Consider the following 109742-nt stretch of genomic DNA (forward strand, 5'->3'; position numbering starts at 1 on the left):
GCAGCTCGGCCAGCGCCTTCTCGTCGGGCACGCTGCGCCACAGGAACTCGGGCACGCCCTTCTCGCGGACGCGCTTCAGCCGGGCGGGGATGCCGGCCTTGCGGAAGTACTTCTGGGCCAGGATGTCGGAGGCCACCTGGCTCCAGTCCGCCGGCACCTCGATGTCGGTCTGGCGGAAGACGACGGAGCCGTCCGGGTTGCGGATCTCGCTGGTGGCCGACCGGAACTCGATCCCGTCATAGGCGTCGCGCCCTTCGGCCGTGAAGCGCCGTTCGATCCGCATGTCCCCCGTCTCCTTCTGCCGGTCGCGCCGCAACGCGACCCCCGCCTGAACCCGATCGGGGACCGCGATCCCCGTGCCGAAACCATCGATGACTCAGTACCGGCGAGTCGTCACGCCGTAGTCAAGGAACCGTCATATCCAGTCAAAAGCAGGTGCAAAACAAGCATTGTAATTCAAAAATTTGCTGGCCCTGTGGAAAACCATGTGGACAAACCAGTGAATAGCCAGTGAAGAACCGGTGACTATTTCCGGTGAGCCGCGAAAAACCTCGGCTCATCGGCCGGGCGCGCTGTCACAATCCAAAGGGATGCCACGATTCCGAGTCTGTGGCGGACCCTAGGGGTGGGCGACAAATCACGCTCAGGCCCCACATATTGTGTCAGTTCCGTGGCGCGTGCAAGCCTCCTGTTATGCAACCGAGGATCGTTCCGCATGCGGATTCCTTATGGGAATCACCGACTTGGCCGGATTCCTTCAGTTTCCGGAGAAACCGAGCAGCAAGTCGGGCAGCCCCTCGTCATTGTCGGAGCCGTCGCCTTCACTGAGAATCACGGCGCCATGGGCACGGTAGAAGGCCAGGGCGCGGGCGTTGTGGGCGAAGCAGTAGAGCCGCAGCTCCGGGCTCTCGCGCCGGGCCCAGGCCAGCAGCGCCCGGCCGATGCCGCGGCGGTGGTGGTCGGGATGGATGTAGAGCTGGTCAAGCCAGCCATTGTGGAGCGCGGCGTAGCCCACCGGCGCGCCGTCGCGGCAGGCGATCATCACCTGGGACCGGGTGGCGGTGTGCAGCAGGAAGCGCCGGATCGCGGTGCGGCTGTGCAGGTTGGGAATGCCGGCCGATTCGCGGGCCCGGCGGTGGATCGCCGCCAGCACGCCGGCATCCGCCGCCGTCGCCGGCCGCAATGTCAGCTTCGCCCCTCCGTCCTCACCCAGGCTGGCGCCGTGCAAAACGACCTCGCCGACTCCGTCCGAAAGCTGCCGCGACGATGCGGATGCGGGCGAGGGGCGTCAAGCAAGGGGCGCGTGAGGGTGGTCGGATTGCGGGATTCGTGATAGGAACAAAGAAGGAACTTTCTCGGGAGGAGACCATGGCCAAGACCGTCGTCGCACTGTTCCTGGACGGCTGGGCGGATTGGGAGGCGGGGCCGGCGCTGGCCGGGCTGCGCGAATGGCTGGGCGGGGCCGAGGTCACGGCCGCCACCCTGGACGGCCGCCCGGTCCGGTCGATCGGCGGCCTGACGCTGCAACCCGACCGGACCCTCGGCGATCTCGATCCGCTCGCCGCCGACATGCTGATCCTGGTCGGCAGCGACGTGTGGTGGCAGCAAGGCCCGCTCTCGCCGGTGACGGCGGCGGTGCAGGCCCGGGCCCGGGCGGGCCGACCGACCGCGGGGATCTGCGCCGGGACGCTGGCCCTGGCCCAGGCCGGCCTGCTCGACGACCGGCCCCACACCAGCAACAGCCTGCAATTCCTGACCAAGTACGCGCCGGCCTATCGCGGCCAGGCGCATTACCAGGACCGGCCCAGCGTCGGCGATGGGCAAGTGATCACTGCACCGGGAACGGCGCCGATCGCCTTCGCCGCGACGATCTTCCGGACCCTGGCGCCGGAGCAGGAGGAGACGATCGCGCAGTTCGAGCAGATGTTCGCGCTGGAGCACAAATCGGCCTGAGCCGGTGCCGCCGGGCTATCCGTCCGCCCCCTGGTCGAGCAGCGCCCGGCCGCGCGGCGACAGGCGGTAGCCCACCTCCAGGCTCTCGGTCAGGCCCAGTGCCTTCAGCTTGCGCACATCGGTCTTGAACGTCAGGGTCTCGCGGCCGCAGCGGGCGGCGAGATCGGCGGCGCGAATGCCCGGTCCGTCCGCGATCAGCCGCAGCAGTGCCCAGGTCCAGGCGCCATGCCGGCCGGACTGGTCCAGCCGCTCCAGCCGCTGGCGCAGCGCCGCCAGATCCTCAGGCGTCAGGTCGTCCTGCTCGCGCAGCGCCGCGCGCGGATCCGCGCCCTGCAGCCGGAAGGCGATGCGGTAGAACTCGCCCTCCGCTCCGGCCAGCCCGGCCAGCAGGTCGTCGCGGGAGGAAAAGCCGGCCTGCAGCGCTTCGGCCATGGTGATGCGGTCGGCGGCGACGATCTCAACCGATTCGATCGCCAGCACCCCGGCCGGCGTCGTCAGCGTGCCGCCGGCCCGCACGGTCGGCCGGCGCCAGCGCCGGAAGGCGAGGGTGACGGTGCCGGCGGCGATGCGGTCCAGGACGGGGCGCTTGAACAGCATCAGCGATCGCCCGCCGGTCGCGGCCGTGACCCGAGGTCCTGGAAGAAGCGCAGCAGATAGCCGTCGGGGTCCCGGACCACGAACTGGCGGTTGCCGGTTTCGCCGTCGTCGCGGCGGTACCAGCGCTCCTCCAGCGGCAGCACCAGCGGGGCCTCGGCCGCCAGCACGGCGGCGTGCAGGGCGTCGACATCCGCCACCTCGATCTGCAGGTTGACGCCGCGGCCATAGGGTGGCTCCAGCGGCCCGGCCAGCCAGGTTCGCCCGGCATCCACGGGCTGCTCCAGCATCAGCGCGGCGCCGTCGCGGTCGAGCCAGGCGAAGCGCTCCTCCGGCCGGTCGTAGCGCACGGCGAAGCCGAGCACGCCGGTGTAGAAGCCGAGGCTGCGGCCGATCTCCGAGACATACAGCTCGGGCACGAGCTTGGGCGAAGGCATGGCGGCGGCCACGGCAGATTCGAGGGAGGAGAGCTTAGGCGTGGAACAGCTCGCTGACCGATTCGCCGGCATGGATCCGGCGCATCGCCTCCGCCATCGCGGGCGCGATCGACAGCACGGTCAGCTTCGGATGGTGCCCGGCCCCGTCCACCGGGACGGTGTTGGTGCAGACGATCTCCAGGATGTCGTCCTGGCCGCCCAGCCGGTCCAGCGCGCCGCCGGAGAACAGGCCATGGGTGCAGGCCACGCGGATCGACCGGGCGCCCTGGCGGCGCAGATGGCCCAGCAGCTCCAGGATCGTGCTGCCCTTGGCGATCTCGTCGTCGATGACGATGACATCCTTGCCGCGCACCTCGCCGATGATGGCGCTGATCTCGACCCGGTCGTTCTCGAAGCGCTGCTTGGCGCCCATGGCCACGCTCGCGCCCAGCAGCCGCGCGAAGGCGGTCGCTTCCTTGGCATAGCCGAGATCCGGCGAGACCACGACGGCGTTGGCCATGTCGTAGCGGCGGAAATGGCCCGCCAGCTCGCGCAGGGCATGCAGATGGTCCACCGGCACGCTGAAGAAGCCGTGCACCTGCGGTGAATGCAGCGTGGTGGTCAGCACCCGGCCGGCCCCCGCCGCGACCAGCAGGTCGGCCACCAGCCGGCCGCCGATCGAGATCCGCGGCGCGTCCTTCTTGTCCGACCGGGCATAGGCGTAGTGCGGCATCACCACGGTGATGCGCGACGCCGAGGCGCCGCGGGCCGCGTCGATCAGCAGCAGCTCCACCAGATGCTCCTGCACCGGCGGGCTGAGGGTCTGGACCAGGAAGACGTCGCGTTCGCGGCAATTGGCCTGGAGCTGGACCCCGAGGCAGTCATTGGCGAAGCGCTGGACCCGGGAGGGGCTGAGCGGTACGCCCAGCGCGGCGCAGATCTCGGCCGCCAAAGCGGGATGCGAGGTGCCTGAGAAAACAGCGATCTCGGCCATGCATCCCCCGGTGTCGAATCGATCCGATCGGCGCCGACCGTAGAGGGGACGACGGGCCTTGTCCATTCCGCGCGACGGCCAGGACGAACCCACATCTATCGCAGCCTGAGCATGATGGCGGCGAGCTGTGTGAGGGCCGGGCCGGTCCAGCGGCGATCGAGCGTCGGGAATAAACCGGGGCCGGCCGCGATCTCCACCATCGGACGATCCCGTCCGGACAGGAGACCTCCGATGACCCGTCGCGATGACGCCGACCAGCCCGGCGGCATGAATCGACACGGCACCCTGCGCTGTCCGGCGCTCGGCACCGGCGGCCGCTTCGGTCGGACCTTCACGGCGCCCGGCGCCATCGGGTATTGCTGTGGCCGCCCCTGCGCATGACCGGCGGGATCACCGTAACGCCGTGACCCGACCCAAACTGGTGAGGCCGCTCGACGCCATGGCGGGGCTGGATGATGCTGAGACGGCGGCCGGGTCGCATGGCGCGGCCCGCCCTGCCGGGGAAAGGCCCATGCGCAGGACGGATGCGGCGACGGCGAAGCGGTTCCGGGACACCGTCCTGCCGTGCCTGGACGATGCCTATACGCTCGCCCGCTACCTGACCCGCAACCCGGTCGACGCCGATGACCTGGTGCAGGAGGCCTATGCCCGGGCCCTGCGCTATTTCGACGGCTTCAGCGGCGGCGACCCGCGGCCCTGGCTGCTGGCCATCCTGCGCAACTGCTTCTACGCCTGGCTCAGGGCCAGGCGGGCGCAGCAGGGCGAGCCGCTGCCGGACCCCGACGAGACCATCGCCGAGGCCACGACCGATCCCTGGGGCCAGGCCCCGGAAGATCCCGAGGAGACCCTGATCCGCATCGACGAGGCGGCGGTGGTGCGCAGCCTGGTCGAGGCGCTGCCCGAGCCATTCCGAGAGGTGCTGGTGCTGCGCGAGATGAGCGACCTGTCCTATCAGCAGATCGCGGCCGTGACCGAGGTGCCGATCGGCACCGTGATGTCCCGGCTGGCGCGTGCCCGGCTGCTGGTCAAGCGTGCGTGGCTGGCCCGCCAGGCGGAGGAGAAGTAATGAGCTGCCCGGACAAATCGGTGCTGCTGCACGGCATGCTCGACGGCGAACTCGATGTCGTCGGCGCCCTGGCCTTCGAAGCGCATATGAAGGAATGCCCGGCCTGTGCCGCGGAATACCAGCGCCAGCAGGCGATCCGGGCGGCGCTGCGCCGGCCCGAGATGCGCGACCGCGCGCCGGATGCGCTGCGCCGGCGGATCGAGGCGCTGGCCGATGTGCCGGCGGAACCGTGGTGGCATCGCCTGCTCCAGGGGTGGCGCTGGGGCGGTGCCGGGGCGGCGATCCTGGCGACGGCGATGGCGCTTCTCCTGTTCATGCCGGGCGGTGGCGAGGACCTGACCCAACAGCTGGTCGACAGCCATGTCCGCTCGCTGCTCGCCGAGCATCTGACCGACGTGGTGTCGTCGGACCGGCACACGGTCAAGCCCTGGTTCGCCGGCAAGCTCGACGCGGCGCCGCCGGTGATCGACCTCGCGCCGCAGGGCTTCCCGCTGGCGGGCGGGCGGCTGGATTATCTCGACCGGCGGGTGGTCGCGGCGCTGGTCTACCGGCGGCGCGAGCACATCATCAATCTGTTCGTCTGGCCGGAGCCGGGGGTGCGGGATGCCACGGTGACCGAGGAGACGGAGGAGGGATACCGGCTGCTGCACTGGACCCGGGCGGGGCTGCAGTTCTGGGCGGTGTCCGATGTCGACATGTCCGACCTGCAGACCTTCCAGGCCGCCTATCAGGACGGCGTGGCGGAGCAGGGGGCAGCGGCGCACTGAAGCCCGCCGCCGCCTGGGTTTATAGGGTCAGCTTCATCCCCTCATGGCTGGCGACGAAGCCGAGTCGGGCATAGAAGCGATGGGCGTCGGCGCGCTGCTTGTCGGTGGTCAGCTGCACCAGGGCGCAGCCGCGGTCGCGGGCGCGGGCGATCGCCCACTCCATCATCGCCTGGCCGGCGCCCTGGCCGCGGAGCGACGAGTCGATGCGCACGGATTCGATCTGCGCCCGCCATGCGCCGCGGCGCGACAGGCCGGGAAGGAAGCTCAGCTGGAAGCAGCCGACCACCGCGCCGTCCGCCTCGGCCACGATCATCTCCTGGTTCGGGTCGGCTGCGATCGCGTCGAAGGCGACGCGGTAGGGCGCCTCGACGGCGGTCTCGCGATTCTTGCCCAGCGGATCGTCCGCCAGCAGCCGCAGGATCGCCGGCAGGTCGGCAGCCGTCGCCGCGCGCATCGTCAGGTCCATCATTCACATCCTCGTGCGGGCGGCCGGCCGCACATCCCCTTGTCACGGTGACCCATCGTTGATGCAATGCCTGCCATGAGCATGTTTTCGTGGCAACGAGCGTTGATGCATGGGCGATGCAGCCGGCCGGCCGCGCAAGGGCAAGCGCTTTCCCACGAACGGGGATCTGTCCCGCCACGTCGTCGACCATGCGGCGGTGAGCATGGCGATCGCAGGGCCCGATGGTCGCTGCCTGCACGCCAATCCGGCCTTCTGCGCCATGTTCGGCTTCACGCTGGAGGACTGTGTCGGCCGCACCGTCGGCGACATCGTCCACCCTGACGATCGGGCCGCGGTGCTCCACGCCTTCGACGCGCTGCGGCGGGGCGACATCGAGACCGCCCGGGCCGAACGGCGCTACCTGCGCCAGGATGGCGGCGTCTTCTGGGGCATGGCGCATGTCTCGGCCCTCCGCGACGAAGCCGGTGCGCCCAGCCTCTACATCTACCAGATCGTCGATATCGGGCCGCAGAAGCGGGCCGAGGCCGATCTGCTGGCCAATGAGCGGCGCTGGAACTTCGCCCTCGGCAGCGCCGGGCAGGGGGTGTGGGACTGGGACGTGGCCAGCGGCCGGATCTGGCGGTCGCGCCAATGCCGGGCGATGCTCGGCTTCCGCGAGGCGGAGATCGACGAGGTCGGGGACCGGTGGTGGCGCCGCCGGCTGCATCCCGCCGATGTCGCCCGCGTGCTGGCGGCTTTCGATGACCTCGCCGGCGGCCGGGACCAAGTCTACGACATGGACTACCGGCTGCGGCACCGGGACGGGCGCTGGGTCTGGATCCTGGCCCGCGGCAAGGTGGTCGAGCGGCGGCCGGATGGACGGCCGCGGCGGATGGTCGGGACCAACACCGACATCACCCGGCAGAAGGAGATCGAGGAGCAGCTGGCGATGGTCAGCGAACGCCTCGAACTCGCCGTCAAGGCCGGCCGGATCGGGGTGTGGGACCTCGATCTCGTGACCGACATGTACAATCTCAATGCCGAGATGCACGAGATCTATGGGCTCGGCCAGGAGGGGATGCGCGCCGGGGTGGCGCCGGGCGCCTATGGCGGGACCATGGCGGAAGCCTTCGCGCTGATCCATCCCGACGACGTGGCGAAGGTGTCGGAGGACTGGCAGCGCGCCCTGGGGCAGACCTCGGCCTATGAGGGCGAGTTCCGCATCCGCCGGCCGACCGGCGAGCTGCGCCACATCTACTCCGTCGCCCAGGTGCAGCGCGATCCGGCCGGCAAGGCGCGCCGGGGCATCGGCATCAATCTCGACATCACCGAGCAGAGGGAGGCCGCGGCGCGCGTCGCCGCCCTGAACGAGCGGCTGGAGCTGGCCCTGGAGGTCGGCAGCGTCGGCATCTTCGACTTCGACTTCGCCACCGAGCGCTACAGCTGGGACGGCCGGATGTACGAGTTGTACGACCTGTCCCCCGGAACCTATGACGGGACCCTGGCGATGTGGCTCGGCTTTCTGCACCCGGAGGACATCCCGAAGGTGATGAGGGAGTATGAGATCGCGGTGCAGGAGACCTCGGTCTTCAGCATCGACTTCCGGATCCGGGCGCAGCGCTCGGGCGGCATCCGCCACATCCGCTCGCTCGCCCGGGTGATCCGCCGGCCGGACGGCAGCCCGCTCCGCGCCGTCGGCATGAACTGGGACATCACCGACCACAGGGACCTGGCCGAGGCGCTGTTCGAGGAGAAGGAGCGCCTGCGCATCACCCTGCACTCGATCGGCGACGCGGTGATCTCCACCGACGCCGAGGCCCGGATCACCTTCATGAACCCGGTGGCCGAGCAGCTGACCGGCTGGCCGGCGGCCGAGGCCATGGGGCGGCCGCTGCCGGACATCTTCCGGATCGTCGACGAAGCCAGCGGCGAGGTGATCGCCGATCCGGTCAGCATCTGCCTGGAGCGGATGCAGCCATTATACGTCAGCGACGGCGCCATCCTGGTGGGGCGGGGCGGCGAGCGCCGCAACATCCGGGATTCCGCGGCACCGGTCCGCACCGCCTCGGGCGAGATCATCGGCGCGGTGCTGGTGTTCCAGGACGTCACCCGCGACCGCACCCTGCAGCAGGCGCTGGCGCATTCCGCCAGCCATGACAGCCTGACCGGCCTGCCCAACCGGATGGCCTTCGAGCACGGGCTGCGCGAGGCGGTCGAACAGGTCCGGCGCGGCGGGGGGCGCGAGCACGTGCTGTGCTGCATCGACCTCGACCGCTTCAAGATCGTCAATGATGGCGCCGGCCATGCCGCGGGCGACGCCCTGCTGCGCGACGTCGCCAACCTGCTGCGGCGGCGGTGCCGGGCCGAGGACCTGGTGGCCCGCCTCGGCGGCGACGAATTCGCCCTGCTGCTGCGCGACTGCTCGGTCGGCGACGGCGTGACGGCGGCCCGCCAGGTGATCCGCGCGGTGGCCGGCCTGCGCTTCGTCTGGGATGACAAGAGCTATCACATCGGCGCCAGCATCGGCCTGACCGTGGTCGCCGCCGATGGCGGCCGCCCGGACGAGCTGATGAGCCAGGCGGACATCGCCTGCTACACCGCCAAGACGGCGGGCCGTGGCCGGGTGTCGATCTATGGCGGCGACGGCAGCGCCGCCCGCCGCCACCACCGCGAGATCCAGGTCGCGGCCGGCATCCGCAACGCGATCGAGACCAACCGCTTCCGCCTGTATGCGCAGGAGATCCGCAGCCTCGGCCCCAACCCGGTGCCGATGAGCCACATCGAGATCCTGCTGCGCATGCAGGACGACGACGGGAACATCGTCGAGCCGGTGGATTTCATCCCGGCCTCGGAACGCTACGACCTGATGGGCAGCATCGACCGCTGGGTGATCCGCACCACGCTGTGCGACCATGGCCCCGCCCTGCGGGCCGCGCCCGGCCTGTCGATCGCCATCAACCTGTCGGCCAATTCGCTGAACGACCCGTTCCTGTGGCCGTTCCTGAAGGAGGAGCTGTTCGTCTCCGGCCTCAACCCCGGGCGCCTGCATCTGGAGATCACCGAGACCGCGATGATCAACAACCTGGGCGCGGCCGGGCAGTTCGTGACCCGGGCCCGCGCCGCCGGCTGCCGCGTCGTGCTCGATGATTTCGGCACCGGGCTCAGCTCCTTCAGCTATCTCCGCCAGTTCCCGGTCGACGGGGTGAAGATCGACGGCGGCTTCATCCGCCAGGTGGCGGGCAGCGCGGTCGACCGCGCCATCGTCGAATCGATCAACGCGATCGGCCATCGGCTCGGGGCGATCACCACCGCCGAGCATGTCGAGGATACCGAGACCCTGGAGATCGTGCGGGCGATGGGGATCGACCAAGCCCAGGGCTACGCGGTCGCCCGGCCGCAGCCGCTGGACACGGTGATCTGATTACGGCTCACCCGCCCCGCGGCGGGGCGGTGACCAGCCGGATGCCGAGGGCGATCGGCACCACGCCGAGCAGGTCGAGCGGCGGCACATGCTCGCCGAGCACGGCCCAGCCGAGCAGCAGGCCGATCGGCGGCACCAGGAAGTGCAGGGCGCTGGCGGTCGAGGCGCCGAGCCGGTCGAGCATGTCGAACCACAGGAGGTAGCTGGCGAGCGAGACGGCGAGGGCGAGCCAGAGGAAGCTGGCCAGCAGCTCCGGCGTCCAGCGGATCGCCGACACCGGCTCCAGCGCCAGGCCCAGAGGCAGCAAAGCGATGCCGGCCGCCAGGGTCTGCACCGCGGTGCCGTACCAGAGGTCGCCGGACGGTCCGTTCGATGGCGGCGCGATCCGCTTGTACAGGATGGTGCTGGCCGACAGCGCCACCAGCGCGCCGAAGGTGAAGGCGATGCCGACCGGCCCCTCGATGCCGCTGCCGAGCCGGCTCTGCAGCACGATGCCGACGCCGACGACGCCGAGCGCCAGCCCGGCCAGCTTCGTCCGGGTCAGCCGCTCGCCCAGCAACGGCGCCGCCAGCACCGCGGTCAGCACCGGGTTCATGCTGATGATCAGCGCCGCGAAGCCGGAGGTGACGCTCCGCAGCCCGAAATAGGACAGGGCGAGGTAGACCGCCATGGTGACGATGCCGAGCAGGGCGAAGCGCGCCACCGCGCCGGGGCCGAGCGTCCAGCGCCGGCCCGACAGCCGGGCCAGGCCGGCCAGCACCAGCCCGGCCAGCAGGAACCGCGTCGACAGCAGCAGGAAGGGCGGGGCGTAGGTCACCGCCACCTTGGCGGCGGTGAAGGCCGAGGCCCACAGCACCACGAACAGGGCGGGAAAGCCCCAGCGCACCAGGGTGCTGCGGCCGGAAGCCGGGATCGAGGCGGCGTGCATGGTCGATCTCTCCTCTGGATCGGCTGCACCTTAGAGGCCGGCGTGACTATTTAGAAATTCAATGATTAAATGATATTCAGTGGAAAAGCAGATAGGTGCCCCATGCTGGATCTCGATCTGTTGCGCAGCTTCGTTTCGGTGGTCGATGCCGGCGGCTTCACCCGGGCGGGCGAGCGGGTGCACCGCACCCAGTCGACGGTCAGCCAGCAGATCCGCAAGCTGGAGCAGGGGATCGGCCGGCCGCTGCTGGACCGCCAGGGCCGCGCGGTGGTGCCGACCGAGGAGGGCGAGCGTCTGCTCGGCTATGCCCGCCGCCTCCTGGCCCTCAGCGACGAGGCCGAGGATGCGCTGCGGCGGCCCGACGGCCTCACCGTGGTGCGGGTGGGCCTGAGCGAGGATTTCGCCGCCGAGCGGCTGACCGGGTTGCTATCCGGCCTGGCGCGGCTGAAGCCGACCCTGCGGCTCGACGTGCACTGCGACCATGGTATCGAGCTGCGCCGCGCCTTCGCGGCCGGCGAGCTCGACGTCGCCGTGCTCAAGCGCGACCCAGGCATGGGGCCCGCCTTCGCCGCCTGGCCGGAGCCGCTGGCCTGGGTTGCCAGCCGCCGCCATGGCGTGCCGGAGGGCGACCCGGTGCCGCTGGTGGCCTATGAGCAGGGCTGCCTGTACCGGGCGCGGGCGATCCATGCGCTGGAGGCCGCCGGCCGCCGCTGGCGCATCGCCTTCACCGGCTCGAACCTGCCGGCGGTGCAGGCGGCGATCGAATCCGGCTTCGGCATCGGGATCCTGGCCGGACGCGCCATGCCCGACGGCCTGCGCTTCCTGCGTCCCGAGGAGGGGTTCCCGCCGGTGCCGCCGAGCGAACTCGCGGTGATGCTGCAGCCCGGCGCGGCAGGGCTGGCGCGGCTGGTGGCGGAACGGCTGGCCGAGGCCTGCGCCGAGGCGCGGCCCGAGGCGGCGTAAGCCAGAGGCGCCATCGACTTCGTCATCGCGAGGAGTAGGTTGGGTTCGCGTTTGGCGAACCCAACATCGCGCAACCCGGGCCAGTGTTGGGTTCGCAAGAGCGAACCCAACCTACGAAGCTTACTCAAAATAACTTATAATTTATGTTGTTAAGTCCATAATTTACATATGCGACTGAAAATCAGATTGACGAACTCCAATCCGAATTGAGAGATTATGTGTGGGCGCCGGTGTGCCGGGCCTGGACTCGGCCGCCCTTCCGGAGAACTGGACATGCTTTCCCGCCGCACGCTGCTCTCGACCACCCTGGCCCTCGCGGCCACGGCCCCCCTGATCGCCGGCCGGCCGGCGCGGGCGCAGGAGGCGCCGAAGGCGCTCCGCATCGGCTACCAGAAGAACGGCATCCTGCTGGTCGCCAAGACCCGCAAGTCGCTGGAGGGGCATTTCGGCCCGCTCGGCGTCACTGTGGAATGGGTCGAATTCGCCTTCGGCCCGCCGCTGCTGGAGGCGCTGAACGCCGGCAGCATCGATTTCGGCGCCACCGGGGACACGCCACCGATCTTCGCCCAGGCGGCGCAGGCGGATCTGGTCTACGCCGCGGCCCAGCCGGCCGCCGGTTCGGGGCAGGGGCTGGTGGTGCCGAAGACCTCGACGGCCAGGACCGTCGCGGACCTCAAGGGCGCCCGCATCGCCGTCGGCAAGGGCTCCAGCGCCCACAACTTCCTGGTCGCGGCCCTGCAGAAGGCGGGCCTCGGCTGGCAGGACATCACCCCGGTCTATCTCGCCCCGGCCGATGCCCGCGCCGCCTTCGCCGGGGGCAGCCTGGACGCCTGGGCGATCTGGGATCCCTATTTCGCCATCGCCGAGCAGGAGGAATCGGCCCGGGTCATCACCACCTCCGCCGATGTCGAGCCCCAGAACTCCTACTTCCTCGCCAGCAAGGGCTTCGCCAGCGACCATCCCGGCACCCTGCGCAGCCTGGTCGAGGAGCTGAACCGGGTCGGCACCTGGGCCGATGCGCATCACCCGGAGGTGGCGAAGCTGTTCGCCGACGAGACCGGCATCAGCCTGGCGGCGGAGCAGCGCTCGGTCGACCGCGCCACGTTCCACATCGGCCCGCTGACCGACGAGATCGTGACCCAGCAGCAGAAGATCGCCGATCGCTTCGCCGCGCTGGGGCTGATCCCGGGGCCGATCACGGTGCGCGACATCGTCTGGACCCCGAGCGCCTGAGAGACCGTTTGGAAATGCTACTGGTGTGGCCGTCTGACGGCGGTTTCTGCGCTTCCGGTGCTCACGGACCCAAACGTCCGCTGCGCGCCGGTTCTCGAAACCACCGCCAGCCGACTCACACCAGCGCATTTCCAAACAGTCTCTGAGCGCCGCCTTTCCCAATCATCAGGACGCCGCCCATGTCCGACACGCAAAAGCCGCTCGACCTGTTCTGGTTCATCCCGACCAGCGGCGACGGCCCCTATCTCGGCACCCAGGACCGGCACCGGCCGGCTGATTTCCGCTATCTCAGAGAGATCGCGACCGCGGTCGACCGGCTCGGCTTCAAGGGCGTGCTGCTGCCCACCGGCCGCGGCTGCGAGGATGCCTGGATCACCGCCACCGCGCTGGCCACCGCCACCGAGCGGCTGCGCTTCCTGGTGGCGCTGCGCCCCGGCGTGGCGACGCCTGCCTTCTTCGCCCGGCAGACGGCGGCGCTGGACCGCATCAGCAACGGCCGGCTGCTGCTCAACGTCGTGGTCGGTGGCGACCCGGCCGAGCTGGCCGGCGACGGCGTCTTCCTCGACCACGACACCCGCTATGCCCAGGCGGCGGAGTTCCTGACCATCTGGCGCGGCCTGCTGTCCGGCGACACCGTCGATTTCGAGGGCGATTTCCTGAAGGTGAAGGGCGGCAAGCTGTCCTTCCCGCCGGTGCAGCGGCCGCATCCGCCGCTGTGGTTCGGCGGCTCCTCCGACGCGGCGCTCGACCTCGCCGCCGACCAGGTCGACACCTACCTGACCTGGGGCGAGCCGCTGGAGCAGGTGGCGGAGAAGATCGCCGTGGCGCGGGCGCGGGCGGCGGCCCGCGGCCGCACCCTGCGCTTCGGCATGCGCATCCACCTGATCGTGCGCGAAACCGAGGACGAGGCCTGGCGGGTGGCCGAGCGGCTGATCCGCGACGTCTCGGACGAGGCGATCGCCGAGGCCCAGAAGAAGCTGGCGGACGGGTCGGATTCGGTCGGCCAGAAGCGGATGACGGCGCTGCATGGCGGCCGCCGCGACAAGCTGCTGGTCGGGCCGAATCTGTGGGCCGGCATCGGGCTGGTGCGCCGCGGCGCCGGCACCGCCCTGGTCGGCGATCCGGAGACGGTGGCGGCGCGGCTGCGCGAGTACCAGGCGCTGGGCATCGAGACCATCATCGCCTCGGGCTACCCGCATCTCGAGGAGGCCTACAACGTGGCCGAGCTGCTGTTCCCGGCGCTCGGGATCGGCGCCGACGGCGAGAAGGCCGGTGCGCATGAGCTGCATCCCGGCGAATTCGGCGCCGTCACCGGAAAGCCGAAGCTGACCGCGGTGTCGTAGGGGCGGGAGCGGCCGTAGGTTGGGTTCGCGATTCGCGAACCCAACATCGTGACGATCGAGCCAATGTTGGGTTCGCCGGGGCGAACCCAACCTACAATGCGAGCCTTACCCTTCCCGCTTCGCCCAGGCGGTCGGCTTCGGGTTGCGCTCGAAGCCGATCTGGTGCCAGTAGGGATAGGCCGGGGTGCGGTGGCTTGCGTCGTCCAGCACTGCCACCTGCTCCGGTGTCAGGTTCCAGCCGACCGCGCCGAGATTCTGCTTCAGCTGCTCCTCGTTGCGGGCGCCGATCACGATGTTGGCCACGGTCGGCCGCTGCAGCAGCCAGTTCAGCGCCACCTGCGCGATCGTCTTGCCGGTCTCCTGCGCCACCCGGTCGAGCGCGTCGACGACGTCGTACAGGTACTCGTTGTCGACCGGCGGCCCGCCGACATCGCCGCCGGAGGCGACGCGGCCCGCCCCGGCCGGCTGGCCGCGCCGGAACTTGCCGGTCAGGCGGCCCCAGCCCAGCGGGCTCCACACCATCAGCCCGACCTTCTGGTCGACGCCGAGCGGCATCAGCTCCCACTCGTAGTCGCGGCCGATCAGCGAATAGTAGCCCTGATAGGCAACGTAGCGCGCCAACCCGTACTTCTCCGAGGTCGCCAGCGCCTTCATCAGGTGCCATCCGGAGAAGTTGGAGGCGCCGATATAGCCGATCTTGCCGGCGCGGGTCAGGTCGTCGAGCGCCCGCAGCGTCTCGTCGACCGGCGCGATCGCGTCGAAGCCGTGCATGAAGTAGAGGTCGATATGGTCGGTGCCGAGCCGCTTCAGGCTGGCCTCGCAAGCCCGGATCAGATGGTGGCGCGACGATCCCACATCGTTCGGCCCGTCACCCATCCCGAAGGTGGCCTTGGTCGAGATCAGCACCTTGTCGCGCCGGCCCTTCAACGCCTGGCCCAGGATCTCCTCCGATACGCCCTGGCTGTAAACGTTGGCGGTGTCGAAGAAATTGACCCCGGCCTCCAGGCACAGATCGACCATGCGGCTGGCCTGGGCGACATCGGTGTTGCCCCAGCGCTCGAAGAACTCGTTGGCGCCGCCGAAGGTGGCGGTGCCGAAGCTGAGGGCCGGAACCTTGAGGCCGGATCCGCCGAGCTGACGGTATTCCATGGGAGGGTCTCCGTGGTGGCGAGAGGATGGGCGCGCCGAAGCTGCGGCTCGTTGCCACGGATATGATGGGCGCGCGCGCATCTCCAATCCAGCCACTGGAGGGATCAGGCCCGTGATCTTGGCATCGGACGGGTCGCCGGCCGTGTGCTAGGCGCCGAAAGGCGGGACCGGCCGCCCCTGGCCGATCCCGATTCTGGGTCAGGCCGCTTGCGCCGTCACGGCGGAGACCTTGGCCAGCGCCCCGGACACGGCTTTCTCCGTGGCTTCCGGGCCGTAGGCGACGCCTTCGACCGCGATCGTCTCGATATCCGTCACGCCCATGAAGCCGAGCAGGTGGCGCAGATAAGGCTCCTGGAAGTCGTAGGCCTTGGCCGGGCCGTCGGAGTAGACGCCGCCGCGGGCCTCGACCAGATACACCTTCTTGCCGGTGACCAGGCCCTTCACGCCGTCGGCGCCGTAGCTGAAGGTGGCGCCGGACCGCAGCAGGTGATCGAACCAGCTCTTCAGCGTCGAGGCCAGGCCGAAATTGATCATCGCCGAGGCGATGACGATAGTGTCGGCGGCGAGGACCTCCTGCACCACCGTGTCGGACAGGGCGAAGGCCGCCTGCTGCGCCGGGCTGCGGGCCTCGGGGGCCACGCCAAGGACGGCCACGGCCACGAAGTCCTCGCCGATATGCGGCAGCGGGTCGGCGGCGAGGTCGCGGCGGACCACCGTGGCGGCCGGATCCGCCGCCGTCAGCCGGTCGACCAGCGCCTCGGCGATCTTGGTGGAGTGCGAGGCCGCGCCGCGCGGGCTCGAGGTGACGAACAGGATGCGGCTCATGGGCAAATCGGTCCTCTTGCTTCGGAAGGGGCCCGGGCCCTGGGCGGCCGATCGGCACGCCGGGATTGACCTCGGCCCGGGTCAGTCACATTTTGTGACCGACGCTAAATTGATGACTGCCCGGAATCCCCGCAAGGAGGCACATTTTTGGAACCCAGTCACAGCGATGTGCATAACGACTGCCGCGCGATCAGCGATGTGCTGGCGCGGATCGGCGACAAATGGACGGTGATGGTGGTCGGCCTGCTGTCGGATGGGCCGATGCGCTTCAACGAGCTGCGCCGCACCATCGGCGGCATCTCGCAGCGGATGCTGACGCTCACGCTGCGGGGGCTGGAGCGGGACGGGCTGGTGACGCGCACCGTGTTCCCGACCATCCCGCCGCGCGTGGACTATGAGCTGACCGATCTCGGCCAGACCCTGATCGTGCCGCTGAAGTCGCTGTTCGCCTGGGCGACCAGCAACCGCCCGATGATCGCGGCGGCGCAGCAGGCCTTCGACATGGCCACGCCCAACACGCCGGTGCCCCATCCGCCGCGGCAGGTGCCGAACCTGCAGGCGGCCCGGCTGCCGAAAATGGCCCAGGCCTTCGACGATGCGCCGGGCGGACGGAACGGCCGCTGACCGGCAGGGCTGCCGCGGTCCGGGGCCGGGCCGCTGGACGGCCGATTACCCTTTGTAAGATACTATCGGTAGGATTGTCGGGCCATCTGCCTTCGCGGGCGGATCCGGCCTGATGCAGGAGACGACCGGATGAAGCTGCCCAGGGCACAGCGGCGCGACCAGCTGCTGGAGACCGCGCAGACGATGGTGCGCGAGCAGGGAACCGATGCCCTGACGCTCGGCGCCCTGGCGGAGCGCGCCGGCGTCAGCAAGCCGATCGCCTATGAGCATTTCAAGACCCGGTCCGGCCTGCTGATCGCGCTGTACGACCTGCTCAACGACCGCCAGGTCGCGGCGTTGCTCGAAGCGCTGCAGCGCACGCCGCGCCGGCTGGAGGATGTCGCCCGGGTGGTCGCCCGGGCCTATATGGACTGCTACACCTCGATCGGGCCGGAATGGCACGCGGTCGCGGCGGCGCTGCAGGGCGACGAGGAGATGGGCGGCCATCAGCAGGAGCTGGTCGACTGCTATGTCGCGTTCTATCTCGATGCGCTCGCGCCCTATTCGGCGGTGCCGAAGGAGGAGCTGCATCTGCGCTGCGTCGGCATCATCGGGGCGGCGGAGGCGATCTCGCGGGACATGATCCGCGGGCGGGTCGACGAGGCGACGGCGGCGGCCAGCCTGGCCTCGCTGATCGTCAACTGGGTCTCGGCCAAGGCCTGACCGGCAGAGGCGCGGCGGGCTTGGCGTCCGCACAAAAGAAAACCCCGCCGGCTTACGCTCGGCGGGGTTTTCGCGACCCTTGTCCGGGGGAGGAGTCGGACAGGGTGCCTCCAGTCGCTCCGATCACGCGGCGCGACGGATGACCGAATCTTCGTTCGCGGCGGCAACGACGGCCGTCGGGCGCAGCATGCTGGCAACGTCGGCATGGCCGATGTTGGTGTCGCGGGCGGCGCGGCTGAGGCGCTCCATGATGGTGCCGCGGTTCATGCCGATGTCGGCCAGCAGGCGGTCATCGAGCTGCATCAGGGCAGCATAGGCACGACGACGGTCCCAGGCGGCGACCAGCTTGTTGATGAGGGTGTTCACGTCAGACTTCCTTCTTTGGGCGTGCCGCGACCAGCGAGGTGTTCGCGGCGCGGTGTGCGGTGTGTCTCACTGCACGAGCCGATATATGCGCTTACCTTAGCCATGCTTCCACCCCTGCCTATCGCACCGCAGCAATGCAGGCGATGCAATGCCTGACAATTAATCGCCCACTGCGCCCAGCTTCCGCCTCGGTTGGCGAAATTCGTCGCAATTCCGCCGCAATGCGCAATTGGTGCGCTGCAAAACAATTGGGCAGGCGGTGCAAACCGAATGGGCTTACGAGAAAGTAAGCGAGAGTACTATATCGCCGCGGCGAGCTCGGGGAGGGCCAGTCCTTCGGCCAGATGCCGGGCCAGCAGGGCGCCGGCCGGGGCCAGGCCGGGCGCCCGGTGCAGCCGGATATCCGCCTCCGGCAGCGGCGGCAGCCCGTCGCGGTCGCCCAGAGGGCGCAGCTCCGGCGGGAACAGCCCGGCCTTGACCACGGTGACGGCCAGGCCCTGCGCCGCGATGGCGGTAACCGCCGCCAGGCTGTGGCTGACGAAGGCCAGGCGCCAGGGCAGGCCGGCATCGTCCAGCGCCGCCATGGCCCAGGCCCGGAACAGGCAGCCCTGCGGGTACAGGGCGAGGGGCAGGGGAGTGTGGCTGTCACCCGCCAGGGCGCGGCTGGCGGCCCACACCGCCCGCTCCCGCCGCAGGAAGGTGCCGCCGCCGTCGCCCGCCGCATGCATCGCCAGCACCAGGTCGAAGCGTTCGCCCAGTCGCGGCAGCATCGGCCCGGTCAGCCCGGTCACCATCTCGACCTGGATGCGGGGATGGGCGGCGGCGAAGCCCGCCAGCAGCGGCGGCACCAGCCGGGTGCCGTAATCCTCCATCACGCCCAGCCGCACCACGCCCTCGACCTGCAGGTCGCGCAGCCGGCCCACCGCCTCGGCCGAGACGGCAAGGATGCGGCGGGCATAGCCGAGCAGGATCTCGCCGGCCGGGGTCAGTTGCAGGCTGCGGCGGGTGCGGTCCAGCACCGGCGCGCCGATCGCCGCCTCCAGCCGCTGGATCTGCATGCTGACGGCCGACTGGGTCCGGTTCAGCGCCGCGGCGCCGCGGGTGAAGGAGCCATGGTCGGCGACGGCGACGAAGGCGCGCAGCAGGTCCGGGTCCAGCATGATCCCTCCATCACGGCCTATCCATCACAGATTCTGATGTAGTGGATCATAGTTATGCGTTTCCGTGAAGTTGGCTGCGGCTCCTATCCTTCTTACGCATGGCGGAAGGGGCAGGGGCGATGTCGCGGAACGGGATCGGGGTGATGGCGGCGCTGGCCTCCAGCACGCTGGGGGGCACGTCGGTGGTGGCGACGCGCTTCGTGATCGGCGCCACCGACCCGGCGACGCTCGGCGTGTTCCGCTTCGGCATCGGCTGCGCCCTGCTGGTGCCGGTGGTGCTGACGCTGCGGGCGCCCTGGCCGGCGCGGCGCGACCTGCCGGCGGTGGCGCTGCTGGGCCTGCTGTTCTTCGCCGCCTTCCCCTTCCTGTTCAACGCGTCGCTGGCCCACACCACCGCGGCACGCGGGGCGCTGGCGCTGTCGACCCAGCCGCTGCTGACCCTGGCCGCCGGCGCGGCGCTGGGGATCGAGGCGCTGACCCGGCGCAAGGCGGCCGGCGTCCTGCTCGCCATGGCCGGGGTGGCGCTGGCATTGATGGCCGGTCTGGCCGACGCGCCGCCGCAGGCCTGGCGCGGCGATCTGCTGATGGTCGGGGCGGCGGGCTGCGGCGCCCTCTATAATGTGTGGTCGCGCGCCTATGTCAGGCGGTCCGCAGCCCTGTCCTTCACCGCGCTCAGCATGGCGGCGGGCGGCTGCGGCCTGGCGGCGCTGGCGCTGGCGACACGGCCGGTGGCCCTGCCGGCCCTCGACGCAGCCGGCTGGGCCGTGGTGCTCTATCTCGGCGTGGTCGGCGCCGCGCTGACCTTCTTCCTGTGGTCCTTCGCCCTCGGCCGCACCACGCCGACCCGGGTGGCGATCTCGGTCACGGTGAACCCCGTGGTGGCCACGCTGTTCGGCACGCTGCTGCTGGGCGAGCCGGTCGGCTGGCCGCTGCTGCTGGGCCTGGCCACGGTCGCGGCCGGCATCGCCGTGGCGGCGACCGACCCGCGGCGCCCGGCCGCGCCGATGCCGGAGGCGAGCGTTTCTTCACCTGCGCGGCTGCCTTGAAAATGCCCCGGCCGCGCGGCGGCGCGCGCACTGGACGCGGGCGGTCGGCGATGCCATAGTCCGCGCCGTTCGGCGACCTGGGGTCGCCTCTCGGTATGTCCACGGATCCATGGCCTTCGATCTGACCGAATTCGGGCTCCGCGCCTATCTCCGTTTCGTCACCTGGCGGCATGGCGCGCATGTCGGCAATGACGCGCTCGGCAACCGCTACTTCCGCAGCCGCAAGATCCGTGCGGGCGGCCGCGAGAAGCGCTGGGTGGTGTTCAACGGCGGCGTGTCGGAAGCGACCCGCGTGCCGCCGGAATGGCATGGCTGGCTGCACCACACCACCCAGCAGCCGCCGGGCGAGGCCAGCCCGTTCCGCCGCCCCTGGCAGCAGCCGCCCGAGAGCAACCCGACCGGGACCGAGCACGCCTACCTGCCGCCCGGCCATCCGCTGCGCGGCAGCCATCGCGCCAAGGCGACCGGCGACTACGAGCCGTGGACGCCGACGTGACCGGACCCGCCTGAGGAAGAGTGATGCACAGGAACGTCATCGAGACGGTGATGGGCGCGGTCGTGTTGGCCGTCGCCCTGTTCTTCCTGGGATTCGCCTATTCCAGCGCGAATTTCAACACCGTCTCGGGTTATCGGCTCAAGGCCCAGTTCGACCAGGCTGACGGCGTCTCGGCCGGCACCGACGTGCGCATCGGCGGCGTCAAGGTCGGCACCGTGACCAGCATCGCCCTCGACCCCCAGACCTATCTGGCCAATGTCGACCTCTCGATCGATCCGTCGATCAAGCTGTCGAACGACACCGCCGCGGCGATCAGCAGCGACGGGCTGCTCGGCGGCCGTACCCTGACGCTCAGCCCTGGCGGCCGCCCCGACGATCCCAGCGGCTGGCTGAAGGATGGCGACACCATCGACCACACCCAGTCCAACCCCAGCCTCGAGCAGCTGCTCGGCCAGGTGATCTTCAGCATCGGCCAGATCGGTGACAAGGCCAGCAGCGGCGGGCAGGGTGGGGCGTCCCAGGGCCAGGCCCCGCAGAAGCCGGCCGGCGGCATGTTGGGGAATTGAGCGGCATCATGCGTCGTTTCGCTGTCCTGCCGGCCCTGGCGGTCCTCGCCGTCGCGGCGCTTCCCGCCGCGGCCCAGGCCGCCGCCACCATCGACCAGCCGATCGCCGAACTGCGCGGGCTCGACAAGATCACGGCGCGGACCCAGCCGCTCGAGGCCAAGGTCGGCGACAAGGTCCAGTTCGGCAGCCTGGCCATCACGGTGCGGGCCTGCCGCAAGGCGCCGCCCGAGGATCCGCCGGAAAGCGCCGCCTTCCTCGAGATCACCGACACGCCGCCGGGCCACCCCGCGGCCACCGTGTTCTCCGGCTGGATGTTCGCGTCCTCGCCCGGCGTCTCGGCGCTCGACCACCCGGTCTACGATGTCTGGGTGGTCAGCTGCACCGACGCCTCGCCGGCCGCTGCCGCCGCCAACCAGGAGGTCGACGACAACGTGCCGGATGCCTCGACCCTGCCGTTGCCGGAAATGAAGATCATCCCGCCGGCGCTGCCGCCCAGCCGTCAGTAGGGTGGGCCACCAGTAGGGCCTACAGCGCCGCGACCGCGAACAGCCCGAGGACGCAGAGGAAGCCGAGCGTCCACAGGCTGGAGCGCAGGCTGGGCAGGTCGGCCGCATAGGCGCCGGTGTAGGCGATCCGGGCCAGCACGAACAGCCCGGCCAGCAGGTCGACCCGGCCCTGCGGTGCCGCCGCCAGCTGGGCCACCAGCACTGCCGCGGCGAAGGCCGGGAACGTCTCGAAATGGTTGCGGTGCGCCCAGTCCAGGCGCTGCGCCCAGCCGGTCATCCGCTCCATGCCCAGGCGCGGCGCGTGGTTGTCGATCCGCGCGGCGGATTTGGCCGGCATGACGGTGAGATAGGGCAGCATCACGGCGGCCAGGATCATCCAGGTGGCGAAGGTCATCGCGGCGACTCCAGCGGGCCAGCCTCGGGAAACGCCTTGGCGAAGACCGGGATGGTCTCGCTGACCGCGAAGCCGTGGCGCCGGTACAGCGCCAGCGCCGCGTCGTTCGCCGCCGCCACGTCCAGCACGGCGCTGCCGGCCCCGGCGGCGTGCAGCCGCCGCAGGCTTTCGGCCACCAGGATGTCGCCCAGCCGGCCGCCGCGGAACTCCGGGTCCCGCCCGATCAGGCTGACATCGCCCTCGCCGCCGAGGGATTCGGGCGGATAGACGCGCAGGAAGCCGGCGACGCGGCCGCCCTGCAGGATCAGGCCGTGCTTGTCGGCCAGGGCCATGGCGCGCGCGGCGAAGCTGTCGAAGTCGGGGATGCTGGACCCGGGGACGGGCGCCATGGCGCGGCGGACGGCGTCGTGCTGGCTGCGCATGGTGGCCTCGGTCGGCCGGCCCCAGGACAAGCCGTCGGGCAGCGGCGGCACTGGCGGCGGCGGGCCGTCTAGGGCGCGACGCATCAGGTACATCCGGTAGGCCTCACGGTAGCCCCGCGCGACCAGCCGGGCCTCCCAGTCGAGGAACAGGTCCGTGGCCTCGATCTCGAGGTGGCGGCGCCGGCTGCCCGGCATCGCCGCCTCGGCCTCCTGCAGCAGCCGATCGGCCAGGGCCTGCCGGTCGCAGCCGGGATCGATGCCGAGCAGCGCGAAATTCGCCGCGTCGGCGACGTTGCTGCAGGTGTCGACCAGCACGGCCACGGCGACGCGGCGGCCCGCGACATCGGCCAGGTCGAGGATGGCGCCGGGACCCGAGACCAGTTTGGTCAGGCCCCAGCGCGGGTCGAACGGCATCGCAGGCACCGGATGGGCCGCGATGAAGTCGAACAGCGCCTCGTCGATCGGGCCGGCCGGGACCGGGCGGCGGCGCAGGGGCAGGGTGGCCATCATCCCTCCGGTCGATGGTGCAGCAGGTCGTCCATCTCGGCAGCCGGGTCGGCGCCGGCCCAGTCCGGCCGCAACGCCAGCGCGGTGGCAAGCTGCCGGCGGTATTCGGCGCGGTCGATCTCGATGGTGCCGAAGCGGGCGAGATGGTCGGTGACGAACTGGGTGTCGAGCAGGATGAAGCCGGCGGCGCGCAGCCGGGCGACGAGATGGATCAGCGCCACCTTGCTGGCGTCGGTGGCACGGCTGAACATGCTCTCGCCGAAGAAGGCACCGCCGAGCGAGACGCCGTACAGCCCGCCCACCAGCGTGTCGCCGTCCCAGCACTCGACGCTGTGGGCGAAGCCGCCGCGGTGCAGCGTGGTGTACAGCGCGACGATCTCGTCGTTGATCCAGGTGTTCGGCCGGTCGGGCGCGGGCGCGGCGCAGGCGGCGATCACGGCGGCGAAGGCCCCGTCCGCCGTCACCCGGAAGCGGCCGGCCTTGACGGTGCGGGCGAGGCGGCGGGGCACGTGCAGGCCGTCGAGCGGCAGCACGCCGCGACGCGGCGGGTCGAACCAGTGCAGCTCGGTGCTGTCGGCGGATTCCGCCATCGGGAACAGCCCGGCGGCGTAAGCGCGCAGCAGCAGCTGGGGCGTGATGCGGGTCATGGCCGGGACCGGGTGGTGATACCGGAAGCAAGGGGAGTCGCGGCGCTCATGTTCCGTCGATAGCCGAGGGGGAGGGGGCGCGTCTAGCCGCCGCGGTCTTTCCTGCGCGGCCGCGTCGCGCTATCATGCCGGCATGATGAAGCCCGCGACCTCGTTCCGGAATTGGTGGCGCAGCGCCTGACGGCGGCTGCGCGTGCTTCGTCCTGCACCCCGGGCTGCTCCGATGGAGTCGGCCCTTTTTCATCTCCGTGAGACGGCAATCCATCCGAGCGGCCCCCTTGCCTTGCTCGAAAGGACTCGTCCTATGACCGACATCACCCTTGCCCGCCCGGCCCCGGCGCCCGGGATCACCGAGGCCGACACCGTGCTGACCGGCGACCGGCCAACCGGGCCGCTGCATCTCGGCCACTATGCGGGGTCGCTGGCCAACCGGCTGCGGCTGCAGCGCCTGTGCCGGCAATTCGTGCTGATCGCCGACCTCCAGGCCCTGACCGACAACGCCGCCGATCCCGGCCGGGTCAGCCGCAACGTGATGGAGGTGGCGCTGGACCACCTCGCCATCGGCATCGACCCGGCGCGGAGCCACATCGCGCTGCAATCCGCGATGCCGGAGCTGGCCGAGCTGGCGATGCTGTACCTCAACCTGGTCACCGTGGCCCGGCTGGAGCGCAACCCGACGGTGCGCGACGAGATCCGCCAGCGCGGCTTCGTCCGCGACCTGCCGGCCGGCTTCCTGTGCTACCCGGTCAGCCAGGCCGCCGACATCACCGCGGTGGCGGCGACGCTGGTGCCGGTGGGGGCCGACCAGGCGCCGATGCTGGAGCAGACGGTCGAGATCGTCCGCGCCGTCAACCGTCTGGCCGGCGATGCGGTGCTGCCGGAGCCGCGGATTCTGCTGTCGGCCACACCGCGGCTGCCGGGCCTCGACGGCCAGGGCAAGATGAGCAAATCGGCCGGCAACGCCATCGACCTGCGCGCCGATGCCGACACGGTCCGCGCCGCGATCCGCCGGATGTACACCGACCCCGGCCATGTCAGGGCGGAGGATCCGGGCCGGGTCGAGGGCAATGTCGTCTTCGCCTATCTCGACGCCTTCGACCCCGATGCGGCCGGGGTGGTGGCGCTCAAGCAGCGCTACCGCGCCGGCGGCCTGGGGGACATGGCGGTGAAGCGGCGGCTGGAGGAGGTGCTGGACGCGCTACTGGCGCCGATCCGCGCCCGCCGGGCGGAATTCGCGCGGGCCCCGGACGAGGTCCGCGCGATCCTGCGGCGCGGCACCGAGGCGGCGCGGGCCGAGGCCGCCCGGACGCTGGATGCGGTGCGCGCGGCCTTCGGGCTGGTGCGGCCGTGAGAACGCAGCTCAGTAGCTGGCGGTCAGGTTCAGCCGCTTCACCAGCGCCGTCAGCTTGGCCAGCTCGCTGACTTCGCCGGGTTCCAACTCCGCCAGCTCGGTGAGAGGGAGCGGCGGCTGCGGCGCCAGCGACAGGCGGAACGGCCCGCGCGGCTGCGGCATGGACTGGATGAAGCGGCCGATCGCCGCCACCGACTCCTTCGGCACCCCCGCCGCGACCAGGATGGCCAGCTGGGCCATGCCCTGTAGCTTGGCCGCGGCGACCGCGCCTTCCGGGTCGGTCTCGCCGTCCGGCAGGGCGAACAGCAGCGGCAGCAGGGCATAGCCTTCGAACATGCCTTGGTTGTCGAACTCCAAGGTCAGCGACTGCAGCGCCACCCCGGCCGCGACCGCCGGGTCCGGAACCTGGTCCGCGGTCAGCTTGTCGAGGTTGAGTCCACGCACCGCGGCAGTGACGGTCAGATGCCCAATCTGCTGGCCGCGGAAGCTGGCGTCGCGGATGGTCAGCACATTGGCGGCCGCGTCGTAATCGAAGTCGAAAGTGATCTCGATCGGCTTCTGCACCAGCTTCATCTGATAATTGTTCGCCGCGGGCAAGGCCGGCGCGGTGAAGCGGATGCCTTCAGCGCGGACCGACAGCGTCAGCGGAAACCGGTCGGTGTAGAAACGCTTGAAGTCGATCCGGTCGATGGTCAGCGACCCGACCATCCAGCCCTGGTACCGGCTTATCGTCACGAGCAGGTCGTTGTAGTGGCAGCCGCTGTCGCCGACCGGCGTCACCTTGCCGACCGTCGGGGCCTCCTCGGTGGCCTTGCCGATCATCGGGATCAGATCGCGGCAGCGCTGCACCGGGTCCGCTGGAACCGGGGCGGCGTGGGCCGGCAGGACGAAGCCGGCCGCGACGACGAAGGCGGCGGCGCTCCAGATGCGGGTCATGGTCTTCTCCGTCTCGGTCGGCTCGGGCGGGCTCAATAGGTCACGGTCAGGTTCAGGCGCCGGAACAGCTCCTCCGGCGTCGCATCCCCGGCATCTTCGCCGAACAGCAGCGCGGGCATCGACACCGTTCCGGCCGGCGCGGCGGTGAGGGTGATCGGCCGGGGCGCCGGGAAGTCGCGCACGAAGGCCAGCAGCGGCGTCACCATCGAGTCCGGGAACCCGCCGACGGACATGGAGGCGACCTGGTTCTGCACCGCCTGCTGCAGCGCGGCCTTCCGCTCCTCGTTGGTGCCCGGGTCCTTCTCGGCCAGGCCTCGTGCCGCCGCGGTGAGGACGCGGTCGACGATGCCGTCGTCGCGGAAGCGCAGCGACAGCGCCGTCAGGTCGCCCGCGCCGATCAGGACAAGGACGGGGAACTTCGGCGCGAAGTCGAAGGAGAAGGCGTCGGCTTGGACGTTCCGGCGCCGGTTGCTGAACGAGATTTCGCCCAGGCCGGGGGCGGACAGTGACAGCGACGAGACATCGAGGTCCCCGGTCGCGGCATCCCAGCGGTAGTCGAGCGCCGCGTCGAGCTTGACCAGGCCGGGGCCGAGCGCCGCCGTCACAGCGGAGTCCTTCAGCTGGACGTCCTTGGCCCGCAGCGACGCCGCCTCCAGCCGGCGATCCTGGTAGATTCGGGCGAAGTCCAACCCGTCGGCCGACAAGGTGCCGACGGTCCAGCTGCGGCCGAGCCCGAGATCGACACGCAGCTCGGAGAAGCGACAGCCATCGGCTCCCAGCGGTTCGACGGTGGCGGCCGCCGGCGTGGCGATCCCGGCCACCGCCGCCGCGATCTCCAGCAGGCCGCGGCAGCGGTCGGCGGGGGCGGTGGGGACCGGCGCGGCATGGGCCATCGGGACGAGGCCTGCCACGATGACGGCGACGGCTGCTGCGCGGCGGATGCGGGTCATGGCGATATTCGTCTCACTTGGCCCGGTCAGTCGGCGACAACGAGATTCAGGCGCTCCACCGCCCGTCGAAGCCGCTGCGGATCCGATCGAAGTCGATACGGTCGACCAGGATCAGTCGATCGATGCCGCCGGCCACAAGGCCGCCGTTGCCGGCGCCAGGATCGCCAGGGTCTTCATGCCGGTCTCCTGAGACGGCGATGGCCGGGGAGTCGCCGCCCCGGCCATCGCTTCACATCAGGTCCGATCGCAGCCGTCAGTAGGCGACGGCGACATTCAGGCTCTTGACCAGCTCGGTGAACTTCGGCTCGCCCGGCTTGGCCGCGGCGAACTGCGCCAGCGCCACCGGGGCGGCCGGGTCGGCCGAGATGGTGATCGGGCCCTTCGGCGCCGGGAAATCCTGGGCGAAGGCCATCAGGCTCTTCACCGCCGGCTCCGGCACGCCGAAGGCGGACAGCATCGCCATGCCCATGGTCGCCTGGCTCTTGCCCTGCTCGATCGCGGTCTTCGGGTCCTCGCCCTGGGCCGTCGCGAAGGCGATGACCTTGTCGATGATGCCCTTGTTCTCGAAGTGCAGCTTGATGCTGCGCAGCGCCGCGGTGGCCAGCATCGCGCTGGGGTCGGACGCCGTGGTGGCATCCGTGCTGATGCCGTCGAAGGCGCCGGTCAGCGCCACTTCGCCCAGCGCGTCGCCGCTGACCGTGAAGTCGGTCAGGGTGAACATCTTGGTGGCGGGGTCGAGCACGTAGTCGACCGAGACGTCGAAGGACTTGGCGTCATCGCCGAGGAACGCCTTGGCTTCCGGGCTGTCGATGGTGATGCCCTTGGCCTCGGCCACCAGCGCGTTCGACGGCTTGCCTTCGTAGACGCTGGCGAAGTCCATCTTGTCGAGTGTGACCTCCTCGATCGAAACCGTCGTCGGGTCGCCGGGCTTGGTGATCTTCAGGTCGGTGAACTTGCAGCCGGTGTCCCCGACCGCTTCGATGTTGCCGATCTGGGCGTCCTTCAGGGGCGAGTCCGGCAAAGCGGTCACCAGGCCCTTGCAACGCTCGAGCGGATCGGACGGGACATCGACCGCAAAGGCCGGGGCCGCAAACAGCGCGACCAGCGCCGCCGCCGTCGAAGCACGAAACACGTTCATCTGTCTCTCCTCGCATATCGGGGCGGCAGCCGGACCCCTAGGCCGGAATAGGCCCGGGAAGGCGATCGCATCATCCCCTATGGATCGCCGTCCCCAGGCTCTTCCCCGGGGCACCTGGCAAGGTCATATCCCCAGAATTGGGCTGAATTCAGGCTGGACGCGCGCTATTTCGCCATCAGCTTCTCAAGCCAGCGAATATCGTATTCGCCGTTGATGAAGTCGGGCTCCGCGATCAGCCGGGCGTGCAGCGGCAGGGTCGTCTTCACCCCGTCGATGACATATTCCTCCAGCGCCCGGCGCAGCCGCATCAGGCATTCGTTGCGGGTGCTGCCGCGCACGATCAGCTTGGCGATCAGGCTGTCGTAGTGCGGCGGGATGCGGTAGCCGTCATAGATCGCGCTGTCGACCCGCACGCCCAGGCCCCCCGGCGCGTGGTAGCCGTCGATCCGGCCGGGGGAGGGGATGAAGGTCTCCGGATCCTCGGCGTTGATCCGGCATTCGATGGCGTGGCCCTGGAACACGATGTCGTCCTGGGTGTAGCCAAGCGGCGCGCCGGTGGCGACGCGGATCTGCTCGCGCACCAGGTCGATGCCCGAGATCTCCTCGGTGATCGGGTGCTCGACCTGCAGTCGGGTGTTCATCTCGATGAAGTAGAACTCCCCGTCCTGATACAGGAACTCCATCGTGCCGACGCCGCGGTAGCCGAGCTTGCGCGCGGTGTCCGCCGCCAGGCCGCCGATAAAGGCCCGCTCCTCGGCGTTCAGGGCGGGCGACGGGGCCTCCTCGATCACCTTCTGGTGGCGGCGCTGGATCGAACAGTCGCGCTCGCCGAAATGCACCACGTTGCCGTGCATGTCGGCCAGCAGCTGGATCTCGATGTGGCGGGGGTGGTCGAGATACTTCTCGACATAGACGCTGTCATTGCCGAAGGCGGCACGGGCCTCGTTGCGGGCCATGCTGTAGGCCTCGGGCAGCTCGGCATCGGTCATCGCGACCTTCATGCCCTTGCCGCCGCCGCCGGCCGTGGCCTTGACCAGCACCGGATAGCCCATGCCGCGGGCCAGCGCCTGGGCCTCGTCGACCGTGTCGACGGCGCCGTCGGAGCCGGGGACCACGGGCAGGCCGGTGGCCTTGACCGCATCCTTGGCGGCGATCTTGTCGCCCATCACCCGGATGTGCTGGGCGGTCGGGCCGATGAAGGCGAAGCCGTGCTCCTCCACCATCTCGGCGAAGCGGGCGTTCTCGGCCAGGAAGCCGATGCCGGGATGGATCGCGTCGCAGCCGGTGATGGTGGCGGCCGAGAGCAGGGCCGGGATGTTGAGGTAGCTGTCGCGCGCCGCCGGCGGGCCGATGCAGACCGCCTCGTCGGCCAGGCGGACGGCCATGGCGTCGCTGTCGGCCGTCGAGTGCACGACCACGGTGCGGATGCCCATCTCGCGGCAGGCGCGATGGATGCGCAGCGCGATTTCGCCGCGATTGGCGATGAGGACCTTCTCGAACATCAGTCGATCACGACGAGGGGTTCGGCGAATTCGACCGGCTGCGAATCCTCGACCAGGATGGCGGTGATGGTGCCGGACCGCGGGCTGCGGATCGGGTTCATCACCTTCATCGCCTCGACGATCAGCAGTGTCGCGCCCTCGGCCACTTTGTCGCCGACCTTGACGAAGGCGGCGCTGCCCGGCTCCGGCGACAGGTAGACGGTGCCGACCATGGGTGAGGTCACCGCGTTCTTCGGCGGGCCGGCCGGGGCCGCCGGGGCTGCGGCCGGGGCCGCTGCGGCGACGGCCGCGGGGGCTGCGGCATAGGTCGCGGCGACCGGTGCCGGCTGGCGATTCAGCCGGATCCGGCGATCGCCCTCCGAGAACTCGATCTCGGTCAGGCCCGTCTCGTCGAGGAGTTTGGCCAGGCCGCGCACGAAGTCGGGATCGAGGCTGAACGTGCTCATCTATTGCTCACCGGTCGGTTTCGAGAAGCCGCGCCATGGCCTGCAGGGCCAGAAGATAGCCGTGCACGCCCAATCCGCATACCACCCCGGTCGCCGCCTGCGACACATAGGAATGGTGGCGGAACGGTTCGCGGCGAAAGATGTTGGAGAGATGGACCTCGATCACCGGCAGCTCGGCGGCCTGAAGCGCGTCGAGGATGGCGACCGAGGTGTGGCTGTAGGCGCCGGCGTTGACGACGATGCCGTCATGGGCGGTGCGGGCCTCCTGGATCCAGGTGACCAGCTCGCCCTCGTGGTTCGACTGGCGGAAGTCGACCTCGAGCTCGAGCTGCTCCGCCTCGTCGGCGCAGGCCTGCTCGATGTCGGCAAGCGTGTCCCGGCCGTAGATCTCAGGCTGGCGCACGCCCAGCATGTTGAGGTTGGGGCCGTTGAGGATAAGGACCGTCGGCCGGTCCGATTGGATCGCCGTCACGCGTCGCTGCTCCCGGAATCACTAAGGGCGGGGGTATCATAGGCGATGCGGCTTCCACAAGCGCCGTCGCAAGAACCTGTAACCCTTCACAGGGTGACGGGCCGGTCCGGCAGCTCGTCGGGATTGGACTCGCCCTCGGCCAGCGGCCATGTACGCAGCAGCTCGGCGTCGATCGCGGCCAGCGCGTCCACCACGCCCTGCTCGTACTGTCCGGCCTGGAACCGGGCCCGCAGCTCGGCGCAGATCCGCAGCCACACGGCGTCGTCGACCCGGGCGGTGACGCCGCGGTCGGCAACGATCTCGATGCGATGGTCGGACAGCAGGATATGGAGCAGCACGCCGGTGGCCTGCGCCGTGTCCCACACCCGCAGCCGGCCGAACACCTCCAGCGCCCGTGCGCGGCTGTCGCGGATGTGCGGCGGGGCCGCGGCCTCGACCGCCACCACGATCTCGCCGCGGTGCCGGCGCTCGGCGATGTGGATGGTCTGGTGCAGCCGGGCCATCACCGCCGCGCCGAAATGGCGCCGCAGCAGCCGGTGGCCATGCCAGTGGGCGAAGGGCCTGAACCGCCGCAGCATGTTACCAGCTCCCGGATGCACCGCCGCCTCCGCTCGATCCGCCGCCGCCGCTGAAGCCGCCGCCGCTGGATCCACCGCCACCGCCTCCACCGCCGCCGAACCCGCCGCTGGATCCGCCGCCGAACCCGCCCGAGCCGCGGCCGGAGCTGAAGGTGCCGCCGCCGAGGCCGCCCAGCCCGCTGCCGAAGCCGCCGAGGATCAGCGCGCCGAGGCCGCAGAACGCCCCGAGGAATAGGATGCCGGACACCGCCCAGCCGATGCCGCCGGCGACCAGCGCGCTGCCGACCGGCGGCAGCGGCGCGGGCAGGCCGGCGGCCCGCAGGCCGAAGCGGACCACCACGCCGGCGATGATCGCCATGATGAAAACCTGGGGGAAGTCCAGCGGCGCGCCGCTGGACGATCCGCTGTCCGGCGGGGGCGGCGGCAGGGCCTCGCCGTTGATCAGGCGGATCAGGCTGTCGACCCCGGCGCCGAGGCCGCCGGCGAAGTCGCCCTGGCGGAAGGCCGGGGTGATCTGCTCACGGATGATGCGGCCGGCGGCGATGTCCGGGATGGCGCCCTCCAGGCCGCGCCCGGCCTCGATCCGCACGGTGTGGTCGTTCTTGGCCACCAGCACCAGCACGCCGTCGTCCACGCCCTTGCGGCCCAGCTTCCACTGGTCGAAGACGCGGATGGCGTACTGTTCGATGCTGTCGGCGCCGGTGGTCGGCACGATCAGGATGGCGATCTGCGATCCCTTGCGCCGCGCAACCTCGGCCAGCTTGTCGGTCAGCGCCTGGGCCTGGCCCGGCGTCAGGGTCCCGGTCAGGTCGGTGACCTGGGTGGCCAGCTGTGGCACCGCGACCGGCTGCTGCGCCCAGGCCGGCAGGACGAAGGCCAGCAGCAGGGCCAGGGCGGCAAGGTGGCGGGGCAGGCGCAGGCTCAGGGTCATGCCGCGTCCGCCAGGGCAGGGGGCATGGGGGTGGCTTGCGACGCCTTCTCCGGCTTCGGCAGGCCGTCCCGTGCGATCAGCGGCACCAGGGACGCGATGGCGGCGGTGATGCCGCGGGCGAAGTCGCCGGCGCGGAACGCCGGCACCATGTCGTCCTGGATGATCCGCACGGCGGTGGCGTCGGGGATCGCGGTTCCGAGGCCGGTGCCGACCTCGATCCGCATCCTGCGGTCGGTCTTGGCCACCAGCAGCAGAACCCCGTCATTGATGTTCTTGCGACCCAGCCCCCAGCTGCTGAAGACGCGGAGGGCATAGGCCTCGATGCTGTCGGTGCCCGTGGTCGGCACGATCAGCACGGCGATCTGGGCGCCGGTGCGGCGTTCGACCCAGGCCAGCTTGGTCTCGATCATCCGGCTCTGCTCCGCCGTCAGCGTTCCGGTCTGGTCGGTCACCCGGGTGGCCAGGGCCGGCACGGCGACCGGGTCCGCCCGGGCCGGCTGCAGGGCGAGGGCCAGCAACAGGCCGGCCGCGGCGGCCATCCGGCGCAGCATGGTCAAGGCTTCGGCGTCGCCGGGTTCCCGAACTCGACCTTGGGCGCGGTCGAGATCGCGGCCTCGTTCTCGACGCTGAAATTCGGCTTGGGCCCGAAGCCGAGGAGGCCGGCCACCAGGTTGCCGGGGAAGCGCCGGACGCCGACATTGTACTCCTGCACCGCCTGGATCGAGCGGTTGCGGGCGACCGTGATCCGGTTCTCGGTGCCTTCCAGCTGGGTCATCAGGTCCTGGAACAGGGCGTCGGACTTCAGCTGCGGATAGTTCTCCGTCACCACCAGCAGCCGCGACAGGGCCGAGGACAGCTCGCCCTGGGCCGCCTGGAACTTCTGCAGCGCCGCCGGGTCGTTCAGCGTCTCCGGCGTCACCTGCATGGTGCCGACCTTGGCCCGCGCCTCGGTCACCTGGACCAGCACGTCCTTCTCCTGGTTGGCGTAGCCCTGGACGGTCTTGACCAGGTTGGGCACCAGGTCGGCGCGCCGCTGATACTGGTTCAGCACCTCGGACCAGGCCGCCTTGACACCCTCGTCGCCGGTCAGGAAGCGGTTGTAGGCGCTGCCGCCCCACAGGGCGATCAGCACGACCAGGACGATGATGACGATCAATCCGGTGAAGCGACGCATCCGATCCCCCTTCGATGTGCGGAGCGACTCCGCCCGAATTGCAGCATCAACCCATGGCTGCGGCAATCGTGCCGACAAAAATCATATCATCTCCAGCAACTTCTGGGACTGGTTTCACATCCGGGCGATCTCTAAGCGGCGACGGCTTCCGGCCGGCCGATGGTGCCGCGGATCTGATCGGCCAGCCGCAGGGCGGCCGGGCTCCGCGGCCGGGCGCCCCAGGCCAGGGCCACCTCCAGCATCGGCAGGGACGGCAGGCCGTCGCGCTCGCCCAGCACGCGCATGCCGGCGGGCAGGCTGCATTCGACCACCACCGCCACCGCCAGCCCGGCGCGGACCACGGCGGCCAGCCCGACCAGGCTGGGGCTGCTGTAGGCCATGCGATGTGGCCGCTGCGCCGCGGCCAGCGCCTGCAGGGTGACGTCGCGGGCGACGCAGCCGGGCTCGTACAGCGCCACCGGCAGCGGGTCGGCGAGATGCGGATCGTGGTCCGGCGACCCGAACCACACCAGCGGTTCGCGCCGCAGCAGTTCGCCGTCGCGGCCCAGCCCGCGGGTGACCACCGCCAGGTCGATGCGCCCGGCCGCCAGATGGTGGTCCAGCAGCGTGCTCTGCTCGCAGATCAGCTCGACCTCGACATGCGGGTGGGTGGCGGCGAAGCGCGACAGGATCGGCGGCAGCAGCGAGTCGGCGTAGTCGTCGGGAATGCCGAGCTGGACCCGGCCGCGCAGGTCGGGCTCGATCAGCGCCGCCCAGGCCTCCTCCTCCAGCCGCAGCATACGCCGGGCGTGGCCCAGCAGGCTTTCGCCGGCGGCGGTCGGCCGCAAGTGCCGGCTGCCGCGGTCGAACAGCCGCTTGCCGGTGGCCTCCTCCAGCCGCCGGATCTGCATGCTGACCGCCGACTGGGTGCGGCCGACCCGCGACGCGGCCGCGCTGAAGCTGCCATCCTCGGCGATCGCCACCAGGGTGCGCAGCACGTCGAGATCGAGACGTCGTTCCATCGCCCAATCATAAATCCAGGTGATGGGTCCCTTCAAATCTATTCGTTTGAGTGAAGGCGGCCGCAGCCCCAGCTTCCAGCGATCGGAACGGGAGGCGGCGATGGCGGGCAGTGTCGAGGTGACGGCGGCGGAGCGGCGGACGGGGATCCTGCAGCTCGGTTTGGGCACGGCGGTGGTCGGCACCGTCGGCGTGTTCATGCAGGAATCGGGGCAGGGGCCGATCAACGCGGTGTTCTTCCGCTGCGTGTTCGGCGCGCTGGTGCTGGCGGCGTTCTGCGCCGCCCGCGGCTGGCTGGGGGGCCTGCGCCTGCCGCTGCGGACCTGGGGGCTGATCCTGTTCGGCGGCGTCTGCATCGTGCTGAACTGGGTCGCGTTCTTCGCCGCGATCCAGCATACCTCGATCGCCTTCGCCACCATCGTCTACCATGTCCAGCCCTTCTGGGTGGTGCTGGCCGGCCCGATCCTGTTCGGCGAGCGCATCAGCCGGCAGAAACTGGGCTGGATCGCCATCGCCTTCGCCGGGCTGGTGCTGGCCATCGGCATCGGCACTGGCGGCGCCGAGCCGGGCCGCCTGCTGGGCGCCGGCCTCGCGATCGTCGCCGCGCTGCTCTACACCGGCACAGTGCTGTCGACCAAGGCGCTGCGCGGGGTGCGGCCGCATCTGACCGCGATGGTCCACGCCGCCACCGGCATCGTGCTGCTGGCGCCCTTCGTCAGCATCGCGGCGCTGCCCGCGATGCCCGGCCCCTGGGGCTGGCTGGCCGGGCTCGGAATCGTCCACACCGGCCTGGTCTACGTCCTGATGTACGCCGCCTATCCGAAGCTGCCGACGCCCGTCATCGCGGTGCTGGCCTTCATCTATCCGGCCTCGGCCATCGTCAGCGACTGGGCGGTCTACGGCCACCGGCTGGGGCTCGAGCAGGCGGCCGGCATGGGTCTGATCGCCCTGGCCAGCCTGGCGGTGACGCTGGGCTGGCGGCTGTGGCCGGCGCGGCGGGTGCCGGCGGCGGTCGGCCAGGGCTGACCGCAGGCCGCCTCCCGCCTGCGCAGGGCGTTGACTTAACCGCGGCGTTTGTTCATGATCCGTTCATGAGTAAGCCCACGCGCCCCGCCCCCAACCCAGCCCTCGTCACCGATCCGGTGCTCGCCCGGCTCGAGAAGCGGATGCAGTCGCTGGATGATCTCGCCAAGCGACGCATGGTGGAGGTGGAGGCGCTGGCGAAGGACCCCGACGCCGTTCCGGACATGGTGGACCGCTTCTGCCGCCTCTCCGAGGAGGTGACCGGGGCCATCGAGCAGAGCCACACGCTGCGGCAGACGTACCGGCGCCGGTTCGAGAAGCTGGAAGCGGAGCGGGCCCGGCGCGTGGCGGCCGCCCGCGTCGCGTTCCTGGCTCCCGGCGCGCCGCCCGCGGGCACCAAGCACTAGCCGCCCGACCCGCGCGGCAGGGCAGCGGATCGCCAGCCAGGGAGGCCGCCATGTCCGACACGCCATCCTCGATCAACGCCGACGGCGTCTACGAGCCGTTCTCCGTCGAGCAGGTGCCGTGGGAGGAATTCTCCCGCGGCAAGCTGGGCAGCCGCTTCCGGGTGCTCAGCAAATTCGGCGGTGGCGACCATGTCGGCGTGGCCTATGAGGAGCTGCCGCCCGGCAAGCAGTCTAATCTGCTGCACTATCATCTGCTGGAGGAGGAGCATGTCTTCATCCTCGAAGGCGCGCTGACGCTGCGCCTGGGCGACAAGGCCTATCCGATGAAGGCGGGCGACTATGTCTGCTTCCCCGCGGGGCAGCAGGCCGGGCACTGCCTGGTCAACCACACCGACGCGCCCTGCCGCTACATCCTGATCGGCGAGAACAACCCGCATGACGTCGCGGTCTTCCCCGAGACCGGCCGGGTCAGCGTGCGCCTGACCGGCGAGGGCTATCGCGCATCCGCCGTGATGGACTATTGGGAAGGCACGGACTGAACCCGGCGGCCGGCGCCGGGACGGGCGAGGGAGGCCAGGCCGTGCTTTTCATGGTGATCGAGCGCTTCGGCGACGGCGATCCGGTGCCCGCCTACCGGCATCTGCACGATGCCGGGCGCGGCATTCCCGACGGGCTGACATATGTCGACAGCTGGGTCGAGGCCAATGGCGCGCGCTGCTTCCAGCTGATGGAATGCGACGACCTGGCCCTGCTGCAGCAATGGGTGCTGCATTGGCGCGGCACCGGCGTCAGCTTCGAGATCGTCCCCGTGCTGCGCAGCGCCGAGACCCGCGCCGTGGTCGCGCCGCTGCTGGATGCGCCCGGCGCCTGATGCCGAAGAGGATGCGATGACCATGACCGACTCCGCGCTGCCCGTCGCCCCGGACTGGTTCCGCCAGCAGGATATGGGCGGCGGCCTGACGCTGATCGTCGAGCCGCATGTCGATGTGCTGATGCGGGCCAACATCTGGCACCTGCGCGGCCGCGACCACGACCTGCTGATCGATGGCGGCCTGGGCGTGGCGCCGCTGCGCCCGGCCCTCCCGGGGCTGTTCGCGGGCCGCGACACCGTCGCCCTGGCCACCCACACCCATGCCGACCACATCGGCGCGATCCATGAGTTCGAGCAGCGCTGGGTGCATCCGGTCGAGGCGGCGTCCCTGGCGACGCCGCGCCCGGGGTCGCTGATCTCCGACGACATCCCGGCCGAGGCGCGGCAGCGCTTCCTGGCCGCCGGCTATCCACCCCTCGGGCCCGCTTTGGTCACGGCGGTGCCGCATGCCGGCTACGACCTGCGCAGCTATGCCCTGCAGGGCGCGGAGCCGACGCGGCTGATCGAGGCCGGCGAGACGGTCGATCTCGGCGACCGCCGCTTCCGCGTGCTGCATGTGCCGGGCCATTCCCCCGGCAGCATCGCCCTGTTCGAGGAGGCGACCGGCACGCTGTTCGCCGGCGACGTGATCTATGACGGCCCGCTGCTGTACCGCGGCCCGGGCATGGACATCGGCGACTATATCAGCTCCTTCGCCCTGCTGAAATCGCTGCCGGTCACGGTGGTCCATGCCGGCCATGACGACAGCTTCGGCAAGGCCCGGCTGGACGCCATAATCGACGCCTACCTGGCGCGCTGGCGGGCCGAAGGGCTGGTCGAGGGCTGAGGGCGGGAGGCTCCAACACTGTCATTGCCCGGCTTGACCTTGGCATCCAGGGGCCACCAAGAGCTGCTCTGGCCGCCCCTGGATGCCACGGTCAAGCCGTGGCATGACAAGTTGGGTGGCGACGCGTCGGCCCTCAGCCCTCAGCCGATCCCCTCATACGCCACCGTCGTCATCATGCCGCCCTCCATGTGGTAGAGCAGGTGGCAGTGGAAGGCCCAGCGGCCGGGGTTGTCGGCGTCGAAGGCGACGGTGACGGTGCGGCCCGGCGGCACCAGCACGGTGTCGCGCCGGGCGCCCGCCAGCGGCGTGCCGTCGATCGCCACCACCTGGAAATGATGGCCGTGCAGATGCATCGGATGGGCCATCATCGACGGGTTGGACATCACGATCGCCACCCGCTCGCCCTGGCGCACCGCCAGCGGCGTGTCCTGGCCATAGACCTTGCCGTTCAGGGTCCAGACATAGCTCGCCATGTCGCCGGCCAGCACCACCGGGATGGTGCGGTCGACCGGGCGGGCGGGCAGGGGATCGGTCGCCGCCAGCTTCGCCTCCAGCGCCAGGTCGAGCGGCGGGGTCTTGTCCCCGCCCTGATCGGCGATGCGCGCCACCGCGGCGCCGGGCGCGGCCAGGACCAGGCCGGTGCGCTGCCGGTCGCCCTCGCGCAACGCCAGCACCGGCAGCGCGGCGCCGGCGGGCACGGTCAGGCGGATGTCCAGGCGCTGGGCGACGGCGATCGGGAAGCGGCGGCCGATGACCGGCACCACCGGCATGCCGTCGACCGCGACCAGCGAGCCCGACACCGCGCCGAGATCGATGTGGAAGTTGGTGCCGGCGGCGCCGTTGATGATGCGCAGCCGCACCCGGCCGCCGCGCTCCACCCGCACCACCTCCGGGTCGGCCAGGGTGCGGTCGTTGGCGAGGTAGGCGTCGTATTCGACGTCGTTGAGGTCCATCGCCATGCCCGCCATGGTGCCCATGCCGGCCATGTCGTGCTTCATCCCCGGCATGGCGTCCGTACTCGGCTTGGCACCCATGCCGGGCATCGCCGCCATGTCGTGGCCGCTATGGTCCATTCCGGCCATGCCCGCCGCCGCCTGGCCCTGGTCGCCGCGCAGCTGCGCCAGGATCTCGGCCGGGTCGCGGAAGGTGAAGTCGTGCAGCATCAGCACCACCTCCTGCTCGTCCAGCCCGGCCTCGGCCGGGTCGGCGACGATCAGCGGCGCCGCCAGCAGGCGCTGCTCCTGCAGCCCGAAATGGGAATGCATCCAGTTGGTGCCGGGGCGCGTCAGCGGGAAGTCGTAGTCGAAGCCGGCGCCCGGCGGCAGCGCGTCCTGGGACACGCCGGCCACCCCGTCCTGGCGCCAGGGCGGGGTCATCCCATGCCAATGCACCAGCGTCGGCTCGGCCAGGCCGTTGGTCAGTCGCACCCGGAAGGCGTCGCCGGCCGTGGCGCGCAGGCCGTGGCCGCCATCCGGCCGGGTGATGCCGAACACGGTGGCGGCGCGGCCGTCGACCTCGATGCTGCGCGTCGCCACCGTCAGCCCGACCGGTGCTGCGGCGCGGGCCAGCCGAGGGCCGATCCCGGCCAGGGCGGCTGCGGCGGCGGTGCCGGCCAGGAAGCGGCGGCGGGTCAGGGCAGGGGCGGTCACGGGCGGAGCCTCATTCTGTCGACGAGGCCGGGACTCTGAGGCTTCCCCCTGCGGGAAGGTAAAGCGCGTCATCGCGTCGCTCCGGCCCAGGCCAGGGTCGACGGGTCAACCGGCCTCGCGGCTGCGCTCGTAGTGCCGGCGCGCCTTGTGCCGGTTGCCGCAATCCTCCATCGAACACCAGCGCCGGCTGTGGTTGCGCGAGGTGTCGAGGAAGACCCAGGCGCAGTCCGGGTCGGAACAGCTGCCGACCCGGTCGGCGCGGCCGGAGATCAGCAGCTCCGCCGCGTCCCACAGCACCGGCCAGATCGGCTGTTCCAGCGGTTCGGCCGGCGATGTCGCCCAGGCGAAGCCGGCCTTGGTTGGCACCAGCCCAATGCGGGTCGGGGCGCGGGCCAGCAGCGCGTTGACGGTGGCCAGGTCGGCCGGCGCGACGGCGTCCCGCGTCGTGAAGATGCGGTCGATCGCGCCGCGCAGGCCCAGCGCGGTGGCCAGCGCCGCCGCCGCGACCTTGGGGCGGCGCTCCGCCTCCTGCACCAGGCGGCGAACCTCGGCGCGGTCGAGGATCCCGACATGGCCGGCCCACAGCGCCAGCTCGCCATAGCTGGTCAGGCGTTCGCGCCGGTCCGGGACGTCGCCGCGCCACATCTCGGTGTTGATGAAGTCCAGGCACAGCGTGCCGCCGATCCGTTTCGGCGGCCGCAGGGCGTAGGACGGGGCGGGTTCGGCTGTCTGCATCGCCTAACCATCCTACCGGTTGACTCGGGCGGCGCAAGCCCGGCATCGTCGGCCCGACCGGTCCAGGGGTTAGACATGCGGAAGACCGATCGCGAGGACGCCCTCCACTGCCGGCCGCTGACGCCGGACCGGCTCGGCGACGTCGAGGCGGTGTTCGCCGGCTGCGCCGATGCCGGCCGTTGCTGGTGCGCCTTCTGGCGCCGGCCGCGCGCCGACTACAACGCCGGAACCCGCGACGGCGGCAACCGCGCCCTGTTCCACGACCGGGTCGCGGCAGGCGAGACGCTGGGGCTGGTCGGCTATCGCGACGGCCGGCCGGTGGCCTGGTGCGGCGTCGCGCCGCGCTCGGCCCAGCCGCGCCTGGCCCGGTCGCGCAACCTGGCGCCGGTCGACGACCTGCCGGTGTGGTCGATCACCTGCTTCGTCACCGTCCGCGCCCATCGCCGCACCGGGCTGCTGCGCCCGCTGGTGCAGGCCGCGGCACGGCTGGCGCGGTCGCAGGGCGCGCCGGCGGTCGAGGCCTATCCGATCGATGCCGGGCGCCGGCTGTCGTCGGGCGAGATCTACACCGGCGTGCTGGGGCCGTTCCTCGACCTCGGCTTCCGCGAGGTGGCGCGCCGCAGCCCGACCCGCCCGATCGTCCGCCTGGACCTGACAGAGGAGGATTCGAGATGATCGCCAGGATGTGGCGCGGCCCGGTGCCGAAGGCCAAGAAGGACGCCTATGTCGCCTATCTCCAGGAAACCGGCCTCGGCGACTATGCGCAGACGCCCGGCAATCGCGGCGTCTGGCTGCTGTGCCAGGACCGCGGCGACGAGGTCGAGTTCCTGACCCTGACGCTGTGGGACTCGGTGGAGGCGATCAAGGCCTTCGCCGGCGAGGATCACGGCCGCGCCCGCTACTACCCGCGCGACCGCGACTTCCTGACCCGCTTCGACCCGGAGGTCGAGCATTTCGAGGTGATCGACACCAAGGCCGCGGGCTAGAAGACACCGCACGAGACGGGGAGAGACACAATGCAGTTCCACCGGGGCCGCCTGATCGACCATGTCCATCTGGTGGTGCGCGACCTGGCGGCGAGCCGGCGCTTCTACGAAGCCGCGCTGGCCTCGGTCGGCCGCGCCATCACCTTCGAAGGGCCGGGCTTCTTCGCCTCGGACGAGCTGTTCGTCAGCCCGGGCGACGGCATCAGCCATGTCCATCTGGCGTTCCAGGCGGCGGACCGCGAGACGGTGCACCGCTTCCATGCCGCGGCGCTGGCCGCCGGCGGCCGCGACAATGGCGGGCCGGGCGAGCGGCCCTACCATCCCGGCTACTACGGCGCCTTCGTGCTCGATCCCGACGGCAACAACATCGAGGCGGTGCATCACGGCCCGGCCGAGCGGTCGGCCGAGTCCGTGGTCCTGACGGCCGAGGTGTGAGCGCGGCATGACCTCGGAGATCCGTCTGCGCCCCGTCGCCGGGGATGACCTCGCCGCCTTCGCCGCCACCGCCACCGATCCGGCCCATGCCGGGGCGGTGCGGTTCTATGTCGACGACCTCCTGGCCAAGGGCGCGATGCGCCTGGAGTGGTGCTTCCTGGCCGAGGCCGCTGGAGACGCCGTCGGCCGCGTTGCCTTCTGGTCGATGCCCGGGGCCGCGGCGCCGAGCGACATCGTGCTGCTCGACCTGCCCTGGGCGGCGCCGGAGGCCCCGGCGATCGGCACGGCGATCCTGGGCCAGGCGGCCGCCCTGGCGCGGTCGCTCGGCGCCGCGGCGCTGGGCCATGTGCTCGACACCCCGATGCAGGCGCCGCAATGGCAGGCCGAGCCGGAGCGGCGGCGGGCGCTGCTGTCCGGCCACGGCTTCGCGATCCGGCGAGAGACCCTCCGCTTCGAGCTGGATGCGGGCACGCCGGTGCGGCCGCCCGCCGGCGACCTGGTGTTCCGTTCGCTGGCCGAGGTCGGGGAGGCGGCGTTCCGCGCCGCGACCGACCGGGTCAATGTCGGCACCCTCGACCGCCGCGCCGGCGAGGGCGAGGAGGATGTCTTCGCCGACCTCCAGACGATGGAATACGACCCGGCATGGTGGGAACTGGCCTATGCGCCCGACGGCGCGCTGGTGGGGCAGGTGATGCCGGTGGTGGCGCCGCGCATGGCCTCGATCGGCCATATCGGCGTGGTGCCGGAGATGCGGGGCCGCGGGCATATCGACGCCATGCTGGCGCGCGGGTCGCAGACGCTGCTGCGGATCCGCCGCCACCCGGTCATCGCCGACACCGACACCCGCAACGCGCCGATGGCCGCCGCCTTCCGCCGGGCCGGCTGGCGCGGCTTCGCGACCCGCACCGAGTTCGAGCTGCCGCTGAAAGGCTGACCGGTCGTTTGGTCAATCTTGTGGCTGGGCTGCGAGCCGGCGCGGCCGGCCGCGCAGCGCCAGCACCGCGCCGTTCCACAGCATGCAGGCGGCCAGGGCCACGCCCAGCGCGGCGGGGGAGCCGAGCGGCGGTGCGGCCAGGTGCAGCAGCGCCAGCGTCGGGATGTACCCGGCCATGCCGATCAGGGCGTTGGTGAAGACCGCCGCGGTGGCCGGGCCGCCGATGCGCGGCTGCAGCAGCACGGCCAGGCTGCCGGTGACCACCGGGAATAGGGCGGCGAAGCCGGCCGCGGTCGGCCCCAAGGCGCGGCCGATCAGCAGGACGGCGGCGATCAGCACCATCACCGCGGCGGTCCGCACCGGGATGTCCCAGCGCCGGGCGGCGGCGCGGACCGGCGGGGTCGCCGCCAGGCGCGGCAGCACCAGGGCCAGGCAGGGGGCGAAGACGGCCAGGTTCAGCGCCACGGCGCCGGCCAGGCTCCACTCGACCCGGCTGATCGCCGCGGCCGCCGTCAGCCAGGCGATCAGCCCGGCGCCCAGGCTCAGGGCCAGGCCGCGCGACCGGGCCAGCAGCGCGTAGAGGGTCATGAACACGGCGGTGGCGGCATTCACCGCCAGGCTGGCCAGGGCGCTGCCGGACACGAAATCGGCGTCGTGCTCCAGCGCCAGGAAGACATAGGCCGGGCCGGCGGAGATCGGCAGGGTCGCGATCATGGCGCCGAGCAGCGGCCCGCTGCGCTCGACCAGCAGCGACGCGGTGACGACGATCCCGGCGGCCAGCACCAGCTTGGCGGCGAACAGGAGCCAGAACGGGTCGATCACGGCGAAGTCTCCGAAGGGGCCGTATTCCTTGGTAGCCCATCCGGCGGCACCGGTGCTCCGGCGCTTTCTCGGGCCTGTCCTGCGCGGCCTGGATATGGCCGCAAGAACCGGGTGGCGGGACCGTCCCGCTTCGTCCAGAACAGACCGATGACTTCCGCTGGACCCTCCCTCATCCGTCCCACCACCCCGCCCGCCATGGCAGCGGCCGACTGGCTGCTGCTGGTCGCGCTGTCGGTCGTGTGGGGCGGGTCGTTCTTCTTCGCCAAGGTGGCGGTGGCCGAGGTGCCGCCGCTGACCATCGTCCTGGTGCGGGTCGGGCTGGCCGCCATCGCCCTGCTGGTGGTGCTGCGCGCGATCGGTCAGGCCATGCCGAAGGACCCCAGGGTCTGGGCGGCGTTCTTCGGCGTGGGGCTGCTGAACAATTTGATCCCGTTCAGCCTGATCTTCTGGGGCCAGACCCAGATCGGCAGCGGCCTGGCCGCCATCCTCAACGCCACCACGCCGCTGTTCACCGTGCTGGTCGCGCATGTCCTGACCATCGAGGAGAAGCTGACGCCGAAGCGGCTGGCCGGGGTGGTGCTGGGCATCGCCGGCGTGGCGGTGATGATCGGGCCGCAGGTGCTGGGCGGGCTCGGCGGTGCCGTCCTGGCCCAGCTCGCGGTGCTGGGGGCGGCGCTGTCCTATGGTTTCGCCAGCATCTTCGGCCGCCGCTTCCGGGCGCTGCCGCCGATGGTCACCGCCACCGGCCAGGTCAGCGCCACCAGCGTGATGATGCTGCCGATCGTCTGCCTGGTCGACCGGCCCTGGACCCTGCCGGTGCCCAGCTGGTCCACGGTGTCGGCGCTGGTCGGGCTGGCGCTGCTCAGCACCGCGCTGGCCTATGTCTTCTACTTCAAGCTGCTGGCCCGGGTGGGGGCGACCAACACCGCCCTGGTCACGCTGCTGATCCCGCCCAGCGCGCTGATGCTCGGCAGCATCGTGCTCGGCGAGGCGATGACCGGCCGCGCCTGGGCCGGGATGGCGCTGATCGCCCTCGGCCTGATCGCGCTGGACGGCCGGCTGTTCGGGATGGTCCGGCGGCGGGTGCTGCGGATTGCCTGACCGGTCGTTCGGTCAATCCACCGTGTCGTAGGTGACGCCGAGCGAAGCCAGCGCATCCCAGAAACCGGGATAGGTCTTGGCGACGCAGCCGGGGTCCAGGATGGTGATGCCGCCGATCTTCAGCCCGGCCAAAGCGAAGCTCATGGCGATGCGGTGGTCGGCGTAGGTCTCGATCCGGGTCGGCAGCACCTGGCCGGCCAGGTCGGGGTCGGACGCCACGATCAAATCGTCGCCGTCCTCGCGGCCCAGGCCGGGGCGGATGCGCGACAGCTCGGTGGCCAGCGCGCTGACCCGGTCGCATTCCTTGACCCGCAGATTGGCGATGCCGGTGAAGCGCACCGGGGTGCGGTTGAAGGCGGCCAGCACCGCCAGGGTCGGCACCGCATCCTGCATCTGCGACCCGTCGATCACCGCCGGCAGATGCGGGAACGCCGCGATCAGCGCCTGGGCCTTGGCATCCGGCTGGGTGAAGGCATCGGCCGGCACGCCCAGGTCGATGGCGCCGCCGGTCAGCACCTCGGCGCCCCACAGATAGGTCGCGGCCGAGGCGTCGGGTTCGACCGTGAAGTCGGCGGCGCGGTAGCCGGTGGGCTGCACCCGCCAGGCCGCTTCGTCCAGCTGCTCGACCTCGGCGCCGAAGGCGCGCATCGCCGCGACGGTCAGGTCGACATAGCCGCGGGCGCCGATCTCGCTGCCGGTCAGCGCCACCTCGACCGGCCCGGTGCCGCAGGCGGCCGCCATCAGCAGCGCCGAGATGTACTGGCTGGACAGGCCGCCATCGATCTCCACCCGGCCGGCGGAGAAGGGGCCGCGGCCATGCACCGTGACCGGCGGATATCCATTGCTGTCGGCGATGTCGATGCCGAGTGAGCGCAGCGCCTGGACCAGCGGGCCGATCGGCCGCTTGCGCATATGGGCGTCGCCGTCGACCACCACGGTGCCGTCGATCATGGTCACCGCCGCGGTCAGGAAGCGCATCGCGGTGCCGGCATTGCCCAGGAACAGCGGCGCGGCCGGGGCCCGCAGCCGGCCGGTGCCGGTGACCGTGAAGCTCGTCGCATCCGGCTCGTCGATGGTCACGCCCATGGCGCGCAGGGCCTGGGCCATCAGCTTGGTATCGTCGCTCTTCAGCGCGCCGGTCAGGCGGCTGGTGCCTCGGGCCAGCGCCGCCAGCAGCAGGGCGCGGTTGGTGATCGACTTCGAGCCGGGCGGGGTGACGCGGCCGGTCAGCGGCCGGCCCGGCGCCTTGATCGTCAAACCGTTTGCGCGCGCATCCATGCCGGTCGTCCAACTCTCTCGGGTGATCATTCTGTCCTAGACGTCCCGGCGGCCTTCAACCAGCGCGATCGGCTCATTCGAGCCATTCGGTGATGAAGGTGCCGTTCTCATGGATGTCGATGGTGTGCAGCGGCGCCGGGCCGGGATTGGTGAATTTGTGCGGGGTGTTCGGCGGCACCACCACGATCTGCCCGGCCTCGGCCAGGATCTCCCGGGCGCCCAGTGTGAACAGGGCGCGGCCGGAGCGGATGATGAAGGTCTCGGGATAGGGGTGGCGGTGCAGCTTCGGCCCGCCGCCGGGCTCGTCGCGCTCGAAGAAGATCACCGAGATACCGGCGCCGTGGCGGCCGAGCTGGACCTCGCCATGCCAGCGTCCGGGATCCTCGGCCCAGTCCTTGCGGTCGATCGCGGGGTTCATGGCGTGTCTCCCTTCGTGCATTCACTGCGTCGTCATCGCCGGTCCTGCAGGGCGTGGCGATCCTGCACAGGGGCGCTATTGATGGGTGATCAAGGATCTGGTGGTCGCGTCGCTTGTCCCTTGTCACATTCATATGCCGAATATGGGAAATCGAGCGTGATGTCGCTTGCCGCGAAGCGCTATGTCTCCTGTGAAATCCATAAACTTCATTTCTTAATCAATTCTCTTCACAACGACGACCTCAATGCGGCTCGCCTCGAAGCAGCCCGTTGAGCTTCGTCGCCATTGCAGCCCGCATCGGCAAAAGCGACCTTAACCCAGTGGCTTTGGCTTGCGACCGCGCCGCTTGGGCTGCGGCAGCAGCGGCACTATCAGAGCGTATTGTTCATCGGACAAATCACTGCATAGCGCTCACGTTCAATATTATATCGTTGCCGATCGGCTCCGTTCCGAGGCATGTACTCCCTCACCGCTATTGGCCGGCCAGCTGTCGCAAAGACTGCCATGATCGAGCTTTCGGCATGTGCTTAGAACGCAAAGCGCGGGTGCGCCGGACCACGCCGCCACCTGAAAGCGTCGTTGCAGGCTGGTACGAGAACGCCAGCCTACTCGATAGCTACAGCACCGATTTGAGTTCATCGAAACAGTACAGCATGCGCGTGCTGGCGACCCGGACACTCGGCGATCCGCCCGCGTGGATCAAGGCTTTGGTCGCGGTGCGCGACGCCATGGTGACGCCCTTCGGCGTCAAAGCCTCCGGCGAGGTCCGAGCGTCCAGGGCCGACAATGAACGCGTGGACTTTTTCCCGGTGCAATGGGAAAGCGACGACGAGATTGTGCTGGGTGAGGATGATCGACACCTGGACTTCCGATTATCGCTGCTTCGCGGCAATTCTCCAACCGGCACGAAGCTCATCACGACAACCGTCGTGCACTCCCACAATGCCTTCGGCCTCACCTATCTCAACGTGATCAGGCCCTTTCATCACCTCGTGGTCAGGACCAGCCTGGCTCGCTTTGCACGAGCACAAGGTTAGGTGGCCACAGAAATCTTGATTTTATGCACCCTCCTGCTTTGGCTCAACCTGGCAGATGAAATGCATTTGGCCTTCGCCCACGGGGCCGAGCCGATATGCACGAACGGCACGCGGTAGGGCTTCACCTGCGCGCGCCAGAGGTCGGCGTGCTGCTGCGCCAACGCCGTCGCGGCATCTGGCGACTGGACGCCTGGAACCTCGCCGCGCCCGGACCCCATACCCGGATCGACACTTATGACCTTTGCGCCGTCAGCACGCCGCGCGCCGTTCGCCCGGGGAACTTCGGATGGGTTTGCCAAGTCGTGGTTATTGACAGAATGTCGCCGTCAACATTGAAGAATCGAAGTCGCTCAGAGCCGACCCAAGCCGGATGCCATGCTGCGTCTACCTTTATGACGGGCCTGACCTCATCCTCGATATGGCACGAGCATCGGCGTGGCGTTGAGGCCAAGCAGCACTGCTTTCTTTAATCGTTTCTCCGACTACATCCCCGGCCCCAGACCACGGGCCTCGTCCAGCAGCCAGTCGCGGAAGGCGACCAGGCCGGGGCGCGGCACGCGGTCCGCCGGCTGGGTGAACCAGTAGCCGTGGCGGCTGTGGAAGCCGAGGCCCTCGGGATTGACCAAACGACCGGTCAGCAATTCCTCCGCGATCAGGCAGCGCGGCACCAGGGCCAGGCCCTGGCCGGCGATGGCGGCGCGGATCACCAGGGCGTAGAAGCCGAAATGTACCATATGGGCCGGGGCGAACTCCGCCAGCCCCTGGGCCCCGGCGAATTCGCTCCAGCGCAGCGGCGTGTGGCGATGGTCCAGCACGGTGTAGCGCCGGACATCCTCGGCCCCGGCGATGCCGCCCATCCGGGACAAAAGCTGCGGCGCCCCGACCAGCGCCACGTTGCGGCCGAACAGGTATTCCGCCCGCTGGCCCGGCCAGTCGCCTTCGCCGAAGCGGAACACCGCATCGGCCTCCTCGACCGTGTCGCCGGTGGCCTGGGTGGTGAACTGGACCTCCAGCTCCGGCCGCGCCTTGGCCAGTTGCGACAGCCGTGGCACCAGCCAGCGGTCGCCCAGGATCGGCAGCACATGCAGCCGGATGGCGTTGGGCGACCCGCGCAGCGCCGCGACCCGGCCGGCCGCCGTCTCCAGCGCCCCCAGGGCGATCCGCGCTTGGGTGACGTAGATCCGCCCGGCCTCGGTCGGCACCAGGCCGCGGCCGGTGCGGGCGAACAGCGGCATGCCGGCGATCTCCTCCAGGCTGCGCAGCTGCTTGCTCACCGCGCTCTGGGTCAGGTTCACGCTCTTCGCCGCCTCGGAGGCCGAGCCGTGCTCGACCAAGGCGGCCAGCACCCGCAGCGCGGTGGTGGAGGGAAGGGGGACCTGCATCGGCGGCGCATCTCTGTCGGAACCGGCCGGCACGATATTCCATTTCCGACTATCCCGGGGAAATCATTTCCATTGTGGCGCCCGGCCACGCTTGACAGCATCCCAGATAGAAACAGGGGGCCCGCATGACCGAACCGACCCGTCTCTGGGGCGCCCGCTTCCGCGCCGCGCCCGCGCCGGAGCTGATGCGCCTGTCGCGCTCCGATGCCAGCCATTTCCGTCTCGCCCCTTACGACCTCGCCGCCTCGGCCGCCCATGCGCGCGAGCTGGTGCGCGCCGGGATCCTGACCGAAGCCGAGGGCGAGACCACCCTAGCCGCTTTGGCCGAGCTGGGCCGCGACGTCGCGGCCGGCGCGGTGCTGCCGAACGAGGGCGACGAGGACGTCCACACCTTCCTCGAACGGGCGCTGACCGAAAGGCTGGGCACGCTCGGCGGCAAGCTGCGCGCCGGAAGGTCGCGCAACGACCAGGCGGCCAACGACCTGAAGCTGTATCTGCGCGACGTCGCCCGCCGCCTCGCCGGCCACGTGATGACCTTGCAGCAGGCGCTGGTCGGGCAGGCCGAGGCGCATGTCGCCACCCTGGCGCCCGGCTTCACCCATCTGCAGCCGGCCCAGCCGGTCACCTTCGCGCACCAGCTGCTGGCCCACGCCCAGACCTTCGCCCGGGATGTCGACCGGCTGCAGGACTGGGACCGGCGCAGCGCCCGCTCACCTCTCGGGGCCGCCGCCCTGGCCGGGTCCGCCATCGCGCTGCGGCCCGATTTGTCGGCCGCCGAGCTGGGCTATGACGGCCCCTGCGAGAACTCGATCGACGCGGTCAGCAGCCGCGACCATGTGGCGGAGTTCCTGTTCGTCGCCGCGATGCTGTCGGTGCATCTGTCGCGGCTGGCGGAGGAGGTGTTCCTGTGGTCGTCGCGCCAGTTCCGCTGGGTCGAGCTGGACGATGCCTACGCCACCGGCTCCTCGATCATGCCGCAGAAGAAGAACGCCGACATCGCCGAGCTGACGCGCGGCCGCGCCGCCCGGCTGATCGGCGGGCTGACCGCGATGCTGACGGCGCTGAAGGGCCTGCCCTTCGCCTACAACCGCGACCTGGCCGAGGACAAGCGCGCCGCCTTCGAGGCGGTCGACACGCTGGACGCCGTGCTGCCGGCGATGGCCGGGATGCTGCGCACCCTGCGGGTCAATGTCGAGACGCTGCGGCGCCAGTCGGTCGAGGGCTTCACTTTGGCGACCGAGGTGGCGGACTGGCTGTCGCGGCGCGGCGTGCCGTTCTCGGAGGCGCATGAGATCACCGGCGCCCTGGTCCGCCGCTGCGAGGATCGCGGCATCGGGCTGGAGGCGCTGGAGGATGCGGACCTCGCCGCGGTCGATCCGCGGCTGCTGCCGGAGATCCGGTCCTGCCTGACGCCGGCGGCGGCGGTGGCCGCCCGGTCGGGCCATGGCGGCACCGCGCCGGACCGGGTGCGTGAGCAGCTGGCCCGCCTGCGCGAGCTGTTGATGGAGCAGGACGACTGGGCCCAGCGCTATGATGGTCCACACGTCTGAGCGGGCAGGGGACAGCGGATGACCGACACCACGGGGGCCTCGCCCTATTCCATCGCCCATCTGCGCCATGTGCCGCGCCGGCACTATGGCCGCTGGGTCGCGGCGGCGCTGATCCTGCTGGCGCTGGCCGCGGTGGTGCGGGCCTTCGCCGTCGGCCAGATCGCCTGGCCGGTGGTCGGCCAGTTCTTCGCCGCCCCGGCGATCCTGTCCGGCCTGGCCAACACCATCCTGATGACGGTCTGCGCCATGGCGTTGGGCATCGCGTTGGGCGTCGTCTTCGCCATCATGGTGATGTCGCCCAACCCGGTGCTGAAGACCGTCGCGGTCGGCTACATCTGGTTCTTCCGCGGCACGCCGCTGCTGCTGCAGCTGCTGCTGTGGTTCAACCTGGCGCTGGTGTTCCCGACCATCGGCATCCCCGGCCTGTTCGAGGCGCGGACGGTCGAGCTGATCACGCCCTTCGTGGCCACGCTGCTGGGCCTCGGCATCAACCAGGGCGCCTACACCGCGGAGGTGGTGCGCGGCGGCATCCTGTCGGTCGACCTCGGCCAGACCGAGGCGGCCAAGGTGATCGGCATGACCCGGCTGGTGGCGCTGCGCCGCATCGTGCTGCCGCAGGCGATGCGGGTGATCATACCGCCGATCGGCAACGAGGTGATCTCGATGGTCAAGCTGACCTCGGTCGCCAGCGTCATCCAGTACGCCGAGATGCTGCGCAACGCCCAGACCATCTACTACGCCAACGCCCGGGTGATCGAGCTGCTGATCGTCGCGGCGATCTGGTACCTCGTGGTGGTGACGGTGCTCAGCATCGGCCAGCATTTCCTGGAGAAGCACTTTGCCCGCGGCCGTGACGGCGCCCAGCGCAAGCGCGCCGTCGTCATCGACCAGCCGAAGGAGGCCTGAGCCATGCCGCCGATGGTGGTCGCCGCCGAGATCCACAAGCATTTCGGCTCGCTGCACGCGCTGCAGGGCGTGTCGCTCGAGGTCGAGCCCGGGGAGGTGCTGTGCATCATCGGCCCGTCCGGCTCGGGCAAGAGCACGCTGCTGCGCTGCATCAACCAGCTCGAAAGCGTCGATGGCGGCGCGGTCTGGGTCGATGGCGAGCTCGCCGGATTCCGGCAGGAGGGCGAGTCCCTCTACGCGCTGACCGACCGCGAGGTGGCGCGCCAGCGCCTGGCCAGCGGCATGGTGTTCCAGCGCTTCAACCTGTTCGCCCACATGACCGTGCTGGCCAACATCATCGAAGGCCCGGTCACGGTGCAGAAGCGGCCCAAGGCCCAGGTGGTGGCCGAGGCCATGGCGCTGCTGCAGCGGGTCGGCCTGGCCGACAAGCGCGACGCCTATCCGGCCGAACTGTCCGGCGGCCAGCAGCAGCGCATCGCCATCGCCCGCGCCCTGGCGATGAAGCCGAAGCTGATGCTGTTCGACGAACCGACCTCGGCGCTGGACCCGGAGCTGGTGGGCGAGGTGCTGGCCGTGATGCGCGACCTGGCCGCCAGCGGCATGACCATGATCGTGGTGACGCATGAGCTGGGCTTCGCCCGCGAGGTCGCCGGCCGGGTCGTGTTCATGGACCGCGGCCGCATCGTCGAGATGGGGCCGCCGCAGCAGGTGCTGGGCAGCCCGCGCGAGGCGCGCACCCGCGACTTCATCGCCGCCGTCCTGTCGTGACCGGCGGACCCACAACAACAGGAGAGGCTTCCATGACCCGTTTCGCCCTGCTCGCCGCCACGGCCGCCGTCGCCGCGCTGGCCGTCACCTCGGCCTCGGCGCAAACCCTGCCCGACCGCATCAAGCAGGCCGGCAAGATCATCATCGGCACCAACAACAACTACCCGCCGATCATCTACAAGGACCTGGCGACCAACGAGCTGACCGGCTTCGACATCGACCTCGGCAAGGCGATCGGCAAGCAGCTCGGCGTCGAGGTCGAGTGGCAGGAGATCGCCTTCGCCCAGATGCTGCCGTCGCTGCAGACCGGGCGCATCGACATGGTGATGGCGGGGATGAGCGACACGCCGGCGCGCCGGGACACCGCCGATTTCGTCGACTACATGAAGTCGGGCGCGCAGTTCTACACCTCGACCGCTTTGGCCGGCGAGATCAAGACGACGGAGGATCTGTGCGGCAAGACGGTCGGCGCCAGCCGGTCGACCAACTGGCCGCAGCAGATCGGCGAGTGGAGCGACGCCAACTGCGTCGCCAAGGGCAAGCCGGCGATCACTGTGGTCGGCACCGAGGGGTCGGCCGACGCCCGCACCCAGCTGAAGACCCAGCGCATCCAGGCGGCGGCCCAGGGCAACGAGACGCTGCCCTATTTCCAGCAGCTGGAGCCCGACACCTATGTCGCGATCGGCCAGGCCTTCACCGAATCCCTGGTCGGCATCCCGGTGCTGAAGACCGAACCGCAGCTGCGCGACGCGGTGAAGGCGGCGGTCGAGAAGCTGCAGGCCGACGGCACCTACGACCAGATCCTGGCCAAATACGGCCTGCAGGCCAACAAGCTGCCGGCGGCGCTGAACCAGGGGCAGTGAGGGGAGGGGTAACCGCCCCGTGCCATCATCGCGAGCCGTCCCACCCCAATTGTCATGCCATGGCTTGACCGTGGCATCCAGGGGCGGCCAGAGCGGCTCTTGGTGGCCCCTGGATTGCCCGGTCAAGCCGGGCAATGACATTGAAAAGAGTAGGATCTAAGGGGTTGCCTCTCCCGCCAGGCGAGAGAGGCAATTTGAAGACACTCGACAGTTCCCCCCCTCAATCCAGCCGATGCACGTCGTGGATCACGATCCCCGCGCCTTCGCGGGGCATCTCCATCCACTGCTTCCGCTTCAGCGTGCGCCTGGTGTCCTCGTAGCCGCTCTGCCAGTGCTCGCGCATCGAGGTGCCGGAGAATTCGTGGTCCTTGGCCTGACCCTCATAGGCCTTCTGCTGGTAGATCAGGTGCAGGATGGTGATCTCCGGCAGCCGCGCCAGCTCGTCCCGCATCCGCCGCTCATCGTCCGACAGCGTCTCCTCCGGCACCTTGGCCAAAGCCTGCGCCAGCCGCGTCTTCCAGATGTGCAGCCGCTTGTACAGGTCGGTGGTGTAGCGGGTGCGCGACGAATACATGATGTCCTTGTGGCGGGCCATCACGTCGTGGATGTCGCGCGGCAGCTCGCCCCGGGCGCTGAACAGGTCGACCTGAAACACCAGCGTGTTCAGCCGGCTGTCCTCGTCCAGCAGGTGCTGCAGCGGGGTGTTCGAGACGATGCCGCCGTCCCAGTAATGGTCGGTGCCGATCTTGACCATCGGCAGGGCCGGGGGCAGGGCGCCGCTGGCCATCACATGGTCCGGCGCGATCTCCTCCTCGGCGCTGTCGAAATAGATGAAGTTGCCGCTCAGCACATTGACCGCGCCGACCGCGAAGCGCACCGGGCCATTGTTGACCAGGTCGAAATCCACCAGCTCCAGCAGGGTCTCGCGCAGCGCTGCGGTGTCGTAGTAGCTGGTCGCGCTCTTGGCCCCGGGGTGGCTCAGCCACGGGCTGGTGGCGTGCGGCGAGAAGAAGCCGGGCTGGCCCTGCAGCATCGTCATCCACGAGCTCGTGGCGTTGCGCATCTGGCGGAAGATGTCGCCATCCGGGGTGTAGGCCCAGATGCGGCGGTCGGTGATCCGCTCCCAGAACGTCTTCAGCCGCTCCAGCCGCCGCTCCGGCGGGTTGCCGGCGATGATGGCGGCGTTGATCGCGCCGATCGACACGCCCGACACCCAGTCCGGCTCGATCCCGGCCTCGTGCAGCGCCTGGTACACGCCGGCCTGGTAGGCGCCGAGCGCGCCGCCGCCCTGCAGCACCAGGGCGACGCGGTCGCAGCGGTCCGGCCGCCAGCCGGCGGAAGCGGTGTCGCGCTGCGATACGGGGCTTTTTGCATCCATGGCCGGCCGGTCTCCTGCTTGGGGAGCGCACGATAGGCCGGGATGGATGACGGTCTGATGACGCGGCGGCGGCCGGAATCGCGGCCTGCAGCGATGTCACATCTCTGTCGAAAGACTGTCGCGGGAGTTTCAGCGCTTGCTGGCTATGACGGTCGCGGCCCGCATCGCGGCCGTCCGGCAAAGGGTTGAGATCATGCGCAGGGAAGATGTCCTCCGGCTCCCGTCGATGCCGGCCGCTGGGCCGAGCTATCCGGCCGGGCCGTACCGGTTCGTCGACCGGGAATACATGATCATCACCTACGAGACCGACCCGGAGGTGATCCGCGACCAGCTGCCCGAGCCGCTGGAGCCGCTGGAGCGGCCGGTGGTGCATTACGAGTGGATTCGGATGCCGGACAGCTCCGGCTTCGGCAGCTACACCGAATCCGGCATGGTCATCCCCTGCACGTTCCGCGGCGAGGAGATGAGCTTCGTCGCCCAGATGTACCTGGACGACGACCCGCCGATCGCCGCCGGCCGCGAGATCTGGGGCTTTCCCAAGAAATACGCGCATCCCAAGCTGCAGATCGTCAAGGACACGCTGACCGGCACCCTGTCCTATGCCGACCAGCTCGTGGCCATGGGCACCATGGGCTACAAGCATGAGAGCATGGCCGGCAACGGCCACCGGACGATGGCGACGCTGTCGAAGACCCAGGTCAACCTGAAGCTGATCCCGGGCGTCGACGGGCGGCCGGAGATCTGCCAGCTGGTCGCCTACAACCTGGTCGACATCACGCCGAAGGGGTCTTGGATCGGGCCGGCGCGGCTGCACCTGGTGCCGCATGTCAACGCGCCGGTGGCCGACCTGCCGGTGCGCAAGGTGATCGGGGCGCATCACCTGATCGCCGATCTGACGCTGCCTTACGGCCGGGTGATCTACGACTACAACCGCCCGGATTGAGGGGAGGGGGCGGCCCGCGAAATCGAACGGCGCGCCGCCTCGCCTCGGCACGATCTGCCCCGTCGTCCCGTTGTCATGGCATCCGGTCCGATTTGGAGGATGCCTTGAAGGACGCCCCCTGGTTCGTTCGCTTCGCCAACCGGTTCTCCCAGCTGGCCGGCCATCCCGTCACCTTCGGCATCGCGGCGGGCGCGATGATCGCCTGGGCCGCGATGGGGCCGTTCGTCGGCTTCTCCGACGTCTGGCAGCTGACCGTGAACACCGGCACCACGATCATCACCTTCCTCATGGTGTTCCTGATCCAGAACACCCAGAACCGCGACAGCGCGGCGGTGCAGATCAAGCTCGACGAGCTGATCCGGGCGACGGAGGTGGCGCGCAACTGGATGCTCGATCTGGAGGAGCATTCCGACAAGGACCTGCAGGAGATCCGGGAGGAGTACCGGACCCTGGCGGCGAAGGCGCGGGCGGAGCGCGACCGCGCAAAACGTATGGAAACTTGATGGGCGGGGGGGCCAGGGTCGCGGCCTCAGCGGTCGTCCCGGACGGGGCGGCGCGCCGACATCCGGACGATGATCATGTTGGACCAAGAGACCCCGCCGGCGGCCGTCAGGCCGGGCCCGGGCGAAACCATCTGGCAGCGGACCGCGCCGGAATCGCGCCGGCGCATCGCCAGCTTCGTCTCGCGGCTGGCGATGATGCTGGGCATGCTGGCGCTGATCGCCCTGCCGGGCCGCCGCTCCATCCCTGAGATGCTGCAGCTGCTTCAGACCGTGATGTTCTTCGCCGGGCTGTGGAGCGCGCTGTTCGCCTGGGTGGCGCATGAGCCGCCGCAGCCGGGCCGCCTGAACCTGTGGGACGAGGCCCTGGCCTTCACCGGCCTGTTCCTGCTGGTGCGCATCCTGCGCACCGTGGTGTTCGGGATGTGAACGGGTTAACGGGCCTCGGGCAGCCGCTCGCGGCCATGCGGTGCGGCCAGGTCCAGCACCGGGCCCTTCGGCACGATGCCGGTCGGGTTGATGCTGTGGTGGCTCTCGTAATAGTGCCGCTTGATGTGGCTCATCTCGATGGTCGCGGCCACGCCCGGCAGCTGGGCGATCTCGCGGGTGTGGCCCCACAGCGCCTTGTATTCGTGCAGCGGCCGCAGGTTGCACTTGAAGTGGCCGTGATAGACCGGGTCGAAGCGCAGCAGCGTGGTGAACAGCCGGATGTCGGCCTCGGTCAACCGGTCGCCGACCAGCCAGCGATGCGCCGACAGCCGGGCCTCCAGCATCTCCAGCGCCTCGAACAGCCGGGTCACGGCCTCGTTGTAAGCCGCCTGCTCGGTGGCGAAGCCGGCCTTGTAGACGCCGTTGTTCACCCGGTCGTAGACATCGGCGTTGATCGCGTCGATCTCGGGCAATAGCGCCGCCGGCGATAGATTGACCGAACGATCGGCGAATTCATCAAACTCCGAATTCAGCATCCGGATGATCTCGGCCGACTCGTTGTTCACGATCGTGCCGGTCTGCTTGTCCCACAGCACCGGCACGGTGACCCGGCCGGTGTAGTCGGGCTTGGCCAGGGTGTAGATCTCGTGCAGCGCGGCCTTGCCATTCACGCGATCGCCGGTGGCGCCGGGGCTGCGGCTGCCGTCGCGGATGTCGTCGAAGGTCCAGCCCTGGGCGCCCATGAACGGGTCGACCACGTCGACCGAGATCACGTCTTCCAGCTTCTTCAGCGCCCGCACGATCAGGGTGCGGTGGGCCCAGGGGCAGGCGTAGCAGACATAGAGGTGGTAGCGCCCAGCCTCGGCCTTGAAGCCGGAGCTGCCGTCGGCGGTGACCTTGCCGCGGAAGGCGCTGTCCTGCCGCACGAAGCGGCCGCCGGTCGCCTTGGTGTCGTACCACTGGTCGGCCCAGCGGCCTTCGATCAGCAGGCCCATCGTCTTCTCCGCAGCCGCCGGGGCTCGGCGCCCCGGCGGATTTCCAACAGGCTCAGCCGACGAGCTTCGAGGCGATCTTCGTGACATGCGCGCCCTGGAAGCGGGCGGCCGCCAGCTCGTTGGCGCTGGGCTGGCGCTGGCCCTGGCCGCCGGCGATGGTGGAGGCGCCGTAGGGCGACCCGCCGGTGATCTCGTCCAGCGTCATCTGGCCCTGGAAGGAATAGGGCAGGCCGACGATCACCATGCCCTGATGCAGCAGCACGGTGTGGAAGTTCAGGATGGTCGATTCCTGGCCGCCATGCTGGGTGGCGGACGAGGTGAAGACGCTGCCGACCTTGCCGATCAGCGCGCCCTTCATCCACAGGCCGCTGGCCTGGTCGAGGAAGGTCTTCATCTGCGCGGCCATCATGCCGAAGCGGGTCGGCACGCCGAAGATCACGGCGTCGTAATCGGCCAGCTCGTCGACCGTGGCGACCGGCGCCGTCTGGTCGAGCTTGAAGTGGGCGGCGCGGGCGGCCTCTTCCGGCACCGTCTCGGGCACGCGCTTGATGGTGGGCTCGCCACCCGCCTCGCGGACGCCCTCGGCGATCGCCGTGGCCATGGTCTCGATATGGCCGTAGGAGCTGTAGTAGAGGACCAGAACCTTCGTCATCGCATCGTTTCCCTATCGTACCCGCAGCCGACGCTGCGCCGAGAAGGTAGACCTTGATGCGGGACGGGAGAACCCGCCCGTCCGGAACAGGATTGTTTCCAAATCAGCGACGATCGAGCAGGGCGTGGGCTCAGACGGCCGGCTGCACCGCCCGTGTGGCCTTGCGCCGCACCGTCACCGCCAGCACGCCCAGCGCGATGGCGGCGCACAGGGCCCCGACCCAGCCGAGATCGGTGACGTCGCCCCAGGCGATGGTCATCGCGCCCAGCGTCGAGCCGAAGGCGACGCCGGCATAGAGCGCGGAGGAGTTCAGGGACGCGGCGACCATCGCCACCTCCGGCGCCAGGCGGATCAGCCGGGTGGTCTGGGCCGGGTGGAAGGCCCAGCCGGCGACGCTCCAGATCACGATCAGCGGCGCGGCGACGATCAGCGCCTGGTGGGCCGGCAGGAGGGCGGCGGCCGACAGGCCGAACAGCGACAGGGTGAGGACCGCAAGCGACCAGGCCTGCACCGGGACCGGGCCGATCCGGTCGGTCAGGTGGCCGCCCAGGGCGTTGCCGGCGGCCGCGCCGATGCCGAACAGGAACAGCATGGCGCTGACGCCGTCGGCGCCGATGCCGGTCGCCCGCTCCAGGAACGGGGCGATGAAGGTGTAGACGACGAAGCCGGCGGCGATCCAGAACACGGTGACCACCAGCGCCTGCAGCACCGCCGGCCGGCGGGCGACGGCCAGTCGTTCGGCCAGGGTGCTGGCGCCGCGGGGCAGCTGCGCCGGCAGGCCGAAGCGCAGGCCGAACACGCCGGCGAGGCTGAGGCCGGCGACGATCAGGAAGGTGGTCCGCCAATCCGCATGGTTGCCGATCCAGGCGCCCAGCGGCACGCCCAGCGCGGTGGCGACGGTCATGCCGCTGGTGACGGCGGCGATCGCCCGCCCGCGCCGTTCCGGGGCGACCAGGGACGCGGCGACGGCATAGGCCGTCGGCATGAACAGGCCGGCGCTGAGCGCCAGCAGCACCCGGACCGCAACCAGCTGCCACAGCGTCTCGGTCGCCGCCGCCAGCAGGTTGGCGAAGGCGAAGAACAGCAGGGCCAGCACCAGCAGCCGGCGCCGATCGAGGCTGCCGCAAAAAGCCGACAGGATCGGGGAGCCGACCGCATAGGCGAGGGCGAAGATCGTGATCAACTCGCCGGCCGTGGCGACGGAGGTGTGGAAATCCGCGGCGATCGCGGGCAGCAGCCCGGCGATCATCAGGCCTTCGGTGCCGATGGCGAAAGCGCCGATCGCGAGCCAGACCAGGGAGGCGGGCATGGGGATGATCCATTGTTCAACGATATTTGAAATATCGGATTGGCCGAGGGAGCCGTCAAGCCAATTGTTCAAAATTCGTTGAACATTGAATATCGCCGCCGGATGGCTTAGATCTCGGGGCATGCGCACGCCCTATCACCCCGATCGCGACCAGATGGACCTCGTCACCATCCTCGCGGCGCTGAGCGACCCGACCCGCCTGGCGATCGTGCTCCAGCTGTCGGAGATGGGGGAGGAGGCCTGCAGCAGCATCGACCACGCGCCGAAGACCAGCCTGTCCTACCACTACGCCAAGCTGCGCGAGGCCGGGGTCACCCGGACGCGGATCGAAGGAACCCAGCGCTTCATCTCCCTGCGCCGCGACGATCTGGAGGCGCGGTTCCCCGGGCTGCTCGACTCTGTAGTGACAAATGCGCGCAGGGACGGCGGCCTGAAAACCCGGGCATTCCCTGCCGAGATTCGGTGAATCCAAGGCAATCCGGGGCCGTCCGCGGGTTTCTCCATTTTACCAAAGGGTAATTTCACGTCGCAGGCGGGACCACTTATGGTCCGCTGAGGCCAAGACGCGGGAACGCTGGCCGCGGCGATGTGTTTGAGGTTCCGTTGACCCATCCAAGAGCCAGATGACGATCGATATGCGTCGCTCCACCGAGCCCATGCGGAAATTTGCCGTTGTCACCACCTGCAACGGCGCCGGCTATGCCGAATACGGGCAGCGCATGATCGACACCTTTGACCTCTATTGGCCGGAGGATGTCCCCCTCCTGGTCTATCGCGAGGGTTTCGAGCCGGAGGTGCCGAGCGACCGCATCGTGGTGCGGGACCTGGTCTCCAGCTGTCCCGACCTGGTCGCCTTCAAAAGCCGCCACGCCGACAACCCGCTCGCCCACGGCCTGACCGAGCGCTACCGCTTCCGGCTGTCGCGCAACCCCTACAAGAACCGGATCAAGCTGGGCGACCGGCGCTGGGGCACCGGCTTCCGCTGGGATGCGGTGCGGTTCAGCCACAAGGCCTTCGCCATCTTCCACGCCGCGGCAAACACCGATGCCGACGTGCTGATCTGGGTCGATGCCGACAGCCTGTTCTTCGCCGAGCCGAGCCGGGAAGAGCTCGAGGGCTTCATTCCACGCGACCGCTTCGTCGGCTATCTCGACCGGCCGACCTACTCGGAATGCGGCTTCATCGCCTACAATCTGAGGCACCCGGCCACGCGGGAGATGTTGGCGGCGTTCAAGCGCCTCTACACCCATGACGAGCTGTTCGAGCAGTACGAGTTCCACGACGCCTATCTGTTCGACGTCGTGCGCCGGCAGATCGAGCGCGCGGGCCACCGGTCCTTCGACATCGCCGACGGCATCGGCCGGCAGGCCAAGCATGTGCTGATCAACTCCCGGCTCGGCCGGTTCATGGACCACATCAAGGGCGGCCGGAAGACGACCGGCCACAGCCCGCGCAACGACCTGGTGGTCGAGCGCGGCGAGGATTACTGGCGCAATTCGGCCTGATCCTGCGACAGCGGATCACGCATCGGGACCGGGCGCCACGGTGTCGCCGGCGCCCAGGGTGCGCTGCATCATCACGGTGTCGACCCAGCGTCCCAGCTTGAAGCCGATCGACCGGAAGCTGCCGGCCCGGTGGAAACCCATCCTTTCGTGCAGGGCGATCGAGGCGGTGTTGCGGCTGTCGCCTATCACCGCGACCATTTGGCGCCAGGGCCCTGCCTCGCAGCGGGCGATCAGCCCCGCCAGCAGCGCCCGGCCGATGCCGCGGCCGGCCAGCCCGTCGGCGACATAGACCGAATCCTCGACCGTGTGGCGATAGGCCGGCCGCGGCCGGTGGGCGCCGGCATAGGCATAGCCGACCACCCGGCCGTCGATCTCCGCCGCCAGATAGGGCAGGCCCTGGCCCAGGGTCGCCACCCATCGCGCCACCAGCTCGGCCGCGTCCGGCGGCGTCTCCTCGAAGCTGGCGAAGCCGTGCAGGACGTGATGGGCATAGATCGCCTGCACCGCCGCCATGTCCGCCATGGCCGCATCGCGGATGGTGACCGGGGCGGGCAGGGTGATGTCGTGGCGGTCGGGCATCAGGGTCTCTCTGTCGGGGGCGGGTCGTCCGCGCAAGGCCTCGCCGCGGCAGATGCCGAGATCGGCCAGCCGCCGGTCGTCGAGCCCGCGCAGCATGTCCAGCTGCCGCCGGCGCGACAGGGGCGAGGCGGCGAGCCAGCGCAGGGTCTCGGTCAGGGGCGGAAGGCGGGACATCGGTCACGGCTATGGTCGGGGGAACTGATGAAGTCGAGCTTGCGCCGTGGCTTCGGATAAGGGAAATTTGGATATTCAATGCAAAGGATAAGGAATTCTTTGGGATGCGCGGGCTGAACCTCGACCAGTTGCGCAGCTTCTGCGAGGTGATCCAGGCCGGCAGCTTCTCCGCCGCCGCCGCCCGGCTGAACCTGACGCAGCCGGCGGTCAGCCTGCAGATCCGGCAGCTGGAGGCCAGGCTGGGCGTCCGCCTGATCGAGCGGGTCGGCCGGCGGGCGACCCCGACCCTGGCAGGTGCCGACCTGCTGGCCTATGCCGGGCAGATCGAGGCCGCGGTGGCGACGGCGGTCGAGGCCATGGCCGAACACGCCACCGGCACCATCGGGCGGGTCCGGCTGGGCACCGGCGCCACCGCCTGCATCTACCTGCTGCCGCCGGTGCTGCGGGCCCTGCGGCGGCGGTTCCCGTCGCTCGAGATCGTGGTCAGCACCGGCAATGCCGTCGACGTCCTGCGGCTGCTGGAGGAGAACGCGCTCGACCTCGGCCTCGTCGCCCTGCCGGCGCCGGGTCGCGCCTTCGCCGTGACGCCGCTGCTGGAGGAGGAATTCGTCGCCGTCGCCCCGGTCGAGGCGGACGACCTGCCGCCGGAGATCACGCCGGCGGCGCTGGCCCAGCGGCCGGTGGTGCTCTACGAGCCGGGCGGCCAGACCCGGCGGATCGTCGACGACTGGTTCGCGGCAGCCGGGATCAGCCTGAAGCCGGCGATGGCGCTGGGCAGCGTCGAGGCGATCAAGGAACTGGTCAGCGCCGGCCTGGGCTGCGCCGTGCTGCCGCACATGGCGATGCCGCCGGGCGAGACCCGGCTGGTGGCGCATTCGCTGTCGCCGCGGCTGTACCGCCGGCTCGGCCTCGTGCTGCGCCGGGACAAGCCGCTGACGCGCGGCCTGCGTGAGATGATCGCGGCGCTGCAGCAGGCGGTGCCGGGGTCATTGACCGGCCCCGTCGCCTCATAGACCCTGCGCGGCATGGACATGCCCGGCGCCATGATCGTTTTCGCCCAGGTCGTCGACAGCCGCAGCTTCTCGGCTGCGGCGCTGCGGCTCGGCCTGTCGAAATCCGCGGTCAGCAAGCAGATCGCGAAGCTGGAGGACCGGCTGGGCGCCCGGCTGCTGAACCGCACCACCCGCACCCTCAGCCCGACCGATGCCGGCCAGGATTTCTACGAGCGCTGCGTCCGCGTCGCCCGCGAGGTGGAGGAGGCGGAGCGGGCGATCAGCCACCTGTCGACCGAGCCGCGGGGCCTGCTGCGCCTCAACGCGCCGGCCAGCTTCGGCCGTGACTACATCGCGCCGCTGGTGCCGGAGATGCTGGTGCGCTGGCCCGAGCTGCGGATCGATGCGGTGTTCGACGACCATTTCGTCGATGTCGTGGCCCAGGGCTTCGACCTGGTGATCCGCATCACCAAGCTGCAGGATTCCAGCCTGGTGGCCCGGCGCCTGGCCCATTGCCGGCGGCTGGTCTGCGCCGCGCCCGCCTATCTCGAACGCCATGGCGTGCCGAAAACCCCGGCCGACCTCGCACGGCACGATTGCGTGCTCTACAGCTACGCCGCCGACCAGGGGGAATGGCAGTTCGTCGGGCCGGACGGGCGGCTGGAGACGGTGCGGGTCGACGGCCGGCTGCGGGTCAACAGCGCCGAGGTCATGATGGCGGCCCTGCGCGCGGGCGTGGCCCTGGCGATGCCCCCCGACTTCCTGGTCGGCCCCGACATCGCCGCCGGGCGCCTGGTGCCGCTGCTGACCGAATACGAGAACCCGTTCGGCGCGATCTACGCGGTCTGGCCGCACAACCGCAACCTCGCCCCCAAGGTCAGGGCGGTGGTGGACTTCCTGGTCGAGCGCTTCGCGGTCGAGCCGATCTGGGCGCCGCGCGGCTAGAGCGGTTCTGCCCCGGCGCCCATGTCCGGCCGCTCGCGCAGGGGCCGGTGCGCCACCCGCATGTAGATCACGAGGCTGAGGGCGAAGACCGCGGCCACCGCGGCGAACATGATGGCGAAGGCGCGGGCGATGTCGGTGCGCTCGGTGTCGGTGACCGGGCGGCGCACCAGATCCTCCAGCCCCGAGACCGTGCCGACCGATGGCACCCAGGCGACGATCAGGCCCAGCACCAGGGCCGAGGCCGCGGCGATCAGGATGGCGCCACCCAGGGCGCGGGAGAAGCCGATGGCGCCGGTCACCGCGCCGAGGTCGCGGCCGGCGACCGCGTTCTGCGCCGCCACCATGCTGGCCGGGAAGATCGGGCCGACGCCGAAGCCCGCGACCATCAGCAGGCCGGAGGCGACCAGCGGCGTGGCGTGCTCGGCCACGGCGGCGAGGGCGAGGAGGGCCACGATCGCGACCGGCAGCCCGATCAGCGGCGGCCGGCGGTAGGTGCCGGTGCGGGTGACATAGCGGCCGGACAGCGACGCGGTGATGGTGGTCGACAGCATCAGCGGGATCATCATCAGCCCGACCTCGCCGACCGGGGCCCGCAGCGCCACCTGCAGGTAGGTCGGCGCCAGCACCGCCAGCACGAGATAGCCGCCGAAGGCCAGGAACACCGCCGCCAGCACCGGCCCGACCACGGTGTCGCCGAGGAAGCGCGGCGGCAGGATCGGCTCGTCGGCCCGGGCCTGGCGGCGGAAGAACAGCCAGCCGCCGGCCGCCGCCGCCACCAGCGCGACGACGATCGGCAGCGATAGCCAGGGGAAGGTGGTGCCGCCCCAGGACAGGCCCAGCAGCAGCGCGGTGGTGCCGAAGGTCAGCAGGCCGATCGAGGCGAAGTCGATCGGCGCCCGGACCCGCCGCACCGGCAGCTTGCGCAGCGCCCGGTCGACCGTGACCAGCGCCAGCGCGCCCAGCGGCAGGTTGATCCAGAAGATCCAGGGCCAGCCGACATACTGGGTCAGGACGCCGCCCAGGGTCGGGCCGATCAGGGCCGACCCGGCCCAGACCGTGGCGAAATAGGCGGCGTAGCGGCCGCGGTCGCGCGGCGCCACCACATCGGCGATCACCGTCTGCGCCAGGGTCAGCAGCCCGCCGCCGCCGAGGCCCTGCACCGCCCGCGCCGCGATCAGCATCACCATCGAGGTCGACAGGGCGCACAGCACCGACGCGCCCAGGAACACGAACAGGCAGATCAGCAGCAGCGGCCGGCGGCCGTAGAGGTCGCTGAGCTTGCCCAGGATCGGCGTGGCGCAGGTCGAGGTCAGGAGATAGACGGTGACGACCCAGGAGATCAGCTCGAAATCGCCCAGCTCACGGCCGATCGAGGGTAGGGCGGTGGCGACGATGGTCTGGTCGAGCGCGGACAGGAACATCGCCAGCAGCGCGCCGATGACGATGGTGCGGACCTCGGACTGGGTCAGGGACATGCTCGGTGCTTCCTCCCGCCCGCGCATGGTTCGTCCCGCGCGAGTCGCTGCCCATCCTAGCGGCTGGGGCGGCCGGCGCGGTCGGCGATTGGCCGGGATCAGCCCTGCGGTCAGCCCGTGGCGCCGCCGCGGGGCAGGATCACGGTCTGGACCAGGCCGCCCTCGGCGCGGTTCTCGATCACGATGCGGCCGCCGCTGCGGTCGATGATCTCCTTGGCGATGGCCAGGCCCAGCCCGGCGCCGGGCACCGTCTGGCGCCGGGCGAAGTCGACCCGGAAGAACGGCTCGAACACCTGGGTCAGCAGCGCCGGGGGAATGCCGGGGCCGCGGTCGGCGATGGTGATGCGGGCCTCGCCGCCGACCGCCGCCAGCGTCACCTCCGCCCCCTTGCCATGGGTGGCGGCGTTGATGATCAGGTTGCGCAGCGCCCGCTTCAGCGCCAGCGGCCCGGCCTTGATCAGCAGCGGCTCGGCCCGGGTCAGGGCCACCGGCAGCGCCTGCTCGGCCAGCTCGGTGCACACCGTCTCGACCAGCCGGTCCAGGCGCAGCGGCTCGGTGTCACCACCGTCGACCTCCTCGCGCACCAGGCGGATGGCGCTGTCGGCGATGCGGTCGAGCTCGTCGAGGTCCTTCAGCCAGGCGGCCTGGTCCTCCTCCGGCAGGAATTCGGCGCGCAGCCGCATCCGGGTCATCGGCGTGCGCAGATCGTGCCCCGCCGCCGCCACCAGGCGCATCCGGCTTTCCATCGCCGCGCGCAGCCGGGCCGACAGGCGGTTCAGGGTCCGGGCGGTGGTGCGCATCTCGGCCGGCCCGGTCTCCGGCAGCTCGGGCAGGATGCCGTCCGGCCCGATGCGGGCGATGGTGCTTTCCAGCAGCGCCAACGGCCGGATCAGCTTGCCGGCGACCACCAGGGCGATGCCGATCGCGCCCAGCACCAGCAGCACCATCCAGCCGGCGAAGGCCAGCGGCACGCCCTGCGGCACCGGCACGTCGGAGATGGTCAGCCACAGCCAGCGCTGCGGGTCGATCTGCACCGACAGCATCGGCGGCGATTCGGGGCTGGGCCGGGTCACCCTGAGCGGCAGGTCGGGCCCGGTCTTGCGCATGGCGTCCTGCAGGTAGTCGGCGAAGCGCTCGATCGGCTCGCCCGGCCCCGGGATGGGGTGCAGCTCGAAATCCGCCACGCGGCCGGGGGCACTCACCGGGCCGATGCCGTTCTCGACCAAATCGGCGATCAGCCGCACCTGGCGGACCAGCGGGTCGATCGTCCGCTCCGGCGACGGCCCGCGCAGCAGGCTGACGGCGGCGAAGCTGGCGATGCCCACGACGGCGATGATGGCGATCACCAGCAGCAGGGTGATGCGGGCCCGCAGCGTGTTCACGCCGCGTCGCCCTGCTGCTCGACCGCGACCGCCAGCTGGTAGCCGCCGTTGCGCACGGTCTTGAAGATGTGGAACGGCCCCTCGTCGCCCAGCTTGCGGCGCAACCGGCTGACCAGCACGTCGATCGACCGGTCCAGCGGCTCCGCCTCGCGGCCCTGGGTCAGGTCCAGCAGCTGGTCGCGCGACAGCACCCGGCCGGGCCGGTCCAGGAAGGCGACCAGCAGCTCGAACTCGGCGCCGGTCAGGACGACCTCCTCGCCGCCGGCATCGGTGACGCGCCGGGCGGACGGATCGGCAGTGAAGCCGGCGAAGCGGTAGCGCCCGGCGGTGGCCGGCGCCTCCTCCGGCGCCGCCGCGCTCCGCCGCAGCACGGCGCGGATCCGGGCCACCAGCTCGCGCGGGTTGAACGGCTTGCCGATATAGTCGTCGGCGCCGATCTCCAGCCCGATGATGCGGTCGACATCCTCCTTCAGCGCGGTCAGCAGGATCACCGGCAGATGCGCCCGGCGCTGGCGCAGGTCGCGGCAGATCTCCAGCCCGGAGCCGTCGGGCAGCATGACGTCGAGGACCACCAGGTCGATCCGGCCGGCCGCGATCGCCTCCTCGCAGTCGCGCCGGTCGGCGGCGAGGGTGACCCGGAAGTTCTGGCTGTCGAGGTAGCGGCCCAGCAGCCGCCGGATCTCGGGGTCGTCGTCAACGACGAGGATGTGGGGCGAAGTCTGCATGGAATATGTGGCCGGTCAGTGCTGCCTTGATCTTTACGGCCGCAGGCCCGCAGCGCGATGGGATTTTTGCAACGGAGTGTTGCCGATTCCCGGCCGGCAACGTTCGGACATCAATTTGATTGCCCGGTTCATCTTCGGCAACACGCCGACGAAGCGCAGCAACAGACCGCGCCTAGCTTCGCTTGGCCGCCAGCAACTCCAGCGAGGTCGCAGATGAAATCCACCGTCGTCATCATCGGCGTCGCGACGGCCAGCGTGATCGGGCTGACCGCCAGCGCGATCACCGGCCTGACCGGCCCGGCCTTCGCCGCTTCCGGTGCCTCCGCCAATGCCTCGGACCGCATCGATGCCCCGCGCCCCGGCCTGCCCTTCTTCGGATCCGGTCCGTCCGAACCGCCGCGTCTGCCACTGCCGGATGCCCCCCATCCGACCCCCGACGCCGGCTGACGGACCGGTCGGGCCGGCCCGGCGTTCCCCCACGCCCGGGCCGGCCCGATGGTTTCTTCCTGCCTTCACTGCAAAGACCGATTGCCGCGATCTTGAAAACTCATCTGCTCCGGGGCGCCACCTCGCTGTCCGTCCTGCTCGTGGCGGCCTGCGCGGTCGGCCCCGATTTCCAGCGTCCGGATGCGCCTGGTGTCAGCCAATACACCCCCGGCACGCCGCTGGCCGAGACCTCTTCGGCCAAGGTGGCGGGTGGTGCGGCGCAGCGCATCCAGAACGGCCGTGACATTCCCGGCGACTGGTGGCGCGTGTTCCGGTCGGATTCGCTGGACCGGCTGATCGCCGAGGCGCTGCGGGCCAATCCGGACCTCCAGGCCGCCCAGGCCTCGCTGCGCCAGGCGCAGGAGAATGTCGCGGCCGGGCAGGGCGCGCTGTTCCCGACCATCAGCGGCTCCAGCTCCGCCACCCGGCAGCAGAGCAACAGCACCGCATCGACCGCGACCGGCACCCGGACGGTGACCTCGGTCTTCAACGTCACCAGCGCCTCGCTCGACGTGTCCTACGACCTCGACGTGTTCGGCGGCACCCGGCGCAACATCGAATCGCTGCAGGCCCAGGCCGATTTCGAGCAGTTCCAGCTCGAGGCCAGCTACCTCACCATCAGCAGCAACGTGGTCGTCGCCGCGATCCAGGAGGCGTCGCTGCGGGCGCAGATCGACGCGACCCAGGACATCATCAAGACCCAGCGGTCCTTCCTCGGCATCCTGCAGCAGCAATTCGCGGCGGGCGGCATCTCCCAGGCCGATGTGGCGTCGCAGCAGGCCGTGGTGGCGCAGACCGAGGCGACGCTGCCGCCGCTGCAGAAGCAGCTGGCGCAGCAGCGCAACCAGCTCGCCGTCTTCCTCGGCCGCTTCCCCAGCGAGATCTCGGGCGACGACTTCCAGCTGTCCTCGCTGCAACTGCCGACCGACCTGCCGCTCAGCCTGCCGTCGAAACTGGTCGAGCAGCGGCCGGACATCCGGTCGTCGGAGGCGCAGCTGCACGCGGCCAGCGCCAAGATCGGCGTGGCCATCGCCAACATGCTGCCGCAGATCTCGCTCAGCGCCAGCTACGGCAGCACCGCCAGCAGCTTCGGCGACCTGTTCTCGCCCGGCACGGTGGCCTGGAGCCTGGCCGGCAGCATCGTCCAAACCATCTTCGACGGCGGCACGCTGCTGCACGACAAGCGGGCGGCCGAGGCTGGCTTCGACGTGGCGGCGGCGCAGTACCGCAGCACCGTGCTGTCGTCGTTCGAGGACGTCGCCAACGCCCTGCACGCCATCCAGTTCGACGCCGATACGCTGAAGGCGCAGCTGGCGGCGGAGCAGGCGGCGCAGCGCAGCCTCACCATCGCCCGCAGCCAGTTCCAGGCCGGCGCCACCGACTACGCCACCGTGCTGACCGCCCAGACCAACCTGCTCAACGCCCGGATCAGCCGCATCCAGGCCCAGGCCGCGCGGCTGAGCGACACCGCCGCGCTGTTCCAGGCCCTGGGCGGCGGCTGGTGGAACCGGACCGACACGCCCGCCGGCGCCACCCAGCCGACCCCCAGCCTGCCGAAGTAATCACGGACGAGACGATGGCAAAGAGCAGAGCCTTTTCGATGACCCTGCGCATGGTCGTCATGCTGGTGGTGATCGGGGTCATCCTGGGTGGCATCTTCGGCTTCCAGGTCTTCAAGTCGCATATCATCGCGCAGGTCCTGGCATCGCGCAGCAACCCGGCCCAGACCGTGTCCACCACCGTGGCGGCGAAGGCGGACTGGCAGGATTCGCTGCAGGCGGTGGGCAGCTTCCGCGCGCTGAACGGCGCCAACCTGTCGTCCGAGGCTGCCGGCATCGTCGACTCGTTCAGCTTCGCCGACGGCCAGGACGTCGCGGCCGGCGCGGTGCTGGTGCAGCTGCGGCTGGACAATGACGTGTCCACGCTGCACCAGCTGCAGGCGACCGCCGACAACGCCCAGGTCACCTATGACCGCGACCTCAGGCAGCTCAAGGCCCAGGGCGTCAGCCAGGCCACGGTCGACAGCGACCTGGCGACGCTGAAGAGCGCCAGGGCCCAGGTCGAGGGGCAGCAGGCGCTGATCGACGAGAAGACGGTCAAGGCGCCCTTCGCCGGGCGGCTGGGCACCCGCCAGGTCGATCTCGGCCAGTATCTGTCGCCCGGCACCACCATGGTGACGCTGCAGGCTCTGGACCCGATCCTGCTCGACTTCACCCTGCCGCAGCAGGCGCTGGCGCAGATCAAGACCGGCCAGGCGGTGACGGCGACGGTCGACACCTGGCCGGGCAAGGGCTTCGACGGCAAGATCATCGCGATCAGCCCGGTGGTCGACACATCAAGCCGCAGCCTGACGGTGCGGGCCAGCTTCGCCAACCCGGACCACCAGCTGCTGCCCGGCATGTTCGGCAAGGTCTCTATCGGCGTCGGCGCGCCGCAGCAATACGTCACGCTGCCGGCGACGGCGGTGACCATCAACCCCTATGGCAACGTCGTCTTCCTGGTCACAGAGAAGGATGCCAACGGCCAGAAGCAGCAGGTGGCCAACCAGACCTTCGTCACCACCGGCGGCACCCGCGGCGACCAGATCGCCGTGCTGAAGGGGGTGGAGGCGGGGCAGACCGTCGTCACCTCGGGCCAGCTGAAGCTGCAGAACGGGTCGCCGGTCACGGTCAACAACGCGGTGACGCCGCCCAGCAACCCCAACGCCGCCCCGGCGGACCCGAGCTGAGGCGCGCGCCATGAACATCACCGAGATCTTCATCCGGCGCCCGGTGCTGTCGCTGGTGGTCAGCCTGCTGATCGTGGTGATCGGCTACCAGTCCTTCAACTCACTCGCCATCCGCCAGTACCCCAAGACCGAGAATGCGGTGGTGACCGTCACCACCACCTATTTCGGCGCCGACCCCGACGTGGTGGCCGGCTTCATCACCACGCCGCTGGAAAACGCCATCTCCCAGGCGAACGGCATCGACTACATGACGTCGACCAGCACCAGCGGCACCTCGATCATCACCGTCAACCTGCTGCTGAACTACAATTCCGACGCGGCGGTGACCGAGATCAACACCAAGGTCAATTCGGTCATCAACCAGCTGCCGCCCGCGGCGCAGCAGCCGACCATCACCCTGGCGGTCGGGCAGACCATCGACGCCATGTATATCGGCTTCAACAGCGACCTGCTGGCGGCGAACCAGATCACCGACTACCTCACCCGCGTGGTGCAGCCCAAGCTGCAGGCGGTGCAGGGGGTGCAGACCGCGGAGATCCTGGGCCCCAAGATCTTCGCGCTGCGGGTCTGGCTCGACCCCGACAAGCTCGCCTCCTACGGGTTGACCGCCGCCGACGTCAACACCGCGCTGAACGCCAACAACTTCATCTCGGGCGTCGGCAACACCAAGGGGACGATGACCCAGATCACGCTGACCGCGACCACGGACCTGCACGATGTCGAGCAGTTCCGGAACCTCGTGGTCAAGCAGGTGAACGGCGCGGTGATCCGGCTGAAGGATGTCGGCAATGTCGTGCTCGGCGCCCAGGACTACGAAAGCCAGTCCAGCTTCGACGGCAAGCCCGGCGTGTTCATGGGCATCCAGGTGGCGCCGACCGCGAACCTGCTCGACGTCGTCGCCGGCGTGAACGCCGCGATGCCGGCGATCAAGGCCCAGCTGCCGAACGGTCTGAACGCCGCGGTGATCTACGATTCCAGCGCCTTCGTCAGCAGCTCGATCACCGAGGTCGTGACCAGCCTGGTCGAGGCGCTGGCGATCGTGATCTTCGTGGTCTTCGCCTTCCTCGGCTCGCCGCGCTCGGTGTTCATCCCGATCGTGGCGATCCCGCTGTCGCTGGTCGGCACCTTCGCGATGATGCTGGTGTTCGGCTTCTCCATCAACCTCTTGACCCTGCTGGCGCTGGTGCTGGCGATCGGGCTGGTGGTCGACGACGCGATCATCGTGGTCGAGAACGTCAACCGGCACATCGAGGAGGGGGCGAAACCCATGCAGGCGGCGCTCGACGCCGCGCATGAGCTGGTCGGGCCGATCATCGCCATGACCATCGTGCTGGTCGCGGTCTATGTCCCGATCGGCTTCCAGGGCGGCCTGACCGGCGCGCTGTTCACCGAATTCGCCTTCACCCTGGTCGGCGCCGTCACCGTGTCGATGATCATCGCGCTGACCCTGACGCCGATGATGTGCTCGCGCATCCTGAAGGCCCATCTGGCGGACCGCAGCGGCTGGGAGGAGCGGCTGCAGGACTTCATCGACCGGCGCTTCAACGAGCTGCTGCGCCCCTACAAATACCTGCTGCACGGCAGCCTGAACACGGTGCCGGTGACGCTGGTCTTCGCCGCCATCGTGCTGGGCAGCATCTACTTCCTCTATGCCGGGGCGCAGAGCGAGCTGGCGCCGAGCGAGGACCAGGGCGCCGTGCTGGTGTCGACCACCAACCCGCCGCAGGCGACGCTGGAGCAGAAGGTCGCGAACTCCGCCCAGGTCGCCGCCGCGATGCGGACCTATCCCGAGGTCGACCACACCCTCACCATCGATGCCCCCTCGACCTCGATCGCGATCGAGGTGTTCAAGCCCTGGGACCAGCGGACCCGGAACGCCGCCGTGCTGCAGCCCCTGCTGCAGGCGGATGTCGGCAAGATCGCCGCGTCCCAGAGCGTGGCGTTCCAGCTGCCGCCGCTGCCGGGCAGCAACGGCCTGCCGATCCAGTTCGTGATCGGCACCACCAATGGGTTCGAGGAGCTGAACGAGGTCTCCGACGCTTTCCTGCAGGCGGCCCTGAAGTCCGGCCAGTTCATCTTCCTGAACAAGGACCTGCAGATCGACAAGCCGCAGGACGCGATCGTGATCGACCGCGACAAGGCGGCCCAGCTGAACCTGACCATGAGCGATGTCGGCAACGCGCTGGCCACCATCCTGGGCGGTGGGTTCGTCAATTACTTCAGCATCGACGGCCGGTCCTACCAGGTGATCCCGCAGGTGCAGCAGCGCTCGCGCCTCAACAGCGCCCAGATCCTGGACTACCCGATCGCGGTGGTGAACGGCACCCAGATCCCGCTCTCGGCCATCGCCACCATCAAGTCGGAGGCGGCGCCGCGCTCGATCGCCCATTTCCAGCAGCTCAACTCGGCGACCATCCAGGGCGTCGCGGCCCCGGGCGTCGACCAGGGCACCGCCCTGGCCACGCTGCAGACTCTGGCCGCCCAGACGCTGCCGCAGGGCTATTCGGTGGATTACGGCGGCCTGTCGCGGCAGACCGTCCAGGAATCCAGCGGCATCGTGCAGATGTTCGCCCTGGCGCTGATCATCATCTTCCTGGCGCTGGCGGCCCAGTTCAACAGCTTCCGCGACCCGCTGATCATCCTGGTCTCGGTGCCGATGTCGATCGCCGGCGCGCTGGCCTTCATCAGCGTCGGCGTCGGCGGCGCCACCATGAACATCTACACCGAGGTCGGGCTGGTGACGCTGATGGGGCTGATCTCCAAGCACGGCATCCTGATCGTCGAGGTCGCCAACGGCCTGCAGAAGGCGGGCAAGACCAAGCGCGAGGCGATCGAAGGCGCCGCCGCCATCCGGCTGCGCCCGATCCTGATGACCACCGGCGCCATGGTGCTGGGCGTGGTGCCGCTCATCATGGCGTCCGGGGCCGGGGCGGTGTCGCGCTTCAACATGGGGCTGGTCATCGCCAGCGGCCTGGCCATCGGCACGCTGTTCACCCTGTTCGTGGTGCCGGCGGTCTACATGCTGATCGCGGCGAAGCATCAAACCGAGGCCGCGCCGGAACCGCATCCGGCACCGAGCCCGGCCCCCGATCCAACCAGGGCGTGACCGCTCAGGCCGGCCCGGCGTCCAGCATCGCGGGCAGCCGGGCCGCCAGCGCGTCGATGGCCGCGCGGGTCTTCGACGGCAGGTGCCGGCTCTGCGGCCACAGGGCATGGACATCGAAGACGAAGCCCGGGCGGTCCGCGAACAGCTGCACCAGGGTGCCGTCCCACAGCCGGTCGGCGATCTGCCAGTACGGCAGCCAGGTGATCCCGGCGCCGCCGGCCGCGGCGTCGGCGATCGCCTCCAGGTCGTCGAAGCGGACCCGGCCGTCCAGCGCCAGGTCCCGCATCTGCCCGTCCGGCTCGGGAAAGCGCCAGGCCGCGAGCCGTCCCGCCCGGCCATAGACCAGAAGCTCATGGGCGGCCAAGTCCTCCAGACTGCTCGGCGTCCCGTGCCGGTCCAGATAGGCAGGGGCGGCGCAGACCGCCATGGCCATGCGCCCGACCCGCCGCGCCGCCAGGCCGGCGACGTCCGGCAACGGGCCGGTGCGGACCGCGAGGTCGATGCCGTCCTCCACCAGATCGGCCGGGCGGTCGGTGAAGGACAGCTCCAGCTGCAGAGTCGGGTGCTGGCGAACCAGGTCGAGCAGAACCGGCGCGACGCAATGGCGGCCGACCAGCAGCGGCGCCGTGACCTTCAGCCGGCCCGCCGGCGTCGCACGGCCGGTGTCGATGTCGGCTTCCGCCGTCTCCAGTTCGGCCAGCACGCGCCGGCAGCGCTCGAAATAGGCCTGGCCGGCCTCGGTCAGGCTCTGGCTGCGGGTGGTGCGGTGGAACAGGCGGGTGCCCAGCCGGTCCTCCAGCCGTGCGATGCTCTTGCCGACCGCGGAGCGGGACAGGCCGACGCGCTCCGCCGCCAGGGCGAAGCTGCCGGCCTCCGCCACCTGGACGAAGAGGCTGATGCCGTTGAGGCGATCGATCATCGCAGGGCTCGATTGGTTCGTTCCATTCCACAGTAATGGGAAATATCGGCAGCACTGGAGAGAAAATGCCTCGCCTATGGTTGAAGCGGCCCGATTTGGGTCAGGCAAGAACCTGACGAGCACGAGCATGAAACGGTGGCAGATGTCCCGGCTGGGACGCGACGGCCTGAGCCTGGTCGACGCGGCGATCCCGCGGCCGGGGCCGGGCGAGATCCTGGTCAAGGTCGGGGCGGTGTCGCTGAACCACCGCGACAAGCTGGTGGTCGAGAGCGGCATGGGCATGACGCTGGACTTTCCGCTCACACCCGGCTCGGACATGGCCGGGACGGTGGTCGAGGCCGGCGCCGGCGTGTCCCGCTTCGCCACCGGCGACCGCGTGCTCGGCACCTTCTGGCCGGGCTGGATCGATGGCCTCGCCAGCGGTCCGCGGGCGGCGCTGGGCGGGCCGCTGCCGGGCGTGCTGTCGGAATATCTGGTGCTGCCGCAGGATTGGGCGGTGGCAGCGCCGCGCCGACTGGATGACGCGGCCGCCAGCACGCTGCCCTGCGCCGGGCTGACCGCCTGGTTCGCGCTGGTCGAGACCGGCGGCCTGAAGGCCGGCCAGACCGTGGTGGCGCAGGGCACCGGCGGGGTGGCGCTGTTCGGCGTGCAGATCGCCCGCGCCCATGGCGCCGAGGCGATCGCGATCTCCGGCGACCCTGCCAAGCTGGAGCGGGCGCGGGTCCTGGGCGCGACCCACGGCATCGACCGTCACGCCACACCCGACTGGGGGCGGGTGGTGCGCGAGGTGACCGGCGGCCGCGGCGCCGACCATGTGCTCGAGCTGGTGGGTGGCGCCAACATGGCGCAGACGGCGGAGGCGCTGGCCCAGGGCGGCCGCGTCGCCCTGATCGGGCTGCTGGACGGGCTCAACTTCACCGCCCCGACCGTGCCCGTGATGATGAAGCAGGCGGTGATCCAGGGGATCTCGGTCGGCCACCGGCGGGGGCTGGAGGACCTGGTCCGCGCCGTCGACGGCACCGGCCTGGCCCCGGTGATCGACGCCGAATACGCCTTCACCGACCTGCCGGCCGCGCTCGACCATCTCGACCGCGGACCATTCGGCAAGATCGTGGTTCGGGTGGATGGGTAGGGGGCTCGCCCCCGCCCCCTTCACTGTCATTGCCCGGCTTGACCGGGCAATCCAGGGGCCATCAAGAACCGCTCTGGCCGCCCCTGGATGCCACGGTCAAGCCGTGGCATGACAAAAGAGAGAACGCCCTCTCGGCCTATTCCACCACGATCCGCACCGGCCGTGACTCGCCGTCCTGCAGCGGCAGGCGGATCTGGAAGCGGTGGGCGCCGGGGGACAGCGGCCAGTAGACCGTCTCGTCCCCGCGCGCCGTGCGGAAGGGCAGGCCGTCGACATACCACACGATCTGCGAGACCCCGGGCGCCGAGGCCTTCAGGGCCAGGCGGTCGAGCGCCGGCGGCATCTCCGGGTTGCGCCAGATCCGGGCGTTCTGCTCCGGCATGGTGATCGACAGGCGCGGCGGCTCGGCGGAGCCGATGCCGGGGCCGCCGGCCTGGGGCTGGGCCACGGCCGGGATCAGCGCCGGCGCGGCCGCATCCGCCTTCACCCATTCGACCAGGCGCTGGCGGCAGAAGGCGGGGGCGGGGCCGCCGGCCGGGACGCACAGCTCGACCGGCTTGTAGGCCCGCGGCACCGGAAAGCTGGCGTCCAGCAGGTCGCCCGGCCGGGCGCCGTGCAGGCCCAGCAGCACGTCCTGCGCCAGCTTGGCGGCGGAGCCGGCGCCGGCGACCTGGCGCATGGTCCCGGCATCCGGCCGGCCGAACCAGACCCCGACCATGTAGTCCTGCGACCAGGCCACCACCCAGGCGTCGCGGTACCCTTGGGACGTGCCGGTCTTCAGCGCCACCGGGAAGGGGAATTCGGTGGTGCCGTAGCGCGGGAAGCTGGGCAGCCGGGCCATCGGGTCGGACAGGAACAGCGTGACCAGCCGGGCGATGTCGGGCGACAGCACCCGGCGCGGCGCCGCCTGGGCCTGGCCGCGATACCAGCTGAGGTCGCGCAGGATCCCGTCATCGGCCAGGGCGCCATAGGCCCGCAGCAGCTTGTCCAGGCTGGTCGGCAGCGACCCGATCGCCATCGACAGGCCGAAATTCTCGGCCGGGACGTCCAGGTCGTGCAGCCCGAGGTCGCGGAAGAAGCGGAAGCCGCTGTCCAGCCCCACCCGGCGCAGCAGGTTGGTGGCCGGGATGTTGCGCGAATTGGCCAGCGCCTGGCGCGGCAGCACCGGCCCGAGGAAGCTGCGGTCGGCGTTGGAGATGCCGGACGCGCCCTCGGGCATGTCGGCCATCACGTCGGTCGGGGACAACAGCGCGCGCTGCATCGCCAGGGCGTAGACGAAGGGCTTCAGCGTGCTGCCGGGCGACCGGATGGTGCGGCTGAAGTCGATCGACCCGCCGTTGGCGCCGCCGTAGCGGGCGCTACCGACATCGGCCAGCACCTCGCGGGTGTCGCGCCGGGCGACGATCACCGCCACCTGCTGCGCCCCCATCGGGCTGAGCGCCCGCAGCTGCCGCCGGGCCGCCGCGGTCACCGTCTCCTGGATATCGAGATCGAGCGTGGTGCGCAGCCGCGGATCGGTCGGGTCCAGCGCCTCGGCGCCGTCGCGCGCGATCATCTGGCGCAGCCGCAGGATGGCGGGCACCGCATCGGGCCGGCGCGGCGTCGGCGGCAGGCGCAGATCGGCCAGCTGGGCGGTGGCCAGGCTCAGCTCCTCGGGGCCGATCACGCCTTGCTGCGCCAGCTCGTCCAGCGCCCGCTGGCCGCGCTGCTTGGCCTTGGCCAGGCCCAGCGGGCGGCGTGGATTCATCGTGCCCGGCGCCTGCGGGATGGCAGAGAGCAGGGCGATCTCGGCCCAGCTCAGATCCGCCACCGGCTTGTCGAAATACCAGCGCGCGGCATGGGCGATGCCGTGGCTGCCATTGCCGTAGGGCACCAGGCGCAGGTAGTGGGCCAGCAGCGTCCTGCGGTCATAGCGCTGGGTCAGCACCAGCGCGGTGCCGGCCTCCACCGCCTTGGCCCACAGGGTGCGCGACCGCGGCTCCTGCATCCGGGCGATCTGCATGGCGATGGTCGAGGCGCCGGACCGCACCCGGCCGCCCTCGATGTTCTGCCACAGGGCGCGGGCGACGGCGCGGGGGTCGACGCCGGGATGGTCCCAGAACCGCCGGTCCTCCAGCGCCAGGGTGGCGCGCACCACGCGGTCGGGCAGGGGGTCGACGGTCCAGTAGCCGTAGTCGACGAAGCGCCGGCCGTCCTCGGTGCGCTCCTCATGCCCGATCTGGGCGACGAACCGGCCTTGCCGGTCGTAGAGGATCGGGGTCGGCGCCGGCGCCTCGAGATGCGCCCGCTGCGCCACCTGCATGGCGAACAGGCCGGAGACGGCGACGACCAGGGCCAGCGCGGCCCAGCCGATCCGCCGCCGCCAGGGGCGGCGGGGCGGGGTTGGTGGTGCGGGGGCGGCCATCTAAACCCGCCCCACCATCTTGTCCCCCCTCCCCCTGCGGGAGGGGGGTAGGGGGAGGGGGTTCTCTCCGCGAGAACCGGCGATCGCTCGCCACAAGCCTGTCTGGATGGTGGACGCGGAGCCCCGCCCATTCGCGCGCCGACGCGCGCAGACCCCTCCCCCTAACCCCCTCGGGGAGGGGGGACTATTTTTGAGGGGCGTGGCGGCCGCCATCATCCATGACTCACGGGCTGACGACGACACGGGCGCCGGCGCTGGCCCCATAAACACCCGCCCGGTACATCATCTCGGCCTCGCCCGGCGGCTGGATGAAGCTGCCCGCCACCTGCGCCCGCAGGCGGAAGCGCAGGGTCAGGGTGCCCTTGTCCAGCCGGTCGTAGAACACCCGGACCTCGTCGTCGCCATAGCTGGAATAGCTCGGCGGCGCCGACGGCCCGGCCGAAGGTGCTGCTTCCGCCGGCGCGGTCGCCAGGTTGGGGTTCAGCGGCTCGAAGCCGGCCGCGATCGGCAGCCGGATGGCGACCTGGGTCCGCGCCTCCGGGTTGATCAACTCGGCCACCTCCTCGACCACGTCGCCGGCGGAGACATGGATGGCGCCGTCCCCGCCCGGATCCAGCCGTTCCAGCGGGCCGTCGGCCGGCACGCGGTACAGCTGGCGCGACAGCACGAAGCCATCCTGCACCGCGGTCGCCGCCGATCCCGGGGCCTTGGGCAGCCAGCGGCTGTCGCCCAGCGCCACCACGGTCTGGCCGCCATGGTTGACCACGCCGATCGGCCCGCCCTGGTCGGTGGTCCAGCGCAGCACCGGGGTCTCGGCCTCCAGCGTGCCGGACTGCTCGCCCCCGGGCAGCGAGGCCGCCACCGGCACCGACCCGCTCGGCGCCACCCAGGCCGCGGCGAGGGCGCGCAGCGCCGCCGCATCGGCATTGGTGCTGCCCCAGCCAGAGCCGTCGCCGAGGCCGATCAGCCCGGTGCGCAGCAGGCCCAGCAGCGGGTCCTCCGGCGCGGCGCGGGTGACCGCCAGCATCACCTCCGACAGGGTGCGGGTCTCCGACGGCAGGATCATCGGGTCCGCCGGGCGGTCCTGCAGCCCGGCATAGACCGGCTTGCCGTCGCGCGACAGCAGCCGGACATTGGCCTTGACCTGGTCCAGCAGGGCCGAGACCTGGCGCGGATCGGCATCCGGCGCGGCGGCGACGATCGCCGTCACCTGGGCCAGCGATTCCAGCGGCAGCAGCGCCGCGCGGCGGCTCAGCTCCGCCACATAGGCCGGGTCCACATCCCCGCCCGCGGCCAGCGCGGCCAGGGCGGCGACCCGCTCGCGGATCTCCTCGCCATAGAGGAAGCGGGGATAATCCGACCGCAGCGCCTGCTTCAGCACCTGGGCCAGCCGGTCCTTCAGCGCCGGGTCGACGGTCTCGCCGGCCTGGGTCGCCTGGACCAGGAAGTAATAGGCGTAGGCGGTCAGGATCACCGACCCGCGCGACTTCGGCCAGAAGCCCACCAGGCCGTCGTCGTCGGTGTTGCGGCCGATGGTCAGGATGGTCTTCTGGACGTCGGCGGAGACGCGGTCGCTCAGCCCGGCCGCGGCCAGGATCGGGTCGAACGGCTTCAGCGCCAGCTCGGCCGAGGACAGGCCGATCACCTGCTCGGTGCAGCCGAAGGGATAGTCGGCCAGGGCGTTGAGGCCGGCGACCAGCCGCACCAGCGCCGGGTCGCCCGCCAGCACCACCGAGGCGGAGTAGGAGCCGGGGCGGACGTCGCCGGGTTCGGTCAGCAGGTCCTGCCGGGCGCCGGGCGCCAGCTCGACGATGCGGCGCTGGCGCAGCGGCGGCCGGTCGGGCCGGATCGGCAGCGCGATCTCGACCGCGTCGCCGGCCTTGTCGGCGTCGCGCTGCAGCAGCAGGCGCAGCTTGGCCGTGTCCTGGCCCGGCGCCGGGTCGGGCACCGAGACCGGGAAGGTGATCCGCGCCGGGTGGGCGCCGTCCCAGGCGAAGGCGCGGTCCTTCGACCCCTGGACGGTCAGCCCGTCGACGCTGATGCCCGCTCGGCCGGATCCGCCGGGGCCTTCGACCACGCGGCCGATCAGCCCGGCGTCGAAGCTGTCGCCCGGCCGCACGAAGCGGGGCAGGGCCGGCTGGGCCACGATCGGCTGGCGCACCTTGACCTCGCCGACGCCGAAGCCGAAGCGGTCGGCGCCGCTGGTGACCACGGCGCGCAGCTTGTAGACGGTCAGCGTGTCCGGCAGCTTGACCTTGACCTTGGCGGTGCCGTCCGGCCCGACCTGGACATGCGGCAGGTAGATCGGCACCGGGTTGAAGTTGCGGCGGACGGAGATGTTCTCCACCCCCCATTCATCGGTCGCCTCGTCGCCGCCGGGCACCTCCTCCAGCGGGATCACGCCGAACGCCATGTTGCGGGTGTCGCGCGCCGCCATCTTCGCCATGCGGGCGACGATGAACTTGGGCAGCGGGTCCAGCGGCTGTTCCCTGGCCAGGGACAGCACCGCCTGGTCGACCATCCAGAAGGTGGCCTCGCCCGACAGCGGCTTGCCCTTCAGGTCGGCCAGATGCAGCGTGACCTCGATCTCCTGCGCCGGCCGGGCGCTGGGCGGGGCGTCCAGCGTCACCGCGACCTGGTTCTCCACCGGGGTCACCTTGACCCAGGCGGTGGTCGCCAGCGTCACCGGCTTGCCCTGGTCGAACGGCGCGGTGGCGGCCTGCTCCGGCCCGGGCAGCCGCCCGCGCATGACCAGGAAGTTCACCGCCAGCCGGGGCAGCTGCTGCTTGCGGATCGGCACGGTGTAGCGGCCGAAGCCGTTGGTGATGTCGACCCAGTCGTAGCGGAACTGGCCCTCCGGCTCCTCCACCACGGCCAGGGCGCGGGCGGTCTGGAACGGGCTCTCGATCACCAGCGTCGCGGTCTCGCCCGGGGCGTAGGCATCCTTGTCGCTGGTGACGGTGACGTTCTGCCCCGGCGGCCGCGACCAGGTCACCGGCGTGTCGCCGGCGGCGAACAGGTCGACCTTGACCGACTGGGCGCGGCCGATCTTGTCGGCGGCCTCGATCGAGACGATGTAGACCCCGGCCTCCGGCAGGGCGAAGTGCAGTTTCTGGACGTCGGCGGTGGAGGTGACGCGGCGCTCCTCGACGGTGTCGTCGATGACCTGGGTGACGTATTTCGCCGATCCCTGGCTGAAGTCGCTGGCCTGCAGCACCGCGTTCCAGTTGCGGTGGATCAGCTTGACCGTCATCTCGACGCCGGCCAGCGGCTTGCCCGCGGCGTCGACCGCCAGGATCTCCGGGTCGATCGCATCCGCCTTGGGCAGGTAGCGCGGCACCTTCAGCCCCAGGGTGAAGGGCGGCAGCGCCACCACATGCTGGGTGCTGCGGATCTGCATGTCGTCGTCGCCGGTGACCGTGGCCTCGACCACGTAGCGGCGGGGCTGGGCGGTCGGCTCGATGGTCGGGTCCAGGGTGATCTGGGCCGACCCGCCGGCATCGGTCTTGCCGTCCTGCTGCAGCACCGGGGTCGAGCGGAACTCATGCTCGCCGGAGAAGCGGGAATCGCTGGAGAACTGGAAGCCCTCGCGGCCCGGCGGGGTCCAGCTGTAGGGGAACTGGGTCACCCGCCACTTGATCGGGCGGTCGGCCAGCAGGCCGCCGGCGAAGTAGCGGGCCAGCAGCGAGACCTGGATCTGGCTGTCGAGGGGTGCTGCATCCGGGCCGTTCAGCAGCACCTCGAAGGTCGGCAGCTTATAGGCCTCCTTCTTGAAGGCCACCTGGCCGCATTCGGTGCCGTCCTCATCGACGAAGCGGACGCTGTAGTCGCCCGTCGCCTCGGTGGTCTCGTCGAAGCGCTGGTAGAAGCCGCCATTGGCGTCCAGCGTCACCGGCAGGCGCCATTCCTGGTCGTCCGGCCCGTTGATCACCGCCTCGCCCTTGCCGCCGGCAAAGGACAGGGCGCCGCCGAGATAGGAGCGGACGAAGCCGCGGATCTCGACCGCCTCCTCCGGCCGGTAGATCGGCCGCTCGGTGAAGACATGGCACAGGGTCTGCGCCTGCTCGCGCCGCGCCGAGACGTCGCCGAAGCCCCAGGCCAGCCAGGGCTCCTCCGGCTTGGTCCAGATCTCCTGGGCGTATTCCTCCGGCCCCTGGTCGGGCTCCAGCACCAGCGTGTCGGTGCCCTTGGTCACGACGATGCGGCGGATCTCCGGCTCCTGGGCGTAGACGCCCTTCGGCGTCCACACGAAGCTGCCATCGGCCTGGGTGACGCCGCGCTGCAGGGTGACGAAGGCGTCGTCGCGCACGCCCTCCAGCCGGACCTCGGCGCCCTCGACCGGCTTGGCGGTGTTCAGCGAGGTGACGGCGAAGCGGATGCGCTGCGGCTCCTCCACCGTCGACAGGGTCAGGTCGGTGACCTGCAGCCGCAGCCAGCGCCGGCTGCCGCCATCCATCGGCCGCAGCCCGACCAGATAGGTGCCGGGCTGGTTGGCGCCGGCGATCTTCTGCAAGAGCGGCTTGAGGTCGAGGCCGAACTTGGCCGACACGCCGCCGCGCAGCGAGGGCAGGGGCACCAGCTCGGACACGGCGGGAGAGCCGAGGGCGGCGATGCGCTCGGCCATGGCGTCGCGGTCGATCTGCGCCGCGTCGCGCCAGGGCGACGGCTCGTTGCCGGCCAAAGGCGGCGCGGTGTCGTCGTCGGTGGTCAGCCCTTCCGGCGGGAACGGCCAGAAGTCGCGGCCCAGCGGGTCGATGCGGTGGATGCGGATGTCGGCGCGGTCATAGCCATGGCCGCGCAGCGGCACCATCTGCGGGCCGAACCGCTCGCTGATGCCCTGGCCGGCATCCCAGGCCAGCGCCGGCAGGTCGGGCGGGAACACGAAGCGGGCGGAGGTCGCGGCGCCGGACAGGGCGCGGCCGCGCACATCCTTCACGCTGCCGGGGTCGATCCGCAGGGTGTAGACCGTGTCGGGCAGGAAGCGGCCGGTCAGGGTCAGGTTGCGGCCGTCGGGCTCCAGCGCCAGGTCGTCGACCGCCGGGGTGATGCGGAACACGTCGCGGGCGCGGACCACGTCCAGCGCCTCGGGCTCGCTGGAGAAGCGCAGATGCAGCCGGCGCGGCCCGGGCGGCTGCGCCTCCTCGCCCTCATAGGCGGGGGGCGGGCTGCAGCGCAGCACGCCGTCCTGCAGGTCCTGCTGGAAGCTGCCGCCGCAGGCGGTGTCGGTGACGGTGAAGGGCGCGGCGCTGCGCAGTCGCAGCTCGAAGATCGGGTCGTCCAGCCCGGCGGCGTCCGACAGGCGCAGCCGCAGGATCGCCATCCGCCCGTCGGGAATCGGCTGGCGCAGGGTGACGACATAGCTCTGCTGGGCGCTGCGGTCGGCCCGCTCCAGCGCCTTGACCGTGAAGTCCTGCGCCGTCAGCTGCTGGCTGCCCTGGCCGTCAAAGCCGGGCAGGGGCCGCAGCTCGATGGTCAGCAGGCGGGTCAGGGCCTGGACGTCGACCGGGTCGGCGAAGGTCAGGCCGATGGTGTCGAGGTCGGCGATGCCGTCCGGCTGGTCGGCCGGGCTGGTGGCGACCGGGGTCGGCAGCAGCGGGATCAGCTCGGTGCTGCGGCCGGCGGAGGCGACGGTGACGCGGCGCAGCGGCTCCCACGGGTCGGCCGGGCGGAACTGCAGCACACGGGGGCCCAGCCACTGCCAGGCGCCGGCCTGGTCGGGCGACAGCGTGGCGTATTTCGCGGGATTGTCCTCCGGCCCGCCGGCGCGGGGGCCGGTGTCGCGGTCGAAGAACACCGTGATCGGGTCCCAGCGGCGCAGGAAGCGTTCCGGCACCACCTGGGCGCCGTCGGCGCGCTGCAGCTGGTCCAGCGGCACCGGCGCCGCGGCCGGCGACGGCGCGGTCTGCGCCAGGGCCGGCACGGCGAGGGTGGCGAGAAGGGCGAGGGCCAGGGGAAGGGCCGAGGGATGACGGGGGCGCATCACTTGCCTCTCACGCTGCTTGCGGCGGGGGCCAACCCGGCCAGGTCCAGATAGTCACGGATGACGTCCTCGGGCGGTCCGCTCGGCCGGGCCTTGATCCCGACCACGGCCGGCCGCACCAGGCTGGCCGGCGCGTCGGGCGGCACCCGCACCTCGACCAGGTAGCGGCCAGGGGCCAGATGGCGCATCTGCACCACCCCGTCGCCCAGCGGCTGGCCCTGGGCGTCGAGCAGCCGCACGGACACCCGGTCGGGTTCGGCGCGGATGCCGATGCCGATGTCGCTGTCCTTCTCGACGGTGAAGCCGAACAGCCCGGTGCCGCCGGACGCGACGGTGACGGGGTCGCCGACGCCTTCGGCCAGCGGCACGATCGGCGTGGCGACCAGCTCGATCGACCCCGACAGCGGCCCATCCTGCGGCGAGAACAGGTGCAGCAGCGACGCATCCTGGAGATAGCGGTGGAACTCGGCCCCAGCCGGGTACAGCACCGGCTCGTCGCCATCGGCGGCCAGGATCACCGGCGCGGTGGTGCGGGCGGTCAGCAGCGCGGGGGCGGCCGACCGGACCCGCAGGGTCATGGCCTCGCCGGCCAGGGGCAGGCTTCCCGGCAGCGGCGCGTCCTGCAGCTCCGGCTGCGGCCACGGCCCGTACTCGTTGGCCTCGCGCCACACCGCGACCAGCCCGGCGTCGTGGTGCAGCACCACGGTTCCGGGCCCGGTCAGCTGGATCCGGTGGCCGCGGGTGACCTTGCCGTCGCGGCCGATCACGGTGGCGTCGGCGGCCCCAGCCACGACCAGGCGGTGGCCGGGGCCGGTGTCGGCCGGCAGCTGCAGCAGCACCATGCCCTCGGCGCCGTAGAAGCGCTTCAGCATGCCGTCGAAGGCCGGCGCGGGCCCCGGGATCTGCGACAGCGCGACCGGCGCCGGCACCGTCCCGGTGTTGATCAGCAAAACCTCGGTCCAGTCGCTGTCCAGCGACCAGCTGGCCGGCGCGGCGCCGGCCCAGGCGGTGACGGCGTCGCGGTTGTCCTGGCGCAGGGCGAGGGCGGCGACGCCGGCCGGCAGGTCCAGCCGCAGCCGCTTCGGCCCGGCGGGCAGGATCACCGGCAGCACCGTGCCGGGGGCCAGGGTCGCGGACAGGTCGGCCTCGGCGCGGCGCTCGGGGACCAGGGTCACGTCCAGCCCGGTCAGCTCCAGCCGCAGCGCCCCGGCACCGGCGGCGTTGCGCACGGTCAGCGGCGTGGCGGGTTCGGCCGCGGCGATGGCCTCGCCATCGGCCACGCCCATGCCGAAGCCGGCCTCCAGCCCGGGCTGGCCGTCGCCTGATCGCGCCAGCCACACCCGCAGCTTGTTGGTCTGCGCCACGGCCGGCAGCGTCGCGGTCTCGCCGGCGGCGAGGTCCAGCACGATGGTCTTCGACGGGTCGGCGGCCAGCGGCTGCAATGCCAGTTTGGCCGTCGGCGCGGCCCGGCTGAGCAGCCAGACCCGGTCGGATTGCGGCGCCAGCACGGTGCCGCCGAGCGGGCGCAGGGCGCGCCCGGGGACCGAGCCCTGCCACAGGGCGTCGGGCGCATCGTCGACCTGGCTCAGCCCGGCGCCCGGCGTCGCCACCAGCGCGGCGGCCAGGGTCTGCGGCAGGCCGTCCAGCGGCACCGCGGCCAGCACCACCGATCCGGCCTTCTGCGGCTGGGCGGTGACGATCCGGGCGGCGACCCGCACGGCCTCGCCGCCGCCATCGACGGTCCAGGTCGACAGGCGCCACGGCCGGCTGTCGTCGCCATCGGCCGGCACCGCGACCACGGGGGCCAGGCCCCGGTCGATCGCCACGCTAGTCCAGGCGCCGTCCTGACCCCGGCGCTCCAGCGCCAGCATCAGCTCGGCGGTCGAATGGGCCGCGGCGACCATCAGGCTGCCCGTGGCGGCCGCCGGCATGGCGAGGTGATGGACGGTCGGCCCCTTCAGCTCGGCCGTGCCGGTCGGCGCCGCGGCGGCGCCGGCGGTGTCGTCGGGCGGCAGCGACAGCCGCAGCTCGGTGGTGGGGCCCGACCCGTCGCCGGAACTGTCGAAGGAGTCCGAGCTTTCGGAATCGTCGGAGCTGTCGCTGGATTCATCGCTGCTGGTGGTCGTCGCCGCCTCGACCTGGGCGAGGTCGAGGCTGTAGCGGCCGGCCGGCAGGTATTGCGACACGGCGATGTTCCAGTCGCCGTCGCGGTCGTCGAAGCGGCCCAGCACCTGGCCCTCTGCGTCGCGCAGCGTGGCCTTGACGTCCAGGCCGCCGAAGCTGGTCAGGCTGACCACCCGGTCGGCGGCGATGCTGAACGGCACCGTCGCCGGCAGCGCGACGTTGCGCGGCGTGTCCGGCTGCAGGTCGTCGGTGTGCAGCGCCAGGGTGTAGTCCAGCCGGTCGTTGCGGCCCAGGCTGGTGGCCTCGACCCGATAGTGACCCGCCGGCAGCTCGGCCTCATAGGCGGCGGCGCTGCTGAAGCGGGCGACCGGCGGCGCGTCCGGCGTGTCCAGCCGGCGCAGGTCGGCGACCATGCCCTCGCCCAGGGTCAGGCTGGTCTTGGCCGGCCCCTCCAGGGCGAAGTCCCACTGGTCGGGCGTGCGGGGATCGCCGCGCCCTTCCGGCTCGCGCCACTGGAAGCTCTGCTCGGCATCGAAGGGCAAGGGGTGCGGGCCATGACCTTCCAGCGCCACCTCGGGCACGATCCGGGTCAGCCGGGCCACCACCTCGGTGTCGACCGCCTCGGGCAGGATCATCAGGCGGTAGCGGCCGGCGGCCAGGGTCTGCTCCAGGTCCGACAGGTCGCCGGCGGGCAGCAGCGGCCAGCCCTCGGCATCCTCCAGCCGGGCGGTGAAGCTGCGGTTCAGCCCCAGGATCTCCAGCCGGTAGTCGCCATCGGCCGGGATCTCGATCGGGAACAGAATGCCGCTGCCGGCGGGCAGGGCGGCGCGCACGCTGCCGGCCGGGACCAGGGCGGCGCCGCCCAGCATCGGGGTCGGGCGGGCGGTGATGCCGACGCGGCCAGCGGTGTCCTTCGACCCGACGGCGACGCGGTAGCGGCCGGCGCGCAGATACTGCTGCAGCAGCATGTTCTGGCCGGCGCCATTGGCCGCGGCGTCGCCGAGCGAGGCGATGAAGGCGGTGGCGATCGACCCCGTGGTGCTCAGCCGGCCCAGCGTCTCGACCCGGTACAGCCCGCCCTCGGCGACATCGAGGGTGAAGCTGCGCTGGGTGTCGCGGCCGAGGTCGAAGAAGAACGGCTTGGTCGCCTCCAGCCGGGTCAGGGCCGGCAGCGGCGTCACCACCGGGTTCGCCACCGGCGCCTCCGGCAGGCGCCAGGACAGGATGGTGTTGCGCGGCTGGTCGGGCGGCGGCAGTTGCAGCGTCACCGACCCGTCGGCGGCCGGCTTGGGCTGCGGCAGCGCCAGGGCGCCGCCGCCGACCACGGTGGCGACCAGCGTGCCCTCGTCCGGGTGGCGCAGCGGCACGGTGACCGCCTCGCCCGCCGCCTGGGTCACGGTCAGCGGCCCCTGCGCCAGGTCGGGCGGCGAAGACCGGGCCGACAGCCCGGCCGAGGTGCCGGGGCCGCCGTTCTGGACCAGGTAGAAGGTCTGGCCGGACGCCACGGTGCGCCGCCCGAAGGCCACCACGGGCGCCGCCGGCTGGATCGGCTTTGGGTCGGGCGGCACCACCCCCGGCGGCCCGACGGTGAGATCGAGGATGCCGCTGGCGCTGTCCACCGGGTCCAGCCGCAGCAGGTACCAGCCGGCCGCCAGGTCCCACACCTGCGGCGCCGCGCCGTTGGTGCGGGCGGGCAGGGGCGACCCGTTGGGATAGGTGATCGCCGGCTTGATGGTCGGGCCGTCGCTGCGCACCGTGACCGGGCCGGGCGCGGTGACCTGCAGCAGCAGCGTGCTGGCGCCGCGCAGGTTGAAGCGCTGGCGCCAGGCCAGGCCGGGCCCGATCTGCGGCGCGTTGCTGGCGACGGTGATGCTGGGCTTGTCGGCGCCGTCGGAGCGGATCACCGCCAGGGTGGAGGGCAGTTCGTCGCCGCCGAAGCCGATGGTCGGGGCGGACAGCCACCAATCCCCGGCCTGCGACAGCTCGCGGCTGCCCGGGGTCTCGATCGCGCGCAGCTGGAAGGCCTGGCCGGCGGCGCCGGTCACCTCCAGCACGCGGTCGCCGGTGCTCTGCGCCCCCGCCGACAGCGACACCGTCGGCTCGCGGCTCTTGCGGTCGATGCCGGCGCCGGATTGGGCGTTGATGCCGTCATACAGGCGCAGGCCGGCCGGCGCGGCCGCCGGCAGGTCCAGCCGGTAGGTCGTGGCGGCATTGCCGATGCGGTACAGGTCGCGGCCGAACGGGCCGATGGTGCCGCCGATCCAGCCGGCGGCCAGGGCGTCGGAGGCGCCGAAGCGGATGTGGAAGGGCTGCTCGGTCTTGCCGTCGGCCCACACCGCGGCGGGGCCGCCATAGGCGGTGACCAGATAGGCGCCGGGCTCCAGCGCGCCCTCGAAGACGATGTCGGTCATCGGGTGGCCCGCCACCGGCTCGGTGGTGCGCAGCCGGCCGGTCTGCGGCACCAGGTCTGTGCCGTTCAGCCAGAAGCGCAGATCGGCCAGGCCGCGGCCGGCGGCCTCCAGGCGCAGCGGCGCCGGGCCGTCGACCATCAACCAGTAGGACCGCTGCTGCAGGTCGGCCAGCTCGCCGCTCACCACCGCGCCGTCGCGCGGCCGCAGGCTGGGCGGCTGGTCGTCCTTGAACGGCGCCACCGACAGGGCGACCTCCCCCTCGGCCGCCTTGGCGCCGAACAGGCGCAGCTTGTAGGTGCCGACATCCAGCAGCGCGTCCAGCCGCCCGTCGGTGGCGCCGGCCTCGCCCGACGGCTCGGACGGGCCGGTCAGCATGTCGACCAGCTGCAGCGCCACGCCGCTCTGGCTGCGCACGCGGATCGAGAAGCGGCCGGGCTGCAGCACATGCAGCAGCGTGTCGTGCTGGCCGGCGGTGGGGAATTTGTCCTGGTCGATGGTCGCCGCCGCATCCGGGCGGGTGGGCAGCGCGGCGGGCTGCGCCCAGGCCTGCGGCACCATGAGGAAGACGACCAGGCTCAAGACCTGCGACCAGCGACCTGCATTCATGGCGTCTTCCCCCAGCCCCGTCCCGTCGGACTGCATCGACCGGGCAATTGTTTCAATAGGATTCGTGGCATTTCGATGATCTTCGCCGTGTTTTTCTTGGGCCTTCAGTATTTCGGGGGCGCCGGCATGCATTCGCCATGGGCGGCCGGCGCGTCCGTCCGGCTGCCCCCAAGCGAGTCGAAGGGGACAGCCCAGCGTCGCCGTCTCCCGGCTGGTCGACCTATCCAAGCCGGGAGCCAGGGTGGTGGAGCTGACGGTCAGCGCGCCGGTTCCGCTATCCGATGTCGGGGCGGTGAAGGCGGCGCTGATGGGGCGGATCAACGCGGCCCTCGGCCGCCTCGCCGCCGCCCCCGACGCCCCCGCCGCGGGGAATGGGTGAGGGGTACCGGGCCTCTCTCTGAGCGCCCTCCCTCTTCGTCATTGCGAGGAGGCGAAGCCGACGAAGCAATCCATAGCGCCGCACGAGCGGCCCGATGGATTGCTTCGCTGCGCTCGCAATGACGAATGGGGGTGAGTGGGTGGCTCCGGCCTCTCCGGGGGTCAACGGCAGGGCGGGCCTTGCCTCGAGCGCGCGTGGACCCTAAAACCCGCGGATAGCCCGGAAAGACCTGCCCGCATGTCCTCGCTCGCCGCCAAGCTGACCGAAACCGTCGCCGCCGCCTTCGCCGCGGAGGGGCTGCCGCCCGAACTCGGCATCGTCACCGTCTCGAACCGCCCGGATCTCGGGCAGTTCCAGTGCAACGGCGCCCTGCCGGCCGCCAAGCGCGCGGGCGCCAACCCGCGCGAGATCGCGGAGAAGGTGGCCAAGCGCCTGCAGGCGAACCCGGATTTCGACAATGTGTCGCTGGCCGGCCCGGGCTTCATCAACCTGTCGCTGACCGACCCGGTCATCGCCGCCCATGTCGACGCCCAGGCCGGGGACGAGCGGATGGGCGTGCCGCTGGCCAACCCCCCGCGCCGGGTGGTGCTGGACTATGGCGGCCCGAACATCGCCAAGCCGATGCATGTCGGCCACCTCCGCGCCTCGATCATCGGCGACAGCCTGCGCCGGCTGTTCCTGTTCGTCGGCGACGACGCGATCGGCGACGTGCATATGGGCGACTGGGGCACGCCGATGGGCATGGTGATCAGCGAGATCGCCCGCCGCCAGCCGGACCTGCCCTATTTCGACCCCGACTTCACCGGCCCCTATCCCAACGCCAGCCCGGTGACGATGGAGGACCTCGAGGTCCTGTACCCCGCCGCCTCCCAGGCCTCGAAGGCCGATCCGGCGCGGATGGAGGAGAGCCGCCAGGCGACCGCCGAGCTGCAGGCCGGCCGGCCCGGCTACCGCGCGCTGTGGCAGCATTTCATCGACGTCTCGATCGCCGGGATGCAGCGGGAGTTCGACGCGCTGGGCGTGCATTTCGACCTGTGGAAGGGCGAGGCCGCGGTCCACGACCTGATCGAGCCGATGGTGGCGGACTTCCAGGCCCGGGGCCTGGCCGAGACCGACGCCGGCGCCGTCATCGTCCGCATCGCCGAAGAGAGCGACAAGAAGGAGATGCCGCCGCTGATCCTGGTCAAGTCGGACGGCGCCGTCACCTACGGCACCACCGACCTCGCCACCATCATCGACCGGCGCCAGTCGCTCGACCCCGCGCTGGGGCTCTATGTCGTCGACCGCCGCCAGTCGCTGCATTTCGAGCAGGTGTTCCGCGCCGCCCACAAGGCGGGGCTGAACGGCCGGTCCGACCTGGAGCATCTCGGCTACGGCACCATGAACGGGCCGGACGGCAAGCCGTTCCGGACCCGCGCCGGCGGCGTGATGAAGCTGTACGACCTCTTGGACACCGCCACCGAGATCGGGCTGAAGCGCCTGGAGGAGGCGCATCTGGCCGAAGGCTATCCGGAGGAGGAGCGGCGCGAGATCGCCCGCCGGGTCGGCATCGCCGCGGTGAAGTTCGCCGACCTCCAGAACAACCCGTCCTCGGACTACGTCTTCGACCTCGACCGCATGCTGCGCTTCGAGGGCAAGACCGGCCCCTACCTGCAATATGCGGCGGTGCGCGCCCGGTCGCTGCTGCGCCGGGCGGAGGGGCAGGGCGACGCGCCAGGCACCATCCTGTCGGCGGCGAACGAGGGCGACCGGGCGCTGATGCTGCAGCTGGCCCAGCTGCCGGACGCGGTCCGCAATGCCTATGACAAGCGGGCGCCGAACGAGCTGTGCGACTTTGCCTACGCCCTGGCGCGCGAGTTCAGTCGTTTCTACGATGCCTGCCATGTGCTGAGCGAAACCGACGCCGCGCGCCGCGCTTCCTGGCTCGGACTCACGGCTTTGACGCTGCGTCAGCTGGAACAGCTGCTCGGCCTGTTGGGAATAGACGTTCCGGAACGGATGTAACCCGTAAAATATGCTATATCGTCTGACTTAGGGCGGAGCGACCAGCTGAGTCCCGTGACGGTGCAGAAGGGCATCAAGCCCCTCGCGTCATGGGATGGTCATCCGCAACCGAAGGAAGAGGACGGGTTATCATGACCGGTACCGCCGACCGGAGCGCCGCGCTCAGCGCCGCCTGGGCCGAGCCTTGGGCGTCTGCCGCCGAATACTGGGTCGACGCGGCGCAGCGCACGGTGCTGTTCTGGGATGTGCTGCGCCAGCGCGGCAACCAGTATCTCGAACACGCGGCAGACCCGACGCCGCATGTGCTGTCCTACGAGTTCGAGGTCATCCTCGACGGCCGCAGCCTGGAGCGGCCCTGCAATTACATGCTGGTCCGCATCGTGCCGCCCGAGGGCGTGACGGTCGACCCCGACAAGCGGCCCTTCGTCATCGTCGATCCGCGCGCCGGCCATGGGCCGGGCATCGGCGGGATGAAGCCGGAAAGCCAGATCGGCCGCGCCCTGCGCGCCGGCCACCCCTGCTACTTCATCGGCTTCCTGCCGGTGCCGGCGGCGGGCCAGACGCTGGAGGATATCGGCCGGGCCGAGGCCGCCTTCCTGCGCCTGGTGGCGGAGCGGCACCCGAATGCCGAGGGCAAGCCCTGCGTCATGGGCAACTGCCAGGCCGGCTGGGCCCTGGCGATGCTCGCCGCGATCAAGCCCGACATCGTCGGGCCGATGATCCTGGCCGGCGCGCCGCTGTCCTACTGGGACGGGCCGCGCGGCAAGAACCCGATGCGCTATCTCGGCGGCCTCGCCGGCGGCGGCTGGCCGGCGGCGCTCAGCGCCGATCTCGGCCATGGCCGCTATGACGGCGCCCATCTGGTGCAGAATTTCGAGAGCCTGAACCCGTCAAACACGCTGTGGTCCAAGCAGTACAACCTCTACACCAAGATCGACACCGAGGTGCCGCGCTACCTCAGCTTTGAGAAGTGGTGGGGCGGCTATGTCCTGCTGAACGCCAACGAGATCGAGACCATCACCGAGGATCTGTTCGTCGGCGACAAGCTGGCGGCGGGCCAGCTGGCGACCTCGGACGGGCGCAAGATCGACCTGCGCAACATCAAGTCGCCGATCGTGGTGTTCTGCTCGCAGGGCGACAACATCACCCCGCCGCAGCAGGCGCTGGGCTGGATCCTGGACCTCTACGACTCGACCGACGACATCGTCGCCAATGGCCAGACCATCATCTACGCCATCCATGACGACATCGGGCATCTCGGCATCTTCGTCTCCGGCCGCGTCGCGGCGAAGGAGCACAACCAGTTCATCCAGAACATCGACCTGATCGACGTGCTGGCGCCGGGCCTCTACGAGGCTGTCATCACCGAGATGCAGCCGGACGACCCGAACGCCGACCTGATCCGCGGCGACCATGTGGTGCGGTTCGAGGTGCGCAGCGTCAACGACATCCGCGCGCTGGGCATCAACAACACCGAGGAGGACCGCGCCTTCGCCACCGCGGCCCGGGTGTCGGAGATCAACAGCAAGATCTACGGCAGCACCCTGCGCCCGCTGATCCGGGCGGCGTCGAGCGAGCCGGCGGCGGAGCTCGGGCGGCGCTTAAGCCCGCTGCGGCTGCAGTATTCGCTGTTCTCCAACCGCAACCCGGCGATGCTGCCGGTGGCGATGGCGGCCGAGCAGGTGCGCGCGCACCGGCGCCCGGCGGCGGCCGACAACCCGTTCCTGGCGTTCCAGGACCTGATGTCGAACCAGATCGTGACCATGCTGGACGGCTGGCGCGACATGCGCGACCGCTGGATCGAAAGCACCTTCTACGCCGTCTACGGCAACCCGGTGCTGCAGGCGATGCTCGGCATCGACGACCGCACTTTGGCCGAGCGCCGCCCGCCGCGGGGCCGCGAGATCGACGAGGTGGTCGAAGGGCTGCGCGGCAAGGTGGCCGAGGGCGACATCCGCGCCGCGGTGCTGCGCGCCGTGCTCTACGCCATCTGGCCGATGCGCGCGGTCGACGAGCGCGGCTTCGCCACGCTGCGCCAGCTCTACGACGACAGCCTGCCCGGGCACTGGGACTCGCTGGCCGAGTTCAAGGAAGCGGTGCGCGAGCAGTACCTGATCATGCGCTGGCTGCCCGAGGAGGCGCTGGCGGCGCTGCCGGACCTGCTGCCCAAGGACGCCGCGACCCGCGACCGTGCCTTCGGCGTGATCGAGGCGGTGGTGTCTTCCTCCGGCCCGGTCGCGGGCGAGGTCAAGCTGCGGCTGGAGCAGATGCGCACGGCCTTCGCCGCCGAGGCGGAGACGCCCGCCGCCGAGGCTCCCGCCCCACAGGCCACGCGACGCGGCCGCACGGGACGGACGCTGAAGGTGGTGCAGTAGGGTAGGCCAGGCGCCCACCCTCACTTGTCATGCCACGGCTTGACCGTGGCATCCAGGGGCGGCCAAAGCGGTGCTTGGTGGCCCCTGGATTGCCCGGTCGAGCCGGGCAATGACAGTGGAGGGGGTGGATTGAAGCCCGCCCGCTCAGTTCTTCTGGTACCGGCCGGAGAAGCTGCCGTTCAGGCCGCAATAGGCGACCTCGCAGCCATGGTCCTCGATGCCGGCGGCGCCATTGCTGAAGCTCAGGCCGATCGAGCAGTGCTTGTCGTCGCCCATCGGCGAATCCGGGTCGGTCCAGCGGGCGCCGGCCTTGCCCAGCGGCGCATCCTCCAGTTCGACCATGCAGACCGGATAGGCCGGGGCGGCGCCGACCGTGTCGATCCGGGCGGCCAGCGTGCCGTTGGGGAAGGGGATGGCGGTCATCGCGCCGCTGCCGTCGAGATAAGTGTAGACGCCGGCGATCCGGCCCTTGTCGTAGCCGGCGGCGAGGGCCGCGAAGCGGGTCATGTACTGGCCGCTGAGGCAGTTGGCGCGGCCCTCGGCGGGGCATTTGTTGCGGTCGGCCAGCCAGGCGCGCTGGCTGTCGCGCAACTTGGTGCCGCCGCTGCCCTGCAGCGCCGCGTAGAGCCGCCCCATGGTGTGGTCCAGCCAGGACAGGGTCATGTCGGCGCAGATCGCCTTCTCGACGGCGGTGCCAGCCTTGTCGCAGTCGAAGCTGGGCGCGGTCTCGGCCAGGGCCGGGGTGGTGGCGAACAGGGCGAGCAGGGGAAGCAGGAAGCGGGCGCGCATGGGATCTCCGGACTGCGGCGTCAAACCATCCGATCGGGCGGCAGCACCGGGCCGATGGCATGGCCCTGGACGCGGTCGATGCCGAGCTCCCGCACGATCGCCAACGTCTCGGCATCTTCGGCCGATTCGGCGACGGTTCCAGTGCCGAGATCGTGGCCGATCTCGTTGATCGACCGCACGATCGCGCGGTCGGATCCGGCGGATCGGGGCCCGCCGCGGCCGAGCTCAGCCCAGCGCGCGGACGGCGGCGGCGGCGGCCTGCGGGTCGGTCCAGCCCTCGGCCGCCAGGCGCCGGAAATCGGCGTCGGGCAGGGCGGCGACGCAGGGGATCTCCATCATCTCGGTCCACCAGGACACGATCTCCGGATCGGCGTCGAAGCCGATGAAGTCGGCCCCGGCCTCGCCCGCCTCCATCGCCTCGTGGCGGCTGGTGCCGGCCACCACGCCGACGATCGCCTGGCCGCCGACGGCCTTGCGCGCTGCGCCATAGCCGGCGGGGTCGACCACCACGCCGTCGCATTGCGCCTTCGCCGCCAGCGCGGCGTCGCCGCGCAGCAGGAAGGCGACGCCGGCGGCCTGGGCGATGTCGCGCAACCGCTCCACCGCGGCGCGGGCCGCGGCGGCATCGGCCGGCACCGCCAGCTCGACGCAGGCGACGTCGCCGGCGCCGAGGGCGGCCGCGAGCACCGCCGGGTCGAGGTCCGGCGGGATCGCGAGATAGAGGCGGGACTCGGTCAGGGGGTTATTCCTTGCCCTGGAAGATGCGGATGATGGTGTCGAGCAGTTCCAGCGCCTCGTCCCGCGGCCGGCGGAAGCAGTTGCGGCCGATGATCGAGCCGTTGCCGCCGCCGTCGCGGATGGCGCGGGCATCGTCCAGCACCGAGGCGGTGTCCTTGGCGGCGCCGCCGGAGAACACGACGATGCGGCGGCCGGCGAAGCAGGAGCGCATGACCTCGGCGACGCGCTCGGCCTGGGTGCCGATCGCGATCTTGGCGCCGTCGAACTCCTTCTTGGCTTCCTTCTGCTCGATGAAGGCGCTCGGCAGCTTGACCTTGATGATGTGGGCGCCGAGCTGGCTGGCGAGATGGGCGGCATAGGCCACAACGTCGATCGCGGTCTCGCCGTCCTTGGTGATGTTCCCGCCGCGCGGATAGGACCACAGCACCGTCGGCAGGCCGACCGCCTTGGCCTCACGGATCAGCTCGGCGATCTCCTCCATCTGCTCCAACCCCTGGTCCGAGCCGGGATAGATGGTGAAGCCGATGGCGGTGCAGCCCAGCCGCAGCGCGTCCTCGACCGACCCGAAGATCGCCTGGTCGGCGTCTTCCTTCAGGCGGGACAGGCTGTTGGAGTGGTTCAGCTTCAGGATGGTCGGCACCTGGCCGTACAGCTTGCCGGTCGAGACCTCGAGCTGGCCCAGCGGCGCGGCATAGGCGCTCAGCCCGGCATCGATCGCCAGCTGGTGGTGGTAGAACGGGTCATAGCCGCCGGGGTTGATCGCGAAGCTGCGGGCCGGGCCGTGTTCGATCCCCTGGTCGACCGGGAGGATCACCATCTTGCCGCTGCCGCCGAGCCGGCCGTTCATCAGGAGCTGCGCGAGCCGGGCCTTCACGCCCGGGTTTTCGCTGTCGTAGTTGGACAGGATCTTCTGCACGCGCGGACTGATTCTCATCGTGCGTCTCTTCCTCGATGCGTTGGATCGGTTGGTGCAATCCCTAACCGAGTGGGATGGCTTGTTCAACGCCGCCGCATGCGGAAGGTTGCGGGAAAAGCGCGCGGCGGCGCTATTCAGCGGCCGTCCGGGTCTGGATCGACGACAGCATCAGGCTGGTCTCGGTCACCGAGATGCCCTCGACCTGCCGGATCCGGCGCAGGGTCTGGTCGAACGCCTCCAGCGTGTCGGTCTCGATCTCGGCCACCAGGTCCCAGCGGCCGTTGGTCGAATGCAGCGCCCGGACCTCGGGGAAGCCGCGCAGCCGTTTCATCACCTTGTCTGCAGCCTGGCCCTCCACCTCGATCAGGGTGATGGCGCGGATCACATGCGGCTGGCTGCCGGCCTTGACCACGATGGTGAAGCCCTGGATCACGCCGGTGTCGACCAGCCGGTCGATCCGGGCCCGGACCGTGGCGCGCGACACGCCCAGCGTCGCTGCCAGGGTCGAGGCCGGGCTGCGGGAATCGGCCCGCAGCAGGGACAGCAGCCGATGGTCGAGATCGTCCATTCTGGTCGGGAGTCCTTAGCACTTTGCGCAATACGGTGATCAGATTAGTCACCATGCCGTCTTTATGTCACCCCCGATCCGGCCGATAATCCCCGCTCTGGTCAACGCCACAGGGCAAGGGACGGCAGGACATGGACGCAACCCAGACCGACCACCGGGAGCACCGGCCCTCGCGCATCGCCCTGGTCGGCGCCCCGGTCGAGGTCGGGGCCGGGCATCGCGGCGCCGTGATGGGCCCCGCCGCGCTGCGCACCGCAGGCCTGCTGCCCAGCCTGCGCGGCCTGGGCTTCGAGGTCGAGGACCAGGGCGACCTGGCGCCGCGGCCGCTGCCGGAGCTGCAGGAGACGCCGCAGATGCGCTTCCTGCCGGAAATCGCGGGCTGGGCCCGGGTCCTGAGTGACCGCGCCTATGCGCTGATGAACGAAGGCGTGCTGCCGATCTTCCTGGGCGGCGACCACAGCCTGTCGATGGGCTCCGTCAACGGCGTGCTGCGCCACAGCCGCGAGGCCGGGCGCGAGCTGTTCGTGCTGTGGCTCGACGCCCATTCCGACTTCAACACGCCGGAGACCACGCCGTCGGGCAACATGCACGGCATGTCGGCGGCGCTGCTATGCGGCGAGCCGGGGCTGGACGACGTGTTCGGGCCGGAGCCGCGCGAGCGGCTGGACCCGCAGAATCTCACCATCTTCGGCGCCCGTTCGATCGACCGCGAGGAACGGGCGCTGCTGCGCCGCCGCGGGGTCGAGGTGTTCGACATGCGGCTGGTCGACGAATACGGCGTCTCGGTGCTGATGCGCCGGATCATCGACAAGGTCGCGGCCCGCAACGGCGTGCTGCATGTCAGCCTGGACGTCGATTTCCTCGAGCCGGCGATCGCGCCGGGCGTGGGCACCACGGTGCCGGGGGGCGCCACCTACCGCGAGGCGCATCTGATCATGGAGATGCTGCATGACAGCGGCCTGGTCGGGTCGCTCGACGTGGTCGAGCTGAACCCGTTCCTCGACGACCGGGGCAAGAGCGCGCTGCTGCTGGTCGACCTGGTCTCCAGCCTGTTCGGCCGGCAGATCATCGACCGGGCCGGGGCGCTGGAGCGGGCATCGTCGCTGTCACTCTGACACGCGGCTGGGACGGGAACGGACAAGACAGGGAACAGGATCATGGCCACGGCAACCAGCCTCATCGAGACCGAAGCCCGCCTCGGCGCGCACAACTACAAGCCGCTCGACGTGGTGCTGTCGAAAGGCGAGGGCGTCTGGGTCTGGGATGTCGACGGCAACCGCTACCTCGACTGCCTCTCGGCCTATTCCGCGGTGAACCAGGGCCATTGCCACCCCAGGATCCTGGCGGCGATGGTCGAGCAGGCGCAGAAGCTGACCCTGACCTCGCGCGCCTTCCGCAACGACCAGTTGGCGCTGTTCTACGACGAGATCGCGGCGCTGACCGGCTCGCACAAGGTGCTGCCGATGAACAGCGGCGCCGAGGCGGTGGAATCCGCGGTCAAGGCCGTCCGCAAATGGGGCTACGAGGTCAAGGGCGTGCCCCAGGGCCAGGCCGAGATCATCGTCTGCGCCGACAATTTCCACGGCCGCACCCTGGGCATCGTCGGCTTCTCGACCGACCCGGATGCGCGCGGCAATTTCGGGCCGTTCGCGCCCGGCTTCAAGGTGGTGCCGTTCGGCGACGCCGCCGCCTTCGAGGCCGCGATCACCCCCAACACCGTGGCCTTCCTGGTCGAGCCGATCCAGGGCGAGGCCGGGGTGATCATCCCGCCCGACGGCTATTTCAAGACCGTGCGCGCGCTGTGCACCCGGCACAACGTCACCCTGATCCTGGACGAGATCCAGACCGGCCTGGGCCGCACCGGCAAGCTGCTGGCCGAGGCGCATGAGGGCATCGAGGCCGATGTCACCCTGGTCGGCAAGGCGCTGTCCGGCGGCTTCTACCCGGTCTCGGCCGTGCTCTCGAACTCCGAGGTGCTTGGCGTGCTCAAGCCCGGCCAGCACGGCAGCACCTTCGGCGGCAACCCGCTGGCCTGCGCCGTCGCCCGCATGGCGCTGAAGGTGTTGGTCGACGAGGGCATGATCGAGAACGCGCAGGCCCAGGGTGATTATTTCCAGGCCGGTCTCGCGGGGCTGCGCAGCAACCTGATCCGCGAGGTCCGCGGCCGCGGCCTGATGCTGGCGGTCGAGCTGCACCCCGAGGCCGGCGGCGCCCGCCGGTACTGCGAGGCGCTGCAGAAGCGCGGCGTGCTGGCCAAGGACACCCATGGCGACACCATCCGAATCGCGCCGCCGCTGGTGATCACCCGCGACCAGGTCGACTGGGCGCTGGAGCAGTTCGCGGCGGTGATGACCGGCACGGCCTGACCGCGGCTGCAGGTCACTGCTGGTTCGACACGATGATCGACACCCGCCGGTTCTCCCGCCGGCCGGCGGCCGAGCGGTTGTCCTCGACCGGCGCGCTCTTGCCCAGGCCGCGCACCTGGATGTTCTCCGGGCGCATGCCGGCGGCGACCAGCGCGTCGGTCACGGCCTGGGCCCGCCGCTGCGACAGGTCGAGGTTGTAGTCGTCGGTGCCGTAGTCGTCAGTGTGGCCTTCGACCCGCATGCGCTGGATGTCGACGGACAGCAGGGACCGGGCAAGGCGCCCGATCGATTCGCGCTGTCCCTCAGCCAGCGTCGCCTCATTGGTGCCGAACAGCAGCTTGCTGGCGATGCCGACCTCCCAGCCGCCATCGGTCGGTTCGAACCCTTCCTGCTTCAGCACGGCGATCTGGGCCGCGGTGAGGCCGGAGGCGCAGCCGGCGAGTAGCAGGGCGGCGGTCAGCAGGCCAGACAGGGCGAAATGGGTGGCGGCACGGCGGGAGATATCAGGCAATTCGGGACTCCACATCTGGACGGCCCGGGTCGTCGTCTCCCGCAAGCCGACGGCTGCCGGGCTGCAACCGCTTGGCGAGATACATCGCAGAATCTGCAATTTGGATCAAATTCGTTGAATCCCGAGCATGATCCGGGAACAGCGCAACGCCGATGCTCAGCGACGCCGCGACGGTCTCGCCATCCGGCAACCGGATCGGCTTGGCCATGCCGTCCAGGATGTCGTCGGCGATCCGCAGCGCCTCCGCCGCCTCCTGCAACGGTGCCAGCATCACCGCGAATTCGTCGCCGCCCAGCCGCGCCACTAGGTCGCCCGGGCGCAGCCGGGCCCGCAGCCGATCGGCGATGTCGACCAGGACGGCATCGCCGGCGGCATGGCCCAGACGGTCGTTGGTATCCTTGAAGCGGTCGCTGTCCAGGAATAGCACCGCGACCTGGCCGCCATCCCGCCCGGCGTCGCGGATGGCGCGGTCCAGCCGGTCCTCGAACACGGCGCGATTCGGCAGGCCGGTCAGGCTGTCATGGCTGGCTTGGTGCGCCAGGGATGCGTTCTCGCGCTGCAGATGGTCCTGCCAGGACTCCAGCTCGGCCAGCAGCGCGTTGAAGTCATCGCCCAGCTGGTTCAGCTCGGCGATCGCGGCCGGCGGCACCCGGCGGCCGAAGGCGCGGTCGCGCCGGACCGCATGCGCGACATCGGCCAGCGTCTGCAGCGGGCCAACGATCCCGGATTGAAGCGAGCGCGACAGATACAACGCCCCGACCGTGCTGAGGCCGAGGCAGGCCAGCACGACCGCGACGCCGAGGCCGAGGAAGCGCAGCAGCCCGACGGCGCTGCCGCGCAGCCGGACCACGCCGATCTCCGCCCCGTCATGGCTGATCGGCGCCAGGACCGGGCCGGGGAAGACCAGATCCGCCATCCGCTGTTCCAGGGCCTCGAACGACCCGCCCGGCGGTCGTTGCCAATAGACCAGGACCCGGCCCTGCGGGTCGAGGATGGTGGCCTCCGCCACCTCTTCGGGCGATGCGATCAGCGCCACCGCCTCCTCGGCCGCGCCGCGGTCGTCGAACACGACCGCGGCCTCGACCGTGTAGCTCATCGAGGTCGCGATCAATTGCAGGTTGTTGCTGGCATAGACATGCAGCACGACGAAGCCGGCGATGGTCAGGGTCAGCCCGGCCAGCACCACCGCCAGCAGGGCGACGCCGAAATGGGCCCGCCGCAGCACGCTGCGCAGGGCGGGGCGGGGCTTCCGGACTGGAGCGGGCGGGCGCGTCATGGCGCCGGCGTCCGGCGGCGGCCGAGCTGCAGCACCTTGGGATTGATCCGCACGCGGCTGCGCGCGACCGAGTCCAGATTGACCTGGAACCAGATCTGGGTGTCTTCGATCTGCAGGCAGAACATGCTGCCCACCGTGCAGGATGCGTCCCGCTCACTGATGCTGAGGATCGGGCGATCGACCAGCTGGGCATAGAGCGGACGCCGCTCCGCCTCGCCGAGCGCGCCGAGATAGACCACATCGCACTCCGTCCCGATCCGGGGATCGCCGGGCGTCAGCCGGCGGGAGCGGACGGGGCGGCCGGAGGCCTGGGTGGCGCCGGCCAGCAGGTCGTCCGCGTAGTCGGCCGATCCGACGACGCAAAGCCGCAGCTCTGGCGGTTCGGCCGGCCAGCGGGTGTAGCTCAGGATGCCCAGCACCTCCTGCTCCACCGCCGCCGCATGATCCGCATCGGGGACGGGGGATCGGGCCGGGGCCGGGGGGGCGGCCAGCGTCAGCAGCACCGTGGCGGCAAGGCAGGCGAAGCCGCGCAGGCGGGCCGATATCGACCGGCCGGACCCTGGGGCGGGGCCGTGGCCGATGATCTGCAATCGCTCGGGAGGACGGGGGGGCGGACGATGCTGAAGGAGGTGTTCCAAGCTTCCGGATCGATCATGCTGCACAGAGAGAGCCGAGCGAAGCGGCTGCCGCAGGGTAGCATCATCGGTCAGATCAGGCATCCCACTGCCCCTTGACCCCGGCCGCTGGCTGGATCAGCACTGGGCGGCCGACACACATCCGGGACAGATCGTTTGCCATCGCTCGTCGACAGCGCCGTCCAGATCCTCGAGGCGGCGGATCCGCAGGACAAGATCGCCCTGACCCATGCCGCGGCGGAGGCTTGGCGCCAGCGGGCGATCCCGGTGCTGGGCACGCGCCGCCCGCCGATGCGGCCGGCCCGGCCGGCGCGGCCTGAGCTGCTGCGCCCGGGCGACATGCCCAAGCGCCGCCTGGGCGGGGAGGCGGGGCGGATCGCGCTGCTGCACGCCCTGGCCCATATCGAACTGAACGCGATCGACCTCAGCTGGGACCTGATCGCCCGCTTCGCCACGGCGGAGACGCCGCGGGGCTTCTTCGACGACTGGGTCAAGGTCGCCGACGAGGAGGCGCTGCACCACGACCTGCTGTCGCGGCGGCTGCGCGAGCTCGGCTCCTCCTACGGTGCGCTGCCGGCGCATGACGGGCTGTGGCAGGCGGCGGAGGAGACGGCGGAAGATTTCCTCGGCCGGCTGTCGGTGGTGCCGCTGGTGCTGGAGGCGCGCGGCCTCGACGTGACGCCGGAGACGGTGGAGCGGCTGGAGCGGGCCGGCGACCCGGACAGCGCCCGCATCCTGCAGCGCATCTACACCGACGAGATCGGCCATGTCGGCGCCGGCCGGCGCTGGTTCGAATGGGAATGCGCGCGCGAGGGCAGGCCGCCGGTCCCGACCTATCACGCGCTGGTGCGGCGCTACTTCCGGGCCAAGCTGAAGCGGCCCTTCAACGTCCCGGCCCGCGACCTCGCCGGGTTCGCCGCCGCCTTCTACGAGCCGCTGGCGGACTGATCGGCCAGCCCGGCGGCGATGCCTCGTGCGGCGGGCGTCAGATGGGCGGTCAGGGCCCAGAACAGCAGCGCCGCGGCGCTGATGCCGGCGCCCAGCAGGCACACCCCCGCCCAGCCGGCCCAGGCATAGACCAGGGTCGAGGCGATGGCGCCGGCGCCGCTGCCCACCGAATAGAACAGCATGTAGCAGCCGACCAGCCGGCTGTGCGCCTCGGGCCGGGTGCGGAAGATCATGCTTTGGTTGGTGACGTGGATGGCCTGGCCCCCGAGGTCCAGCGCGATGATGCCGAGCATCAGCGCCCACAGCGACTGCAGGCCGAAGCCGATGGGCAGCCAGCAGGCCAGCAGCAGCGCCAGGGCCAGGCCGGTGGTCCATTGCCCGAGGCCGCGGTCGGCCATGTGTCCGGCACGGGCGGCGGCCAGCGCGCCCACGGCGCCGACCAGGCCGAAGGCGCCGATGGCGCTGTGCGACAGCGACAGCGGCGGCTCGCTCAGCGGCAGCACCAGCGAGGTCCAGAACACGCTGAAGGCGGCGAACATCAGCATGGCCAGCACGCCGCGGACCTGCAGCACGCGCTCCTGCACCAGCAGGGTGGCCATCGACCGCAGCAGCTGCAGATAGGACAGGCCGGCGGTCGGCTGCGCCTGCCGCGGCAGCATCCGCGACAGCACGGCGATCATCAGCACCGCCAGCGCCGAGGAGGCGAAATAGACCGAGCGCCAGCCGGCGAGGTCGGCCAGCAGCCCCGCCATGCTGCGCGCCAGCAGCAGGCCGACGACCACCCCGCTCGCCGCCGCGCCGACCACGCGCCCGCGCTCCGCCGGCGCCGCCAGGGTGGCGGCATAGGCGATCAGCCCCTGGGTCATCGCCGTCCCCAGCAGCCCGACGGCGACCATGCCCGCCAGCAGCATGGGCTGCCCCGGCGCGATGCCGACAACCACCAGGGCCAGGCCCAGCAGGAGCAGCTGGACGATCACCAGCCGGCGGCGGTTCAGCAGGTCGCCCAGCGGCACCACCAGCAGCAGGGCGAGGGCGCAGCCGATCTGGGTGGCGGTCATGACGATGCCGATCGAGGCGCGGGCGATGCCGAAATCCTGCGCCATCGTGTCGAGCAGCGGCTGCGCGTAATAGACATTCGCCACGCTGAGGCCGCAGGCGACCGCGAACAGCAGCACCAGGGAGCGGGGCATCTTGTCGGCCACGGCGGTGCCCGTGGTCCCCGGCCGACGTTCCGTCGTGCCGATCGTCGCGTCGGTCTCGGCGACCAGCTCCGTTCCGGGTTCGAGCTTCATCCGCGGCTCCTCTACGGCTGATCGGTTTTATAATGCAACCTTATGCCTGATAGCCGATCCAGTTTTATCTTGCAACCTAATAGCGATGCGCCCGACGCCTGTGCAGCCGGAGCAGCCGGTGTCGTGAGGCTGGCCGTCGGGGTTGCAGCGGTAACCCTTCTCCGGCGCCGGTGAAACCACGCAGTAACCGCCGTCCCCGACCCTCATCGCAGCAATCGATGAGGAGACGGTGAATTGGACACGCGACTGGGCAGGCATGCCATCGTCGTCGGCGCCGGGATCGCCGGGCTGGCGGCCGCTGCGGCGCTTTCCGACCATTTCGAGCATGTCGCCGTGCTGGAGCGCGACGAGCTTCCCCCCGATCTCGGTCCCCGGACCGGAGCGCCGCAATCGACGCAGCTGCACGGGCTGCTGGGCGGCGGCCAGCGCGCGCTCTCCACCCTGTTCCCGGGCTTCGATCGGGATCTCGCCGAGGCCGGAGCGGTGGCGGTCCGGGTCGGCCTCGAGGACCGCCTGGAGATTCCGGGCTACGATCCCTTTCCGCGCCGGGACCTCGGCATGCTCGGCTTCACCATGACCCGGCCGCTGCTCGAGCGCACCTTGGCGCGCCGGCTGCGGCGGCTGCCGAACGTCACGGTGCACGAGCGCTGCCGCGTCCTGGAGATCCTGGCGGATGACGACGGCACGGTCGGCGGCGTCCGGTGCCGGGGGATCCACGGCGTCGAGGGAGTTCTCCCCGCCGATCTCATCGTCGATGCCTCGGCACGCGGCGCCCTGACGCTGTCGCTGCTCAAGGCCGGCGGCTGGCCGGAGGTGGAGCAGACCGATGTCGGCATCGACATCCACTACGCCACCACGACCTTTGCGGCGCCCCGCCGCGCCCGGGACTGGAAGGCGGCGATGACCTTCCCCGACGGGACGTCGGACACCAAGACCGGATACGTGTTCGAGGTCGAAGGCGATCGCCTGATGGTCCTGGTCAGCGAACGGCACGCCCCCGCGCCGTCGGCCGACCATACCGGCTTCCTGGAGCTGCTGCGGCAGTTGCGGACCTCCACGCTGTATGACGCGCTCAAGACCGCCGAACCGCTGGACAAGGTCCATCGCTTCGCCTTCCCCGAGAGCTCGTGGCGGCACTACGAGCGGCTGAAGGATTTTCCGCGCGGGCTGGTGCCGATCGGGGATGCGATCTGCCGGTTCAACCCGGTCTACGGCCAGGGGATGGCCATGGCCGCCCTGGAGGCCTGCGTCCTCAAGGACCTGCTTCGGGCGCGGGCGGGGGAGAGCGATCCGCTCGCCGGGCTGGGGCAGGCGTACTTCGCCAGGGTGCAGCCCTCCATCGCCGCGGCCTGGTCGATGTCGGCCACCCCGGATTTCGTCCATCCCCTGACCCGGGGCACCCCGCCGGCCGATCTCGAGAAGTCGCTGCAATTCTCCGCGGCGCTGTACCGGATCGCGGCCCGCGATCCCGAGATCCACCGGCTGGCGGTCTCGGTCCGCCACCTCGCGGAATCCCCGGCCCGGCTGCGGGATCCGGAGCTCGTCCGGCGCGTGGAAGCGGAAATGGCGGAGGCATGATGGCCACGAGCGCAATCCTGGCCGGGCCAACCCACCGGACGGTCGAGACCAACGGCATCCGCATGCATGTGGCGGAGCAGGGCGAGGGGCCGCTGGTGCTGCTCTGCCACGGCTTCCCCGAATCCTGGTACTCCTGGCGCCACCAGCTTGCGGCCCTGGCCGCGGCCGGCTTCCACGCCGTGGCGCCCGACATGCGCGGCTATGGCCGGACCGACCGGCCGGAGGCGATCGACCAGTACACCCTGCTCCACCTGGTCGGCGACATGGTCGGCCTGCTGGACGCGCTGGGCGCCGAGACCGCGGTCATCGCCGGCCATGACTGGGGCGCCCCGGTCGCCTGGCACGCCGCGCTGCTGCGGCCGGACCGGTTTCGCGGCGTGATCGGGCTGAGCGTCCCGTATCTGCCGCGCGGCCAGGTTCATCCCACCCGGACCGTGCCCGAAGCCGACGATGCCTTGTTCTACCAGCGCTACTTCCAGGCTCCCGGCGTGGCCGAGGCCAACCTGGAGCGCGATGTCCACCTGACCCTGAAGCTTTCGCTGTTCAACGCTTCAGGGGATGCCCCGATTCCGGACGCCTCACCCGCGGCGGAAGGGCATGTCCTGATGATCCCCCGCGATCGGGGCTTCGTCCCGGCCGGCATCGGCGCGGAGACGATCCCGCTGCCGCCCTGGCTGACCGAAGCCGATGTGGATGTCTATGCCGGGGAATTCGCCCGGACCGGCTTCCGCGGCGGCCTGAACTGGTACCGCAACATCGACCGGAACTGGGACCTGCTGGCGCCGTTCGAAGACGCCAGGGTCACGGTCCCGGCGCTGTTCATTGCCGGCGACCGGGACGTGGTGCTGGCGTTCCGCGGCATCGGCGCCGTGCTGTCCAACCTGTCGGCCGCCGTGCCGCGCCTGCGAGAGACGGTCATCCTGGCGGGATGCGGCCACTGGACCCAGCAGGAGCGGCCGGAGGAGGTCAGCGCTGCCATGATCGGGTTCCTGCGCCAGCTGTAGGGGTCAGCCCTTGCGCTCGTAGATGACATAGAGCTTCCGGGCGGCGGAGAGGTTCTGCCAGGTGCCTGTGAAACCGGCGGGGATGACGAAGCTGGCCCCGGCCTCGAAGCGGTGGCTGGCGCCGGCGGCGTCGGCCAGCACCACCGTGCCGGACAGCAGGTGGCAGAACTCCTCCTCGGTGTAGTTGATCCGCCAGGTGCCGACCGCGCCCTCCCAGATCCCGGCCGAGAACTGGCCGGTCGGGTCGTCGTAGAAGTTGCGCACCGTCTGCAGCGGGTCGCCGGCCAGCACCTTGGCGGCATCGGGCCGGTAGGTCGTGTCCTCGGACCGGGCGGCGGCGAAATCGACGATGTCGGCGGCGGTCTTGGTCATGCGGGCCTCGCCGGAGCCGGATATCCGGCTCCACTTCAAAGTGGAGAGCGCGATCGCGCTCTCGCGGAAGCCGCGAGACTGCCGGCTTCAATCGCCGCTGTCGAGCGGGGGCAAGGCCCAAGGCGGGTCGGCGAAGCGGTCGACCAGATAGTCGACGAAGCTGCGCACCTTGGCCGACAGCGTGCGGGCCGGCGGGTAGACCGCATAGACCGCGATATCCTGCTGGTGCCATTCCGGCAGGATCTGCACCACCCGGCCGGCGACGAGATCGGCCGCGGCAATGAAGTCGGGCTGCCGGGCGATGCCGTAGCCCTCGCGGATCGCGGCCTGGATGGCGTCGCCGTTGTTCACCTGCAGCCGGGTGCCGACCCGGACGCGGACCTCGCCCTCCGGCCCGTCGAACACCCATTCGTCGCGGTTGGCGCCATAGGCGTAGGCGATGCAGCGGTGCTGCGCCAATGCGGCCGGATGCGCCGGCGTGCCATGGGCCGCGAGGTAGGACGGCGCGGCGCACAGTAGCAGGCGGCACGGCGCCAAGCGGCGCGCGATCAGCGAGGAATCGGCCAACCGCCCGATCCGGATGGCTAGGTCGTTGCCGTCCTCCAGCAGGTCGACCACGCGATCGTTCAGGGTCAGGTCGACCGAGACCTCGGGATAGCGCTCGAGATAGCCGGTCAGGGCCGGGGCGACCTGCAGCACGCCGAAGCTCATCGGCGCGTTGACCCGCAGCAGGCCGCGCGGCCTGGCATGCAGCGCCGCGGCCTCCTCCTCGGCCTCCGTCACATCGGCGGTGATGCGCTGCGCCCGGTGGTAGAAGGCGGTGCCGGCCTCGGTCAGGCTGAGGCGGCGGGTGGTGCGGTTGAGCAGCCGGGTGCCGAGCCGGGCCTCGAGGTCGAGGATGGCGCGGCTGGCCTGGGCCCGGGACAGGCCGAGCTGCTCCGCCGCCGCCACGAAGCTGCCGGCGTCGGCGATGCGGACGAACAGGTCCATCGTGGCGAGGCGGTCCATGGGATTGTCACGCTAGCATCAACAATCTCTTGCTGCCATGCGGGATTGTTTGTTCTGGCGCAGCGATCAATATGTCGATCATCGCAGCCTCCACGCTGCCGCGCCCGATCGCGTAACCTCAGTCCAAGGGTGCCCGGCCCAGGCCGGCACCGTATGTCCGGAGCTCCATCATGACCACGATGCCCGCGCTCTTCGTCTCACACGGCTCGCCGATGCTGTCGGTGTCGGACGAGCCGGCAGGGCGGTTCTTCGACACGCTCGGCCCGACCCTGCCGCGGCCCGACGCCATCCTTATTGCCTCGGCGCATTTCGAGACCGAGGTGCCGACCCTGGGCGCCGCACCGCAGCCCGAGACGATCCACGACTTCCACGGCTTCCCGGAACAGCTGTACCGGATCCGCTACCCCGTGGCGGGCGCCCCCGGCCTGGCCCGGCTGGCGGCCGAACGCATCGCCGCGGCCGGCCTGCCGGTGGCGATCGACGACCGCCGTGGCATCGACCACGGCACCTGGGTGCCGCTGCGCCGGATGTATCCGGACGCCGACATCCCGGTCGCGACCCTGTCGATCCAGCCGCATCGCGATCCGGCGCATCACTACGCGGTCGGCCAGGCGCTGCGCGGCCTGCGCGACGAGGGCGTGATGGTGGTGGGCTCGGGGTCGCTGACCCACAACCTGCGGGCGCTGGACTGGCATGGCGGGCCGGACGCGCCGGTCTCGCCCTGGGCGCAGGCCTTCATCGACTGGGTGGCCGCGGCAGTGGCCGAGGGCCGCACCGAGGATCTGCTGAACTACCGCCGCCTGGCGCCGGAGGCGGTGAAGAACCACCCGGCGGACGAGCATTTCCTGCCGTTCTTCGTCGCCCTCGGCGCCGGCGACGGCTCCGGCACGCGCCTGCACGCCAGCGTCACCATGGGCGCGCTGGCGATGGACGCCTACGCGTTCTGAGGCCAGCCGTAGATTGGGTTCGCGCCCACGCAACCACGCTTGTCTGCGAAGTCTACGATGCCGAGCCTATTCCGTGCTTGAAGGCACGACCGGTGCGAACACATGTGCATTTTTCTGCACGAACGCCCGAACGCTTATCGGCGGCACGCCGGTCAGTCGCTCGACATCGTTGCTGAATCGATCGTACCGGTTGTCCTGATGTAGCTGGGCCATCGTCGCCACGTGAGCAACGACATGCGGCGGCATTCCGAAGGCGGCCAGTTGCCCCTTCATGACATCGAGCGGAACGTCGACATACGAGATCGTGCGGCCGAGCGCGGCCGAGAACTCGCGTGCGACCGCGTCCATGTCCTGCGAAACAGGCCCGGTTAGATGGTACGTCTGGCCGATATGCTCGGTGGGATCACTCAAGATCTCGGCGATCACTCGAGCCACATCGACTGCAGCGATGGCCGAGTTCTTCCCCATTCCAAAGGGCGCCGTAAGCTTGTCCTGCATGGAGACCGCTTTGGCGATCTGAAGGAATAGCCCCTCCATGAAAGCCGTTGGTCGAACTTCCACCACCGGCAGTCCGGACCAGGATAGTATCTGTTCTGCCAGCCAATGCTGCTTCTGTTGCGGGCTCGCAGTCGTATTGAAGATATCCATCTCCTTGACGGTCATCTGGGAGAGATTGACGAACGCTTTCACGCCGTGGTGCTTGGCAACAACTGCGACGTTGGCGGCCGCCTCGAGGTAGCCCGGTGAGACCGACATCACGAAGCAGAGACGTTCGCACCCCTCGATCGCCCGATGTACCGCCGTGAGGTCGAGCAGATCGCCAACCACGACCTCGGCACCCAGATCCCGCAACATGGCCGCGCGCTCGTCGTTCACACGAACCTGCGCCCGTACTCGGAACCCATGGGTGAGAAGGAGCTCCGTGACCATGCGTCCCACGGAGCCGATCCGGCCGGCAGCGCCGGTCACGAGGATCGGACGTTTATGCTCCACCTCGTTCATCTTCCACCTCGCTCAGAATGAATATGCATCGTCACGCCGCGACGACTGTCGTCCGTAGGTCGATCGGCAACTGCTTCACCCCGTCATCCTTTGAGGAAAGCGAGCAGGTCTGCATTCACCTGGTCGGCATGGGTGACGCACATGCCATGCGGAGCGCCGGCATATTCCTTCAGGCTCGCGTTCGGCAGGATCTTCACCGAACGCCGGGAGGCAATGTCGATAGGAACGATCTGATCATCATCGCCCTGCAGGAGCAGGGTCGGGATCGTCATCTTCCTGAGATCATCCGTGAAATCGGTCTCGGAGAAGGCCTTGATGCAATCATGCTCGCCTTGGAGGCTGCCCATCATGCCCTGAAGCCAGAAGGAGTCGACCTGGCCCTGCGAAACCTTCACGTTGGGACGGTTGTAGCCGAAGAATGGCATCGCCAGTTCCTTGAAGAACCCCGCCCGATCGGCGACCAGGCTCGACCGCAAGCCGTCGAACACGCTCATCGGCGCACTGTTTGGGTTCGTCGGCGTCTGCGCCATATGGGGAGGCACTGCGGAAATCAGGACTGCTTTCGACACACGCGATGTGCCGTGGCGGCCGATATAACGCGCGACCTCGCCTCCACCGGTCGAATGGCCGATCATCGTTGCGCCCTTGACGTCGAGCGTCTCGAGCAGCGTGGCGAGATCGTCGGCATAGGTGTCCATGTCGTTGCCGGTCCAGGTCTGGTCCGATCGACCATGGCTGCGTCGGTCATGGGCGATGACGCGGAAGCCGTGGCTCCCCAGAAACAGCATCTGGGCGTCCCAGGCGTCGGCGGTGAGCGGCCAGCCATGGGAGAAGGTTACGACCGGACCGGCGCCCCAGTCCTTGAAGTAGATATTCGCGCCGTCTTTCATTATCGCGGTCGTCATGGCTTTGATCCTTTGTGAGCGGATTGGTGGGCTGGCGACTTTCGTCGCGTCCGCAGGCGCCGCTTTCGGGAGGTCGAGCGCGGCGACGAGACCGCCGCCAGCGACAAGGAGATGCCGGCGTGAGGTCATGAGATTGCCGCCATTGCCGGACGCGATCCGGCCTCTTCCGGCCGATCGGCCCGGTCGAGGGATTCCAGCGCTGGATGCGCGCTGCGCTCATGGACATGGGACTTTGGCGTGCGGTCGATC

Annotated in this window: 109 protein-coding genes (2 of these 109 running past the window's edge); 52 read left to right on the forward strand and 57 right to left on the reverse strand. The window is 70.5% G+C overall.

What is annotated here, in order from left to right:
• Positions 1–283 carry the start of a vitamin B12-dependent ribonucleotide reductase gene (locus tag AB4112_RS04925; protein WP_441717464.1) on the reverse strand. The gene continues 3431 nt to the left of window position 1, outside the view, so 283 of the gene's 3714 nt are visible here — the first part of the coding sequence; the start codon lies at positions 281–283; its stop codon lies off the left edge, out of view.
• A gap of 474 nt (positions 284–757) precedes the next feature.
• Positions 758–1228 carry a GNAT family N-acetyltransferase gene (locus tag AB4112_RS04930; protein ID WP_309795902.1) on the reverse strand — a complete coding sequence of 157 codons (471 nt, stop codon included), beginning with the start codon at positions 1226–1228 and terminating at the stop codon, positions 758–760.
• Positions 1229–1368: 140 nt separating this feature from the next.
• Here AB4112_RS04930 and AB4112_RS04935 point away from each other — a divergent pair, with 140 nt between their 5' ends.
• The gene (locus AB4112_RS04935; RefSeq protein WP_309795903.1) at positions 1369–1953 is read left to right on the forward strand and encodes a DJ-1/PfpI family protein; all 585 of its coding nucleotides are present in this window, start codon (positions 1369–1371) and stop codon (positions 1951–1953) included.
• A 15-nt stretch (positions 1954–1968) separates the two neighbouring features.
• Here AB4112_RS04935 and AB4112_RS04940 read toward each other — a convergent pair whose 3' ends face one another.
• The 3 genes from AB4112_RS04940 to AB4112_RS04950 are packed head-to-tail and all read right to left on the reverse strand — an operon-like array spanning position 1969 to position 3957.
• Positions 1969–2550: a hypothetical protein gene (locus AB4112_RS04940; protein WP_441717466.1), complete on the reverse strand. Its 582-nt coding sequence runs from the start codon at positions 2548–2550 to the stop codon at positions 1969–1971.
• The gene (locus AB4112_RS04945; RefSeq protein WP_441717468.1) at positions 2550–2984 is read right to left on the reverse strand and encodes a bleomycin resistance protein; all 435 of its coding nucleotides are present in this window, start codon (positions 2982–2984) and stop codon (positions 2550–2552) included. Before AB4112_RS04945 ends, AB4112_RS04940 begins: the two co-directional genes overlap by 1 nt.
• Before the next feature lie 34 nt (positions 2985–3018).
• Positions 3019–3957: a ribose-phosphate diphosphokinase gene (locus AB4112_RS04950; protein ID WP_441717470.1), complete on the reverse strand. Its 939-nt coding sequence runs from the start codon at positions 3955–3957 to the stop codon at positions 3019–3021.
• Positions 3958–4188: 231 nt separating this feature from the next.
• Here AB4112_RS04950 and AB4112_RS04955 point away from each other — a divergent pair, with 231 nt between their 5' ends.
• From AB4112_RS04955 to AB4112_RS04965, 3 genes are all read left to right on the forward strand, one after another.
• On the forward strand, positions 4189–4338 hold the full coding sequence (locus tag AB4112_RS04955; RefSeq protein WP_309795910.1) for a hypothetical protein: 150 nt from the start codon (positions 4189–4191) through the stop codon (positions 4336–4338).
• A 130-nt stretch (positions 4339–4468) separates the two neighbouring features.
• Positions 4469–5023, forward strand: a complete 555-nt coding sequence (locus tag AB4112_RS04960; protein ID WP_441717473.1) for a sigma-70 family RNA polymerase sigma factor — start codon at positions 4469–4471, stop codon at positions 5021–5023.
• On the forward strand, positions 5023–5790 hold the full coding sequence (locus AB4112_RS04965) for an anti-sigma factor family protein (RefSeq protein ID WP_441717475.1): 768 nt from the start codon (positions 5023–5025) through the stop codon (positions 5788–5790). The genes AB4112_RS04960 and AB4112_RS04965 overlap by 1 nt, the downstream gene beginning before the upstream one ends.
• Before the next feature lie 19 nt (positions 5791–5809).
• On the opposite strand, the gene AB4112_RS04970 is transcribed toward AB4112_RS04965, so the two are convergent.
• Entirely contained in the window at positions 5810–6259 is a 450-nt protein-coding gene (locus AB4112_RS04970) for a GNAT family N-acetyltransferase (protein WP_309795916.1), read from the reverse strand.
• 106 nt (positions 6260–6365) lie between these two features.
• On the opposite strand from AB4112_RS04970, the gene AB4112_RS04975 reads away from it, so the two are divergent.
• Positions 6366–9656 carry a PAS domain-containing protein gene (locus AB4112_RS04975; RefSeq protein WP_441717477.1) on the forward strand — a complete coding sequence of 1097 codons (3291 nt, stop codon included), beginning with the start codon at positions 6366–6368 and terminating at the stop codon, positions 9654–9656.
• A gap of 7 nt (positions 9657–9663) precedes the next feature.
• Here the strand turns inward: AB4112_RS04975 and AB4112_RS04980 are convergent, their stop codons facing one another.
• On the reverse strand, positions 9664–10584 hold the full coding sequence (locus tag AB4112_RS04980; RefSeq protein ID WP_441717479.1) for a DMT family transporter: 921 nt from the start codon (positions 10582–10584) through the stop codon (positions 9664–9666).
• Between the two features lie 102 nt (positions 10585–10686).
• Here AB4112_RS04980 and AB4112_RS04985 point away from each other — a divergent pair, with 102 nt between their 5' ends.
• The 3 genes from AB4112_RS04985 to ssuD all read left to right on the forward strand — a co-directional run bounded on the left by AB4112_RS04985 (position 10687) and on the right by ssuD (position 14123).
• Positions 10687–11547 (forward strand): LysR substrate-binding domain-containing protein, encoded by an 861-nt coding sequence (locus tag AB4112_RS04985; RefSeq protein ID WP_441717481.1) that lies wholly within the window; start codon positions 10687–10689, stop codon positions 11545–11547.
• A gap of 273 nt (positions 11548–11820) precedes the next feature.
• Positions 11821–12780 (forward strand): aliphatic sulfonate ABC transporter substrate-binding protein, encoded by a 960-nt coding sequence (locus AB4112_RS04990; RefSeq protein WP_441717483.1) that lies wholly within the window; start codon positions 11821–11823, stop codon positions 12778–12780.
• A gap of 179 nt (positions 12781–12959) precedes the next feature.
• Positions 12960–14123, forward strand: coding sequence for an FMNH2-dependent alkanesulfonate monooxygenase (gene ssuD / locus AB4112_RS04995; protein WP_309795927.1), 1164 nt, complete (start codon positions 12960–12962; stop codon positions 14121–14123).
• A 105-nt stretch (positions 14124–14228) separates the two neighbouring features.
• Here the strand turns inward: ssuD and AB4112_RS05000 are convergent, their stop codons facing one another.
• Positions 14229–15272 carry an aldo/keto reductase gene (locus tag AB4112_RS05000; protein WP_441717486.1) on the reverse strand — a complete coding sequence of 348 codons (1044 nt, stop codon included), beginning with the start codon at positions 15270–15272 and terminating at the stop codon, positions 14229–14231.
• A gap of 198 nt (positions 15273–15470) precedes the next feature.
• Positions 15471–16097, reverse strand: a complete 627-nt coding sequence (locus AB4112_RS05005) for an FMN-dependent NADH-azoreductase (RefSeq protein ID WP_441717488.1) — start codon at positions 16095–16097, stop codon at positions 15471–15473.
• A gap of 147 nt (positions 16098–16244) precedes the next feature.
• On the opposite strand from AB4112_RS05005, the gene AB4112_RS05010 reads away from it, so the two are divergent.
• Positions 16245–16721, forward strand: coding sequence for a winged helix-turn-helix transcriptional regulator (locus tag AB4112_RS05010; RefSeq protein WP_441717490.1), 477 nt, complete (start codon positions 16245–16247; stop codon positions 16719–16721).
• Positions 16722–16850: 129 nt separating this feature from the next.
• A complete protein-coding gene (locus tag AB4112_RS05015) occupies positions 16851–17423 on the forward strand; it encodes a TetR/AcrR family transcriptional regulator (RefSeq protein WP_441717492.1) in 573 nt (190 codons plus the stop codon).
• Positions 17424–17546: 123 nt separating this feature from the next.
• Here the strand turns inward: AB4112_RS05015 and AB4112_RS05020 are convergent, their stop codons facing one another.
• Both AB4112_RS05020 and AB4112_RS05025 read right to left on the reverse strand, forming a co-directional pair.
• Positions 17547–17789: a DUF1127 domain-containing protein gene (locus AB4112_RS05020; RefSeq protein WP_309795935.1), complete on the reverse strand. Its 243-nt coding sequence runs from the start codon at positions 17787–17789 to the stop codon at positions 17547–17549.
• A 299-nt stretch (positions 17790–18088) separates the two neighbouring features.
• Positions 18089–18949 carry a LysR family transcriptional regulator gene (locus AB4112_RS05025; RefSeq protein ID WP_441717494.1) on the reverse strand — a complete coding sequence of 287 codons (861 nt, stop codon included), beginning with the start codon at positions 18947–18949 and terminating at the stop codon, positions 18089–18091.
• A 119-nt stretch (positions 18950–19068) separates the two neighbouring features.
• On the opposite strand from AB4112_RS05025, the gene AB4112_RS05030 reads away from it, so the two are divergent.
• The 4 genes from AB4112_RS05030 (at position 19069) to AB4112_RS05045 (ending at position 21563) form a co-directional block, all read left to right on the forward strand.
• Complete coding sequence (locus AB4112_RS05030) at positions 19069–19995, forward strand: DMT family transporter (RefSeq protein ID WP_441717496.1); 927 nt, start codon at positions 19069–19071, stop codon at positions 19993–19995.
• A 109-nt stretch (positions 19996–20104) separates the two neighbouring features.
• Positions 20105–20491 carry an NADH:ubiquinone oxidoreductase subunit NDUFA12 gene (locus AB4112_RS05035; protein WP_309795940.1) on the forward strand — a complete coding sequence of 129 codons (387 nt, stop codon included), beginning with the start codon at positions 20105–20107 and terminating at the stop codon, positions 20489–20491.
• Positions 20492–20514: 23 nt separating this feature from the next.
• The gene (gene mlaD, locus AB4112_RS05040) at positions 20515–21057 is read left to right on the forward strand and encodes an outer membrane lipid asymmetry maintenance protein MlaD (protein WP_441717499.1); all 543 of its coding nucleotides are present in this window, start codon (positions 20515–20517) and stop codon (positions 21055–21057) included.
• Between the two features lie 8 nt (positions 21058–21065).
• Positions 21066–21563, forward strand: coding sequence for a DUF2155 domain-containing protein (locus AB4112_RS05045; RefSeq protein WP_441717501.1), 498 nt, complete (start codon positions 21066–21068; stop codon positions 21561–21563).
• 19 nt (positions 21564–21582) lie between these two features.
• Here the strand turns inward: AB4112_RS05045 and AB4112_RS05050 are convergent, their stop codons facing one another.
• The 3 genes from AB4112_RS05050 to aat are packed head-to-tail and all read right to left on the reverse strand — an operon-like array spanning position 21583 to position 23533.
• The gene (locus tag AB4112_RS05050) at positions 21583–21957 is read right to left on the reverse strand and encodes an MAPEG family protein (protein ID WP_309795946.1); all 375 of its coding nucleotides are present in this window, start codon (positions 21955–21957) and stop codon (positions 21583–21585) included.
• Positions 21954–22886: a GNAT family N-acetyltransferase gene (locus tag AB4112_RS05055; RefSeq protein WP_441717504.1), complete on the reverse strand. Its 933-nt coding sequence runs from the start codon at positions 22884–22886 to the stop codon at positions 21954–21956. Before AB4112_RS05055 ends, AB4112_RS05050 begins: the two co-directional genes overlap by 4 nt.
• Complete coding sequence (gene aat / locus AB4112_RS05060; RefSeq protein ID WP_309795950.1) at positions 22886–23533, reverse strand: leucyl/phenylalanyl-tRNA--protein transferase; 648 nt, start codon at positions 23531–23533, stop codon at positions 22886–22888. The genes AB4112_RS05055 and aat overlap by 1 nt, the downstream gene beginning before the upstream one ends.
• 304 nt (positions 23534–23837) lie before the next feature.
• Between aat and trpS the strand changes: the two genes are divergently transcribed.
• On the forward strand, positions 23838–24884 hold the full coding sequence (gene trpS / locus AB4112_RS05065; protein ID WP_441717506.1) for a tryptophan--tRNA ligase: 1047 nt from the start codon (positions 23838–23840) through the stop codon (positions 24882–24884).
• Between the two features lie 9 nt (positions 24885–24893).
• Here trpS and AB4112_RS05070 read toward each other — a convergent pair whose 3' ends face one another.
• Positions 24894–25820 carry a hypothetical protein gene (locus tag AB4112_RS05070; RefSeq protein WP_441717508.1) on the reverse strand — a complete coding sequence of 309 codons (927 nt, stop codon included), beginning with the start codon at positions 25818–25820 and terminating at the stop codon, positions 24894–24896.
• 32 nt (positions 25821–25852) lie between these two features.
• Positions 25853–26770, reverse strand: a complete 918-nt coding sequence (locus tag AB4112_RS05075; RefSeq protein WP_441717510.1) for a hypothetical protein — start codon at positions 26768–26770, stop codon at positions 25853–25855.
• Here AB4112_RS05075 and AB4112_RS05080 point away from each other — a divergent pair.
• On the forward strand, positions 26769–26960 hold the full coding sequence (locus AB4112_RS05080) for a hypothetical protein (RefSeq protein ID WP_441717512.1): 192 nt from the start codon (positions 26769–26771) through the stop codon (positions 26958–26960). The two genes, AB4112_RS05075 and AB4112_RS05080, sit on opposite strands and share 2 nt — an antisense overlap.
• Before the next feature lie 63 nt (positions 26961–27023).
• On the opposite strand, the gene AB4112_RS05085 is transcribed toward AB4112_RS05080, so the two are convergent.
• From AB4112_RS05085 to AB4112_RS05125, 9 genes are all read right to left on the reverse strand, one after another.
• Entirely contained in the window at positions 27024–27908 is an 885-nt protein-coding gene (locus AB4112_RS05085; protein WP_309795960.1) for a hypothetical protein, read from the reverse strand.
• 164 nt (positions 27909–28072) lie between these two features.
• A complete protein-coding gene (gene accC, locus AB4112_RS05090; protein WP_309795962.1) occupies positions 28073–29410 on the reverse strand; it encodes an acetyl-CoA carboxylase biotin carboxylase subunit in 1338 nt (445 codons plus the stop codon).
• A complete protein-coding gene (gene accB, locus AB4112_RS05095) occupies positions 29410–29856 on the reverse strand; it encodes an acetyl-CoA carboxylase biotin carboxyl carrier protein (RefSeq protein ID WP_309795964.1) in 447 nt (148 codons plus the stop codon). Before accB ends, accC begins: the two co-directional genes overlap by 1 nt.
• Before the next feature lie 7 nt (positions 29857–29863).
• The gene (gene aroQ, locus AB4112_RS05100) at positions 29864–30328 is read right to left on the reverse strand and encodes a type II 3-dehydroquinate dehydratase (RefSeq protein ID WP_309795966.1); all 465 of its coding nucleotides are present in this window, start codon (positions 30326–30328) and stop codon (positions 29864–29866) included.
• Positions 30329–30414: 86 nt separating this feature from the next.
• Positions 30415–30906: a TPM domain-containing protein gene (locus tag AB4112_RS05105; RefSeq protein ID WP_309795968.1), complete on the reverse strand. Its 492-nt coding sequence runs from the start codon at positions 30904–30906 to the stop codon at positions 30415–30417.
• Between the two features lies 1 nt (position 30907).
• Positions 30908–31837 carry a TPM domain-containing protein gene (locus AB4112_RS05110; protein WP_309795970.1) on the reverse strand — a complete coding sequence of 310 codons (930 nt, stop codon included), beginning with the start codon at positions 31835–31837 and terminating at the stop codon, positions 30908–30910.
• Entirely contained in the window at positions 31834–32388 is a 555-nt protein-coding gene (locus AB4112_RS05115) for a TPM domain-containing protein (RefSeq protein WP_309795971.1), read from the reverse strand. Before AB4112_RS05115 ends, AB4112_RS05110 begins: the two co-directional genes overlap by 4 nt.
• A gap of 2 nt (positions 32389–32390) precedes the next feature.
• Complete coding sequence (locus AB4112_RS05120; protein WP_309795973.1) at positions 32391–33011, reverse strand: LemA family protein; 621 nt, start codon at positions 33009–33011, stop codon at positions 32391–32393.
• A 131-nt stretch (positions 33012–33142) separates the two neighbouring features.
• Complete coding sequence (locus AB4112_RS05125; RefSeq protein WP_441717517.1) at positions 33143–34012, reverse strand: LysR substrate-binding domain-containing protein; 870 nt, start codon at positions 34010–34012, stop codon at positions 33143–33145.
• Positions 34013–34112: 100 nt separating this feature from the next.
• Here AB4112_RS05125 and AB4112_RS05130 point away from each other — a divergent pair, with 100 nt between their 5' ends.
• The 5 genes from AB4112_RS05130 to AB4112_RS05150 all read left to right on the forward strand — a co-directional run bounded on the left by AB4112_RS05130 (position 34113) and on the right by AB4112_RS05150 (position 37137).
• Positions 34113–35036 carry a DMT family transporter gene (locus tag AB4112_RS05130; RefSeq protein WP_441717519.1) on the forward strand — a complete coding sequence of 308 codons (924 nt, stop codon included), beginning with the start codon at positions 34113–34115 and terminating at the stop codon, positions 35034–35036.
• 65 nt (positions 35037–35101) lie between these two features.
• Positions 35102–35440, forward strand: coding sequence for a hypothetical protein (locus AB4112_RS05135; protein ID WP_309795979.1), 339 nt, complete (start codon positions 35102–35104; stop codon positions 35438–35440).
• Positions 35441–35490: 50 nt separating this feature from the next.
• Complete coding sequence (locus AB4112_RS05140) at positions 35491–35979, forward strand: cupin domain-containing protein (protein WP_309795980.1); 489 nt, start codon at positions 35491–35493, stop codon at positions 35977–35979.
• A gap of 50 nt (positions 35980–36029) precedes the next feature.
• On the forward strand, positions 36030–36311 hold the full coding sequence (locus tag AB4112_RS05145; RefSeq protein ID WP_441717712.1) for a DUF3303 domain-containing protein: 282 nt from the start codon (positions 36030–36032) through the stop codon (positions 36309–36311).
• Positions 36312–36333: 22 nt separating this feature from the next.
• A complete protein-coding gene (locus AB4112_RS05150; RefSeq protein ID WP_441717522.1) occupies positions 36334–37137 on the forward strand; it encodes an MBL fold metallo-hydrolase in 804 nt (267 codons plus the stop codon).
• A 140-nt stretch (positions 37138–37277) separates the two neighbouring features.
• On the opposite strand, the gene AB4112_RS05155 is transcribed toward AB4112_RS05150, so the two are convergent.
• Together AB4112_RS05155 and AB4112_RS05160 are read right to left on the reverse strand one after the other, a co-directional pair.
• Complete coding sequence (locus tag AB4112_RS05155) at positions 37278–38786, reverse strand: multicopper oxidase family protein (RefSeq protein ID WP_441717524.1); 1509 nt, start codon at positions 38784–38786, stop codon at positions 37278–37280.
• Positions 38787–38891: 105 nt separating this feature from the next.
• Positions 38892–39521 (reverse strand): CGNR zinc finger domain-containing protein, encoded by a 630-nt coding sequence (locus AB4112_RS05160; RefSeq protein WP_441717526.1) that lies wholly within the window; start codon positions 39519–39521, stop codon positions 38892–38894.
• Between the two features lie 75 nt (positions 39522–39596).
• Here AB4112_RS05160 and AB4112_RS05165 point away from each other — a divergent pair, with 75 nt between their 5' ends.
• Genes AB4112_RS05165 through AB4112_RS05180 form a run of 4 tightly spaced genes read left to right on the forward strand, consistent with a single transcriptional unit; the run spans position 39597 to position 41876 of the window.
• A complete protein-coding gene (locus AB4112_RS05165) occupies positions 39597–40196 on the forward strand; it encodes a GNAT family N-acetyltransferase (RefSeq protein ID WP_441717528.1) in 600 nt (199 codons plus the stop codon).
• Positions 40193–40507, forward strand: coding sequence for an antibiotic biosynthesis monooxygenase family protein (locus AB4112_RS05170; RefSeq protein WP_441717530.1), 315 nt, complete (start codon positions 40193–40195; stop codon positions 40505–40507). The genes AB4112_RS05165 and AB4112_RS05170 overlap by 4 nt, the downstream gene beginning before the upstream one ends.
• 30 nt (positions 40508–40537) lie before the next feature.
• Positions 40538–40942, forward strand: coding sequence for a VOC family protein (locus AB4112_RS05175; protein ID WP_441717532.1), 405 nt, complete (start codon positions 40538–40540; stop codon positions 40940–40942).
• A 7-nt stretch (positions 40943–40949) separates the two neighbouring features.
• On the forward strand, positions 40950–41876 hold the full coding sequence (locus AB4112_RS05180) for a hypothetical protein (RefSeq protein ID WP_441717534.1): 927 nt from the start codon (positions 40950–40952) through the stop codon (positions 41874–41876).
• Positions 41877–41888: 12 nt separating this feature from the next.
• Here the strand turns inward: AB4112_RS05180 and AB4112_RS05185 are convergent, their stop codons facing one another.
• Positions 41889–42698, reverse strand: coding sequence for a hypothetical protein (locus AB4112_RS05185; RefSeq protein WP_441717536.1), 810 nt, complete (start codon positions 42696–42698; stop codon positions 41889–41891).
• A gap of 147 nt (positions 42699–42845) precedes the next feature.
• Here AB4112_RS05185 and AB4112_RS05190 point away from each other — a divergent pair, with 147 nt between their 5' ends.
• A complete protein-coding gene (locus tag AB4112_RS05190; RefSeq protein ID WP_441717538.1) occupies positions 42846–43799 on the forward strand; it encodes a DMT family transporter in 954 nt (317 codons plus the stop codon).
• A gap of 12 nt (positions 43800–43811) precedes the next feature.
• On the opposite strand, the gene AB4112_RS05195 is transcribed toward AB4112_RS05190, so the two are convergent.
• Positions 43812–45077, reverse strand: a complete 1266-nt coding sequence (locus AB4112_RS05195) for a 3-phosphoshikimate 1-carboxyvinyltransferase (protein ID WP_309795998.1) — start codon at positions 45075–45077, stop codon at positions 43812–43814.
• 73 nt (positions 45078–45150) lie between these two features.
• A complete protein-coding gene (locus tag AB4112_RS05200) occupies positions 45151–45495 on the reverse strand; it encodes a cupin domain-containing protein (protein ID WP_309796001.1) in 345 nt (114 codons plus the stop codon).
• A gap of 269 nt (positions 45496–45764) precedes the next feature.
• Here AB4112_RS05200 and AB4112_RS05205 point away from each other — a divergent pair, with 269 nt between their 5' ends.
• Positions 45765–46532 carry a DUF2867 domain-containing protein gene (locus AB4112_RS05205; protein ID WP_441717540.1) on the forward strand — a complete coding sequence of 256 codons (768 nt, stop codon included), beginning with the start codon at positions 45765–45767 and terminating at the stop codon, positions 46530–46532.
• 482 nt (positions 46533–47014) lie between these two features.
• Here AB4112_RS05205 and AB4112_RS05210 read toward each other — a convergent pair whose 3' ends face one another.
• Positions 47015–47914 carry a LysR substrate-binding domain-containing protein gene (locus AB4112_RS05210; protein WP_441717542.1) on the reverse strand — a complete coding sequence of 300 codons (900 nt, stop codon included), beginning with the start codon at positions 47912–47914 and terminating at the stop codon, positions 47015–47017.
• Between the two features lie 125 nt (positions 47915–48039).
• Here AB4112_RS05210 and argH point away from each other — a divergent pair, with 125 nt between their 5' ends.
• Genes argH through AB4112_RS05230 form a run of 4 tightly spaced genes read left to right on the forward strand, consistent with a single transcriptional unit; the run spans position 48040 to position 52001 of the window.
• Complete coding sequence (argH, locus tag AB4112_RS05215) at positions 48040–49464, forward strand: argininosuccinate lyase (protein WP_441717544.1); 1425 nt, start codon at positions 48040–48042, stop codon at positions 49462–49464.
• Positions 49465–49482: 18 nt separating this feature from the next.
• A complete protein-coding gene (locus tag AB4112_RS05220; protein WP_441717546.1) occupies positions 49483–50370 on the forward strand; it encodes an amino acid ABC transporter permease in 888 nt (295 codons plus the stop codon).
• Positions 50371–50373: 3 nt separating this feature from the next.
• Complete coding sequence (locus AB4112_RS05225; RefSeq protein WP_441717548.1) at positions 50374–51138, forward strand: amino acid ABC transporter ATP-binding protein; 765 nt, start codon at positions 50374–50376, stop codon at positions 51136–51138.
• Positions 51139–51170: 32 nt separating this feature from the next.
• Positions 51171–52001 carry an ABC transporter substrate-binding protein gene (locus tag AB4112_RS05230; RefSeq protein ID WP_441717550.1) on the forward strand — a complete coding sequence of 277 codons (831 nt, stop codon included), beginning with the start codon at positions 51171–51173 and terminating at the stop codon, positions 51999–52001.
• A 220-nt stretch (positions 52002–52221) separates the two neighbouring features.
• Here the strand turns inward: AB4112_RS05230 and AB4112_RS05235 are convergent, their stop codons facing one another.
• Complete coding sequence (locus AB4112_RS05235; protein ID WP_441717552.1) at positions 52222–53379, reverse strand: patatin-like phospholipase family protein; 1158 nt, start codon at positions 53377–53379, stop codon at positions 52222–52224.
• 193 nt (positions 53380–53572) lie between these two features.
• On the opposite strand from AB4112_RS05235, the gene AB4112_RS05240 reads away from it, so the two are divergent.
• The 3 genes from AB4112_RS05240 to AB4112_RS05250 all read left to right on the forward strand — a co-directional run bounded on the left by AB4112_RS05240 (position 53573) and on the right by AB4112_RS05250 (position 55251).
• Positions 53573–54322 carry an acetoacetate decarboxylase gene (locus AB4112_RS05240; protein WP_441717554.1) on the forward strand — a complete coding sequence of 250 codons (750 nt, stop codon included), beginning with the start codon at positions 53573–53575 and terminating at the stop codon, positions 54320–54322.
• A 104-nt stretch (positions 54323–54426) separates the two neighbouring features.
• Positions 54427–54825 (forward strand): low affinity iron permease family protein, encoded by a 399-nt coding sequence (locus tag AB4112_RS05245; protein ID WP_309796018.1) that lies wholly within the window; start codon positions 54427–54429, stop codon positions 54823–54825.
• Positions 54826–54900: 75 nt separating this feature from the next.
• On the forward strand, positions 54901–55251 hold the full coding sequence (locus AB4112_RS05250; protein WP_309796020.1) for a hypothetical protein: 351 nt from the start codon (positions 54901–54903) through the stop codon (positions 55249–55251).
• A 5-nt stretch (positions 55252–55256) separates the two neighbouring features.
• Here the strand turns inward: AB4112_RS05250 and AB4112_RS05255 are convergent, their stop codons facing one another.
• The 3 genes from AB4112_RS05255 to AB4112_RS05265 form a co-directional block, all read right to left on the reverse strand.
• On the reverse strand, positions 55257–56246 hold the full coding sequence (locus AB4112_RS05255; RefSeq protein WP_441717557.1) for a glutathione S-transferase family protein: 990 nt from the start codon (positions 56244–56246) through the stop codon (positions 55257–55259).
• A 52-nt stretch (positions 56247–56298) separates the two neighbouring features.
• Positions 56299–56898 (reverse strand): NAD(P)H:quinone oxidoreductase, encoded by a 600-nt coding sequence (gene wrbA, locus AB4112_RS05260; protein ID WP_309796024.1) that lies wholly within the window; start codon positions 56896–56898, stop codon positions 56299–56301.
• Between the two features lie 130 nt (positions 56899–57028).
• A complete protein-coding gene (locus tag AB4112_RS05265) occupies positions 57029–58207 on the reverse strand; it encodes an MFS transporter (protein ID WP_441717559.1) in 1179 nt (392 codons plus the stop codon).
• A gap of 121 nt (positions 58208–58328) precedes the next feature.
• Here AB4112_RS05265 and AB4112_RS05270 point away from each other — a divergent pair, with 121 nt between their 5' ends.
• Both AB4112_RS05270 and AB4112_RS05275 read left to right on the forward strand, forming a co-directional pair.
• Positions 58329–58673 (forward strand): ArsR/SmtB family transcription factor, encoded by a 345-nt coding sequence (locus AB4112_RS05270; protein ID WP_309796029.1) that lies wholly within the window; start codon positions 58329–58331, stop codon positions 58671–58673.
• Positions 58674–58863: 190 nt separating this feature from the next.
• A complete protein-coding gene (locus tag AB4112_RS05275; RefSeq protein WP_441717562.1) occupies positions 58864–59712 on the forward strand; it encodes a hypothetical protein in 849 nt (282 codons plus the stop codon).
• Positions 59713–59727: 15 nt separating this feature from the next.
• Here the strand turns inward: AB4112_RS05275 and AB4112_RS05280 are convergent, their stop codons facing one another.
• Positions 59728–60465 carry a GNAT family N-acetyltransferase gene (locus AB4112_RS05280; protein ID WP_441717564.1) on the reverse strand — a complete coding sequence of 246 codons (738 nt, stop codon included), beginning with the start codon at positions 60463–60465 and terminating at the stop codon, positions 59728–59730.
• 104 nt (positions 60466–60569) lie between these two features.
• On the opposite strand from AB4112_RS05280, the gene AB4112_RS05285 reads away from it, so the two are divergent.
• Together AB4112_RS05285 and AB4112_RS05290 are read left to right on the forward strand one after the other, a co-directional pair.
• Positions 60570–61478 (forward strand): LysR family transcriptional regulator, encoded by a 909-nt coding sequence (locus AB4112_RS05285; RefSeq protein ID WP_441717566.1) that lies wholly within the window; start codon positions 60570–60572, stop codon positions 61476–61478.
• Positions 61479–61508: 30 nt separating this feature from the next.
• Positions 61509–62402 (forward strand): LysR family transcriptional regulator, encoded by an 894-nt coding sequence (locus tag AB4112_RS05290; RefSeq protein WP_441717568.1) that lies wholly within the window; start codon positions 61509–61511, stop codon positions 62400–62402.
• On the opposite strand, the gene AB4112_RS05295 is transcribed toward AB4112_RS05290, so the two are convergent.
• The 3 genes from AB4112_RS05295 to AB4112_RS05305 all read right to left on the reverse strand — a co-directional run bounded on the left by AB4112_RS05295 (position 62399) and on the right by AB4112_RS05305 (position 65984).
• Entirely contained in the window at positions 62399–63877 is a 1479-nt protein-coding gene (locus AB4112_RS05295) for an MDR family MFS transporter (RefSeq protein ID WP_309796036.1), read from the reverse strand. The genes AB4112_RS05290 and AB4112_RS05295 overlap by 4 nt on opposite strands.
• 110 nt (positions 63878–63987) lie before the next feature.
• Positions 63988–65259 carry an ATP-binding protein gene (locus AB4112_RS05300; protein WP_441717571.1) on the reverse strand — a complete coding sequence of 424 codons (1272 nt, stop codon included), beginning with the start codon at positions 65257–65259 and terminating at the stop codon, positions 63988–63990.
• Positions 65256–65984 carry a response regulator transcription factor gene (locus AB4112_RS05305; RefSeq protein ID WP_309796040.1) on the reverse strand — a complete coding sequence of 243 codons (729 nt, stop codon included), beginning with the start codon at positions 65982–65984 and terminating at the stop codon, positions 65256–65258. The genes AB4112_RS05300 and AB4112_RS05305 overlap by 4 nt, the downstream gene beginning before the upstream one ends.
• A gap of 213 nt (positions 65985–66197) precedes the next feature.
• On the opposite strand from AB4112_RS05305, the gene AB4112_RS05310 reads away from it, so the two are divergent.
• The 4 genes from AB4112_RS05310 (at position 66198) to AB4112_RS05325 (ending at position 72304) form a co-directional block, all read left to right on the forward strand.
• Positions 66198–66431 (forward strand): hypothetical protein, encoded by a 234-nt coding sequence (locus tag AB4112_RS05310; RefSeq protein ID WP_441717573.1) that lies wholly within the window; start codon positions 66198–66200, stop codon positions 66429–66431.
• 92 nt (positions 66432–66523) lie between these two features.
• Positions 66524–68032 carry an efflux transporter outer membrane subunit gene (locus AB4112_RS05315; RefSeq protein ID WP_309796044.1) on the forward strand — a complete coding sequence of 503 codons (1509 nt, stop codon included), beginning with the start codon at positions 66524–66526 and terminating at the stop codon, positions 68030–68032.
• A gap of 38 nt (positions 68033–68070) precedes the next feature.
• Positions 68071–69198 (forward strand): efflux RND transporter periplasmic adaptor subunit, encoded by a 1128-nt coding sequence (locus AB4112_RS05320; protein WP_441717575.1) that lies wholly within the window; start codon positions 68071–68073, stop codon positions 69196–69198.
• A 10-nt stretch (positions 69199–69208) separates the two neighbouring features.
• Complete coding sequence (locus AB4112_RS05325; protein WP_441717577.1) at positions 69209–72304, forward strand: efflux RND transporter permease subunit; 3096 nt, start codon at positions 69209–69211, stop codon at positions 72302–72304.
• A gap of 4 nt (positions 72305–72308) precedes the next feature.
• On the opposite strand, the gene AB4112_RS05330 is transcribed toward AB4112_RS05325, so the two are convergent.
• A complete protein-coding gene (locus AB4112_RS05330; protein WP_441717579.1) occupies positions 72309–73223 on the reverse strand; it encodes a LysR family transcriptional regulator in 915 nt (304 codons plus the stop codon).
• A 127-nt stretch (positions 73224–73350) separates the two neighbouring features.
• On the opposite strand from AB4112_RS05330, the gene AB4112_RS05335 reads away from it, so the two are divergent.
• The gene (locus AB4112_RS05335) at positions 73351–74355 is read left to right on the forward strand and encodes a zinc-dependent alcohol dehydrogenase family protein (RefSeq protein WP_441717581.1); all 1005 of its coding nucleotides are present in this window, start codon (positions 73351–73353) and stop codon (positions 74353–74355) included.
• 136 nt (positions 74356–74491) lie between these two features.
• Here the strand turns inward: AB4112_RS05335 and AB4112_RS05340 are convergent, their stop codons facing one another.
• The 3 genes from AB4112_RS05340 to AB4112_RS05350 all read right to left on the reverse strand — a co-directional run bounded on the left by AB4112_RS05340 (position 74492) and on the right by AB4112_RS05350 (position 87880).
• Positions 74492–76759 carry a transglycosylase domain-containing protein gene (locus AB4112_RS05340; protein WP_441717583.1) on the reverse strand — a complete coding sequence of 756 codons (2268 nt, stop codon included), beginning with the start codon at positions 76757–76759 and terminating at the stop codon, positions 74492–74494.
• Between the two features lie 223 nt (positions 76760–76982).
• Entirely contained in the window at positions 76983–82739 is a 5757-nt protein-coding gene (locus AB4112_RS05345) for an alpha-2-macroglobulin (protein ID WP_441717585.1), read from the reverse strand.
• Positions 82739–87880, reverse strand: coding sequence for a hypothetical protein (locus tag AB4112_RS05350; RefSeq protein WP_441717587.1), 5142 nt, complete (start codon positions 87878–87880; stop codon positions 82739–82741). Before AB4112_RS05350 ends, AB4112_RS05345 begins: the two co-directional genes overlap by 1 nt.
• Before the next feature lie 241 nt (positions 87881–88121).
• Here AB4112_RS05350 and AB4112_RS05355 point away from each other — a divergent pair, with 241 nt between their 5' ends.
• The 3 genes from AB4112_RS05355 (at position 88122) to AB4112_RS05365 (ending at position 92638) form a co-directional block, all read left to right on the forward strand.
• Complete coding sequence (locus AB4112_RS05355) at positions 88122–88259, forward strand: hypothetical protein (protein WP_441717589.1); 138 nt, start codon at positions 88122–88124, stop codon at positions 88257–88259.
• 237 nt (positions 88260–88496) lie between these two features.
• Positions 88497–90263 carry an arginine--tRNA ligase gene (argS, locus tag AB4112_RS05360; RefSeq protein ID WP_441717591.1) on the forward strand — a complete coding sequence of 589 codons (1767 nt, stop codon included), beginning with the start codon at positions 88497–88499 and terminating at the stop codon, positions 90261–90263.
• A 131-nt stretch (positions 90264–90394) separates the two neighbouring features.
• The gene (locus tag AB4112_RS05365) at positions 90395–92638 is read left to right on the forward strand and encodes a DUF3141 domain-containing protein (protein ID WP_441717593.1); all 2244 of its coding nucleotides are present in this window, start codon (positions 90395–90397) and stop codon (positions 92636–92638) included.
• 144 nt (positions 92639–92782) lie between these two features.
• On the opposite strand, the gene AB4112_RS05370 is transcribed toward AB4112_RS05365, so the two are convergent.
• The 5 genes from AB4112_RS05370 to AB4112_RS05390 form a co-directional block, all read right to left on the reverse strand.
• Complete coding sequence (locus AB4112_RS05370) at positions 92783–93427, reverse strand: lysozyme inhibitor LprI family protein (RefSeq protein ID WP_441717595.1); 645 nt, start codon at positions 93425–93427, stop codon at positions 92783–92785.
• A 20-nt stretch (positions 93428–93447) separates the two neighbouring features.
• A complete protein-coding gene (locus AB4112_RS05375) occupies positions 93448–93726 on the reverse strand; it encodes an EAL domain-containing protein (RefSeq protein WP_309796593.1) in 279 nt (92 codons plus the stop codon).
• Positions 93653–94114, reverse strand: coding sequence for a thiamine phosphate synthase (locus AB4112_RS05380; protein WP_309796063.1), 462 nt, complete (start codon positions 94112–94114; stop codon positions 93653–93655). The genes AB4112_RS05375 and AB4112_RS05380 overlap by 74 nt, the downstream gene beginning before the upstream one ends.
• Before the next feature lie 55 nt (positions 94115–94169).
• Positions 94170–95099: a class I fructose-bisphosphate aldolase gene (locus AB4112_RS05385; protein WP_441717597.1), complete on the reverse strand. Its 930-nt coding sequence runs from the start codon at positions 95097–95099 to the stop codon at positions 94170–94172.
• 112 nt (positions 95100–95211) lie between these two features.
• On the reverse strand, positions 95212–95649 hold the full coding sequence (locus tag AB4112_RS05390) for an Lrp/AsnC family transcriptional regulator (RefSeq protein WP_309796066.1): 438 nt from the start codon (positions 95647–95649) through the stop codon (positions 95212–95214).
• A 131-nt stretch (positions 95650–95780) separates the two neighbouring features.
• Here AB4112_RS05390 and rocF point away from each other — a divergent pair, with 131 nt between their 5' ends.
• Positions 95781–96764 carry an arginase gene (gene rocF, locus AB4112_RS05395; RefSeq protein ID WP_309796068.1) on the forward strand — a complete coding sequence of 328 codons (984 nt, stop codon included), beginning with the start codon at positions 95781–95783 and terminating at the stop codon, positions 96762–96764.
• 42 nt (positions 96765–96806) lie between these two features.
• Complete coding sequence (rocD, locus tag AB4112_RS05400; protein WP_309796070.1) at positions 96807–98015, forward strand: ornithine--oxo-acid transaminase; 1209 nt, start codon at positions 96807–96809, stop codon at positions 98013–98015.
• A 13-nt stretch (positions 98016–98028) separates the two neighbouring features.
• Here the strand turns inward: rocD and AB4112_RS05405 are convergent, their stop codons facing one another.
• Genes AB4112_RS05405 through AB4112_RS05415 form a run of 3 tightly spaced genes read right to left on the reverse strand, consistent with a single transcriptional unit; the run spans position 98029 to position 100392 of the window.
• Entirely contained in the window at positions 98029–98526 is a 498-nt protein-coding gene (locus AB4112_RS05405; RefSeq protein WP_309796071.1) for an OmpA family protein, read from the reverse strand.
• On the reverse strand, positions 98519–99802 hold the full coding sequence (locus AB4112_RS05410; RefSeq protein ID WP_309796073.1) for a diguanylate cyclase domain-containing protein: 1284 nt from the start codon (positions 99800–99802) through the stop codon (positions 98519–98521). Before AB4112_RS05410 ends, AB4112_RS05405 begins: the two co-directional genes overlap by 8 nt.
• Positions 99799–100392: a YfiR family protein gene (locus tag AB4112_RS05415; protein WP_309796075.1), complete on the reverse strand. Its 594-nt coding sequence runs from the start codon at positions 100390–100392 to the stop codon at positions 99799–99801. The genes AB4112_RS05410 and AB4112_RS05415 overlap by 4 nt, the downstream gene beginning before the upstream one ends.
• Positions 100393–100593: 201 nt before the next feature.
• Between AB4112_RS05415 and AB4112_RS05420 the strand changes: the two genes are divergently transcribed.
• Complete coding sequence (locus AB4112_RS05420; RefSeq protein WP_441717602.1) at positions 100594–101385, forward strand: ferritin-like domain-containing protein; 792 nt, start codon at positions 100594–100596, stop codon at positions 101383–101385.
• Here AB4112_RS05420 and AB4112_RS05425 read toward each other — a convergent pair.
• On the reverse strand, positions 101364–102677 hold the full coding sequence (locus AB4112_RS05425) for an MFS transporter (protein WP_441717604.1): 1314 nt from the start codon (positions 102675–102677) through the stop codon (positions 101364–101366). The genes AB4112_RS05420 and AB4112_RS05425 overlap by 22 nt on opposite strands.
• 234 nt (positions 102678–102911) lie before the next feature.
• On the opposite strand from AB4112_RS05425, the gene AB4112_RS05430 reads away from it, so the two are divergent.
• Together AB4112_RS05430 and AB4112_RS05435 are read left to right on the forward strand one after the other, a co-directional pair.
• A complete protein-coding gene (locus AB4112_RS05430) occupies positions 102912–104255 on the forward strand; it encodes an NAD(P)-binding protein (protein ID WP_309796080.1) in 1344 nt (447 codons plus the stop codon).
• On the forward strand, positions 104255–105259 hold the full coding sequence (locus tag AB4112_RS05435) for an alpha/beta fold hydrolase (RefSeq protein ID WP_309796081.1): 1005 nt from the start codon (positions 104255–104257) through the stop codon (positions 105257–105259). Before AB4112_RS05430 ends, AB4112_RS05435 begins: the two co-directional genes overlap by 1 nt.
• Before the next feature lie 3 nt (positions 105260–105262).
• On the opposite strand, the gene AB4112_RS05440 is transcribed toward AB4112_RS05435, so the two are convergent.
• Together AB4112_RS05440 and AB4112_RS05445 are read right to left on the reverse strand one after the other, a co-directional pair.
• The gene (locus AB4112_RS05440) at positions 105263–105631 is read right to left on the reverse strand and encodes a cupin domain-containing protein (RefSeq protein WP_309796083.1); all 369 of its coding nucleotides are present in this window, start codon (positions 105629–105631) and stop codon (positions 105263–105265) included.
• A gap of 87 nt (positions 105632–105718) precedes the next feature.
• On the reverse strand, positions 105719–106639 hold the full coding sequence (locus AB4112_RS05445) for a LysR family transcriptional regulator (protein WP_309796085.1): 921 nt from the start codon (positions 106637–106639) through the stop codon (positions 105719–105721).
• A gap of 170 nt (positions 106640–106809) precedes the next feature.
• Between AB4112_RS05445 and AB4112_RS05450 the strand changes: the two genes are divergently transcribed.
• Positions 106810–107586, forward strand: a complete 777-nt coding sequence (locus AB4112_RS05450; RefSeq protein WP_309796086.1) for a dioxygenase family protein — start codon at positions 106810–106812, stop codon at positions 107584–107586.
• A gap of 66 nt (positions 107587–107652) precedes the next feature.
• On the opposite strand, the gene AB4112_RS05455 is transcribed toward AB4112_RS05450, so the two are convergent.
• From AB4112_RS05455 to AB4112_RS05465, 3 genes are all read right to left on the reverse strand, one after another.
• Positions 107653–108588: an NmrA family NAD(P)-binding protein gene (locus tag AB4112_RS05455; protein WP_309796088.1), complete on the reverse strand. Its 936-nt coding sequence runs from the start codon at positions 108586–108588 to the stop codon at positions 107653–107655.
• Between the two features lie 83 nt (positions 108589–108671).
• Positions 108672–109622: an alpha/beta hydrolase gene (locus AB4112_RS05460; RefSeq protein ID WP_309796089.1), complete on the reverse strand. Its 951-nt coding sequence runs from the start codon at positions 109620–109622 to the stop codon at positions 108672–108674.
• On the reverse strand, positions 109619–109742 hold the final stretch of the coding sequence (locus tag AB4112_RS05465; RefSeq protein WP_309796090.1) for a nitrilase-related carbon-nitrogen hydrolase. The gene runs 887 nt beyond the window's last position; the window shows 124 of its 1011 coding nt (coding positions 888–1011); its start codon lies beyond the right edge, outside the window; the stop codon is at positions 109619–109621. Before AB4112_RS05465 ends, AB4112_RS05460 begins: the two co-directional genes overlap by 4 nt.

Source organism: Inquilinus sp. 2KB_23, assembly GCF_052115705.1.
Taxonomy (GTDB): Bacteria; Pseudomonadota; Alphaproteobacteria; order DSM-16000; family Inquilinaceae; genus Inquilinus; species Inquilinus ginsengisoli_A.

What these genes read in the sequence shown, in the direction of transcription:
- AB4112_RS04950 (WP_441717470.1), bottom strand. Translation starts at nt 3,957, where the DNA reads ATGGCCGAGATCGCTGTTTTCTCAGGCACCTCGCATCCCGCTTTGGCG.
- argH (WP_441717544.1), top strand. Translation starts at nt 48,040, where the DNA reads ATGACCGAACCGACCCGTCTCTGGGGCGCCCGCTTCCGCGCCGCGCCC.
- AB4112_RS05070 (WP_441717508.1), bottom strand. Translation starts at nt 25,820, where the DNA reads ATGACCCGCATCTGGAGCGCCGCCGCCTTCGTCGTCGCGGCCGGCTTC.
- AB4112_RS05030 (WP_441717496.1), top strand. Translation starts at nt 19,069, where the DNA reads ATGTCGCGGAACGGGATCGGGGTGATGGCGGCGCTGGCCTCCAGCACG.
- AB4112_RS05115 (WP_309795971.1), bottom strand. Translation starts at nt 32,388, where the DNA reads ATGCTGCGCCGGATGGCCGCCGCGGCCGGCCTGTTGCTGGCCCTCGCC.
- AB4112_RS05120 (WP_309795973.1), bottom strand. Translation starts at nt 33,011, where the DNA reads ATGCGTCGCTTCACCGGATTGATCGTCATCATCGTCCTGGTCGTGCTG.
- AB4112_RS05250 (WP_309796020.1), top strand. Translation starts at nt 54,901, where the DNA reads ATGTTGGACCAAGAGACCCCGCCGGCGGCCGTCAGGCCGGGCCCGGGC.
- AB4112_RS05290 (WP_441717568.1), top strand. Translation starts at nt 61,509, where the DNA reads ATGATCGTTTTCGCCCAGGTCGTCGACAGCCGCAGCTTCTCGGCTGCG.
- argS (WP_441717591.1), top strand. Translation starts at nt 88,497, where the DNA reads ATGTCCTCGCTCGCCGCCAAGCTGACCGAAACCGTCGCCGCCGCCTTC.
- AB4112_RS04980 (WP_441717479.1), bottom strand. Translation starts at nt 10,584, where the DNA reads ATGCACGCCGCCTCGATCCCGGCTTCCGGCCGCAGCACCCTGGTGCGC.
- AB4112_RS05385 (WP_441717597.1), bottom strand. Translation starts at nt 95,099, where the DNA reads ATGAGAATCAGTCCGCGCGTGCAGAAGATCCTGTCCAACTACGACAGC.
- AB4112_RS05240 (WP_441717554.1), top strand. Translation starts at nt 53,573, where the DNA reads ATGCGCAGGGAAGATGTCCTCCGGCTCCCGTCGATGCCGGCCGCTGGG.
- mlaD (WP_441717499.1), top strand. Translation starts at nt 20,515, where the DNA reads ATGCACAGGAACGTCATCGAGACGGTGATGGGCGCGGTCGTGTTGGCC.
- AB4112_RS05410 (WP_309796073.1), bottom strand. Translation starts at nt 99,802, where the DNA reads ATGACGCGCCCGCCCGCTCCAGTCCGGAAGCCCCGCCCCGCCCTGCGC.
- AB4112_RS04955 (WP_309795910.1), top strand. Translation starts at nt 4,189, where the DNA reads ATGACCCGTCGCGATGACGCCGACCAGCCCGGCGGCATGAATCGACAC.
- AB4112_RS05000 (WP_441717486.1), bottom strand. Translation starts at nt 15,272, where the DNA reads ATGGAATACCGTCAGCTCGGCGGATCCGGCCTCAAGGTTCCGGCCCTC.
- AB4112_RS05055 (WP_441717504.1), bottom strand. Translation starts at nt 22,886, where the DNA reads ATGGCCACCCTGCCCCTGCGCCGCCGCCCGGTCCCGGCCGGCCCGATC.
- AB4112_RS05200 (WP_309796001.1), bottom strand. Translation starts at nt 45,495, where the DNA reads ATGAACCCCGCGATCGACCGCAAGGACTGGGCCGAGGATCCCGGACGC.
- AB4112_RS05075 (WP_441717510.1), bottom strand. Translation starts at nt 26,770, where the DNA reads ATGACCCGCATCCGCCGCGCAGCAGCCGTCGCCGTCATCGTGGCAGGC.
- AB4112_RS05390 (WP_309796066.1), bottom strand. Translation starts at nt 95,649, where the DNA reads ATGGACGATCTCGACCATCGGCTGCTGTCCCTGCTGCGGGCCGATTCC.
- AB4112_RS05350 (WP_441717587.1), bottom strand. Translation starts at nt 87,880, where the DNA reads ATGAATGCAGGTCGCTGGTCGCAGGTCTTGAGCCTGGTCGTCTTCCTC.
- AB4112_RS05025 (WP_441717494.1), bottom strand. Translation starts at nt 18,949, where the DNA reads ATGCTGGACCCGGACCTGCTGCGCGCCTTCGTCGCCGTCGCCGACCAT.
- AB4112_RS05015 (WP_441717492.1), top strand. Translation starts at nt 16,851, where the DNA reads ATGAAGCTGCCCAGGGCACAGCGGCGCGACCAGCTGCTGGAGACCGCG.
- AB4112_RS05345 (WP_441717585.1), bottom strand. Translation starts at nt 82,739, where the DNA reads ATGCGCCCCCGTCATCCCTCGGCCCTTCCCCTGGCCCTCGCCCTTCTC.
- AB4112_RS05150 (WP_441717522.1), top strand. Translation starts at nt 36,334, where the DNA reads ATGACCGACTCCGCGCTGCCCGTCGCCCCGGACTGGTTCCGCCAGCAG.
- AB4112_RS05170 (WP_441717530.1), top strand. Translation starts at nt 40,193, where the DNA reads ATGATCGCCAGGATGTGGCGCGGCCCGGTGCCGAAGGCCAAGAAGGAC.
- AB4112_RS05425 (WP_441717604.1), bottom strand. Translation starts at nt 102,677, where the DNA reads ATGAAGCTCGAACCCGGAACGGAGCTGGTCGCCGAGACCGACGCGACG.
- AB4112_RS05265 (WP_441717559.1), bottom strand. Translation starts at nt 58,207, where the DNA reads ATGCCCGCCTCCCTGGTCTGGCTCGCGATCGGCGCTTTCGCCATCGGC.
- accB (WP_309795964.1), bottom strand. Translation starts at nt 29,856, where the DNA reads ATGAGCACGTTCAGCCTCGATCCCGACTTCGTGCGCGGCCTGGCCAAA.
- AB4112_RS05460 (WP_309796089.1), bottom strand. Translation starts at nt 109,622, where the DNA reads ATGACCTCACGCCGGCATCTCCTTGTCGCTGGCGGCGGTCTCGTCGCC.
- AB4112_RS05160 (WP_441717526.1), bottom strand. Translation starts at nt 39,521, where the DNA reads ATGCAGACAGCCGAACCCGCCCCGTCCTACGCCCTGCGGCCGCCGAAA.
- AB4112_RS04960 (WP_441717473.1), top strand. Translation starts at nt 4,469, where the DNA reads ATGCGCAGGACGGATGCGGCGACGGCGAAGCGGTTCCGGGACACCGTC.
- rocF (WP_309796068.1), top strand. Translation starts at nt 95,781, where the DNA reads ATGGACGCAACCCAGACCGACCACCGGGAGCACCGGCCCTCGCGCATC.
- AB4112_RS05325 (WP_441717577.1), top strand. Translation starts at nt 69,209, where the DNA reads ATGAACATCACCGAGATCTTCATCCGGCGCCCGGTGCTGTCGCTGGTG.
- AB4112_RS05365 (WP_441717593.1), top strand. Translation starts at nt 90,395, where the DNA reads ATGACCGGTACCGCCGACCGGAGCGCCGCGCTCAGCGCCGCCTGGGCC.
- AB4112_RS05235 (WP_441717552.1), bottom strand. Translation starts at nt 53,379, where the DNA reads ATGGATGCAAAAAGCCCCGTATCGCAGCGCGACACCGCTTCCGCCGGC.
- AB4112_RS05190 (WP_441717538.1), top strand. Translation starts at nt 42,846, where the DNA reads ATGACTTCCGCTGGACCCTCCCTCATCCGTCCCACCACCCCGCCCGCC.
- AB4112_RS05045 (WP_441717501.1), top strand. Translation starts at nt 21,066, where the DNA reads ATGCGTCGTTTCGCTGTCCTGCCGGCCCTGGCGGTCCTCGCCGTCGCG.
- AB4112_RS05180 (WP_441717534.1), top strand. Translation starts at nt 40,950, where the DNA reads ATGACCTCGGAGATCCGTCTGCGCCCCGTCGCCGGGGATGACCTCGCC.
- AB4112_RS04940 (WP_441717466.1), bottom strand. Translation starts at nt 2,550, where the DNA reads ATGCTGTTCAAGCGCCCCGTCCTGGACCGCATCGCCGCCGGCACCGTC.
- AB4112_RS05275 (WP_441717562.1), top strand. Translation starts at nt 58,864, where the DNA reads ATGCGGAAATTTGCCGTTGTCACCACCTGCAACGGCGCCGGCTATGCC.
- AB4112_RS05080 (WP_441717512.1), top strand. Translation starts at nt 26,769, where the DNA reads ATGGCGATATTCGTCTCACTTGGCCCGGTCAGTCGGCGACAACGAGAT.
- AB4112_RS04935 (WP_309795903.1), top strand. Translation starts at nt 1,369, where the DNA reads ATGGCCAAGACCGTCGTCGCACTGTTCCTGGACGGCTGGGCGGATTGG.
- AB4112_RS05440 (WP_309796083.1), bottom strand. Translation starts at nt 105,631, where the DNA reads ATGACCAAGACCGCCGCCGACATCGTCGATTTCGCCGCCGCCCGGTCC.
- AB4112_RS05455 (WP_309796088.1), bottom strand. Translation starts at nt 108,588, where the DNA reads ATGAACGAGGTGGAGCATAAACGTCCGATCCTCGTGACCGGCGCTGCC.
- AB4112_RS04985 (WP_441717481.1), top strand. Translation starts at nt 10,687, where the DNA reads ATGCTGGATCTCGATCTGTTGCGCAGCTTCGTTTCGGTGGTCGATGCC.
- AB4112_RS05130 (WP_441717519.1), top strand. Translation starts at nt 34,113, where the DNA reads ATGGCGGGCAGTGTCGAGGTGACGGCGGCGGAGCGGCGGACGGGGATC.
- AB4112_RS05140 (WP_309795980.1), top strand. Translation starts at nt 35,491, where the DNA reads ATGTCCGACACGCCATCCTCGATCAACGCCGACGGCGTCTACGAGCCG.
- AB4112_RS05255 (WP_441717557.1), bottom strand. Translation starts at nt 56,246, where the DNA reads ATGGGCCTGCTGATCGAAGGCCGCTGGGCCGACCAGTGGTACGACACC.
- AB4112_RS05370 (WP_441717595.1), bottom strand. Translation starts at nt 93,427, where the DNA reads ATGCGCGCCCGCTTCCTGCTTCCCCTGCTCGCCCTGTTCGCCACCACC.
- AB4112_RS05295 (WP_309796036.1), bottom strand. Translation starts at nt 63,877, where the DNA reads ATGTCCCTGACCCAGTCCGAGGTCCGCACCATCGTCATCGGCGCGCTG.
- AB4112_RS05335 (WP_441717581.1), top strand. Translation starts at nt 73,351, where the DNA reads ATGAAACGGTGGCAGATGTCCCGGCTGGGACGCGACGGCCTGAGCCTG.
- AB4112_RS05320 (WP_441717575.1), top strand. Translation starts at nt 68,071, where the DNA reads ATGACCCTGCGCATGGTCGTCATGCTGGTGGTGATCGGGGTCATCCTG.
- AB4112_RS05105 (WP_309795968.1), bottom strand. Translation starts at nt 30,906, where the DNA reads ATGCTGCGGCGGTTCAGGCCCTTCGCCCACTGGCATGGCCACCGGCTG.
- trpS (WP_441717506.1), top strand. Translation starts at nt 23,838, where the DNA reads ATGACCGACATCACCCTTGCCCGCCCGGCCCCGGCGCCCGGGATCACC.
- AB4112_RS05225 (WP_441717548.1), top strand. Translation starts at nt 50,374, where the DNA reads ATGCCGCCGATGGTGGTCGCCGCCGAGATCCACAAGCATTTCGGCTCG.
- AB4112_RS05195 (WP_309795998.1), bottom strand. Translation starts at nt 45,077, where the DNA reads ATGGATGCGCGCGCAAACGGTTTGACGATCAAGGCGCCGGGCCGGCCG.
- AB4112_RS05175 (WP_441717532.1), top strand. Translation starts at nt 40,538, where the DNA reads ATGCAGTTCCACCGGGGCCGCCTGATCGACCATGTCCATCTGGTGGTG.
- AB4112_RS05280 (WP_441717564.1), bottom strand. Translation starts at nt 60,465, where the DNA reads ATGTCCCGCCTTCCGCCCCTGACCGAGACCCTGCGCTGGCTCGCCGCC.
- AB4112_RS05145 (WP_441717712.1), top strand. Translation starts at nt 36,030, where the DNA reads ATGGTGATCGAGCGCTTCGGCGACGGCGATCCGGTGCCCGCCTACCGG.
- AB4112_RS05005 (WP_441717488.1), bottom strand. Translation starts at nt 16,097, where the DNA reads ATGAGCCGCATCCTGTTCGTCACCTCGAGCCCGCGCGGCGCGGCCTCG.
- AB4112_RS04945 (WP_441717468.1), bottom strand. Translation starts at nt 2,984, where the DNA reads ATGCCTTCGCCCAAGCTCGTGCCCGAGCTGTATGTCTCGGAGATCGGC.
- AB4112_RS05135 (WP_309795979.1), top strand. Translation starts at nt 35,102, where the DNA reads ATGAGTAAGCCCACGCGCCCCGCCCCCAACCCAGCCCTCGTCACCGAT.
- AB4112_RS04965 (WP_441717475.1), top strand. Translation starts at nt 5,023, where the DNA reads ATGAGCTGCCCGGACAAATCGGTGCTGCTGCACGGCATGCTCGACGGC.
- AB4112_RS04970 (WP_309795916.1), bottom strand. Translation starts at nt 6,259, where the DNA reads ATGATGGACCTGACGATGCGCGCGGCGACGGCTGCCGACCTGCCGGCG.
- AB4112_RS05340 (WP_441717583.1), bottom strand. Translation starts at nt 76,759, where the DNA reads ATGGCCGCCCCCGCACCACCAACCCCGCCCCGCCGCCCCTGGCGGCGG.
- accC (WP_309795962.1), bottom strand. Translation starts at nt 29,410, where the DNA reads ATGTTCGAGAAGGTCCTCATCGCCAATCGCGGCGAAATCGCGCTGCGC.
- AB4112_RS05450 (WP_309796086.1), top strand. Translation starts at nt 106,810, where the DNA reads ATGACCACGATGCCCGCGCTCTTCGTCTCACACGGCTCGCCGATGCTG.
- AB4112_RS05310 (WP_441717573.1), top strand. Translation starts at nt 66,198, where the DNA reads ATGAAATCCACCGTCGTCATCATCGGCGTCGCGACGGCCAGCGTGATC.
- AB4112_RS05445 (WP_309796085.1), bottom strand. Translation starts at nt 106,639, where the DNA reads ATGGACCGCCTCGCCACGATGGACCTGTTCGTCCGCATCGCCGACGCC.
- AB4112_RS05270 (WP_309796029.1), top strand. Translation starts at nt 58,329, where the DNA reads ATGCGCACGCCCTATCACCCCGATCGCGACCAGATGGACCTCGTCACC.
- AB4112_RS05285 (WP_441717566.1), top strand. Translation starts at nt 60,570, where the DNA reads ATGCGCGGGCTGAACCTCGACCAGTTGCGCAGCTTCTGCGAGGTGATC.
- AB4112_RS05035 (WP_309795940.1), top strand. Translation starts at nt 20,105, where the DNA reads ATGGCCTTCGATCTGACCGAATTCGGGCTCCGCGCCTATCTCCGTTTC.
- AB4112_RS05330 (WP_441717579.1), bottom strand. Translation starts at nt 73,223, where the DNA reads ATGATCGATCGCCTCAACGGCATCAGCCTCTTCGTCCAGGTGGCGGAG.
- AB4112_RS05230 (WP_441717550.1), top strand. Translation starts at nt 51,171, where the DNA reads ATGACCCGTTTCGCCCTGCTCGCCGCCACGGCCGCCGTCGCCGCGCTG.
- AB4112_RS05050 (WP_309795946.1), bottom strand. Translation starts at nt 21,957, where the DNA reads ATGACCTTCGCCACCTGGATGATCCTGGCCGCCGTGATGCTGCCCTAT.
- AB4112_RS05085 (WP_309795960.1), bottom strand. Translation starts at nt 27,908, where the DNA reads ATGAACGTGTTTCGTGCTTCGACGGCGGCGGCGCTGGTCGCGCTGTTT.
- AB4112_RS05435 (WP_309796081.1), top strand. Translation starts at nt 104,255, where the DNA reads ATGGCCACGAGCGCAATCCTGGCCGGGCCAACCCACCGGACGGTCGAG.
- AB4112_RS05210 (WP_441717542.1), bottom strand. Translation starts at nt 47,914, where the DNA reads ATGCAGGTCCCCCTTCCCTCCACCACCGCGCTGCGGGTGCTGGCCGCC.
- AB4112_RS04990 (WP_441717483.1), top strand. Translation starts at nt 11,821, where the DNA reads ATGCTTTCCCGCCGCACGCTGCTCTCGACCACCCTGGCCCTCGCGGCC.
- ssuD (WP_309795927.1), top strand. Translation starts at nt 12,960, where the DNA reads ATGTCCGACACGCAAAAGCCGCTCGACCTGTTCTGGTTCATCCCGACC.
- AB4112_RS05125 (WP_441717517.1), bottom strand. Translation starts at nt 34,012, where the DNA reads ATGGAACGACGTCTCGATCTCGACGTGCTGCGCACCCTGGTGGCGATC.
- AB4112_RS05110 (WP_309795970.1), bottom strand. Translation starts at nt 31,837, where the DNA reads ATGACCCTGAGCCTGCGCCTGCCCCGCCACCTTGCCGCCCTGGCCCTG.
- rocD (WP_309796070.1), top strand. Translation starts at nt 96,807, where the DNA reads ATGGCCACGGCAACCAGCCTCATCGAGACCGAAGCCCGCCTCGGCGCG.
- AB4112_RS04975 (WP_441717477.1), top strand. Translation starts at nt 6,366, where the DNA reads ATGGGCGATGCAGCCGGCCGGCCGCGCAAGGGCAAGCGCTTTCCCACG.
- AB4112_RS05165 (WP_441717528.1), top strand. Translation starts at nt 39,597, where the DNA reads ATGCGGAAGACCGATCGCGAGGACGCCCTCCACTGCCGGCCGCTGACG.
- aat (WP_309795950.1), bottom strand. Translation starts at nt 23,533, where the DNA reads ATGACCCGCATCACGCCCCAGCTGCTGCTGCGCGCTTACGCCGCCGGG.
- wrbA (WP_309796024.1), bottom strand. Translation starts at nt 56,898, where the DNA reads ATGACGAAGGTTCTGGTCCTCTACTACAGCTCCTACGGCCATATCGAG.
- AB4112_RS05305 (WP_309796040.1), bottom strand. Translation starts at nt 65,984, where the DNA reads ATGCAGACTTCGCCCCACATCCTCGTCGTTGACGACGACCCCGAGATC.
- AB4112_RS05220 (WP_441717546.1), top strand. Translation starts at nt 49,483, where the DNA reads ATGACCGACACCACGGGGGCCTCGCCCTATTCCATCGCCCATCTGCGC.